At 63.6% G+C, this 108124-nt stretch carries 96 protein-coding genes, 1 tRNA gene and 3 pseudogenes; 58 read left to right on the plus strand and 42 right to left on the minus strand.

Annotation, left to right across the window (positions count from 1 at the left end):
* A partial coding sequence (locus NKG99_RS16060; RefSeq protein ID WP_352869401.1) for a co-chaperone GroES occupies positions 1-281 on the minus strand: 281 nt, incomplete at its 3' end.
* A 165-nt stretch (positions 282-446) separates the two neighbouring features.
* Positions 447-1244 carry a class I SAM-dependent methyltransferase gene (locus NKG99_RS16065; protein ID WP_352869403.1) on the minus strand — a complete coding sequence of 266 codons (798 nt, stop codon included), beginning with the start codon at positions 1242-1244 and terminating at the stop codon, positions 447-449.
* An 84-nt stretch (positions 1245-1328) separates the two neighbouring features.
* On the opposite strand from NKG99_RS16065, the gene NKG99_RS16070 reads away from it, so the two are divergent.
* Positions 1329-2180: an ATP-grasp domain-containing protein gene (locus NKG99_RS16070; protein WP_352869405.1), complete on the plus strand. Its 852-nt coding sequence runs from the start codon at positions 1329-1331 to the stop codon at positions 2178-2180.
* Positions 2181-2196: 16 nt separating this feature from the next.
* On the opposite strand, the gene NKG99_RS16075 is transcribed toward NKG99_RS16070, so the two are convergent.
* Positions 2197-2823 carry a TetR/AcrR family transcriptional regulator gene (locus NKG99_RS16075; protein WP_352869407.1) on the minus strand — a complete coding sequence of 209 codons (627 nt, stop codon included), beginning with the start codon at positions 2821-2823 and terminating at the stop codon, positions 2197-2199.
* 126 nt (positions 2824-2949) lie between these two features.
* Between NKG99_RS16075 and NKG99_RS16080 the strand changes: the two genes are divergently transcribed.
* The 3 genes from NKG99_RS16080 to NKG99_RS16090 are packed head-to-tail and all read left to right on the plus strand — an operon-like array spanning position 2950 to position 6587.
* Positions 2950-4137 carry an MFS transporter gene (locus NKG99_RS16080; RefSeq protein WP_352869409.1) on the plus strand — a complete coding sequence of 396 codons (1188 nt, stop codon included), beginning with the start codon at positions 2950-2952 and terminating at the stop codon, positions 4135-4137.
* 12 nt (positions 4138-4149) lie between these two features.
* A complete protein-coding gene (locus NKG99_RS16085) occupies positions 4150-5451 on the plus strand; it encodes a D-arabinono-1,4-lactone oxidase (protein ID WP_352869411.1) in 1302 nt (433 codons plus the stop codon).
* Complete coding sequence (locus tag NKG99_RS16090) at positions 5448-6587, plus strand: DSD1 family PLP-dependent enzyme (protein WP_352869413.1); 1140 nt, start codon at positions 5448-5450, stop codon at positions 6585-6587. The genes NKG99_RS16085 and NKG99_RS16090 overlap by 4 nt, the downstream gene beginning before the upstream one ends.
* Before the next feature lie 4 nt (positions 6588-6591).
* On the opposite strand, the pseudogene NKG99_RS16095 reads toward NKG99_RS16090, so the two are convergent.
* A pseudogene (locus NKG99_RS16095) lies at positions 6592-6678 on the minus strand (AraC family transcriptional regulator); the annotation flags it as partial.
* Between NKG99_RS16095 and NKG99_RS16100 the strand changes: the two are divergent.
* Positions 6674-6802, plus strand: a pseudogene (locus NKG99_RS16100) (iron ABC transporter permease); the annotation flags it as partial. The pseudogenes NKG99_RS16095 and NKG99_RS16100 sit on opposite strands and share 5 nt — an antisense overlap.
* 21 nt (positions 6803-6823) lie before the next feature.
* Here the strand turns inward: NKG99_RS16100 and NKG99_RS16105 are convergent.
* The 6 genes from NKG99_RS16105 to NKG99_RS16130 are packed head-to-tail and all read right to left on the minus strand — an operon-like array spanning position 6824 to position 12621.
* On the minus strand, positions 6824-7759 hold the full coding sequence (locus NKG99_RS16105) for a phosphatidate cytidylyltransferase (RefSeq protein ID WP_352659454.1): 936 nt from the start codon (positions 7757-7759) through the stop codon (positions 6824-6826).
* Positions 7759-8421 (minus strand): lysophospholipid acyltransferase family protein, encoded by a 663-nt coding sequence (locus NKG99_RS16110; protein WP_352869415.1) that lies wholly within the window; start codon positions 8419-8421, stop codon positions 7759-7761. Before NKG99_RS16110 ends, NKG99_RS16105 begins: the two co-directional genes overlap by 1 nt.
* Positions 8418-8861: a hypothetical protein gene (locus NKG99_RS16115; protein ID WP_352869417.1), complete on the minus strand. Its 444-nt coding sequence runs from the start codon at positions 8859-8861 to the stop codon at positions 8418-8420. The genes NKG99_RS16110 and NKG99_RS16115 overlap by 4 nt, the downstream gene beginning before the upstream one ends.
* On the minus strand, positions 8858-10183 hold the full coding sequence (locus NKG99_RS16120; RefSeq protein WP_352869419.1) for a phosphatase PAP2/dual specificity phosphatase family protein: 1326 nt from the start codon (positions 10181-10183) through the stop codon (positions 8858-8860). Before NKG99_RS16120 ends, NKG99_RS16115 begins: the two co-directional genes overlap by 4 nt.
* A gap of 5 nt (positions 10184-10188) precedes the next feature.
* Positions 10189-11973, minus strand: coding sequence for a bifunctional alpha/beta hydrolase/class I SAM-dependent methyltransferase (locus NKG99_RS16125; protein WP_502910958.1), 1785 nt, complete (start codon positions 11971-11973; stop codon positions 10189-10191).
* A gap of 39 nt (positions 11974-12012) precedes the next feature.
* Complete coding sequence (locus tag NKG99_RS16130; RefSeq protein ID WP_352869423.1) at positions 12013-12621, minus strand: CDP-alcohol phosphatidyltransferase family protein; 609 nt, start codon at positions 12619-12621, stop codon at positions 12013-12015.
* Positions 12622-12835: 214 nt separating this feature from the next.
* Here NKG99_RS16130 and NKG99_RS16135 point away from each other — a divergent pair, with 214 nt between their 5' ends.
* The 4 genes from NKG99_RS16135 to NKG99_RS16150 all read left to right on the plus strand — a co-directional run bounded on the left by NKG99_RS16135 (position 12836) and on the right by NKG99_RS16150 (position 19338).
* The gene (locus NKG99_RS16135) at positions 12836-13312 is read left to right on the plus strand and encodes a MarR family winged helix-turn-helix transcriptional regulator (protein WP_352869425.1); all 477 of its coding nucleotides are present in this window, start codon (positions 12836-12838) and stop codon (positions 13310-13312) included.
* Entirely contained in the window at positions 13309-14490 is a 1182-nt protein-coding gene (locus tag NKG99_RS16140; protein ID WP_352869427.1) for an HlyD family secretion protein, read from the plus strand. The genes NKG99_RS16135 and NKG99_RS16140 overlap by 4 nt, the downstream gene beginning before the upstream one ends.
* A gap of 307 nt (positions 14491-14797) precedes the next feature.
* Positions 14798-16330, plus strand: coding sequence for a DHA2 family efflux MFS transporter permease subunit (locus tag NKG99_RS16145; RefSeq protein WP_352869429.1), 1533 nt, complete (start codon positions 14798-14800; stop codon positions 16328-16330).
* Between the two features lie 326 nt (positions 16331-16656).
* Positions 16657-19338, plus strand: a complete 2682-nt coding sequence (locus NKG99_RS16150; protein ID WP_352869430.1) for an EAL domain-containing protein — start codon at positions 16657-16659, stop codon at positions 19336-19338.
* 68 nt (positions 19339-19406) lie between these two features.
* On the opposite strand, the gene NKG99_RS16155 is transcribed toward NKG99_RS16150, so the two are convergent.
* Both NKG99_RS16155 and NKG99_RS16160 read right to left on the minus strand, forming a co-directional pair.
* A complete protein-coding gene (locus NKG99_RS16155; protein WP_352869431.1) occupies positions 19407-19922 on the minus strand; it encodes a CAP domain-containing protein in 516 nt (171 codons plus the stop codon).
* 72 nt (positions 19923-19994) lie between these two features.
* A pseudogene (locus NKG99_RS16160) lies at positions 19995-20234 on the minus strand (winged helix-turn-helix transcriptional regulator); the annotation flags it as partial.
* Positions 20235-20481: 247 nt separating this feature from the next.
* Here NKG99_RS16160 and NKG99_RS16165 point away from each other — a divergent pair.
* The gene (locus NKG99_RS16165; RefSeq protein WP_352869433.1) at positions 20482-21309 is read left to right on the plus strand and encodes a DUF2189 domain-containing protein; all 828 of its coding nucleotides are present in this window, start codon (positions 20482-20484) and stop codon (positions 21307-21309) included.
* Positions 21310-21319: 10 nt separating this feature from the next.
* Here NKG99_RS16165 and NKG99_RS16170 read toward each other — a convergent pair whose 3' ends face one another.
* Positions 21320-21952, minus strand: coding sequence for a LysE family translocator (locus NKG99_RS16170; protein WP_352869435.1), 633 nt, complete (start codon positions 21950-21952; stop codon positions 21320-21322).
* Between the two features lie 273 nt (positions 21953-22225).
* Complete coding sequence (locus NKG99_RS16175) at positions 22226-23482, minus strand: TadE/TadG family type IV pilus assembly protein (RefSeq protein WP_502910954.1); 1257 nt, start codon at positions 23480-23482, stop codon at positions 22226-22228.
* Positions 23483-23768: 286 nt separating this feature from the next.
* Between NKG99_RS16175 and NKG99_RS16180 the strand changes: the two genes are divergently transcribed.
* Together NKG99_RS16180 and NKG99_RS16185 are read left to right on the plus strand one after the other, a co-directional pair.
* Entirely contained in the window at positions 23769-24629 is an 861-nt protein-coding gene (locus NKG99_RS16180) for a TIGR01459 family HAD-type hydrolase (RefSeq protein ID WP_352869437.1), read from the plus strand.
* Positions 24630-24635: 6 nt separating this feature from the next.
* A complete protein-coding gene (locus NKG99_RS16185; RefSeq protein WP_352869439.1) occupies positions 24636-25616 on the plus strand; it encodes a bifunctional riboflavin kinase/FAD synthetase in 981 nt (326 codons plus the stop codon).
* 17 nt (positions 25617-25633) lie between these two features.
* Here NKG99_RS16185 and NKG99_RS16190 read toward each other — a convergent pair whose 3' ends face one another.
* Positions 25634-26188: an HdeD family acid-resistance protein gene (locus tag NKG99_RS16190; RefSeq protein ID WP_352869440.1), complete on the minus strand. Its 555-nt coding sequence runs from the start codon at positions 26186-26188 to the stop codon at positions 25634-25636.
* Positions 26189-26382: 194 nt separating this feature from the next.
* On the opposite strand from NKG99_RS16190, the gene NKG99_RS16195 reads away from it, so the two are divergent.
* Positions 26383-27189 carry a MipA/OmpV family protein gene (locus tag NKG99_RS16195; protein WP_352869441.1) on the plus strand — a complete coding sequence of 269 codons (807 nt, stop codon included), beginning with the start codon at positions 26383-26385 and terminating at the stop codon, positions 27187-27189.
* On the opposite strand, the gene NKG99_RS16200 is transcribed toward NKG99_RS16195, so the two are convergent.
* On the minus strand, positions 27138-27371 hold the full coding sequence (locus tag NKG99_RS16200) for a hypothetical protein (protein WP_352869443.1): 234 nt from the start codon (positions 27369-27371) through the stop codon (positions 27138-27140). The genes NKG99_RS16195 and NKG99_RS16200 overlap by 52 nt on opposite strands.
* Before the next feature lie 123 nt (positions 27372-27494).
* Between NKG99_RS16200 and ileS the strand changes: the two genes are divergently transcribed.
* On the plus strand, positions 27495-30458 hold the full coding sequence (ileS, locus tag NKG99_RS16205) for an isoleucine--tRNA ligase (RefSeq protein WP_352869445.1): 2964 nt from the start codon (positions 27495-27497) through the stop codon (positions 30456-30458).
* A gap of 211 nt (positions 30459-30669) precedes the next feature.
* Positions 30670-31350, plus strand: a complete 681-nt coding sequence (locus NKG99_RS16210) for a hypothetical protein (protein ID WP_352869447.1) — start codon at positions 30670-30672, stop codon at positions 31348-31350.
* Between the two features lie 51 nt (positions 31351-31401).
* Here NKG99_RS16210 and NKG99_RS16215 read toward each other — a convergent pair whose 3' ends face one another.
* Entirely contained in the window at positions 31402-31851 is a 450-nt protein-coding gene (locus NKG99_RS16215) for a nucleoside deaminase (RefSeq protein WP_352869448.1), read from the minus strand.
* 241 nt (positions 31852-32092) lie between these two features.
* On the opposite strand from NKG99_RS16215, the gene NKG99_RS16220 reads away from it, so the two are divergent.
* From NKG99_RS16220 to NKG99_RS16240, 5 genes are all read left to right on the plus strand, one after another.
* Positions 32093-34264 carry a pseudouridine synthase gene (locus tag NKG99_RS16220; protein WP_352869450.1) on the plus strand — a complete coding sequence of 724 codons (2172 nt, stop codon included), beginning with the start codon at positions 32093-32095 and terminating at the stop codon, positions 34262-34264.
* 13 nt (positions 34265-34277) lie between these two features.
* Positions 34278-34832, plus strand: a complete 555-nt coding sequence (rsmD, locus tag NKG99_RS16225; protein ID WP_352869451.1) for a 16S rRNA (guanine(966)-N(2))-methyltransferase RsmD — start codon at positions 34278-34280, stop codon at positions 34830-34832.
* A gap of 114 nt (positions 34833-34946) precedes the next feature.
* The gene (locus tag NKG99_RS16230; RefSeq protein WP_352869453.1) at positions 34947-36317 is read left to right on the plus strand and encodes a M16 family metallopeptidase; all 1371 of its coding nucleotides are present in this window, start codon (positions 34947-34949) and stop codon (positions 36315-36317) included.
* Positions 36318-36567: 250 nt separating this feature from the next.
* A complete protein-coding gene (locus tag NKG99_RS16235; protein WP_352869454.1) occupies positions 36568-37911 on the plus strand; it encodes a M16 family metallopeptidase in 1344 nt (447 codons plus the stop codon).
* A 225-nt stretch (positions 37912-38136) separates the two neighbouring features.
* Complete coding sequence (locus NKG99_RS16240) at positions 38137-39006, plus strand: patatin-like phospholipase family protein (RefSeq protein WP_352869455.1); 870 nt, start codon at positions 38137-38139, stop codon at positions 39004-39006.
* Between the two features lie 197 nt (positions 39007-39203).
* On the opposite strand, the gene NKG99_RS16245 is transcribed toward NKG99_RS16240, so the two are convergent.
* Positions 39204-39767: a TetR/AcrR family transcriptional regulator gene (locus tag NKG99_RS16245; protein WP_352869456.1), complete on the minus strand. Its 564-nt coding sequence runs from the start codon at positions 39765-39767 to the stop codon at positions 39204-39206.
* A gap of 110 nt (positions 39768-39877) precedes the next feature.
* Between NKG99_RS16245 and NKG99_RS16250 the strand changes: the two genes are divergently transcribed.
* Both NKG99_RS16250 and NKG99_RS16255 read left to right on the plus strand, forming a co-directional pair.
* Positions 39878-40666 carry an SDR family NAD(P)-dependent oxidoreductase gene (locus NKG99_RS16250; protein ID WP_352869457.1) on the plus strand — a complete coding sequence of 263 codons (789 nt, stop codon included), beginning with the start codon at positions 39878-39880 and terminating at the stop codon, positions 40664-40666.
* Between the two features lie 57 nt (positions 40667-40723).
* On the plus strand, positions 40724-41818 hold the full coding sequence (locus NKG99_RS16255; protein WP_352869459.1) for an alkene reductase: 1095 nt from the start codon (positions 40724-40726) through the stop codon (positions 41816-41818).
* A 117-nt stretch (positions 41819-41935) separates the two neighbouring features.
* Here the strand turns inward: NKG99_RS16255 and efp are convergent, their stop codons facing one another.
* On the minus strand, positions 41936-42505 hold the full coding sequence (efp, locus tag NKG99_RS16260) for an elongation factor P (protein WP_352869460.1): 570 nt from the start codon (positions 42503-42505) through the stop codon (positions 41936-41938).
* A gap of 114 nt (positions 42506-42619) precedes the next feature.
* Between efp and epmA the strand changes: the two genes are divergently transcribed.
* Entirely contained in the window at positions 42620-43666 is a 1047-nt protein-coding gene (gene epmA, locus NKG99_RS16265) for an EF-P lysine aminoacylase EpmA (protein ID WP_352869462.1), read from the plus strand.
* Positions 43667-43693: 27 nt separating this feature from the next.
* Here epmA and NKG99_RS16270 read toward each other — a convergent pair whose 3' ends face one another.
* A complete protein-coding gene (locus NKG99_RS16270; protein WP_352869463.1) occupies positions 43694-44110 on the minus strand; it encodes a VOC family protein in 417 nt (138 codons plus the stop codon).
* Positions 44111-44277: 167 nt separating this feature from the next.
* Here NKG99_RS16270 and NKG99_RS16275 point away from each other — a divergent pair, with 167 nt between their 5' ends.
* The 6 genes from NKG99_RS16275 (at position 44278) to lpxK (ending at position 49896) form a co-directional block, all read left to right on the plus strand.
* Complete coding sequence (locus NKG99_RS16275) at positions 44278-45621, plus strand: TldD/PmbA family protein (RefSeq protein ID WP_352869464.1); 1344 nt, start codon at positions 44278-44280, stop codon at positions 45619-45621.
* Positions 45608-46411 carry a 3'(2'),5'-bisphosphate nucleotidase CysQ gene (locus tag NKG99_RS16280; protein WP_352869466.1) on the plus strand — a complete coding sequence of 268 codons (804 nt, stop codon included), beginning with the start codon at positions 45608-45610 and terminating at the stop codon, positions 46409-46411. Before NKG99_RS16275 ends, NKG99_RS16280 begins: the two co-directional genes overlap by 14 nt.
* A gap of 102 nt (positions 46412-46513) precedes the next feature.
* Positions 46514-46759: a DUF4170 domain-containing protein gene (locus NKG99_RS16285; RefSeq protein WP_352869467.1), complete on the plus strand. Its 246-nt coding sequence runs from the start codon at positions 46514-46516 to the stop codon at positions 46757-46759.
* A gap of 5 nt (positions 46760-46764) precedes the next feature.
* Complete coding sequence (locus NKG99_RS16290) at positions 46765-47556, plus strand: lysophospholipid acyltransferase family protein (RefSeq protein WP_352869469.1); 792 nt, start codon at positions 46765-46767, stop codon at positions 47554-47556.
* A complete protein-coding gene (waaA, locus tag NKG99_RS16295; RefSeq protein WP_352869471.1) occupies positions 47553-48869 on the plus strand; it encodes a lipid IV(A) 3-deoxy-D-manno-octulosonic acid transferase in 1317 nt (438 codons plus the stop codon). Before NKG99_RS16290 ends, waaA begins: the two co-directional genes overlap by 4 nt.
* Position 48870: 1 nt before the next feature.
* On the plus strand, positions 48871-49896 hold the full coding sequence (gene lpxK, locus NKG99_RS16300) for a tetraacyldisaccharide 4'-kinase (protein ID WP_352869472.1): 1026 nt from the start codon (positions 48871-48873) through the stop codon (positions 49894-49896).
* On the opposite strand, the gene NKG99_RS16305 is transcribed toward lpxK, so the two are convergent.
* Positions 49893-50129, minus strand: a complete 237-nt coding sequence (locus tag NKG99_RS16305; RefSeq protein WP_352869474.1) for a DUF2093 domain-containing protein — start codon at positions 50127-50129, stop codon at positions 49893-49895. The genes lpxK and NKG99_RS16305 overlap by 4 nt on opposite strands.
* Before the next feature lie 170 nt (positions 50130-50299).
* Between NKG99_RS16305 and NKG99_RS16310 the strand changes: the two genes are divergently transcribed.
* Positions 50300-50851 carry a hypothetical protein gene (locus NKG99_RS16310; RefSeq protein WP_352869476.1) on the plus strand — a complete coding sequence of 184 codons (552 nt, stop codon included), beginning with the start codon at positions 50300-50302 and terminating at the stop codon, positions 50849-50851.
* On the opposite strand, the gene NKG99_RS16315 is transcribed toward NKG99_RS16310, so the two are convergent.
* Positions 50848-51774, minus strand: a complete 927-nt coding sequence (locus tag NKG99_RS16315) for a LysR family transcriptional regulator (protein ID WP_352869477.1) — start codon at positions 51772-51774, stop codon at positions 50848-50850. The genes NKG99_RS16310 and NKG99_RS16315 overlap by 4 nt on opposite strands.
* 91 nt (positions 51775-51865) lie before the next feature.
* Between NKG99_RS16315 and NKG99_RS16320 the strand changes: the two genes are divergently transcribed.
* Positions 51866-52759, plus strand: a complete 894-nt coding sequence (locus NKG99_RS16320; protein WP_352869478.1) for a DMT family transporter — start codon at positions 51866-51868, stop codon at positions 52757-52759.
* Positions 52760-52909: 150 nt separating this feature from the next.
* On the plus strand, positions 52910-53635 hold the full coding sequence (locus NKG99_RS16325; protein WP_352869480.1) for a hypothetical protein: 726 nt from the start codon (positions 52910-52912) through the stop codon (positions 53633-53635).
* Between the two features lie 23 nt (positions 53636-53658).
* Here NKG99_RS16325 and mutL read toward each other — a convergent pair whose 3' ends face one another.
* Together mutL and NKG99_RS16335 are read right to left on the minus strand one after the other, a co-directional pair.
* Complete coding sequence (gene mutL, locus NKG99_RS16330) at positions 53659-55533, minus strand: DNA mismatch repair endonuclease MutL (protein ID WP_352869554.1); 1875 nt, start codon at positions 55531-55533, stop codon at positions 53659-53661.
* Between the two features lie 276 nt (positions 55534-55809).
* Positions 55810-56712 (minus strand): LysR substrate-binding domain-containing protein, encoded by a 903-nt coding sequence (locus NKG99_RS16335; RefSeq protein ID WP_352869481.1) that lies wholly within the window; start codon positions 56710-56712, stop codon positions 55810-55812.
* Positions 56713-56804: 92 nt separating this feature from the next.
* Between NKG99_RS16335 and NKG99_RS16340 the strand changes: the two genes are divergently transcribed.
* From NKG99_RS16340 to NKG99_RS16355, 4 genes are all read left to right on the plus strand, one after another.
* Positions 56805-58355 carry a trimethylamine methyltransferase family protein gene (locus NKG99_RS16340; RefSeq protein WP_352869482.1) on the plus strand — a complete coding sequence of 517 codons (1551 nt, stop codon included), beginning with the start codon at positions 56805-56807 and terminating at the stop codon, positions 58353-58355.
* A 42-nt stretch (positions 58356-58397) separates the two neighbouring features.
* Positions 58398-60047: an ABC transporter substrate-binding protein gene (locus NKG99_RS16345; RefSeq protein ID WP_352869483.1), complete on the plus strand. Its 1650-nt coding sequence runs from the start codon at positions 58398-58400 to the stop codon at positions 60045-60047.
* Positions 60048-60142: 95 nt separating this feature from the next.
* Positions 60143-60622, plus strand: coding sequence for a DUF3828 domain-containing protein (locus NKG99_RS16350; protein WP_352869484.1), 480 nt, complete (start codon positions 60143-60145; stop codon positions 60620-60622).
* 4 nt (positions 60623-60626) lie between these two features.
* Positions 60627-61241 carry a hypothetical protein gene (locus NKG99_RS16355; RefSeq protein WP_352869485.1) on the plus strand — a complete coding sequence of 205 codons (615 nt, stop codon included), beginning with the start codon at positions 60627-60629 and terminating at the stop codon, positions 61239-61241.
* A gap of 8 nt (positions 61242-61249) precedes the next feature.
* Here the strand turns inward: NKG99_RS16355 and queF are convergent, their stop codons facing one another.
* On the minus strand, positions 61250-61711 hold the full coding sequence (gene queF / locus NKG99_RS16360) for a preQ(1) synthase (protein ID WP_352869487.1): 462 nt from the start codon (positions 61709-61711) through the stop codon (positions 61250-61252).
* 100 nt (positions 61712-61811) lie between these two features.
* On the opposite strand from queF, the gene NKG99_RS16365 reads away from it, so the two are divergent.
* Positions 61812-63857 (plus strand): oxidoreductase, encoded by a 2046-nt coding sequence (locus tag NKG99_RS16365; protein ID WP_352869488.1) that lies wholly within the window; start codon positions 61812-61814, stop codon positions 63855-63857.
* Between the two features lie 136 nt (positions 63858-63993).
* Here the strand turns inward: NKG99_RS16365 and NKG99_RS16370 are convergent, their stop codons facing one another.
* Entirely contained in the window at positions 63994-64401 is a 408-nt protein-coding gene (locus tag NKG99_RS16370; protein ID WP_352869490.1) for a hypothetical protein, read from the minus strand.
* A 119-nt stretch (positions 64402-64520) separates the two neighbouring features.
* Between NKG99_RS16370 and NKG99_RS16375 the strand changes: the two genes are divergently transcribed.
* Complete coding sequence (locus NKG99_RS16375) at positions 64521-64949, plus strand: MarR family winged helix-turn-helix transcriptional regulator (RefSeq protein WP_352869492.1); 429 nt, start codon at positions 64521-64523, stop codon at positions 64947-64949.
* A 165-nt stretch (positions 64950-65114) separates the two neighbouring features.
* On the opposite strand, the gene NKG99_RS16380 is transcribed toward NKG99_RS16375, so the two are convergent.
* The gene (locus NKG99_RS16380) at positions 65115-67181 is read right to left on the minus strand and encodes a putative bifunctional diguanylate cyclase/phosphodiesterase (RefSeq protein ID WP_352869494.1); all 2067 of its coding nucleotides are present in this window, start codon (positions 67179-67181) and stop codon (positions 65115-65117) included.
* A 303-nt stretch (positions 67182-67484) separates the two neighbouring features.
* On the opposite strand from NKG99_RS16380, the gene NKG99_RS16385 reads away from it, so the two are divergent.
* Complete coding sequence (locus NKG99_RS16385; RefSeq protein WP_352869496.1) at positions 67485-68672, plus strand: glycine C-acetyltransferase; 1188 nt, start codon at positions 67485-67487, stop codon at positions 68670-68672.
* A gap of 52 nt (positions 68673-68724) precedes the next feature.
* Positions 68725-69759 carry an L-threonine 3-dehydrogenase gene (gene tdh / locus NKG99_RS16390; RefSeq protein ID WP_352869498.1) on the plus strand — a complete coding sequence of 345 codons (1035 nt, stop codon included), beginning with the start codon at positions 68725-68727 and terminating at the stop codon, positions 69757-69759.
* Positions 69760-69828: 69 nt separating this feature from the next.
* On the opposite strand, the gene NKG99_RS16395 is transcribed toward tdh, so the two are convergent.
* Positions 69829-70296 carry a MarR family winged helix-turn-helix transcriptional regulator gene (locus NKG99_RS16395; protein ID WP_352869500.1) on the minus strand — a complete coding sequence of 156 codons (468 nt, stop codon included), beginning with the start codon at positions 70294-70296 and terminating at the stop codon, positions 69829-69831.
* An 87-nt stretch (positions 70297-70383) separates the two neighbouring features.
* Between NKG99_RS16395 and hmgA the strand changes: the two genes are divergently transcribed.
* The 5 genes from hmgA (at position 70384) to NKG99_RS16420 (ending at position 74439) form a co-directional block, all read left to right on the plus strand.
* Entirely contained in the window at positions 70384-71697 is a 1314-nt protein-coding gene (hmgA, locus tag NKG99_RS16400) for a homogentisate 1,2-dioxygenase (RefSeq protein WP_352869502.1), read from the plus strand.
* 11 nt (positions 71698-71708) lie between these two features.
* Positions 71709-72596, plus strand: coding sequence for an MBL fold metallo-hydrolase (locus NKG99_RS16405; protein WP_352869556.1), 888 nt, complete (start codon positions 71709-71711; stop codon positions 72594-72596).
* A complete protein-coding gene (locus tag NKG99_RS16410) occupies positions 72593-73606 on the plus strand; it encodes a fumarylacetoacetate hydrolase family protein (protein ID WP_352869504.1) in 1014 nt (337 codons plus the stop codon). The genes NKG99_RS16405 and NKG99_RS16410 overlap by 4 nt, the downstream gene beginning before the upstream one ends.
* Before the next feature lie 99 nt (positions 73607-73705).
* A complete protein-coding gene (locus NKG99_RS16415; RefSeq protein ID WP_352869506.1) occupies positions 73706-73906 on the plus strand; it encodes a hypothetical protein in 201 nt (66 codons plus the stop codon).
* A complete protein-coding gene (locus tag NKG99_RS16420; protein WP_352869508.1) occupies positions 73903-74439 on the plus strand; it encodes a DinB family protein in 537 nt (178 codons plus the stop codon). The genes NKG99_RS16415 and NKG99_RS16420 overlap by 4 nt, the downstream gene beginning before the upstream one ends.
* 13 nt (positions 74440-74452) lie before the next feature.
* Here NKG99_RS16420 and NKG99_RS16425 read toward each other — a convergent pair whose 3' ends face one another.
* From NKG99_RS16425 to hppD, 3 genes are all read right to left on the minus strand, one after another.
* Positions 74453-74830 (minus strand): type II toxin-antitoxin system VapC family toxin, encoded by a 378-nt coding sequence (locus NKG99_RS16425; RefSeq protein ID WP_352869510.1) that lies wholly within the window; start codon positions 74828-74830, stop codon positions 74453-74455.
* Positions 74827-75051: a type II toxin-antitoxin system Phd/YefM family antitoxin gene (locus NKG99_RS16430; protein WP_023780515.1), complete on the minus strand. Its 225-nt coding sequence runs from the start codon at positions 75049-75051 to the stop codon at positions 74827-74829. Before NKG99_RS16430 ends, NKG99_RS16425 begins: the two co-directional genes overlap by 4 nt.
* Positions 75052-75121: 70 nt before the next feature.
* Entirely contained in the window at positions 75122-76234 is a 1113-nt protein-coding gene (gene hppD, locus NKG99_RS16435) for a 4-hydroxyphenylpyruvate dioxygenase (protein ID WP_352869512.1), read from the minus strand.
* A 137-nt stretch (positions 76235-76371) separates the two neighbouring features.
* On the opposite strand from hppD, the gene NKG99_RS16440 reads away from it, so the two are divergent.
* A complete protein-coding gene (locus NKG99_RS16440; protein WP_023762149.1) occupies positions 76372-76839 on the plus strand; it encodes an Lrp/AsnC family transcriptional regulator in 468 nt (155 codons plus the stop codon).
* A gap of 13 nt (positions 76840-76852) precedes the next feature.
* Here NKG99_RS16440 and NKG99_RS16445 read toward each other — a convergent pair whose 3' ends face one another.
* The 6 genes from NKG99_RS16445 to aztA all read right to left on the minus strand — a co-directional run bounded on the left by NKG99_RS16445 (position 76853) and on the right by aztA (position 80886).
* The gene (locus tag NKG99_RS16445; protein WP_352869514.1) at positions 76853-77191 is read right to left on the minus strand and encodes a protein tyrosine phosphatase family protein; all 339 of its coding nucleotides are present in this window, start codon (positions 77189-77191) and stop codon (positions 76853-76855) included.
* A 68-nt stretch (positions 77192-77259) separates the two neighbouring features.
* Positions 77260-77697: a DUF6691 family protein gene (locus NKG99_RS16450; RefSeq protein ID WP_352869516.1), complete on the minus strand. Its 438-nt coding sequence runs from the start codon at positions 77695-77697 to the stop codon at positions 77260-77262.
* A gap of 4 nt (positions 77698-77701) precedes the next feature.
* A complete protein-coding gene (locus tag NKG99_RS16455; RefSeq protein ID WP_352869518.1) occupies positions 77702-78124 on the minus strand; it encodes a YeeE/YedE family protein in 423 nt (140 codons plus the stop codon).
* 119 nt (positions 78125-78243) lie between these two features.
* Complete coding sequence (aztC, locus tag NKG99_RS16460) at positions 78244-79185, minus strand: zinc ABC transporter substrate-binding protein AztC (protein ID WP_352869520.1); 942 nt, start codon at positions 79183-79185, stop codon at positions 78244-78246.
* Positions 79186-79213: 28 nt separating this feature from the next.
* Positions 79214-80089, minus strand: a complete 876-nt coding sequence (gene aztB, locus NKG99_RS16465; RefSeq protein ID WP_352869522.1) for a zinc ABC transporter permease AztB — start codon at positions 80087-80089, stop codon at positions 79214-79216.
* The gene (gene aztA / locus NKG99_RS16470; protein WP_352869524.1) at positions 80089-80886 is read right to left on the minus strand and encodes a zinc ABC transporter ATP-binding protein AztA; all 798 of its coding nucleotides are present in this window, start codon (positions 80884-80886) and stop codon (positions 80089-80091) included. The genes aztB and aztA overlap by 1 nt, the downstream gene beginning before the upstream one ends.
* 227 nt (positions 80887-81113) lie before the next feature.
* On the opposite strand from aztA, the gene NKG99_RS16475 reads away from it, so the two are divergent.
* Positions 81114-81458 (plus strand): RidA family protein, encoded by a 345-nt coding sequence (locus tag NKG99_RS16475; protein WP_352869526.1) that lies wholly within the window; start codon positions 81114-81116, stop codon positions 81456-81458.
* 47 nt (positions 81459-81505) lie between these two features.
* On the opposite strand, the gene hutC is transcribed toward NKG99_RS16475, so the two are convergent.
* Positions 81506-82246, minus strand: coding sequence for a histidine utilization transcriptional repressor HutC (hutC, locus tag NKG99_RS16480; protein WP_352869528.1), 741 nt, complete (start codon positions 82244-82246; stop codon positions 81506-81508).
* Positions 82243-83595 (minus strand): formimidoylglutamate deiminase, encoded by a 1353-nt coding sequence (locus NKG99_RS16485; RefSeq protein WP_352869530.1) that lies wholly within the window; start codon positions 83593-83595, stop codon positions 82243-82245. Before NKG99_RS16485 ends, hutC begins: the two co-directional genes overlap by 4 nt.
* A gap of 96 nt (positions 83596-83691) precedes the next feature.
* Between NKG99_RS16485 and hutI the strand changes: the two genes are divergently transcribed.
* From hutI to NKG99_RS16525, 8 genes are all read left to right on the plus strand, one after another.
* Entirely contained in the window at positions 83692-84927 is a 1236-nt protein-coding gene (hutI, locus tag NKG99_RS16490) for an imidazolonepropionase (RefSeq protein WP_352869532.1), read from the plus strand.
* Positions 84924-86459, plus strand: a complete 1536-nt coding sequence (hutH, locus tag NKG99_RS16495) for a histidine ammonia-lyase (RefSeq protein WP_352869534.1) — start codon at positions 84924-84926, stop codon at positions 86457-86459. Before hutI ends, hutH begins: the two co-directional genes overlap by 4 nt.
* Before the next feature lie 64 nt (positions 86460-86523).
* A complete protein-coding gene (gene hutG, locus NKG99_RS16500; RefSeq protein ID WP_352869536.1) occupies positions 86524-87342 on the plus strand; it encodes an N-formylglutamate deformylase in 819 nt (272 codons plus the stop codon).
* A gap of 26 nt (positions 87343-87368) precedes the next feature.
* Positions 87369-89039: a urocanate hydratase gene (gene hutU, locus NKG99_RS16505; protein WP_352869538.1), complete on the plus strand. Its 1671-nt coding sequence runs from the start codon at positions 87369-87371 to the stop codon at positions 89037-89039.
* A 12-nt stretch (positions 89040-89051) separates the two neighbouring features.
* A complete protein-coding gene (locus tag NKG99_RS16510; RefSeq protein WP_352869540.1) occupies positions 89052-89639 on the plus strand; it encodes a HutD/Ves family protein in 588 nt (195 codons plus the stop codon).
* A 267-nt stretch (positions 89640-89906) separates the two neighbouring features.
* Entirely contained in the window at positions 89907-98510 is an 8604-nt protein-coding gene (locus tag NKG99_RS16515; protein ID WP_352869542.1) for a glycoside hydrolase family 94 protein, read from the plus strand.
* A gap of 511 nt (positions 98511-99021) precedes the next feature.
* A complete protein-coding gene (locus NKG99_RS16520) occupies positions 99022-100803 on the plus strand; it encodes a glucan ABC transporter ATP-binding protein/ permease (protein WP_352869544.1) in 1782 nt (593 codons plus the stop codon).
* A gap of 186 nt (positions 100804-100989) precedes the next feature.
* A complete protein-coding gene (locus NKG99_RS16525) occupies positions 100990-101784 on the plus strand; it encodes a heme ABC transporter permease (RefSeq protein WP_352869545.1) in 795 nt (264 codons plus the stop codon).
* 115 nt (positions 101785-101899) lie between these two features.
* Here NKG99_RS16525 and NKG99_RS16530 read toward each other — a convergent pair whose 3' ends face one another.
* Positions 101900-102958, minus strand: coding sequence for a D-TA family PLP-dependent enzyme (locus tag NKG99_RS16530; RefSeq protein ID WP_352869558.1), 1059 nt, complete (start codon positions 102956-102958; stop codon positions 101900-101902).
* Positions 102959-103230: 272 nt separating this feature from the next.
* On the opposite strand from NKG99_RS16530, the gene NKG99_RS16535 reads away from it, so the two are divergent.
* Together NKG99_RS16535 and NKG99_RS16540 are read left to right on the plus strand one after the other, a co-directional pair.
* Positions 103231-103917, plus strand: a complete 687-nt coding sequence (locus tag NKG99_RS16535) for a D-lyxose/D-mannose family sugar isomerase (protein WP_352869546.1) — start codon at positions 103231-103233, stop codon at positions 103915-103917.
* A gap of 438 nt (positions 103918-104355) precedes the next feature.
* The gene (locus tag NKG99_RS16540) at positions 104356-104646 is read left to right on the plus strand and encodes a hypothetical protein (RefSeq protein WP_352869548.1); all 291 of its coding nucleotides are present in this window, start codon (positions 104356-104358) and stop codon (positions 104644-104646) included.
* Positions 104647-105059: 413 nt separating this feature from the next.
* Here the strand turns inward: NKG99_RS16540 and NKG99_RS16545 are convergent.
* Both NKG99_RS16545 and NKG99_RS16550 read right to left on the minus strand, forming a co-directional pair.
* Positions 105060-105133, minus strand: a tRNA-Gln gene (locus NKG99_RS16545).
* A gap of 172 nt (positions 105134-105305) precedes the next feature.
* Positions 105306-106238, minus strand: a complete 933-nt coding sequence (locus tag NKG99_RS16550; RefSeq protein WP_352869549.1) for a lysylphosphatidylglycerol synthase domain-containing protein — start codon at positions 106236-106238, stop codon at positions 105306-105308.
* A gap of 301 nt (positions 106239-106539) precedes the next feature.
* On the opposite strand from NKG99_RS16550, the gene NKG99_RS16555 reads away from it, so the two are divergent.
* Positions 106540-107979 (plus strand): Ppx/GppA phosphatase family protein, encoded by a 1440-nt coding sequence (locus tag NKG99_RS16555; protein ID WP_502910956.1) that lies wholly within the window; start codon positions 106540-106542, stop codon positions 107977-107979.
* The last annotated feature ends 145 nt before the right edge of the window (positions 107980-108124 follow it).

Raw genomic sequence — 108124 nt, forward strand, 5'->3', positions numbered from 1 at the left:
ATGATGTCGGATTCCTTCATGATCAGAAGGTCTTCGCCATTGAGCTTGACTTCGGTGCCCGACCACTTGCCGAACAGGATGCGGTCGCCAGTCTTGACGTCCAGCGGGACCAGCTTGCCAGCTTCGTCACGAGCGCCGGAGCCGACAGCGATGATCTCGCCTTCCTGCGGCTTTTCCTTTGCCGTGTCGGGGATGATGATCCCGCCAGCGGTCTTGGATTCGGATTCGACCCGGCGAACGACCACGCGGTCATGAAGCGGGCGGAACTTCGACTTTGCCATTTTTTCTTCCTCGATGAGAACGGTGAGAACAGTTCCTCCGTCCGGCGGCGCCGGACATATGAGTTAGCACTCACCAATGGCGAGTGCTAACGTGGCGCTGAAATAGGCCGCCGCCCTGCCAGAGTCAAGGCGGTCGGAGCGCCTCTTGGCACCTCGATGACGAACTTATCGGGGCTTGGCCGAACCGAACACCAGCAGCGGGCAACGCTCCGCCAGGGGATAGCTGCCGCTCGGCACGACGCGCACGTCGTCGAACCAGTTGCTCGCTTCCTCGATCAGCATTGCCAGCGTCGCGAAGCTGTAGCTTATGTCCGAGCCCGCATAGACGTCTATCGTGTTGATCGACACCATGGTCCAACCCGTCCTCGCGGCAAGAGCTTCGCGGTTGGGGAACAGGCTGTCGAAGGTGTCGCGGATCGTTCGCACCTTGATTGCGAAATCGCGGTCGTCGGTCGTGCACGCCATCGCGATCCGCCATTTGAGCGCGTGGAAATTCTCGACCCCGCCGGCCAGAACCAGAGCTTCGATGCCGCGCGGATCATCCGCCGTTTCCGGCCGAGCAAAAACGCGGATCGCCGCACGCCTGCCAGGCTTCAGCACCCTCGCGATTTCGCCAAACAGCGAACCGCGCGCGGCTTTGGAATCGACCGCCGACAGGCATCCGTCGCCGATGACGGCGTCGAAACTTGCCCGATCCACTGGCAGGTCAAGCCAGTTGCCGGCTATCGCCTTTCGCGATCCGTCGTCGCCGGCCCATACGCCGGAAATCATGGTGGCCGATTGATCGACCGCCAACATCGATCTGCCCAGGATTGCCAGTTCCGGCGTCACTCCAAGGAGCAGGACGTCGGCATTTTTCAGATCGAATTCGCGATCGAATATGCCGATGGTTTCCGCTGTTGGCCGGAGCGGCGCATCCAGAAGTTTCCAATGGCGGTGATAATTGTCCCAGTGATTTGTCATGCAATTTATTGGGCCATGGACGTCTAGATTTAGATACCCATCGGGGCTTAATAGAGGTTGTTGTATAAGCCAAGAGGTCGATGATTGGCGCGTATTCTCGTGGTCACCCATGAGCATGACCGATTCCTGGGCAGGCGCGACATCCTGCTGCGCAGGAGCAGCCCATACATGCTTTTCGACATTCTCGCCGAATTGAAAAGGCGCGGCCATTCGGTTCGGGTTCAGCAAGGTCTGTCGACGCCATTCAGCGCCGATATAGCGGTGTTGCATGTCGACGCCACGGTGACGCCCACGGACTATGTCGACTATGCATCAAGTTTTGCATTCTGCCTCAATATCGGGGCGGTCGACATATCCAAGCGTCGGATCAGCGGTGCATTGGTCGACAGAGCTGACAGCTGGCAAGGTCAGGTGATCGTCAAAAGCAATCTCAACAATCAGGGTATTCCGGAGACGTTCCTCAATCGGCAATCGCAACGCGCGGGCAAGCCTCAGCTATTTCCGGACATGCCTGTTCAGGAACCTTACGCGATCCATGAGTCGATCGGCGATATTCCACAAAGTATCTTTGACCGCGCCGATCTGGTCGTGGAAAAGTTCATTCCGGAAAGAGAGCGCGATGGCTTCGCGGCGCGCTTCTGGGTGTTCTGCGGAGACCGCGAGCGCTGCACGCGTTATGTATCGCCCAAGCCGTTGATCAAGGCATCCGAAACGATCCGACGTGAGCCTGTTCCGGTCCCCGATGAACTGCGTTCGCTGCGGCGCGCGCTCGGCTTCGATTATGGAAAATTCGATTTTGTGGTGCATGACGGCAGGGCGGTGCTGCTGGATGCGAACAAGACCCCCGGCCGTCCCAGCAATTTGAGGAGGATGTTCGCGGCAGGCGCTTCCGATCTGGCCGATGGGTTTGAGAGCCTGATCCGCGGTGTGCGATAGATCAATGATGGGTGTTCTACAAAAACAACCGCAGCTGCGTGTGAATGATCGAACGATAATCTTCGATCGTGCGGCGGCTTTCCGCTTCGCCCTCGGCAAGCGCCAGGCGCACGACACCGCCGGCGAGCTGGAAGATCAGGATGACCATGCGTTCGAACTGCTCGCGCTTCCCGGGCTCGAGCAGGGTGATGACATGGTCGCAGAACATCCTGGCTTGATGTCGGGTTTCGGCGATGTCGAGATTCTTGAGCGCCTTGTCGGCCTGGATGGCGTTCTGCAGATCCTGGATGGCCGGATCGCCGGCGACGCGGCTGAGATAATCGTCAAGCAGCCGGTCGGCGGCCACGATCACGTCCTTCGCCTCGCGGACGTCGGCGATGATCGCCGTCAGCCGGGCACGGCTGACTTCTGAAAACCGCTCGTAGAGCATCGCCAGGATCGCCGATTTGTTGGGAAAGTAATGGTAGACGGTGGCGATCGGCCCGCCCGCCAGCATGCCGACTTCCTTCATGGTGACGGCGTCGATGCCCTTCTCGCCGATCAGCCGCATGGTCGTCGACAGGATCGCGTCGATGCGCTCGCGGCTGCGTTCCTGCTTGGGCCTGCGCCGGGGCTCGGTGGCTGTTCTGTTCACTTCCGTCATGCACCGATCTTTCGCACGGGTTTTTCAAAATCCGGTTGACAAGAAATATGATCAAGTATCAGTTTCTAGAAATGCTGACAGGTTGTCAGTTTTTTTGCCGCGCGGCAAGGACGTTGGGAGGCGCCTTTGGCTTCGACAAATACCGGGCACTCGGGCAATGGCGACTGGCTGGTCGGCAATCCGACCGGCGCACAGCTTGCCTCGGCACTGTGGATCGGTTCGGTCGGCCTGCTCATCCTCGGGCTGCAGCCCGTGTTGCTCGGCGCGCTCTACACCGAGGGCCATGTCAGCGGCGATGAACTGGCGCTGGTCGCGACCGCCGAGATGATCGCCATTGCCATCGGTTCTGCTGTCGTGGCGATGCTGCTTTCGGCCCACAACATGCGCCGGAAAAGTGCCGTCCTTTTGCTGTTGCTGGCGCTGGCCAATGTGTGGACGGCCTATGCCGCAACCGCCAACACGCTGATCGGGGCCCGCGCCCTGGCCGGTCTTGCCGAGGGCGGTCTGGTGGCGGTCGCCACGGAGTTGATCGCCCGTTCGCGGCGCGCCGAGCGCATCGGCGGCTATTTCGTCACCATGCAGACACTGGCGCAATGCGCGCTTGCCCTGTTGCTGGCGCTTTATGTCATCCCGGCAGCCGGATCGGCGGGCGGCTTCCTCGTTCTTGCCGTCGTCTGCATCGCGTCGCTGGCGGTCGCCTTCACCGTCCCCGGGGACTACGCCGATCTGCCCAAGGAAGAGAATCTGGCCAATGTGCTGACGATTCCTTCGCTCACCGCGCTGCTGTCGGTGTTCTGCTACTTCATGTTCTTCGGTGCGGTCTGGGCCTTTCTGGAACCGCTTGGCGCGCAATACGGCATCGATGGCCGCACCGTCGGCCTGATCGTCTCCGCCAGCCTCGCGGCGCAGGTCCTGGGTGCGATGACGGCAACCGTTTTCGAGGCGCGCATCGATTATCGCTTGGCCATCGCCGCGATCGGTGCCATCGCGCTTGTCAGCTCGCTGGTTCTCGCCAGCGGACCTGGCCCCGCCACATTCTGGATCGCCGCCCTGGTCATGGGCTTCATCCTCTTGTTCATCGTGCCCTATCAGATCCGGCTGGCGATCACCGCCGACGAGACGCGCACCGCCGTGCTGCTGGTGCCCGCGGCCCAGCTGTTCGGCCTGGCGATCGGACCGATCGCCGCGTCGCTGCTCATCGACGGCAAGGACTTCCGGCCGGTGCCGGAATTCGCCGCCGCCAGTGCTGTGGCCAGCGTGGTGCTGCTCGGTCTGTTTATCCTCGTGACGCGGCGCCGCCGCGCCGTTGCCTGAGCGGGGAGCGCCATGTCGAACAGATGGAGCAACTGGTCGGGCATTGTCACCGCCGAACCGCGGTTGATCGCCAGTCCCGCCGATGCCGGCGAACTGGGCGATCTGGTGCGCACAGCGCCGGGTCCGATCCGCGTCGTCGGCGCCGGTCATTCCTTCACCCCGCTGGTGAAATCCAAGGGCACCATCCTGTCCTTGGAGAAATTGGAAGGGCTGGTCTCGCACGACGCCGAGAAACATCAGGCGCGGGTGCGGGCAGGGACCCGGCTCGGGCCGCTCATGCACATGCTGCAAGGCATCGGCCAGGGCCTGCCCAATATGGGCGATATCGACCGCCAGGCCATCGGCGGCGCGCTGGGCACGGCCACCCATGGCTCGGGACCGACGCTCGGTGCCTATCACACGCAGCTGGAGACGGTGCGGATTGTCGACGGGTTGGGCAAGCTGCGCGACTTCAAGCGGGCAGGGGACCAGGAGATGATCCATGCCATTGGTGTCGCGCTCGGCGCCTTCGGCGTGATGACCGAAGTAACGTTGAACAACATTGCCACCTACCGGCTGCGCCGCCGCAAATGGGTGCTGCCGATCACTGAGATGCTGCGGGACTTCGAGACGATGATGGCCGCCCATCGCTCGGCCGAATTCTACTACATTCCGTTTTCCGGTTACGCGCAGTTCATCGCCAGCGATCTCAGCGACGCGGCACCGACCCCGCGACCGCCGGAAGCGGATGAGGCCGGGTTGAGGACGCTGCGCCGGCTGCGCACCGCGCTCGCCTGGCTGCCGTCGCTGCGCGGCCGCCTCATCCGCTCGGCGGTCGCCAAATTTCCGGCCGAGGACTACGTGCAGGACTGGCTCAACGTCTATGCCAGCGACCGGCAGACCAAGTTCAACGAGATGGAATACCATTTGCCGTTCGAGGAGGGGCCGAAGGCGCTGGCCGAAATCATCGAGCTGACGGAGAAGCGCTTTCCCGAGGTCTATTTCCCGATGGAGGTGCGCAGCGTTGCGCCCGACGAATTCTGGCTGTCGCCATTCTATAGGAGGCCGACCTGCTCGATCGCCATCCACCATGACGCAGCGAACGATCCGCTGCCGTTCATGCGCGCAGTCGAGCCGATCTTCCGCAGATATGGCGGCAGGCCGCATTGGGGCAAGATGCACAGCCTGACAGCGGCGGAGCTGAAAAAGCTCTACCCGCGCTGGGAAGACGCCATGGCGGTGCGCCGCGACATCGATCCGCAAAACCGCTTCGTCTCGCCCTACATGGCCGGCCTGTTCGGCATCGAGCCCAGTCCTTTTGGCATCGAACGATGAGCGCCTATTTTTCCGCCCTGTCGGACGCACTGAAGACCGCCGGCATCTTCCAGCCCTGCCTGGTGCTGGATATCGGCCGGCTGGACCGCAATATCGCACTGGTGAAAGAGCGGCTTGACCCCGCTCTTGCTGTGCGGCTGGTCGACAAATCGCTCGCCTGCCTGCCGCTGCTTGCTCATATCGGCAAGGCTCTTGGCACCAATCACGTCATGACCTTCCATCCGCCGATCAGCGGGGCGGTGGTGAAGGCGTTTCCGGATGCCGATCTGCTGTATGGCAAACCGATGCCGGTCGATGCGGCAAGGGCTGCGCTTTCGAAAGGCGCGGCTGACTGGTCGCGTGTCTGCTGGTTGATCGATACACAGGAGCGGCTGGCGGAATATGGCGCACTCGCTGACGAACTCGACATCGAGCTGCGCATCGCCTTCGAGATCGATGTCGGGCTGCATCGCGGCGGCTTTGCCAGCCCGGAGGCGTTGTCGTTGGCTTTGAGCGCAATGCCGGCCCGGCTGCGTTGCCAAGGTGTCATGGCCTATGAGGCGCATGCGCCGCACATTCCCGGCCTGTTCGGCGGGCCGGTGAAAGCGTTGGCAAAGGCGTCGGCGCAGGCCACGGCGTTCGTCGCTTGCCTCGGCGCGGACCAGCGCCGCATCTTGAACATCGGCGGCAGCAAGACCGCACTGCTCCACCATGGCGGCGTGGCCAACGAAGTGTCGATGGGCTCGGCCTTCGTGCTGCCCAGCGATTTCGATACGCCCGGCCTCGAAGGCTTCCTGCCGGCGGCCTTTATCGCGACGCCGATGCTGAAAGTGGTCGAGCCGATGCTGCCCGGCCCGCCTGCCGTCACGCGCCTGCTGCAGGCACTCGGCCGGTTTCCGCGCAAGGGGTGCTACCTCTATGGCGGCAAGTGGATGGCCGAGCCCGTGTTCCCCGAAGGCATGAAGACGAACGCCCTGCTCGGCCTGTCCTCCAACCAGCAATTCATGGGCTTGCCGGCCGATGCGACCGCAAGGCCAGGCGACCATGCCTTCCTGCGCCCGACGCAGAGCGAGGCCGTGCTGCAGCAATTCGGATCGATCGCGGTGTTTTCCGGCGGCAGGATCGCCGATCGCTGGCCGGCGCTGCCGATGGGGTGATCGCCTACGCTTTCACCGGGATCCAGATCTCCAAACCGCCATTGCCGCCGCGTGGATCGAATTCGGGGCCGTAGCGTTCGAATTCCGGCGCTGTGCTTTTGATGGCCAGCGATCTTCTGGCACGAACGCTGCTGCCGCCGCGGGAACTGCCGGTCGGCATCAGCTCGGTCGGTGCGTTCTTCGTCGTCGCCATGCTCATCCGCAACCGGCTTTGAGCGCGGTCGGAAACGGCCTGCTCAGACCGTCCAGAAATAGCGCACGATGTGAAAGAACACCGGGGCGGCGAAGACCAGGCTGTCGGTGCGGTCCATCATGCCTCCATGGCCCTCGATCAGATGGCCCCAATCCTTGACGCCCTGGTCGCGCTTGATGGCCGAGGCGACCAGACCACCCAGAAATCCCATCGAGCAGGCGACGAAGGCCACGGCCGCTGCCTGCAACGGCGAAAAGGGCGTCACGAACGACAACAGCGCGCCGAGCAGGCTCGCCGACACCAGTCCGCCGATCAGGCCTTCCCAGGTTTTCGACGGCGAGACGTTCGGCGAAAAACGGTGTTTTCCAAACAGCTTGCCGAAGATGTATTGCAGCACGTCGCTGCCTTGCACGACGATGATCAGGAAGGCGATCAGCAGCAGGGTGCGGCCTTCGAAGCCCGGCACGTCGAGTGTCAGCAGCGCTGGAACATGGCTGACGCAATAGACCGAAATCATCACCGCCCATTGCTGCGCGGCGATCCGCTCGAGGAAGCGTTCGGTGTCGCCATGCAGCGCCGTGATGGCCGGCATCAACAGGAAGCAATAGACCGGAATGAAGATGACGAAGAGCCCGTACCAGGCGGTCCACACCAGCCAGTATTGAAACGGTATGATGATGCCGAACATGCCAAGCAGCACCCAGTGGTCGCTGCGGCGGGTGTGCGTCAGCGTCACGAATTCGCGCAGCGCGGCGAAGGAAATCAGCGCGAACAGGATGGTCATGCCGTAGCGGCCGAAGAAGAAGGCGACCGTCATCATCGCCACCATCACCCACCAGGCGTTGATGCGCTGGGTGAGATTGACCAGGGTCGAGCTTAGCGGCTTCGGCGCCCGCGCCGAAAGTATGGCGGCGACGATGCTGGCGGTGGTCAAAACCGCCAGCAGGCCGATGATCAGGATGGAGATCTCGTGGCGCATCAATCGTCTCGCTCGGGACGCGGGTTGAGCGCCAGAAGCGTGGCGTGGGCACGCTCGAGAAAGGCGCGGCGCTCTTCGCTAGGCGCCACGGCGACCGGTGCGCCGAAGACGACGCGGCACAGCAGCGGCACCGGCAGGAACTGGCCCTTGGGCAGCACGCGTGACATGTTCTCGATCCAGCACGGGATCAGCTCGACCTGTGGCCGCGCCATCGACAGATTGTAGAGCCCGGAGCGGAAGGCCAGCAGCGGCTCCTCGGTCATGTTGCGGGTGCCCTCGGGAAACAGGATCAGCGAGTGGCCCTGGTCGAGAACCGACAGCATGATCTCGATCGGGTTTTCCTCAGGCTTCGTCCATTGCCGGTTGATCAGCACCGACGAAAGCATGTCCTCGGCAATGAAGCGGCGCAGCCGCGACTTTCCCCAATATTCGCCGGCAGCAACCGCATGCGTGATCGCGCGTTCCCTTTCGCTGAGGCACGCCGACAGCAGGATGAAGTCGCCATGGCTGGTGTGATTGGCGAAATAGATGCGCTGCCGGTCGGACGGCAGGCTGCCGCTCCATATCGGACGCACGCCGGTCACCATCCAGGCCAGCGCCGAGAGGCCGACGGAGGTTACCGTCTGCAGCAAGGTGAAGGTTTTCAGCGAAAGCTTGTTCATCGCGGCGCCCAAAACCCCGCCGCCAGAAGTGCTACGGCAAACAGGGCGAGGGCCGCACGCTGCTTGAACAGCAAGCGGCTTGTGCCAGCCATGCGGTCATCGAGCGTGCGTGTCGTGGACGCGGCGGGTTTCAGGCGCATGCGCGCCAGCATGTCATCCACCGCGGCGCCGCCGGAAACCTCGTCGTCGTGGCTCGCCATCAGCCGGAAGAGCAGCGCATCGAACGCCAGCAATGCCGACAGCGTCAGCACGGCGACAGCGCTTGCGGCGGTGATGGACAGGGCGATCGCCGCAGGCAAGGTCTCGAAGGCTCCGCGCGCCGACGCGGCCAGGGGCCCAAGGATATTTGCAGCCACCACGACTGCGGCCGGCCATGCGGCCTGCTGCATCAGCATGCGGGCGAAGCGGTCGGCGCGTTCCTGGTAAGCATTGCCGGTCATGACGCCGCCTGCTCCGTGGTCTCGGCAAGATGAACCGGCCGGCCGGCTGCTATCAGCATCTCGCGGGCAAGCGTCGGCGCCTGGGCTCTGCCGGTCGCAACCAGCCATTCGGCGACGACGCCGGCGCTCCGCTGGAAGCCGAGCGCACAGCACACCAGCACGGTGCCGTCGCGGCGCGCACTTTCCAGCGCACTGGCGGCCTGTTGCTGTATCGCCGTCGGCGGCGGCAACAGGTCGATCATCGGAAAGCTGATCCAGCGGCAATCGGCTCCTGCCGGCTTTTCAAATTCGGCGGCGAGGTCGATGATCGTGCCGAAGCTGTTGGCCTCGCTTGCCGTGGGAAAGCGCCCGAGAAAAACGCCGTCGGCAATCGCCACCTGGGGAGCAAGATTACGCGTCCAGGCCCACATGTTTGCCCTGGCGCCGAGCCGGTAGGGCAAGAGCAGAATACGGCTTGCAAGGGTGATGCTGCCATCGGCGGATTTCTGGAACACCTTCGAGCCGGACCCGGCATAGGCGAAGGCGACGATGGCCAGCGCCAGCGCCGGCCAAAGCAGGAAGAGCGCGACGGCGCAGAAGAAGGTGCCGAGCGCGGCACCGGCCAGGGCGAGGACGGCGCCCAGCGCATAGAACCGCGCCAGCCGCCGCGCCTTCGCATCGCTGGTCAGCCGGATGCCTGAAAACGGCAACGCGCCGCTGCGGGGAAACAGCCACAGCGCGAAAAACCCGAGCAGCGCGCCGGTCGGGATGTCGATGAAATGATGCTGCCAGGTCGTCAGCACCGAAGCACCGATGAGGAAGCACCAGCCATGCCAGACCGGCAGGAGAAAGCCGCCGAGCCGGTTGCGCCAGTGATCCCAGATGATCACCAACAGGGCGATGTGCAGCGAGGGCGCCTGGTTGAACGGCTTGTCGAAACCGCCGAGCACGGCAAACAGGAAGCCCGGCAGTCCGGTCGTTGCCGTCCGCACGAACGTCGCGGTCAGTGGGAACAGGATGAAGCAGGCAACGGCGACGATCTGCGCCGTGAGATAGCGCCCGGCCAGGCGGTCGACCCCTTGCCTGTTGTCGTTGAGCAGCAGCGACAGGCCGTAGAACAGGTTGATCGACCAATAGGGCACGATGGTCCAGGCGAGGAAGGGGATGCTGTGTTCCCAGGCGAATACGATGCTGCCGACGTCATCGCGCCGCGACGCCAGCCAGTTGGCGAAGCCGTAGCTGAGGTAGAAGAACGGCGCCAGGAAGGCCAGCCAAAGGGCTGCCCTGACGACCACCCTGCCATAGGGCTCGGTGCGCGCGGTGGATGCAAGCGATGACACCATCCTGTTCAGCGTCGCCGCGCGACCGAGACGGTGAAGATGCCCCACTGGTCGATGCGCTGGTCGAGCTTGTCGAAACCGGCGGCCTCGACGAGCTGGTCCATCTCGCCTTGCGTGCGCCGGCGCATCACCCAGGCCTCGCCGCCGCGATGCGAGGTCAGGCTGCGGGCGATCATCTCGAGCTGCGGATGCCAGGGCTGGTTGGTGTAGAGCAAAAGACCCCCCGGCTGCATGGCGCTGGCCAACCCACCGAGCGAGCGGGCGATCATCGCATTGTCGGAGAACAGCTCGTAGAGGCCGGAGACGATGGCGAGGCCGGGCGCCGGATCGATCGAGCCGAGCATATCGGCATCGAAGGCGTCCGCACGCTGGAACGAGACATCAGCCGGCAATTGCCGTTCGGCGATCAACTTGCGGCCAAGCTGCACGTTGAGGTCGGAATAATCCTGCAGGCGCACGCTCGCCGGCTGGTCGGGGCTCTTGACGATGGCATCGAGAACATAGCGGCCGTGGCCGGCGGCGATGTCGAGAATGTGCGCCGGGCGGCCTGCGGCCTTGAGCGTCGTCAGGCAAGAGCCGATCAGTTCTTCGAGATGCAGCTTGCGCTGGCGGATGCCGCGCCAGCCTATGGCTTCCAGGAAGATGCGGTCGATGACACGGCCAAGGGGTGTGAGACCCCGCGCGTCGTTCTCATAGACATAGTCCAGCGTCGAGCCGGAATCGAAGCCGGTGGCGATGCCGGTTTTCATGCCCTGCGAGATCCAGGCGCCCATGCGGATGGAGGCACGGCTGAATGCCCAGTAGAGGCCTTTGGGCGACAACGGATCGAGCGGCGAGGCAAGCCTGTCGGCCTCGTCGCGGGTGTAGCCGGCAATATCCGCCTGCTTCAGGTCGACCGGCGCGTCCGGCGTGGCGAACTGCCTGGCCAGGAACGGCCGGATCAGGTCGAGGGCCCGCGCCCGGTCGCGCTCGCCCAGCGTGTCGTGGAAGAAGCCCGGCAACACATGGCGTTCCTTGGCGCGACTGCCGAGATTGACGAAGAACTCATGCTGCGGACCGTGACGCACCACCCAGTCGCTGCCCGAAAGCAGAAGCTGCGTCGGCACGGTGATGGCGCGGGCGTCAGCGACGATCCGCGCGGCATACTGGTACAGTTCGACCAGGATGTTGGAGGCGATCGGCCGCGTGATCAGCGGATCGCTCTCGAAGGAGGCGATGCGCACGAGATCATGGGTCAGGAATTTCGCCTTGACGTAGGAATTGACGAAGAAGCGGCCCTTGATCTTCTGCCACAACGCAATGCCTTCCCTGGCGAAGGGCACGTAGAGTTTCACCGAAAAGGCCGGTGAGGCCAGCACCATGGCGCGCAGCTTCGGCGCATAATCATGCACCCAGGCTGCGGCGAGCACGGCGCCGAAGGATTGCGCGATCAGCGCGATATCCCGCGTGGCGAAGCCATCCCTGGCGGCGATCTCGCGCATGAAGCAGTCGATGTCGCGCACCAGGGCCGAGAAGGACGGGGCATAGCCGCGCTCGCCGGACGAACGACCATTGCCACGGGCATCCCAGGCATAGAAGGCGTGGTCGGGCATCCGCAATTCATCGACGAGGTGGGCCATGCGGCCGCCATGTTCATGGCCGCGATGGAAGAGCACCACCGCGCCCTTGGTATCGGCGGACGCCGCCGGCCAGAACCGGTAGAAGATCTCCGTCCCGTCATGGCTGCGGAAGACCCGCTCCTGCGCTTGCCGCTCAAGGCTTTCCGTGGCCGCGGCGGCGATCGGCTCGTGCATCATGGTCTTTCCCTCTGGCGGCATGGCGAGCCTCGATGCTCAGCTGGCGCTGCCAATAAGGCCGGCGCGTATCCGGTTTATGGCGGTCAGCAGCGAAAGCGTTGCCATGGCCGGAAACACAAACGGCGCGATGGATGCCGGCCAGAGCCCGGCGGCGCACAGCACGGCGACCACGCCGAGCGCCATTGCCCTGTCGCTCTTGCCGAACGGCCCGGCATAGTTGCGTCCGACCTTGGCGGCGATGCCGAGCACGCCGGCGAACTCGGTCAGCACCGCCGATATCGCGAAGGCGATGACGCCCCATGCGCCAAATTCCGGAAAGACGGCAAAAGGGAGAATTAGCGCGAAGTCCGAAACGACGTCGCAAAACTCGTTCAGATACATGCCGAGCGTCGAGGCCTGCCCATGTTCCCGCGCCAGCATGCCATCCACGGCATTCAGCGCCATGCGCACGAACATAACCGCTGGGACAAGCAGCAGCAGCCAGCGCCATTCATGCAGAACCGCGATGGCCGCTCCTGCCGCCATCGACATCAACGCCGCCAGGATGGTTATGCTGTTTGCAGTGACCCCGATTGCCGCCAGCCGATTGACCAGCGGCCGCAGCCTTCCCTGGAAAGCCGGCTTGAGAGCGTAAAGCGTCGGCATTTTCGTGATCCCCCGATCCTGACCAACGGCTGTACATCAATATGTCAGACACGACCAGCATGACGTGGCGGAGCGGCTATGCCGACTGGCATGGAGACCAGGCGCTCACCAATCGCTAACCATGACTGCAGCGCATGGCTGTCATGCGCATTTGCCGGCTTCTTGTGCAACGCGGCATCTTGAATAGTAAGCACGCTTATTATATATCCCGCTCATGGTTTCCGATGGCATCGACAGATTGGGCTTCTTGATCCACGACGTGCAGCGCCTTATGCGCAAGCGCTTCGAGGCGAGGGCCAGTGGCTTGGGGCTTTCTTCGGCGCAATGGCGGCTTCTGGTGCGCGTTGCCAAGGAAGACGGCGTCGCGCAGGCGCGGCTGGCCGAACTTCTCGAAATCGAGCCGATCAGCGTTTCTCGCCTGGTCGATCGCATGGAGGAGGGCGGCTGGATTGAGCGTCGTCCCGACGCCACCGATCGCCGGGTGCGCATGATCTTCCTGACGCCCAAGGCGAGCGAAGCCTACGCCGTGATCAAGAGCATTGCCGGGGAAGTCTACGAGGAATCACTGGTCGGCGTGAAGCCGGAAGCCCGCCGTGTCCTCATTGAGGGGCTTGAAGCGATGGTCCGGAACCTGACCGACGACGAGACGCCGTCCATTGAAAAAGTAAAGACAGAAGGCGCAGCAGCATGAACGCGGTAGCCAAGATAGACGAGAAAGTGACCGAGCTGGAAATGGAAGCGCCGGAGAAGCCGGCCGCCGCCCCGGTGACGGTTGCTCCCCCGGTGCAGCCAGCCCTGACCCCTGTGAAGAAGAAGCGCCGGCTGGGTCGCTTTCTGCTGATGGTCGCACTGCCTGCCGCACTGGCTGCCGGCGGCGGCTATGTCTGGGTCACCGGCGGCCGCTACCAGGAGACGGAGAACGCCAATCTGCAGCAGGCCAAGGTCTCGATCGCTTCCGACACGGCCGGGCGTATCGTTCAGGTCGACATCGCCGACAACCAGCTGGTCAAGCAGGGTGATGTGCTGTTTGCCATCGACCCTGAGCCATACCGGATCGCGCTGGCTCAGGCCGACGCGGCGGTTGCGGGAGCGCGTCTCAATGTCGAGCAGTTGCGCGCGGCTTATGGCCAGTCCATGGCTCAGCAAAAATCCGACACCAGTCAGGTCGCCTTCGCCCAGTCGCAGTTCGACCGCGCCGCCGACCTTGCCCAGAAGGGCATCAACGCCAAGTCGTCACTGGACGAGGCCAAGAACGATCTCGACAAGGCCAAGCAGCAATTGGCCGTTGCCGAGCAAGGCATCATCAGCGCCAAGGCAGCGCTTGGCGGCAATCCCGACATCGAGACCGACAAGCACCCGACCGTGATGGCCGCGCTCGCCGCGCGCGACAAGGCGGCCTACGACCTGGCGCGGACCACGGTCAAGGCGCCGGCCGACGGCGTCGTCAGCCAGGCTTCCTCATTCAAGGTCGGCCAGTATGTCGGTTCCGGCACGCCGCTGTTCTCGCTGGTCGAGACCGGCGACACCTGGATCGCCGCCAATTTCAAGGAAACGCAGCTCACCCACATGAAGCCCGGGCAGAAGGCTGATATCGTGGTCGACACCTATCCGGGGCGCACCTTCGAAGCGACGGTCAAGGCGATCGGCGCCGGCACGGGAGCGGAATTCTCGCTCCTGCCGGCCCAGAATGCCACCGGCAACTGGGTCAAGGTCACGCAGCGCATTCCGGTGCGTCTCGAACTGACCGATGCCGACGCCAAGATGGCGTTGCGCACCGGCATGAGCGCCACCGTTACCGTCGACACCGGCGTGGCGCGTGGCCTGCCGTCGATCTTCGGTCACGCCACGGCTGGCGAGACCGCGCAGTAAAGTCAGCGGAATCCCGCGGGGACCTGCGGGTGGAAGCGAGTAGCAGGATTGGTCTGATGGAGGAGTGGGAAGGATCAGCGTCTGGGCGAAGCCGCCGCGCGGCTTGACCGGAATCTGAAATCTTCGGCACGGACCCGTCGGTCCTCATGTTTCCGGGCGGCAGGCATCCGCTCATCAGAGACTTTCGGTCGATGTAACCCCCACATCGATAATCGCGTCCCACCGCGATGAAGGTCTCTCAACGGAAGGCTTTGCCGCCCGGAAACCCGTTGTACACGTTTTTGTTACCTGCTGGAAGTTTCACGTCATGAGCACGCCCGAACCCTTCAAAGAAGTGCCGCATCGCGGCCTGATCACGGTCGCCCTCATGCTGGCGACGATCATGCAGGCGCTCGACACGACGATCGCCAACGTCGCGCTGCCGACCATGACCGGCGATCTCGGCGCCTCGCCGGACAACATCAACTGGGTGCTGACCTCCTACATCGTCGCCGCCGCCATCATGACGCCGGTGACCGGCTGGCTGGCCGATCGCTTCGGCCGCAAGGAACTGTTCCTGGGGGCGGTTGTCGGCTTCACCGTGTTCTCGATGCTGTGCGGTATTGCCTGGAGCCTGGAGAGCATAGTGTTCTTCCGGCTGATGCAGGGCGTGTTCGGCGCCGCCATCGTGCCACTGTCGCAAACCTTCCTGCTCGACATCAACCCCAGGGAACGCCACGGCCAGGCAATGGCCATCTGGGGCGCCGGCATCATGCTGGGGCCAATCCTGGGCCCGACGCTCGGCGGCTGGCTGACCGAGAATTTCAACTGGCGCTGGGTGTTCTTCATCAATTTGCCGGTCGGCATCATCGCCTTCCTCGGCATGGCCGCCTATCTGCCGGCGGTTGCCCGGCGGGTGCGCGGTTTCGATTTCTTCGGCTTCGCCATGTTATCGCTCGGTGTCGGTGCGCTGCAGCTGCTGCTCGACCGCGGCGGCGAGGTCGACTGGTTTTCCTCGATCGAGATCTGGATCGAGCTTGCTCTTTCCCTCACCGGCTTTTGGGTGTTCATCATCCACACGATGACGGCGGAACACCCCTTCATCGATCCCAAGATCTTCCTCGATCGCAATTTCGTCACTGGGCTGGCGTTCATCTTCGTCATGGGTGTGCTCATCCTGGCCTCGATGTCGCTGCTGCCGCCGATGCTGTCGACCATCTTCGGCTATCCAACCGTCACCATCGGTGTCGTCTTGGGGCCGCGCGGTGTCGGCACGATGATTTCGATGCTTGTCGTCGGGCGGCTCATGAGCAGGATCGACGCCAGGATTCTTGTCGTCATCGGCTTTCTGCTGACAGCGCAGTCGCTCTACACCATGTCCACCTTCACGCCGCAGATGGACAATTGGCTGATCCTCAGCTCCGGCGTCATCCAGGGCCTGGGCATGGGCATGGTGTTCGTGCCGCTGTCGACGGTCGCCTTCGCCACGCTGGATGTGCGCTTCCGCACCGACGCCACGGCTCTGTTCAGCCTGGTGCGTAACCTTGGCTCGTCCATTGGCGTGTCGGTCGTAACCGTTCTGATGGTGCGCAACACGCAGGTCAATCATTCCGAGCTTTCGGCCTTCATCAATCCGTTCAACCCAAATCTGTGGGCGGTCTCCCCAGCGGCCGCAAGCGGCGATCCAATGGCGCTGTCGCAAGTCGACCGCATGGTCAATCTCCAGGCGATGATGATCTCCTACGTCAATGACTTCAAAATACTCATGGTGATGACGCTGCTTGCCATCCCGTTTGTTTTCCTGCTGCGCAAGCCAAAGCAGGCGCCTGCCGCTGGCGGACCAGCCGCGCACATGGACTAGATGCCGTTGCGCTGGAGGTTGTATGTCTCCGTGGCAGCCAGTCTGGAGATCATGATCATACAGCCTGCATTCTCAACTATCCCAGTAGCGGATGGCGCAGTGGCGATCGCCTCGGGCGGTTGTCGGCCGAATCATCCTGATGTCGAAGAATACTGAGTCTGGAAGCTCAAAAGAGGTTCGAGAACAGCCCTTGGCTTCAGGTATCGAGGCTCCGCAGCCTCGATCTCGATCCAGTTCATCTGTCATTAGTATATACGTAACACTATGGGGACTTCCGTCTGCAAGTGAGCGGTATTTTCCCATGCGCCAAATCGGAGGAACTCTGTTTGGTCACGAAATCATCCAGGCTAGCCACCGAGGTGCCCGAGTCGAGCGGCCTGGCCGCACTAGCAAAACTGGCTACGGCTTCCTACGAAACCCTTGAGCACGAGCTTCGAGCTACGATCGTCGGGCTCGAAGGCCAGGCACTCCGTTTCAAGACGGTGATCGACAACATATCGCAAGGCATTTGCTTTTTCGACGCCGATGAACGTCTGATCTTGTCTAACCGTCGCTATGCGGAGATCTACCGCATTGCGGTGGAGCAATTGCAGCCGGGCCTGACACTGGGTGAAATCGTCGAGCGACGCGTCGCTGCCGGAACATCCGCTATGGCTGCCGACGCCTATCTAGCATTGGCCCGGTCGGTCAATTCGAGTGTCACTTCAAGAATCTGGACCGCCAACCTCACCGATGGCCGGACAATCCAGGTCTGCCACCAACCTATGCCCGACGGCGGCTGGGTTTCCACGCATTCGGACGTTACGGAACTCGCGGCCAATCGCCAGATTGTCAATGAACGCATCTCGCTGCAGACGCTGATCGACTGGGTGCCGGGCTATCTATGGGTCAAGGACACCGAAAGCCGCTTCGTGATGGTCAACAGGGCCCTTGCGTCCGACAATGGCCGGGACAAGACAAGCGACATGATCGGCTTGACCGACTTTGATCTCCATGCTCCCGAACTTGCGCAGAAATTTCGCGTGATCGAACAGAACGTCCTCACCGGCGGACAGCCGATGATCGACGAGGAGGAGTTTGTTGTCGATGCGTCCGGCGCCGGCAAGTGGTTCTCGTCGACGAAGGTTCCGCTGCGCAATGTTAAAAATGAGATATTCGGTCTAATTGGCATCGCCCACGACATCACTGCCCGCAAGCAAGCCGACGTCCTCCGTGACGGGCAAGCGCAAATCCTGGAAATGATCGCGATGAGTGCTCCGCTCGAGGACGTGCTCGACCGCCTCATGCGTCTCGTGGAATCCCAGCTGACAGGCATATTCGGTTCCGTCTTGCTCCTCGACAAGGACGGCAGCCATTTGCGGCACGGTGCGGCGCCGAGCCTGGTGAAAGGCTATACGAACGCCATCGATGGCATCGCCATCGGTCCCAAGGTCGGATCGTGCGGGACCGCGGTCTATCGGCGGGAGCCGGTCATTGTCGCCGACGTCATACAAGATCCGCTGTGGGAGGATTACCGCGAACTGGTGGCGGTATACGGTTATCGTTCTTGCTGGTCGACCCCGATCCTGTCGCATCAGGGCGCGGTTTTGGGTGTCTTTGCAATGTATTCGATGACGGTGCGTGAACCGGTCGAGGCCGAGACCCGGCTGATTGATTTCACGACCCGCATCGCCGGTATAGCGATCGAGCGCAAACTGGCTGAAGACCAAATCCACTTCATGGCAAATCATGACGTGCTTACCGGGCTTCCTAATCGCGCCTTGCTGGAGGACCGGCTTTCTCAAGCCATCTTGTACGCGCAGCGATACGATCGCTGGGTGACGCTGGTGTTCATCGATCTGGACAATTTCAAGCTCGTCAACGACACGCTTGGCCACAATGCCGGAGACGAGCTCCTGAAGACCGTCGCCAGCCGTATGGTCGAATGCGTAAGGGCGACCGACACCGTTGTGCGACTTGGCGGCGATGAATTTGTGATCGTCCTGTTCGACCAGCCCACGGATGTCGATCTCATCTCCCAGAGCTTGCAGAAGATCCGGGCCGCGATCGCGGAGCCGGTTCATCTCGGAGAGCATCAGCTACGAACGACCGCCAGCATCGGCATCGCGAACTATCCCAAGGATGGAGCGAGCCCGGAAACACTCCTGGCCAATGCCGATGCAGCCATGTATCGCGCGAAAGAGTTCGGCCGCGACAATTTCCAATTCTACGCTCCCGAATTCAACTCAAGGGCTCATGAAAAATTCGTGCTTCAAGAGGAATTGCGAAACGCCTTGGCCGCCTCGGAATTCGCGCTGGTCTACCAGCCGCAAGTTGATCTTCGCTCGGGGCGTGTCTTTGCGGTGGAAGCGTTGATACGCTGGAACCACCCAACACTGGGCCTGGTAGCGCCGACCAGCTTCATTCCTGCGGCCGAGGAGACCGGTCTGATCGTGCCGATCGGCGATTGGGTCCTGCACGAAGCCTGTCGACAGAACAAGGCCTGGCAGGATGCGGGTCTGCCGCCGATGACGGTTTGCGTGAATGTGTCGGCTCGGCAATTCAGGGAAAGGAACCTGATCGGACGTGTCGTCAATGCACTCCAGGAGAGCGGCCTTGAGGCAAGCTATCTGGAGCTGGAGTTGACCGAAAGCCTCATCATGCAGGACACCGATTTGGCGGTCGCGACGATGAACGAACTGCAACATCTTGGCGTTCAGATATCGATCGACGATTTCGGGACGGGCTATTCCAGCCTCAGCGCACTCAAGACGTTTCCAGTTGCGCGGCTGAAGATCGACAAATCTTTCATCAACGACGTCGCCGATGACGAAAACGATCAGGCTGTTGCGAGCGCCGTAATTTCGTTGGGTCAAAAGCTGAACATGAGAGTTATCGCCGAAGGCGTCGAAACCGACGATCAAATCGCCTTCCTGCGCAAGAACAATTGCGATGAAATGCAGGGATATCACTTCAGCAAACCGGTCTCCGCACGGGACATCGAGACCTTGCTCAACCCCAAGGATTGACGGATCAGCCATTGGTCCGCCGCGCAGCTTGACGAAGAAGCCGGCGGCCGACGGCGATACGCCTGCTGCTATTTCCCGAGCACGAGGCTCCAGTAACGGAGGTTGCTATCGCTGCCATCGCGCACATAGGCAAGGCCGAAGCGGGTGAAGCGCGGATCGAGCATATTGCGGCGATGGCCGGCTGAATGCACCCAGATATCGAACAGCTTCTGTAGGTCGAAACGGCCCTCGGCGATGTTCTCAGCGGCCGCACCCGCAATGCCATTGCCTTTGACGCGCGAGGCAAAATCCTTGCCCCATCCGGTGGTGTGGCTCATGCGACGGCGTTGCGCCATGTAGCCGGCCTGCTGCAGGGCGGCCTGTTCGAGCTGCCGGTCGGGTACCAGCGCCGCGAGCCCGGCCGAAGCGCGGATGCCGGCCAGCGTGCCAGTGGCGGATGAGGAAACCCTGGCGCCTTCGCCGGCCGGCAGCGAAACGGTGCCGCAGGCGGCGAGCCCGGCCAAGGCTGCGAGGCCGACGCCCTTCAGCAGCATGCGCCTGTTCAGATTCGGGATCGGGTGGTTTTCGATTTTCGCAACGGTCATGCCCACCTGAAATAGTGGCGATCATGGCTTTTGCCGGGCAGGGCGGCGAAAAACGGGGTCGAATCGACGATCCTAGGCTGCTGTATCGAGATTTGTGTCCGAGGTTGGATTACCGCCCATCCGATCGTCTTCCGTATGCACCCACCAGGCGCCGAGCGCATCGATCAGCGGCACAAGCCCGCGACCCGGCGCGGTAAGATCGTATTCAACGCGCAACGGATAGCCCGAATACACCGTTCGCCGCACGATACCGGCGTCCTCCAGCTTGCGCAGTTCCAGCGCCAGAATGCGGTGCGAGACCGTTGGGTTGTCGAGGTGATCGATCGGTTCGCCGCCTGACGCGCTTCAGGTATTTTCAACCGCGCGGCGCCGACATGCCTGGCGCCCCGCCACTGCAAACCCGCTTGCTGATCCGAGGAGAGAACCGGAAATCAACTCAACCGATCAATGGACTTGGCGACAAGCGGCCCTAAATCGACTAGAATTGCGCTTGAACGAAAAGTGGCAGCTCCGGGCGGCCATCCTGGCGGTGACCGCCCCGACACACGGGAGGATGGTTATGGCCGGCTTTCATGTCATGGCGGACGCACGTGGGATGCATGTGCAGCCAGCAGTGCGTCGCATTACCACGTCGGACCTTTGGGATGCACTGCGCCTCGGCGCCGAGGATTTCTGGGCAAAGCCATCGCACTACGTGTTCCTGTGCCTGATCTATCCCATCGTCGGCCTGATCCTGACGCGGTGGACGTCGTCTGGCGCCAATGCCATCCAGCTTATCTATCCCTTGATGTCGGGGTTCGCACTTGTCGGCCCGTTCGCCGCGCTCGGTCTGTACGAGATCAGCCGCCGGCGCGAGCTCGGTATGAACACCTCCTGGTGGCATGCCCTTGACGTGCGCCGCTCGCCGGCGATTCCGTCGATCGCGGTGATCGGCATCATGCTGGTCGCGCTGTTCCTGTTGTGGCTGTACACCGCCCAGTCGATCTACACCGGCCTGTTCGGCGACCGGCCTCCGGCATCGATCGGCGGCTTCGTCCGCGAGGTGTTGACGACCGGCAAGGGCTGGACGCTGATCCTTGCCGGCAATGCCGCGGGCTTTGTCTTCGCCGCGGTCGTGCTGGCCACCACCGTGGTTGCCTTCCCGTTGCTGCTCGACCGCGATGTCGGCGCCGTTTCGGCCATCGAAACCTCAGCGCGGGCGGTCATGACCAATCCGCTGCAGATGGCGCTATGGGGGCTGATGGTCGCCGTGCTTCTGGTGATCGGCTCGATCCCGCTGTTTGCCGGGCTCGCGGTGGTCATGCCGGTGCTCGGCCATGCCACCTGGCACCTCTACCGCAAGGTGGTCGAGCCGGAGCGGGAGCAGCAGATAAGGCGACCGATGTAACGAAGCGCTCTCAGCGCTGCGCGTCGGTCGCCATCTTCAGCGCCAATGCCGCCAGCACGGTGCCCATCATCCAGCGCTGGATGACCAGCCACAAGGGCCGTCCGGCGAGGAAAGTTGCGATCGAACCGGCCGTCACCGCGATGATGGCATTGACGGTAAGGCTGATCGTGATCTGCGTGGCGCCCAGCACCAGAAGCTGCGACAGGACATGGCCTTTGCCCAGGCTGATGAACTGCGGCAACAGCGACAGATAGAGCACGGCCACCTTCGGATTGAGCAGATTGGTCATCAGGCCCATCGCGAACAGCTTGCGTGGCCGGTCCCTTGGCAGTTCGCGCACCTGGAATGGCGAACGCCCGCCCGGCTTCACCGCCTGCCAGGCAAGCCACAGGAGATAGAGCACACCGGCAAAGCGCAGCGCGTCATAGGCATAGGGCACGGCGAGCAGCAGCGCGGTGATGCCGAAGGCCGCCGCCAGCACATAGAAGAGAAAGCCGAGCGCCACGCCACCGAGCGAGATCAGCCCGGCCTTCGGTCCTTGCGACAGGGATCGCGAGATCAGGTAGATCATGTTGGGGCCTGGCGTCAGCACCATGCCGAGGCAGACCAGGGCGAAGGCGAGATGATTGGCGGTTTCGGGCATCGGTTCGTTTCCCTAGCGGGCTGCCGTGGGTACGTGATCCCGCGAGCGGTCAACATGTGCCTGTCCCGGCAGGCACGCGCAAGCGCATGACGACGCCAGCCGTTGCGCCAGTTGGTTGCCCGTGCCTCTGGATCAGCCGACGATGCGCAGGTTCGTTGCCGATTTCCTTGCTCGGATCCGTCGGATCCTCGCGGAAGCGTGAAACGGGTGTGCAACCCGCGCCTCACTATCGGCGGCCGCCCTAAATGTGGGCCAAACGTTCGGAGGCGTCTCTCATTTCGCGAGAGTAATGCGGCGGCTGGCATACATCTCGCGATTTCCAAGAGCGGCCGTGCAATCCGTTCTGACGGATGAGTTTCCCGTCATCTGCACGGTCTTGCCAACAAGCCTCAGGCAGTCGCCTTGGCTGCTCATATCTGAGTTGCCGGCGTAGGAAATGGGAGCGTCAGGCGCATAGATGAAACCGCTGATCACGGAATTCGCGCCGCCATTCAGCGTCAAGGCGGACGTGTTCCCGCGATCCTCGAAAATGGTGATGCCGGCATAGGGGCCGCTGGTGGGCGGGGAAAGGTTAACCTGCTCATTGGCATTTATGTAGATCTGTGCGCCTTCCGTGAGGAATATGGTCACGCCCTGGCCGGTCAGGCTACCGTTGCCTCCGGGCTTGATGGCGGTGCCGCGCAGGATGTAGACGCCCGGATCAAGTGTTATGTCTCCCGACAATGTTTTGTCGCAATAAGTGCCAGGTGACAGCGTGTAGGTTTTGCCGTTCGGGACCGGCAGACACAATGTGAAGGCGGGAGGGATGACGTCGGCCAAAGGATCAAACGACGCATATTGATGCTCGATCGGCGTTCCACAGGTGAGATTGGCGCTGGGTGGCGAAAGCCCGGAAGTGCCGCCGACAGTCGAGACGCAGCCCGCTGAAACCAGCGCGGAACCGCCTCTGCTCACGGCATCGGACGCATCGGAGTTTGCCGCGATTACGCAGTTGGCCATCGAGACATTGGTCGAGCCCTGCAGGCTCACGGCGGCCGATGCCTGCGGATCGAGCGCCAGCACGCAGGCTTGCGCGCCGGGCTCCAGTTTGACTGAGGCTGAGCGGTGAGCCTGCCAGGAGGGCGCGCCGCGGATGAAGCTTGCACGGCTGATGCTGGACGAAACCGAGATGTAGTAGGCGCTCGCGTCCCCACTTGCCGCGGCCGAAAAGGTGGAGACGCTGCCCGAATATTCTTGCTGGTCGGCGGCGCTCATGTTGGCCGAGAAAAATGTCAGCCCGAGCGCCCGGACATCACCTGCCGTCATGCCGGGTGAGTACTTCGTGGCGACGGCAAGCCCAGCCGCGTCCAGTGAGTTCTGCAATTGCGCGGCGTCGTCGCTCGTGCCCACCAGATCCATGATGCCGGCCATGCTAACCATTATCGGCAGCATCGCCATGGCGGTCGCCAAAGCAAAGTTGCCGCGCCTGTCGCGCGCGAATCTGAGGATCATCGCCTTCAGCATCCCTGCCCAGAAACCAGTTTTCGGCATGACAATGCTGACAAAATGCTAAATTTCATGTTGCTGGATGCCTCAAAGACCGGCCAGCTCTTTGATGGCTCGTTAACTATGCCGGCTCCGACGGCACAATACGCCGCGTGACAACCCGCTGAAGCTTGGAAGACACTAGCGCCGCGGTCCTTTGCGCGAGGCATCCACTACCGCTCTCACGGCCACGCCGAAAGCTGGTGACAGGCCGGAGCGGTTCGGCTAATCCGAACCGGCCGCGGCGACCGTCGGCCGTGGTGCTCGTATGATCATGACTGAAGGAAATGGCATGGCGGATTCGCCTGAAATCATCGGCTCGCTCGAAGACGTGTCGAAGGCCTATTCGGCAATCCTGTGCGATGTCTGGGGCGTGGTCCACAATGGCGAGAGGCATTTCCCGGTGGCGGCCTCGGCGCTTGCGAGGGTTAGAGAGGCGGAAATCCCCGTCGTCCTGATCACCAATTCGCCGCGCAGAAGTGCTGATGTCGTGGCGCAGATGAACGCGATCGGTGTTCCACCCTCAGCCTACGACAGGGTGGTCACGTCAGGCGACGTGACCCGGGATTTGATCGCCGAGGGCCCGCGCAAGATTTTCCATATCGGCGCCGACCGTGACTTCACCCTCTATGAAGGTCTCGACGTCGAGCTTGTCGAGGAGTTCGAGGCGTCCGGCGTCGTCTGCACCGGTCTGTTCGATGACGAGGTCGAGAAGCCCGAGGATTACACCGAGCTTCTGCGGCGATTGCGCGCCAGGAACCTGCCTTTCATTTGTGCAAATCCCGACATCGTGGTCGAGCGTGGCGAACGCCTCATCTGGTGTGCCGGCGCGCTGGCACGCGATTATGCCCAACTCGGCGGCCGCACATTGATCGCCGGAAAACCCTACGCGCCGATCTACGACGTCGCCATGAAGGAGATTGTGGAGCTACTCGGCCGGCCGGTCGAACGCGGCCAGGTGCTGGCCATCGGCGACGGCATGATGACCGATGTGAAGGGCGCCGCCGACAATGGCTTCGACGTTCTCTATGTCTCCGGCGGTATCCATGCCCGCGACTATGGCGATGCACTGCAACCGGATCCGGCAAGGCTGGCGACCTTCCTGGAAAAGCATGGATATCGTCCGGTGGCCGTCATTCCCAGACTGCGGTAGGTGACGATGGCAGCCTTCCAGCACGTTCTGGCAACAACTCCGCTGCCCGCCGACCTGCGCGGCGGCGTCGTGGCGATCGGCAATTTCGATGGTGTCCATCGTGGCCATCAGGCGGTGCTCGAGCGGGCATTGACCGAGGCCGGGCGGCGTGATGTGCCGGCCCTGGTGCTGACGTTCGAACCGCATCCGCGCAAGATATTCAGGCCTGATATACCCTTGTTCGTGCTGACGCCGCCGCCCATGAAGGCGCGCCTCCTGTCGCTACTGGGTTTTGCCGCGCTCGTCGAACAGCCGTTCACGCGCGACTTCGCCTCGCTGTCGGCGGAAGCGTTCGTGACCGATGTGCTGGAAAAGAACCTTGGCATTACCCACGCCGTGACCGGGTTCGATTTCCATTTCGGCAAGGATCGTCAAGGCGGTCCGGCCTACCTGATGGCGGCCGGTGAGCGTCACGGCTTCGGCGTCACGCTCGTCGACGCCTTCCGTGACGAGGGCGCCGAGGTGGTCTCATCCAGCCGCATCCGCGGGTTGCTGAGCGGGGGCGAGGTGGCCGAGGCCGCTGGACTGCTCGGCTATCGCTTCACCGTCGAAAGCGAGGTGGTCGGCGGACAGCAGCTCGGCCGCACGCTTGGCTTTCCCACCGCGAATATGAGGCTTTCAGCCGAAGCCGCTCTGAAGGAGGGCATCTATGCCGTCCGCTTTCGCCGCGCCGACGGCACACTTCACGACGGTGTCGCCAGCTTCGGCCGTCGCCCGACGGTCGACGACAACGGCGCGCAGCTGCTGGAAACCTTCGTCTTCGATTTCTTCGGCGACCTCTATGGCGAGATCTGCCAGGTCTCCTTCTTCGGTTTCCTGCGCCCGGAGGTGAAGTTCGAAGGGCTCGATGCGCTGGTCGCGCAGATGAAGCGCGATGAAGCCGAGGCACGCGCGCTGCTTGCCGGCGTCAAGCCGCTCTCCGACCTCGACGCGGCCATGGCTTTTTGAGCCAGGCGTGATCCCGGCTACTTCTTCAGTGCCAAACCAACGGCGATGAAGGTCCAGCCCTGGAAGATCAGGTCGATCGCCAGGAACAGCCCGAGCACCCACAGGCTGTTGACCGGCCAGCCCATGGCGATGACCAGGCCGGCAAGCGCGCTGATGACACCGGCCGCGACGACCCAGCCCCAGCCGCGCTGCGGCCGGTGGCTGTAGCCGACCCAAGCCCTGAGCACGCCTGACGCGACCAGCGCGATCGCCAGCAGGAACGTCAGTACCGCCGAGGCAAGCAGCGGGTTGTCGAAAGCGAAGAAGCCGGCGACGGCGTAGAGCAATCCGCTGAGCAGCCAGTAGAAGAAGCGGCCCCAGGTCTTGACGCCGAACGCATGCACGATCTCGATGATGCCCGCCATCAGCATCAGCCATCCCACGACATAGACCGAGGCCACCGTGGCGATGAACAGATTGCCGAAGGCAATTCCGCCGAAGATGAGCAGCAGTACGCCGAGCGCGACAAACCACCCCCATTTTGTCCGTGTCTGTTCGATCGCGATTTTCAAGGCGTCGCCATGCAGGGTCATTGTCGCGGTCTCCACCAAGGGCTGCGGGTACGGGCGGACGTTAGTCCCGGCGCCGGTCAACGTCCAGTCGATGGCCGGCAGTGGGGGATCCCCTGCAAACCACGAGCGGATGTGTCGGATTTTAAATCAAATTTTACCAAATGGCCGTCAAAGCTGGCATCGGTAACCGTGTGTGTTGTGTTAGTGGAGTGGCCATGAGTCCGGTCGGAAAAATCTCTCTGGTGTTGGCCGCTGCGCTGCTGGGTGGCGCGGGCGCTGCCAATGCGGGCGAGGGCAGTTGGCTGTCCGGCGACTGGTATCTGACCGTTGGCGCCACCGGCATGGTGGCGCCGAATTTCGAGGGCGGCAAGAAGTACCTGCTCAGCGCTTCACCGATCATTTCGTTGGGCAAGGCCGGACCGGCGGCACGCTTCTCCTCGCGCAACGACAACATCTCGCTGGCACTGGTCGACGATGACGGTGTCCGCGCCGGCCTGACCGGCAAGTTCCTGTTTTCCCGCGACGACGGCAACGCCGATGAGCTGAAGGGCCTCGATCCGGTGCGCTGGGGCGGCGAAGTCGGCGGCTTCTTCGAATTCTATCCGACGGATTGGCTGCGTGCCCGCGCCGAGCTGCGCCACGGCATCCGTGCCCACAACGGTTTTGTCGCCGACATCGCCGCCGACGCCTTCTACGATGTGACGCCAACCGTGCGGATTTCGGGCGGGCCGCGCGTGTCGTTCGCCTCGGCTGGTTATTTTGACGCCTATTATGGCGTCGACGCGCAGGAAGCCGTGGCCTCGGGCCTGAGCGAATATCACCCCGGTGGCGGCCTGAAATCGACCGGCGTCGGTGGCGCCATAACCTGGAAGGTGACCGAGCCGATGACCGCCAGCCTGTTTGGCGAATATTCCCGCCTGATGGGACCGGCGGCCGATTCCAGCCTGGTCAGGGAACGCGGCGACCGCAATCAGTTCATGATCGGCGTGTCGACCACATATCGCTTCGACTTCACGATGTAAGTGAATCGAACGAGACGCTTTATTCCTGCGCTCATCTCCGCTAAAAGCCGGGGCATGATGAGCTTTTCGCGCCTTTGCAGGCCGACGATACGAATTATGAGCCCGGTGTTCCGGGCGGCCTGAGCGCCGCCGGAGCCGCCGGGAATTTTGGCGTGCGCCATCTCGCGCTTTTTCCAGATCATAAGGCATGTCGCCCAAAAGTGGCCCCGGTTTTGGGAAACCGACATGCGCAAGAAGTAAAGTTCAACGCCCGAGCTCCTTTGCGGCCGGGCAATGCACATGGCAGACCAATGACCGATACCCCAATGACTGACACCAAAGAAACGATCGACTATTCCAAGACGCTTTATCTGCCGCAAACGGATTTTCCGATGCGCGCCGGTTTGCCCGAGAAGGAGCCGCTGCTGGTCAAGCGCTGGCAGGACATGGACCTCTACGCCAAGCTGCGCGAAAGTGCTGCCGGCCGCACGAAATACGTGCTGCATGACGGCCCGCCCTACGCCAACGGCAACATCCATATCGGCCATGCGCTGAACAAGATCCTCAAGGACGTCATCACCCGCTCGTTCCAGATGCGCGGTTATGACTCGAACTATGTGCCGGGCTGGGACTGCCATGGCCTGCCGATCGAATGGAAGATCGAGGAGCAGTACCGCGCCAAGGGCAAGAACAAGGACGAGGTGCCGGTCAACGAATTTCGCAAGGAATGCCGCGAGTTCGCCGCGCACTGGATCACGGTGCAGGGCGGCGAGTTCCAGCGGCTCGGCGTCATCGGCGACTTCAAGAATCCCTATACGACAATGGCTTTCCATGCCGAGGCGCGCATCGCCGGCGAGTTGTTGAAATTCGCCATGTCGGGCCAGCTCTATCGCGGCTCCAAGCCGGTGATGTGGAGCGTCGTCGAGCGCACGGCGCTGGCCGAAGCCGAGGTCGAGTACCAGGATTATGAATCCGACACGATCTGGGTGAAGTTTCCGGTCGCCAGCCTGGTCCGCCCCATCGATGATGGCGGGACCAAACTGACGGAGGGAGCCCTCGATCTGCTGCAGGCCCATGTCGTCATCTGGACGACGACGCCCTGGACGATCCCTGGCAACCGCGCCGTCAACTACTCGCCGCGCATCGCCTATGGCCTCTACGAGGTCACGGCGGCCGAGAACGCGTTCGGCCCGCAGCCGGGCGAAAAGCTGATCTTTGCCGACGCACTGGCCGAAGACTCCTCGGCCAAGGCCAAGGTCATCTTGAATCGTCTCCGCGGCGTTTCGGCGCAAGAGCTTGGAAGCCTTACGCTTTCGCATCCGTTCAAGGGCTTTGGCGGCGGTTACGAATTTGCCGTGCCGATGCTCGCTGGCGACCATGTCACCGACGACGCCGGCACCGGCTTCGTCCACACCGCACCGGGGCACGGCCGCGAGGACTTTGACGCCTGGATGGATGCGGCAACGGATTTGCGCGCACGTGGCATCGACAGCGCCATCCCGTTCACCGTCGACGATGGCGGCTTCTTCACCAAGGACGCGCCGGGTTTCGGCCCGGACCGCGAGGGCGGACCGGCGCGTGTCATCGATGACAACGGCAAGAAGGGCAACGCCAACCAGGCCGTCATCGACGAACTGATCAAGCGCAACGCGCTGTTCGCTCGTGGCCGGCTGAAGCACTCCTATCCGCACTCCTGGCGGTCGAAGAAGCCGATCATCTTCCGCAACACGCCGCAATGGTTCGTCTATATGGACAAGGACCTCGGCGACGGCTCGACGTTGCGCGGCCGTGCGCTGAAGGCAATCGACGACACTCGTTTCGTGCCGGCGGCGGGCCAGAACCGCATCCGCGCCATGATCGAGGAGCGCCCCGACTGGGTGCTGTCGCGTCAGCGCGCCTGGGGCGTGCCGATCGCCGTCTTCGCCGATGCCGACGGCAATGTGCTGAAGGACGAGGCGGTCAACCAGCGCATCATGGATGCCTTCGAGCAGGAGGGCGCCGACGCCTGGTTCGCCTCCGACGCCAAGGAGCGTTTCCTCGGCAATCACGATGCGTCCAAATGGAAGCAGGTGATGGACATCCTCGACGTCTGGTTTGATTCGGGCTCGACGCACGCCTTCACGCTGGAGGATCGTCCGGATCTGAAATGGCCGGCCGACGTCTATCTCGAAGGCTCCGACCAGCATCGCGGCTGGTTCCACTCTTCGCTGCTCGAAAGCTGCGGCACCAGGGGCAGGGCGCCTTATGACACAGTCGTCACCCATGGCTTCACCATGGACGAGGACGGCCGCAAGATGTCGAAGTCGCTTGGCAACACCGTGGTGCCGCAAGACGTCATCAAGCAGTCGGGCGCCGACATACTGCGTCTGTGGGTGGTGACGACCGATTACTGGGAGGATCAGCGCCTCGGCAAGAACGTGCTGCAGACCAACATCGACGCCTACCGCAAGCTGCGCAACACCATCCGCTGGATGCTCGGCACGCTCGCCCATGACGACGGCGAAGAGGTGCCGCTGGAGAAAATGCCGGAGCTGGAGCGGCTGATGCTGCACCGGCTGGCCGAGCTGGATGAGGTCGTGCGCTCGGGCTACGACGCCTTCGAGTTCAAGCGCATCACCCGCATGCTGCTCGATTTCATGGTGGTCGAGCTGTCGGCCTTCTATTTCGACATCCGCAAGGACGCGCTCTATTGCGACGCGCCGTCGAGCGTGCAGCGCAAGGCTTCGGTGCAGGTCGTGCGTCATCTTTTCGACTGCCTGGTGAAATGGCTGGCACCAATGCTGCCTTTCACCATGGAAGAGGCCTGGCTCGACCGTCATCCGGACGCCGTCTCGGTGCATCTCGACCAGTTTCCGCAAATTCCGGCGGACTGGAAGAATGAGGCCCTGGCGGAAAAGTGGCGCAAGGTGCGGCAGGTGCGACGCGTCGTCACCGGCGCGCTGGAGATCGCGCGCGCCCAGAAGGTGATTGGGTCGTCGCTGGAAGCTGTGCCGGTCGTCACCATCAACGATGCGGCACTCGAAGCGGCGATATCGGATGTCGACATGGCCGAGATGGCGATCACCAGCGATCTGGTCATCGCTCATGGGCAAGCGCCCGCGGGTGCCTTCACGCTTGACGACGTCAGGGGTGTCGCCGTGGTGGTCGAAAAGGCCGAGGATCGCGGCCTGGTGAAATGCGCGCGGTCCTGGCGCTACACCGCCGATGTCGGCCAGGATCCGGAATTCCCCGACGTTTCGGCGCGCGATGCCGCGGTGCTGCACGAATTGAAGGCACTTGGCCGGCTTTAACAGGCTGGCCAGCCAGCTGGATCGGTGCACAAATGCCACGCCGGGCGGGCGAAAACCGCCCGCGCGTTGCCCTTAACGAGTGGTTGAGGTAAACACGCGAAACTCCGGAAGACAAATTGTCGCCGGATTTCCGTCGCAAGTGCTTGGACGATGGGGACCGGTCATAAGACCGGTGGCAATCGAGAGGCTGTCTACAGTGGGACTTTTTGGCATGACCGAGAGATATAACGCGCGCCTGGCGCTGCTGGCGCCGCTTGTCGCATCGGGCCTGGCTTTGTCCGGCTGCATGGGCTCTCCGACCTATGGTACCGACAAGACCGCCGGCGAACAGCTGGCCGGTGATATTTCCGGCGCGTTTTCGTTCGCGCCGAAGCGCAAGGAACAGATCGATTACAAGCCGCGTCCGACGCTGGTGAAGCCGGCGCCGGGCCAGAAGGAAGCGCTGCCGGCGCCGCAGGACAGCATCGAGACGGCAAGCGCCGAGTGGCCCGAATCGCCCGAGCAGCGCCGCGCCCGCCTGCGCGCGGACGCCACCGCCCATCAGAACGACCCGGCTTACCAGTCGGAAATCGTCGACGACGTGCAGACCGACCCGGCCTCGGTGAAGAAGGCGATGGCGGAGTCAGGCTCGAGCCATCCGCCGGCGTGGACGCCAGCCGATTCAGACAAGGGTCGCGCCGCCGAGATCCAGCGCCGGCTTGCCGATAGCAAGCAGGGCGACCCGAACACCCGCAAATATCTCAGCGAACCGCCGGTGCAGTATCGTGTCGCTGCCGGCACGGCGCCGCAGAACGAGCTTGGCGAGGACGAGTACAAGAAGGAACGCCGCCTGAAGAAAGAGGCGCAAGGCAAGAAGGGCAGCGGCTGGTTCGACTGGCTGCCGTCGCTCTAAAAACGGACGGTCTGCGTTTCGTTGCTTTGCGTTGACGGGCCTTGCGCCCGGTCAGCCGCGCCGTTCCTGGAAAAATCCTTTGAGCAACAGGACCGCCTCGGTCTCGCCCATGCCCGGATAGATGTCGGGCGTGTGATGGCAGGTTGGCGAGGCGAAGAAGCGCACGCCGTTGACCACCGCGCCGCCTTTGTCGTCGGCGGCGCCGAAATAAAGCCGGCGCAGCCGGGCGAAGGAAATAGCGCCGGCGCACATGACGCAAGGCTCCAGCGTCACATAGAGATCGTGCCCGGTCAGCCGCTCGGCCGACAGTTTGCGGCAGGCTTCGCGGATGACCAGCATCTCGGCATGCGCCGTCGGGTCGGCAAGTTCGCGTGTGCGGTTGCCGGCGCTGGCAACGACCGTGCCGCCGCTGGCGATGACGGCGCCGACCGGCACTTCGCCGCGCAAGGCCGCCGCCTCGGCCTCTTTCAGCGCCATCGCCATGAAATCCGGTCGCTTCACGCGGTTTCCATTCCGATTATCTCCTCGCCACCCCAGGCTTTTGGTTTTCGTTTGTCTTGCCGGAAAAACCGGTCTCCACTTTTCCCTGACAAACTCTGATGATCCTGTTATTGAGCGCATCAACCCGAAAGTCGGACTCGATTTTCGGAAATGATCATGCGCCAAATCAAAGTGCTACAGCGTTCGTTGCGCGCCCGAAAGGATGCGCCACGCTGTAGCAGCGCAAACGGACAAAGGCCACATGGACGACAACGACAAGAAATTCCGACCCAAGAAGGGTCCGGCCAGGAACGGTTCGAAAACGGCGGGACCGCGCAGCCGTGATAGCGCCGCCGGCAAGGGCGGCAAGCCGTCCTTTGGCGCCAAGAAACCTTACGCACCGCGCGGCGATCGCCCGATGGCCGCCGATGGCGAGCGGCCGAAGCGCGACTTCAAGAGCGGCGACAAGCCATTCAGCAAAGGCCCGCGTCCCGAAGGCAAACCTTTTGAGAAGCGTGAGGGGCCACGCAAGCCCTACGCACCGCGCGGCGACCGGCCGATGGCGGCCGAAGGCGAACGCAAGCCCTATGATAAGCGTGAGGGGCCACGCAAGCCCTATGCACCGCGCAGCGACCGTCCGACGACTGAGGGCGAGCGCAAGCCCTATGAAAAGCGCGAGGGGCCGCGCAAACCCTATGCACCGCGCAGCGACCGTCCGACGCCTGAGGGCGAGCGCAAGCCCTATGAAAAGCGCGAAGGCCCACGCAAGCCTTATGCGCCACGTGGCGACCGGCCGATGGCGGCGGAAGGCGAACGCAAGCCCTATGAAAAGCGCGAAGGGCCGCGCAAACCTTATGCACCGCGTGGCGACCGGCCGGCTGCGGCGGCAGAGGGCGGCGAAAAGCGCTTCGACCGTCCCAAGCGCGACTTCGGCGATCGTGCGCCGCGCGACTTCGCTGACCGTCCGAAGCGTGATTTCGCTGATCGTCCCAAGCGCGATTTCGGCGATCGTCCCAAGCGCGACTTCAGCGATCGGCCGCAAGGCGCGTCGGGCGGCAGCTTCAAGCCACGCCCGCGTCCCGCCGACGCTGCCGAAGAGGCAGGCGAACGTATCGCCAAGCGGCTGGCGCGCGCCGGCCTGGCCTCGCGCCGCGATGCCGAGGAGCTGATCGCCGCCGGTCGCGTCAAGGTCAATGGCCGCGCTTTGACCTCGCCGGCCTTCAACGTCATGCCTGATGACGTCATCCATCTCGACGGCATGGAAATCCCGCCGATCGAGCGCACCCGCCTGTTCCTGTTCCACAAGCCGGCAGGCGTGGTCACCACCAACCGCGATCCCGAGGGCCGCAAGACCGTCTTCGACGTGCTGCCGGCCGAGCTGCCGCGGCTGATGACCATCGGCCGGCTCGACATCAACACCGAAGGCCTGCTGCTGCTCACCAATGATGGCGGCCTGTCGCGCGTGCTCGAACTGCCGGCCACCGGCTGGCTGCGCCGCTACCGCGTGCGCGTCCACGGCAAGGTCGAGGAGAGCGCGCTTGCCGGCCTGCGTGAAGGCATTGCCGTCGACGGCGTCTTCTACGGTGCCATCGAAGCGACGCTCGACCGCGAGCAGGGCACCAATGCCTGGCTGACCATCGGCCTGCGCGAGGGCAAGAACCGCGAAGTCAGGAACATCCTGGGTTCACTTGGCCTCGATGTGACGCGGCTGATCCGCATCTCCTACGGGCCGTTCCAGCTCGATGACCTCGCCGAGGGCCATGTGCTGGAGATCAAGGGCCGGGTGTTGCGCGACCAGCTTGGCGAACGCCTGGTCGAGGAATCCGGCGCCAATTTCGACGCCGAGGTCACCAAGCCGTTTTCCAACAAGCCGGTGCGGCGTACTGAAGTTCGCGAGCCGGAGCCCGAACGGCCGAAATTCACCCGTGACGGCGAGCGCCGTCCGATCGGCGAGGGCGGGTTGATCAAGAACCGCAAACGCCGCGAAGGCAGCCGCGACGAGGCGCTGGGCAAACTGTCGACCAGTCCCGACAGAAGCGCAGGGTCCGAGAAGAGCTTTGGCGAGCGCGGTCCGCGGCCCGAACGCAGCTTTGGCGACAAGCCACGCGGCAATTTTGGCGACAAGCCTCGTGGTGCTTTTGGCGGCAAGCCCGGTGGCAAGAAGTCCGAGCGCGAGCAGCGGCCGATCGAGCCGCCCGGCCAGCGCAAGGCCAATGTCTGGATGGCGCCGGGCGCGCGGCCGATCGGCAAGGGCAGGGCTGAGGCCGACGCCGCCAAGGCGGCTGACGCCAAGGCGCGCAAGGCGTCATTCAAGCCGTCTTATGGCAAACCCGCCGGTGCAAAGCCATTCGGCAAGCCGAGAGGCGAGCGTCCGGGCGGTGCCGGTGGTGGCGAGCGGCCGCGCGGTGGTCCCAAAGGTCCCAGAACGAGATGAGGCCCAAAGCGAGATGAGAATCGTCGGCGGTGAGTTTCGCGGGCGTCCCTTGGCGACGCCCCGCTCGAGCGCCATCCGTCCGACGACCGATCGCACCCGCGAGGCCGTCTTCAACGTGCTGGCGCATCGCTTCGCGGAGCAACTGGACGGCGCGCGCGTGCTCGACCTGTTCGCCGGCACCGGCGCTCTCGGGCTCGAAGCGCTGTCGCGCGGTGCGTCCTACGGCGTCTTCATCGAGGAATCGGCCGAAGGCCGTGGCCTGATCCGCGACAATGTCGAAGCCTTCGGCCTGACCGGCCGCACCAAGATATTCCGCCGCGATGCCACAGGCCTTGGCGAAGCCGGCACACTGGCGCCGTTCGGCCTGGTCTTCGCCGACCCGCCCTACGGCAAGGGCCTTGGCGAGCGCGCCCTGCGGTCGGCCAAGGCCGGCGGCTGGCTTCGCCCCGGCGCGCTGTGCGTGGTCGAGGAGGCGGCGGTGGCGCCCTTCGAGCCAGGCCCCGGCTTTTCCGTGCTGGACGAGCGCAGTTACGGCGAGACGGTGATCCGCTTCATCGAAGCGGCCTGATACGTTTTGCTCCCGGCCTCTTTGCCGCCGCCTTTGCCGGCAACATGACCAACAATTCACTTTGCTTGTCGTCCAGACCCTGCCTATCGTCCTGTCGAGAAACCGGAGCCATTGATGACCTCTAAAGCTGAATGGCTGCGCGCAACGCTGATGGCGACGTCGCTGGCTTTCACGATCACCGGCCCGGCGCTCGCGGACAGTGCGCCGGACGCGTTCAAGGTCACGGATTTCCTGCTCGACAACGGTATGGAGGTGGTCGTCATTCCCGACCATCGCGCGCCGATCGTCACCCACATGGTGTGGTACAAGATCGGCAGCGCCGACGAGCCGCCGGGCAAATCCGGCATTGCCCATTTCTTCGAGCATCTGATGTTCAAGGCGACGACCCATCATGCGGCCGGCGAGTTCGATCGCGCCATCTCTGACATCGGCGGCTCCAACAACGCCTTCACCTCTTACGACTACACCGCTTTCCACGAGACGGTGGCGCCGTCGGCGCTCGAACTGATGATGAGCTTCGAGGCCGACCGCATGCGCAACCTCATCCTCACCGACGACGTCATCAAGACCGAGCGCGATGTCATCCTCGAGGAGCGCCGCTCGCGTATCGACAACAATCCGCAAGCCGTGCTGGACGAGGAGGTCGACGCCACGCTGTGGCAGAATCAGCCCTATCGCATTCCCGTCATCGGCTGGATGCAAGAGATGCAGCAGCTGAACCGCACCGACGCCACCGCCTTCTATGACAAATATTACCGGCCCAACAACGCCGTGCTGATCGTCGCCGGCGATGTCGAGCCGGACACGGTGCGGGCGCTGGCCGAGAAGACCTATGGCAAGGTGGCGCGCGGCCCCGATCTGCCGCCGCGCATCCGCCCATTGGAACCGGAGCAGAACACCAGGCGCACGGTGACGCTCGCCGATGCCCGCGTCAGCGTACCGAGTTTTTCGACGCAATGGGTGGTGCCATCCTATCATTCGGGCAAGCCGGGCGAGGCGGAAGCGCTCGACCTGCTGGCGGAAATCCTCGGCGGCGGCAATCGCAGCCGGCTCTACCAGGCGCTCGTCGTCCAGCAAGGCATTGCCTCCAACGCCGGCGCCTATTTCCAGGGCACCATGCTCGACGATACCAATTTCACCGTGTACGGCGCGCCGCGCGGCGATGCCAAGATCGCCGACGTCGAGGCGGCGGTCGATGCCGAGGTCGCGCGCATCGTCCGGGATGGTGTCACGCCATCGGAGCTGGAAAAGGCCAAGGACCGCTATGTCAGGTCGATGATCTTTGCCCGTGACAAGCAGGATTCCATGGCCAACATCTATGGCTCGACACTGGCCACCGGCGGCAATGTGCAGGACGTCCAGCAATGGCCGGACCGCATCCGCAAGGTCACCGCCGAAGAGGTCAAGGGCGTCGCCGCGCGCTATCTGGTGCTCGCCCGGTCGACGACCGGCTATCTCTTGCCGCAGCAACAGGCGGGGAATTGATTTGATGTCGAGATTGAGCGTTGGCGCTGCCCCTCACCTGCCTGCCGGCATCCTCTCCCCGTATAGTGACGGGGAGAAGGGCGCTGTCATCGCCGGTTTCGCCAATCACCAGCGTTGCAAGACGGGCGCCGAGGTTGCGGCCAGCCCCCTTCTCCCCGTCCCTGTACGGGGAGAAGTGCCCGGCAGGGCGATGAGGGGCGGCGCCGACGTCGACGAATGTTCGTCTCGAACACAGATTGAAAGTAATCATTTGTCTGAAGCCCAAAGGCGTGCGGTTGCCCCGCTGATCACCTTGCTCCTCTCCATCCTCTTCCTGATCCTGCCGGCACTCACCGCGCGCGCGATGGACATCCAGTCCGTCACCTCGCCAAAGGGCATCACCGCCTGGCTGGTCGAGGATTATTCTGTGCCGATCGTCGCCATCCGATTCGTCTTCGGCGGCGGCTCGACGCAGGATCCGCCGGGCAAGGAGGGGCTGGCCAACCTGATGACCGGCCTGTTCGACGAAGGCGCCGGGCCGCTGGACTCGGAAGACTTCCAGATCAAGCTCGACGATGCCAGTGCCGAGATGAGTTTCGAAGAGAGCCGCGACGGCATCTATGGCACGATGCGCATGCTGGCCGATCAGCGCGACGAGGCGTTCGACCTGCTGCGGCTGGCGGTCAACGAGCCGCGCTTCGACCAGTTGCCGATCGACCGCATCCGCGCCCAGATCCTGTCCGGCATCATCGCCGGCGAGAACGACCCCGACACGGTCGCGCAGAGCAAATGGGCGCGCGCACTCTACGGCGACCATCCCTATTCCCGCTCCGACCAGGGCACCAAGGAAAGCATCGCCACCATCACGCCGGATGATCTGAAAGCCTTGCACCGCGCGGTGTTCGCGCGCGGCGGGCTGCATGTCGCCGTGGTCGGCGCCATCGACCCCGAGACGCTGAAGAAGAAGCTCGACATGGTGTTCGGTAACCTGCCGCAAGACCAGGCGCTGAGGCCGGTGGCCGATATCGACCCCAAGCTGGCGCAGCATGTCGAGGTCGACTACGACCTGCCGCAGACCTCCCTGCAGCTCGCCTATCCCGGCGTAAAGCGCAGGGCGCCGGATTTCTTTCCGGCCGTGCTGATGAACGAGATCCTCGGCGGCGGCACCTTCACCTCGCGCCTGTTCCAGGAGGTGCGTGAAAAGCGCGGACTGGCTTACAGCGTCAACTCCTCGCTGATCAACCAGGACCACGCCAACGCACTGGTCATCAGCACCGGCACCCGGTCGGACCGCGCGGCCGAGACGCTGGGGATCGTCCGCGACGTCGTCAAGCAGCTGGCCGATGAAGGCCCGACCGAGGCGGAGCTGGCGGCGACCAAGAAATACATGATCGGCGCCTACGCCATCAACAATCTGGACTCGTCGAGCGCCATCGCCTCGACATTGGTCGAACTGCAGCTCGACGATCTCGGCATCGACTACATGCAGCGCCGGGCCGGCTACATCGACGCGGTGACGCTCGACCAGGTCAAGGCGGCGGCGAAGAAGCTGCTGACCACCGAGCCGACCATCATGGTCATCGGGCCGAAACTGGCCGGAGCCGGCAAGGGATGAGAGCCGGCACGCATTTCTCTTTTCCGAGCGCTGGCGCTGCCCCGGCTGGCCGCAACCTCGACGCCTATTCTGCAACGCTGGCGATTGGCGAAATCGGCGATGACAGCGCCCCTCTCCCCGCCACTATACGGGGAGAGGATGCCGGCAGGCAGGTGAGGGGCGGCGCCGACCTTGCCAATTGGCGGTCTCCGACACCAGCCGGAAACGGGACAGGAGTCACGCAAAATGGCGCCTAGCTTCGGCATCGCCTTCGGCGGCGGCGGCGCGCGCGGGCTGGCGCATATCCATGTGATCGAGGCGCTGGACGAACTGGGCATCAAGCCGGTGGCCATTGCCGGCTCGTCGATCGGCGCCATCATGGGTGCCGGCATGGCCGCTGGCATGACCGGCAAGGACATCCACGACTATGCCCGCTCGATCCTCGGCCGTCGCGCCGAAGTGGCGAGCCGCATGTGGCGCGCGCGGCCGGGTACCATCGCCGAAGCTATGCAGAACGGCATCCGCGTCAGCCAGTTCAACGTCGAGCGCATCCTGAAGGCCTTTCTGCCCGAAGCCATCCCGGAAACCTTCGCCGAGCTGAAAATCCCGCTGAAGGTAACCGCGACGGACTATTTCGGCCACAAGCTGGCCGTCTTCGAGGATGGCGACCTGCACTCGGCACTGGCGGCGTCAGCGGCCATACCCGCCGTGTTCCGCCCGGTGATGCGCGACGGCAGGCTGCTGATCGACGGCGGCATCTACAACCCCGTGCCCTTCGACCTGATCGAGAACGACGCCGACATCATCATCGGCGTCGACGTCGTCGGAGCGCCGGAAGAGGCCGACCGCAAGCACCCGACCTCCGTCGACCTGATTTTCGGCGCCACACAGCTGATGATGCAGTCGATCATCGCCAACAAGCTGAAGCAATGCCGCCCCGACATCCTGGTCCGCCCGGCGGTGTCGAAATACCGCGTGCTCGATTTCCTGAAGATCGATGCCCTGATGAACGAGACGGTGGATATCAAGGACGAGTTGAAACGGCAGGTGGAGAAGGTGCTGGAGGCGCGGCTTAGTGCTGCCGTCAACGCGAGGCGGGGAAAGCAGGTCGGGTGAGGATGGTGGCGTGCCGGTAAGACCTGGCGCCCATTCTGCTTGCCGAACCGGCTTAAGCGAACAAAAGGCGACCTATGGGAACGGTCGCGTTTGATGCGGCCATAGGCGAGTTCACGGCCGAATGGCGACTTTGCGCCTAATGTCGGCCGAACGATAGCCGCATTGCTTTCGACAAGAGCACTCCTGCCGCAGACCACCTAGCTGGCAGACACCTGACTGATCCCGGCATCGACCCAGGCACGCGTCTGTTCCAGCACTTCATCCGAAAACGTTGGGTCGTCGATCGCCCGGGCGAGGATCACTGCCCCCACCATCGCCGCAAAGCTTCCGATCGCCACGTGGCGTCTGGCTGCCGCATCCAGCTTCGGGAGCGCCTTGCCGATATGGTCGATCTGCGATCGAAGGCCCTCTGTCATGGCTGAGCGGGCAGCCGGGGTCTGATGGCGGATAGACGCGGCAAGACCCGCCGTCGGACAGCCGCCGGCGGCGTTGTCGCGATGACGGGGCGAAAGATAGGAACCCACATAGGCGCGAAGATCGCCCCCTCCGACTGAGTCCGCGGCAAGGACATGGGCAAGGGTCTGCGCGATCAGGTCGTCCTTCGAACTGAAATGGCCATAAAAGCCGCCATGGGTGAGCCCGGCGGCCTTCATCACTTCCGCCACGCTGACTGCGTCGAAACCCTTGTCGCGAAACAGCCGGCTGGCCGCATCCAGAATCCGGCGACGGTTCTCCGCCATCTGCTCTCGACTCACCTTCATTTCAAAATTCTCCGATAGGCCTGTTGACTTTTACATGATGGCCATCATATTTAGCCGCAATCATGATGATCGTCATGAATGTAGGTTCCATCAGAGAAAAGAGCAATGCCATGACCGTCATTCCGTCAGTCCTCATCACCGGCGCATCCACCGGCATCGGAGCTTCCTATGCCGAGCGCTTCGCGCGGCGCGGGCACGACCTCGTGCTGGTTGCCCGTGACGTGGCACGAATGGAGGCTCTGTCGGCGCGCCTGGTTGAGGAGACCGGCGTGGCGATCGACATCATCCAGGCTGATCTTACCCAACCTGCCGAGCTTGCAGCGGTGGAGACGCGGCTGCGCGACGACGCCCGCATCGGAATCCTCGTCAACAACGCCGGAACGGCCATCGGCGGAAGCTTCGTCGAACAGAGCACCGATGACGTGGCGCGGCTGGTTGCGCTCAACACGACCGCACTGCTGCGGCTGGCCAGCGCCATCGCCCCGCGTCTTGCGAAGGCCGGCGAAGGGGCGATCGTCAACATCGGCTCCGTGGTGGGCCTGGCGCCGGAGTTCGGCATGACGGTCTACGGCGCGACCAAAGCCTTCGTGCTGTTTTTGTCGCAGGGGCTCAGCCTCGAGCTCGGGCCGAAGGGTGTCTACGTCCAGGCCGTGCTTCCCGCCACGACGCGTACGGAGATCTGGGACCACGTCGGCGCCGACATCAACACACTTTCCAACGTCATGGAGGTGGACGATCTGGTCGATGCGGCGCTGGTCGGCTTCGACCGTCGCGAACCGGTGACCATCCCGCCGCTTCCCGATGCCGGGCAGTGGGACGCGCTTCAGGCCGCGCGCCAGGCCATGCTTCCGAACTACCGGAACGAACATCCCGCCGAGCGATACCGCACGGCCGCCTGAGCGCCAAGATCCATTTGAAAACGACCTCGTCGCGACGGGGACAAACAAAGGTGACCTATGACCAACAAAGCACTTTTTGAGCCTTATTCTCTCGGCTCGCTGACCCTCTCCAATCGTATCGTCATGGCGCCCCTGACGCGCAATCGCGCTGGCCCGGGCTTCGTTCCAGGCGATCTCGCCGCGCAGTATTACGGCCAGCGCGCGTCGGCCGGCCTGCTGATTTCCGAGGCGACACAAATCTCGCGGCAGGGACAAGGTTACCAGGACACGCCCGGCATCTACACCCAGGCCCAGATCGACGGCTGGCGCAAGGTCACCGACGCCGTGCACGCCAAGGGCGGGCGAATCTTTCTTCAGCTCTGGCATGTCGGCCGCGTCTCGCACGTCGATCTGCAGGAGAACGGCGCCGCGCCCGTGGCGCCCTCGGCAATCCGGGCCGCGACCAAGACGTTCGTGAACAACGGCTTTGTCGAGGTTTCGGAGCCCCGCGCGCTGGCGCTCGACAAGCTTGCGGGGATCGTCAACGATTTCCGGCAAGCAGCCGCGAACGCCATTGAGGCCGGCTTCGATGGCGTCGAGATTCATGGCGCCAACGGCTATCTGCTCGACCAGTTCGCCAAGGACGGCGCCAATGTCCGCACGGATGCGTATGGCGGATCGGTCGAGAACCGCGCCCGGCTGATGCTGGAGGTTACCGCTGCGGTGGTCGAGGAGATCAGCCCAGAGCGCACCGGCATCCGGATTTCGCCCGTCTCGCCCGCCAACGGCGTCTCGAGCAGCGCCCCCCAGGCGCAGTTCGACTATATCGTCGATCAACTCGACGCTTTGGGTATCGTCTATATCCATGTCGTCGAGGGCGCCACGGGCGGATCGCGCGATGTCACGCCGTTCGACTTCGGATCGCTCCGCCGGCGCTTCAACAATACCTATATCGCCAACAACGGCTATGACCTCGAACTCGCGGCGTCGCGGCTCGCCGAGGGCAAGGCGGACCTGTTCGCCTTCGGGCGCCCGTTCATCGCCAATCCCGACCTTGTGGAACGGCTGAAGACGCGCACGCCGCTGACGGAGTTCAACTCGGCGACGCTCTATGGCGGCGGCTCCGCTGGCTATACCGACTATCCCGCGATCGCCGCCTCAAGCCGCCCATGAGCTATCGGAGGGCGGCGCCTGCGAGGCAGCCATCCAGCGCCTCAGGGCATCTCACTTTTCCCTGAGGGGTCGCTCGCTGAGGAATCACCGCCTTCGCCCTGAAGCTAAACGCCCACCTCAGTCCTTCGCCCGCTCCACATAAGCCCCATCGGCCGTCATCACCACCACGCGGGTGCCCGGCGCGATGTGCGGGGGGACCAGCGTGCGCACGCCGTTGGACAGCAGGGCCGGCTTGTAGGAGGACGAGGCCGTCTGTCCCTTGGTCGTCGGCTCGGTTTCCACCACTTCGAAGGTGGCGCGCTGCGGCAGCACCAGCGAAATGGCAATGCCGTTGAACTGTGACAACTGCACGGCCATGCCTTCCAGCAGGTAAGGCGCCATGTCGCCGACAACGGCTTCCGACACCGCCACCTGGTCGTAGGTTTCCGGGTTCATGAAGTGAAACCCTTCGCCGTCGCGATAGAGGAATGTGTGCTCGCGCTCTTCCACATAGGCGCGCTCCACCTGTTCGGTGGTGCGGTAGCGCTCCGAAACCTTCACCCCGTCGCCGATGCGGCGCATGTCGAGCTGCGTCACCGGCGTGCCCTTGCCTGGGTGGATGTTTTCGGCAAAGAGGATCACATAAAGCTTGCCGTCTTTTTCGACGACATTGCCTTTGCGGAGCGAACTGGCGATGACTTTCACCACGGTTTTAAATCCTGCGATAGTTGATTGGCGTTTGCCGGCCTGTGCGGCACTGGATGGGGGCCTAGCGCATCTTGGCCGCCGCCGCCAGCCCCATTCCATCATGATCTGCGCCTCATGACCGAAGCTTCGCCCTGGTGGACGCCGCATGTCCATGCCGACCGCCGCCCGCGGCTGATGCTGCGCAACGCCATCGCCGCCAGCCTGCGTGACTGGTTCGCCGCCCATGATTTCGTCGAGGTGGAAACGGCGGCCCTGCAGGTCTCGCCCGGCAACGAGGCGCATCTGGCGGCCTTCGCCACGCAAGCGATAGGGCCGGACGGTGCGCGGTCGCCGCTCTATCTCCACACCTCGCCGGAATTCGCCTGCAAGAAGCTGCTCGCCGCCGGTGAGGTCAGGATTTTCAGCTTCGGTCCGGTCTACCGCAACCGCGAGCGCGGGCCCTTGCACCATCCTGAATTCACCATGCTCGAATGGTACCGGGTGGGCGAAGGCTACGAGAGCCTGATGCTGGATTGCGCGGCCTTTCTGGCGCTGGCAGCGACAAGGGCAGGGGCGACGAGCTTTTCCTTCCGCGGCCGCGACTGCGATCCGTTCGCCGAACCGGAGCGGCTGACGGTGGCGGACGCCTTCTCTCGCCATGCCGGCATCGATCTGCTGGCCACGATCGCCGCCGACGGCGCCACCGACCGCGCCGCGCTGTACGCTGCCTTGACCCGGGCCGGCCTGCGCACCGCGCCCGACGATAGCTGGGCCGACCTGTTCAGCCGGGTGATGGTGGAAAAGGTCGAACCGTTCCTCGGGCAGGGGCGCGCGACCATCCTGTGCGAATATCCCGTGGCCGAGGCGGCGCTGGCGCGGCCGAGCCCGATCGCCCCGCGCGTCGCCGAGCGCTTTGAGCTCTATTGCTGCGGCGTCGAACTCGCCAACGGCTTTGGCGAACTGACTGATCCCGAGGAGCAGCGCCGGCGCTTCATCATCGAAATGGACGAGAAACAGCGCATCTATGGCGAGCGCTATCCGCTGGACGAGGATTTCCTCGCCGCCCTTGCCATCATGCCGCCGGCCAGCGGCATCGCGCTCGGTTTCGACCGGCTGGCGATGCTGGCCACCGGCGCGCAGAAGATCGAGGATGTGATCTGGACGCCGGTCGCGGCGCCCTGAATCGCTCTGCAGCCGGTCCTGACCTGCTCAATGCGCGAAAACCTGCTCCAAAGAGCGAAAGCCCTTGAATTCCAAGGCATTGCCGGAGGGGTCGCGGATGAACAATGTCGCCTGTTCGCCGGGCTCGCCCTTGAAGCGGACCATCGGTCGTTCCAGCCAGTCGATGTCGTCGCGTGCCTCCAGTCGCGTTGCCAGTCGTTGCCAGTCGTCCATCAGCAGCACGGCGCCGAAATGGGGGATCGGCACGGTAATGCCGTCGACCTTGCCGTCGCTGGGGGCCTGTGCCGCCCGCGGCCGCAGATGCGCCGACATCTGGTGGCCGAACAGGTCGAAGTCTACCCAGGTCGTCGACGAGCGGCCGATGGCGCAGCCCAGCACCTCGCCATAGAAAACGCGGGTTTCATCGAGATCACGGACCGGGAAGGCGAGATGGAAAGGCGTCATCGAAAATGCTCCGAGCAGGCTGCAGACTGATTATGCGTCGCAGGGTTCGCGGTTTGAACCCTCAACGCTGCATTTTGATTGAAGCCCATGCCATTGCACAAGCCGGACCGGAACAATAGATGGGTGGGCAACGACCGGACGTCGGCCGCACCAGCAGGATTTCAGGCATGACCGATATATCAGACGCAGCAAAATTGACCGACCGCGTCGCGGCTCTGGTCGAGGCTGCCAAGGAGGCTGGTGCCGATGCCGCCGACGCGGTGGCCGTGCGCGGCCGCTCGACCGGCGTGTCGGTGCGTCTCGGCAAGGTCGAGGGCACCGAATCATCCGAGAGCGAGGATGTCGCGCTGCGCGTCTTCGTCGGCGGCCGGGTGGCTAGTGTGTCGGCCACCGCAGCCTCGGATCCGAAGATGCTGGCCGAGCGCGCCGTCGCGATGGCGAAAGTGTCGCCGCGGGATCCCTATCAGGGGCTGGCCGACCCGGCATTGCTCGCCAAACAGACGCGCGATCTCGACCTGTTCGATGCCACCGAAGTGTCGGCCGACCAGTTGAAGGAAGCAGCCCTTGCTGCGGAAGCGGCAGCCCTTGCAGTCAAGGGCGTGACCAATTCGGCCGGCGCCAGCGCCAGTGCGGGCCTGGGCGGGCTGGTTCTTGCCACCTCGCACGGCTTCCTTGGTCACTATGTCGGCTCGCGTTTTTCGCGCTCGGCCAGCGTCATTGCCGGGGAGGGCACCGGCATGGAGCGCGACTACGAATTCTCTTCGCGCCAGCATTTTGCCGATCTGGATGCACCCGAGGATATTGGCCGCAAGGCCGGCGAACGCGCGGTGCGTCGCATCGGCGCGCGCAAGGCGGCGACCGGGCCGGTCGACGTGGTGCTCGACCCGCGCGTCGCGCGCGGCATCGCCGGCCATCTTGCCGGCGCCATCAACGGCGCCTCGGTCGCGCGCAAGACCTCGTTCCTGCGCGACATGATGGGCAAGCAGGTGGCCGCATCCGCCATCACCGTCACCGACGAGCCGCTCAGGCGGCGTGGCCAGGCCTCGCGTCCGTTCGACGGCGAAGGCGTTGAGGGCGAAAAGCTGTTGATGGTCGAAAAGGGCGTGCTCAACCACTGGTTCCTGTCGACATCGGCCGCGCGCGAGCTTGGCCTCGTCACCAACGGGCGCGGCGCGCGCAGCGGCTCTTCCGTCTCGCCATCCTCCACCAATCTCGCCATCGAGCCCGGCGAGCGCGCGCCGGAGGAACTGATCAAATCGCTCAAGACCGGGTTCTACGTCACCGAGGTTTTTGGCCAGGGCGTCGACATGATCACCGGCGAATACAGCCGTGGCGCCTCGGGCTTCTGGATCGAGAATGGTGAACTGGCCTATCCGGTCGCCGAGGTTACCATCGCCTCGAACCTGAAGACCATGTTCCTCAACATGGTGCCGGCTGATGATCTCGACCGCAATTTCGGCACCGCCGCCCCAACGCTCCTGATCGAAGGGATGACCCTTGCCGGAGCATGACCTGACCATTGCCGGCGCCACCGAGGATTTGCTGCTGCTGCGCGATGCCGCCCGCGAGGCTGGTGTCATCGCCATGCGCTATTTCGGTAACAGCCCGCAAGTCTGGATGAAGGGCGGCACATCGCCGGTCAGCGAGGCCGATCACGCCGCCGACGCCTATCTGCGCGAAACGCTGCTGGCGGCGCGGCCGGATTATGGCTGGCTGTCTGAAGAAACAGTCGACGATCCGGTTCGGCTTTCGGCACGCCGCACCTTCGTCGTCGACCCGATCGACGGCACGCGCGGTTTCCTGGAAGGCCAGCGCACCTGGTGCGTCAGCGTTGCCGTCGTCGAGCATGGCCGCACATTGGCCGGCGTGCTGGAATGCCCGGCGATGGAGGAGACCTATTGGGCGCTGCCCGGTCAGGGCGCCTTCCGCAATGGCAAGCGCATCGCGGTGCGCAAACTGGCGGATACGGCCGAGATTTCCGGGCTGAAGCAGTTGACCGACCTGATGCCGGCCAAGTGGCAGGCGCGGCTGAAGCGGGCGCCCTACAGCCCTTCGCTCGCCTATCGGCTGGCCATGATCGCCAATGGCGTGCTGGATGCCACTTTCGTCAAGCCGAACGCGCATGACTGGGATATTGCCGCTGCCGATCTCATCTTGCGCGAGGCCGGCGGCCAGTTGCTCGACCGGCATGGCCGCGCCCCGCTCTATGCCGGCGAGGTGACCCGCCACGGCGCGCTCGCCGCCGGCAGCGGTGAACTGCTGGACGTGCTCGCCGGCGTCATCGCCGGGCTGGATGCGTAAAAGCGCTTTCCTGAACGAGATGAATTCATCTGGGTCTAAGGTTCCAAAGTCGGCGGCTTTGGTCTAGACCTGTCACAAACTCACGATATGTGAAGGACCGACATGGCCGTGGAAGACGGAAAGAAACAGCTTTTGCATCTGGTGTTCGGTGGCGAACTGAAGAAGCTTGGCGGCAGCGAATTCCGCGATCTCGACGGGCTCGACATCGTCGGCATCTATCCGGACTATCAATCCGCGCACACGGCCTGGAAAGCCAAGGCGCAAGCCAGCGTGGACAATGCCCACATGCGTTATTTCGTCGTTCATCTGCACCGGCTGCTGGACCCCGACAACAAGGCTGCCGGTTGACTTCGATGGAGCATGATCTGGCGAAAGGGCCAGCGAGCGAGGCCGCACCCACGGGCAGGGGACGCAGCCGCACGACCAAGGCCTTCTGGCGCAAGATTCGCCAACCGCTGGCGGAGTCGCGCTTCGTCAAGAACGCCATCGCCAGCCTGTTCGCCCAGTTCGTCCGGTTCGTGCACCTCACCAATCGCGTCGTCGCGGGATCGGCGCGGTTTTCGGGCGGTGCCTATACCGAGTTCGAGCCCGTCATCATCGCTCTGTGGCACGGTCAGCATCTGCTGACGCCAGCCTACTACCCCAAGCGCAAGCCCCTGGTCGCCATGGTCTCACGCAGCGCCGATGCCGAGCTCAACGCATTGATGCTGGAGAAATTCGGCATCGAGGCGGTGCGCGGTTCGGGCGGGCGAGAAAATGCCAGGCATCTCGATAAAGGCGGGGCAAAAGCGCTTATCGCCCTGAAAAAGTCGCTCGCGACCGGCAAGAACGTCGCCATGATCGCAGATATTCCGCACGGCAAACCGCGCGACGCAGGGCTTGGCATCGTTCTCCTGGCGCGCCTCTCGGGCCGGCCGCTTGTGCCGGTCGCCATCACCACCAGCCGCCGCAAGGTGCTGGAGAAGAGCTGGGACAGGACCACCATCAACCTGCCGTTCGGCCGCTCGTCGATCGTCATCGGCCCGCCGATCTTCGTGGCGGCTGGTGCCGATGCCGCCGAAATGGAGCGCAAGCGCCAGGAAGTGACAGTCGCGCTCAATGCCGCGACCGCCGAGGCCTACCGTCTCGTGGACGCCACGCGATGAGCGGTCGCTGGGCGAGAGCCATGCTGTCGGCATACCGCTTCGCGGGTGCGGCCGCCTATCCGCTGGTCGGGCCCTACGTCGCCTGGCGCACCTCGCGCGGCAAGGAAGACCGCTACCGCCGCCGCGAGCGCTATGGCGTCGCCGGCCGCCCGCGGCCCGAGGGTCCGGTGATCTGGATCCATGCTGCAAGCGTCGGTGAGACCATAGCCGTCGTGCCGCTGGTCGAAAGCATTCTCGACTACGGCGTTAACATCGTGCTGACGACCGGCACGGTCACTTCGGCGCAGGTCGCCGACGAGCGGCTCGGTGATCGCATCATCCATCAATATGTGCCGCTCGACCTCAAGCCGGCGGTCAGCCGGTTCCTCGACCACTGGCAGCCGGATCTGGCGATCATCGCCGAATCCGAGATCTGGCCAATGACCATCCTCGAGCTTGGCGCGCGCCGCGTGCCGCAGGTGCTGGTCAATGGCAGGCTGTCCGACCGTTCGTTCAGGTCGTGGAAGAAACGGGCCAACATCGCCGAGGCGTTGTTCGAGAACCTGGCTCATGTGGTGGCGCAGTCGGATGTCGATGGCGAGCGCTTCCTCGCGCTCGGCGCCCGGCCGGTCACCGTATCGGGCAACCTCAAGGTCGACACGTCGCCACCGCCTGTCGACGAACGGGTGCTGGCGGCGCTGCGGCGGCAGATCGGCGCGCGCCCGACCTGGGCGGCGATCTCGACCCATGACGGCGAGGAGGTGGTCGCGGCGGAAGTCCACGCGACGCTGCACAAGCGTCACCCTGGTCTTCTGACGATCGTCGTTCCACGTCATCCCGATCGCGCCGAGGCGCTTGCCGCGCAGATTTCCGGCATGGGTCTGAAGGTCGCGCGGCGCAGCAAGGGCGACAGGATCACTGCCGACACCGACATATTGCTTGGCGATACGATCGGCGAGATGGGGCTTTATCTCAGGCTGACGGAAATCGCATTCGTCGGCCGCTCGCTGACCTCGGAGGGTGGCCAGAATCCGCTGGAGCCGGCCATGCTCGACACCGCGGTTCTCGCCGGCCGCAATGTGCAGAATTTTCGCGAGGCCTACCGGCGTCTGCTCGACAGCGGCGGCGCCAAGCTGGTGCGCGATCGCGACATGCTGGCCGGCGCCGTCAATTTCCTCCTGACCAACGAAGTGGCGCGCCACGAGATGATGGCGGCGGGCATTGCGACCGTCGACGAGATGCGAGGTGCGCTGGCCCGTACGCTGAAATCGCTTGAGCCCTACATCCAGCCGCTGGTCGTCAAGTCGCGCCTGAAGGGCGCGAACGGGCGCTAGCGTGACTTCCGAGGCACCACCATTCTGGTGGGAAGAGCCGGACTGGCGGGTCCTGGCACTGTCGCCGCTGTCGGCCATCTATGCGCTCGCCGCCGGCCGGGGCATGCGGCGGGCCAAGCGCGAGAAGATCGAGGCACCGGTTCTGTGCATCGGCAATTTCACCGTTGGAGGTACCGGCAAGACACCGGTGGCCATCGCGCTCGCCGAACAGGCCCAACGCATGCATCTGAAACCCGGCTTCCTGTCGCGCGGCCATGGCGGCTCCTTCGCCGAACCGCATGTCGTCGATATCAATCACGACAGCGCCAAGCATGTCGGCGACGAGCCGCTGCTCTTGGCCGAACACGCGCCGGTGGCGGTGACGCCGAACCGCGCCGCCGGCGCCCGGCTGCTGCTGGAAAAGCATGGCTGCGATTTCCTGATCATGGACGATGGCTTCCAGAGCGCGCGCATCCACATCGACTACGCGCTGGTCGTCGTCGATGCGCGCTACGGGATCGGCAATGGCCGGGTCATTCCGGGCGGCCCGCTCCGGGCCAAGGTCGTCGACCAGTTGGTCTTCACCAGCGGGCTGTTGAAGATGGGCGAGGGCACCGCCGCCGACGCCGTGGTACGCCAGGCGGCGCGCGCCGGACGGCCGATCTTCGAGGCTCGCACCGAGCCAAGCGGCAAGGCGGGGTTTGCCGGCAAGCGGCTGCTGGCCTTCGCCGGCATCGGCCATCCCGAGAAATTCTTCGACACGGTGCGCAAAGCCGGCGGCGAGCTGGTGTCGACGCGGCCGTTTCCGGACCATCATTTCTATGCCGAGGACGAACTTGCCGAACTGGCCGCGACGGCTGGCGCCGAGAGGCTCGGTCTCATCACCACCGCCAAGGACGCCGCCCGGCTGCGGCACGGCGCCTCACGGGACTTTCTCGACCAGCTCGAAGTGCTGGAGATCGACACCGTTTTCGAACTGGATCACGTGCCCGCGCGCATCATCGATGAAACGCTGGATGCCTGGCGCCAGCGTAAAATGAGGGGCTAGCCGCGCTTGCGCAGCTCCGGATGCACCTCGATTTCGCGGCGCAGGGATGCGGTTGCGCTGACATAGGGCTCTTGCCTGGCGACGCTCCAGTATTTCAACTCATCGAGCGGAATGCTTTCGCCGGTCACGGAGCAGCGGACGAATGCGCCAGGGCTGGTAACCTGGAAATCGCCATCGAGATAGCGGATGCGGGCTTCCTTGCTGCCGCCGGGGCCTTCGAAACGGTTCATCATGCAGGGACGCCGAGGTTCATGGGGGTTTCATCGCCATAAATTTCCGGCGAGGTCAAGCATGTGACAAGCCTGAGACAATGCTGAACCCCTAATGTTGGGAAGAAAAACGCTGTTGACGGGGCACTATGGATATTTCCTCTGCTCGTCTTGCCGTCTTGCTTAGGGAAGCGATGACGCCGCGGGCCGTGCCGTCGGCGAAGGCCGATCCGGTAAAAACCGCCCTCGTGAAGGCGCTGGTGGCGCCGCCGGCGCCATCCGGCGCGCCCGTTCGCCCGGCAGCGACACCGACACTGCCTATGCTGTTATCACCGGCAACAACCGTGAGAGCCCAGCAGACAGCATCGGCGGAGATGTTGCAGGCCTATCTGGCGCTCGCGGAACCGGACGGCGCAACAACCGGCGATGCCGCAGCGACTGCGGCGAGGACATCGGCTGACGGCGACACTACGCAACGTGGCCTGGCGCCGCCGCCGACAAGGGTCGATGAGGGAGCCGCGGCAAGGGCCACGGCACTGCCATGGGTTGCGCTTCTTTCACCCGAGGTTCCGGCCCTGCGCCGCTCAGCCGACGCCAATGCGGTTGCGGGACGAGGGCAGGCGGCTTCCCGGTCGAACGTCGTGGCGCAGCCCGAAAGCAGGCAGATGAGCGTGGGCCTAACGTCGTTGGCTGCCGGGCTGTTGGCCGTGGCGATCGTCGGGTTCATTCTTTTGGTGCTGCGCTAACCCTCGGCGTCGATGAAGGCTTCCATCTTTTCCGGCGCCAGCCCTGCCTGCACCGCGATACGGCGCGCCAGTTCCGCCGCAGCGGCCCGTGGCCGTCCCATCGGCCGGTCGAGCCAGTAGGACACCGGATTGAGAGCGGTGCGCTCGTCGACGGGAGCGATGCGGCCCGACTCCAACTGATGCCCGGTCAGCGGCGGACGCGCCAGCGCGATGCCGAGCCCATAGGCGGCGGCGTCGAGCACCAGGTTGTAATCCTCGAAGCGGCGGTCCTGCGGGCGCGGGCGGTAGTCCATGCCTTGCGCGGCAAACCAGGCGCGCCAGGCCGAAGCGTCGGAATCGTTGATCAGCGGAAATTTGAGCAGCCGGGCGGGGTCGCCGCGGCCGATCTCGCGGGCAAGCTCCGGTGAGGCGACGGGGAAGACATGTTCCTCGAAAAGCTGCACCGAGATGCGGCCAGGAATGCCGCCGCGGCCGCAGCGGATCGACAGGTCGATGCCTTCGTCCGCGAGGTCGGCCTGGCGGATGTCGACATCCAGCACGATGCGCAGCTTGGAGGGATTATTCTCCAGTGCCGCCATGCGCGGCATCAGCCACAGCCCGCTGACCGAGGGGATGGAGGTCAGCCGCACCACGGCGGTGCCGCGCGGTTCGACCCAGCGGTCGGAATGGGTCGATATCAGCGCGAAAGCTTCCGTGGTGCGCAGATGCAGCCTGTTGCCTTCGATTGTCAGCGAGACGCCGCGCGCACCGCGATCGAAGACTTTCAATCCCAGCCAGTCTTCGAGCTTGGCGATCTGCCGGCTGACGGCGCCGTGGGTGATGTTGAGCTTTTCGGCCGCCGCCGAAAAGCTGCCTGTTCGCGCCGCCGCGTCGAAGGCGCGCAGCGTTTCGAGCGGCACCATTGTGTCTGAGCTGTGATCCATAGTCACAGGTGATCCTCGATTTGGTCGTTTGTCAATCGGCCCCAAAAGGCGTTTTCTGCCTTTCAGGACCGAAGAACACGAGGACGGTGAGATGGGCGCGATGACGGGCACGTTGAATTTGACACAGCGGATGGATACCGCGGCAGCCATCGCCGTGGCGCTCACGGTGGTCGGCTGGGCATCGGCCTTTCCGGCGATCCGCGCCGGCCTTGCCGCCTTCGGGCCGTTGGAACTGGGCGCGCTGCGCTTTGCCATCGCCGCCGTGCCGGCGGCGATCTTCCTCGCGGTCAAGCGTCCGGCGCTGCCCAGGCTGGACGAAGTGTGGCGCCTCGTCTTCGGCGGCGCCATCTTCGTCGCGCTCTACACCGTAATGCTCAATTTCGGCGAACTGACCGTCTCGGCAGGTGCCGCCGGCTTCATCATCAACGTCAGCCCGATCTTCACCGCCATCATGGCGATGGCGCTGCTTGGCGAGCGCTTCTCTGGCATGGCCTGGATCGGAACGGTGATTTCCTTCGCCGGCATTGGCGTCATCGCCATGGCCGACGGGCAAGGTCTGCATTTCAATACCGGCGCCCTGCTGGTGCTTGGCTCGGCCTTGTGCTCGGCCGTCAACACCATCGTCCAGAAGCCGCTGTTTGCCCGCCATCATCCATTGACCATTTCGGCCTCGAACATGGTGCTCGGCGCACTCTGCCTGTCGCCCTTCCTGCCGTCAGCCTTTTCGCAGGCGGCGGTTGCCGACACCGCAGGCCTTGGCGCCGTCATCTTCCTCGGCATCGTGCCCAGCCTGATCGCCTACGCCGCCTGGGCGACCGCGCTGTCGCGTCTGCCCGCCGCACGTGCCTCGAATTTCCTCTATCTGGTCTCACCCATGTCGGCGTTGATCGGCTTCTTCTGGCTCGGCGAAGTGCCGACGCTGCTCGGCATCCTCGGTGGCGCGCTGGCACTCGGCGGCGTCATTGTCGTGAATTTGAGGCGTTGACACAAAAGGCTGGAGCCATTTCCGGACTCAAATCCCGAGCCGTACCCGCCGTGATGCAGACATGCGCCAGGCGGGCGGCTATGGTGGGCCGCTTTTGTGGAACACGGCGGGGTCGGGATGGGAAGATGGTTCATATCCGTAATTTCTTGTGTGCTGCTGCTGAGCGGGAAGGCCGCCGCGGGTTGGTATCACGTGGAGAATTACGAAGGGTCGATCGGCTCCCAGCCCGTTCATGTCTCGCTTCAGACATATGACGGCTTCGGCAGCGGCATGACCGTCGAGGGAAGCTACTTCTACGACACGAAACAAAGCCCGATAGCGGTGTTCGGCAAGCTCAACGGCAGCAGGCTCGCGCTCTGCGAGATCTCGAACGACAAGGAATTCGACCGGATATTGGTGGTTGGATCAAAGATCCCCGTCGACACCACCGGATGCCCGTTTTCCCTCGACATGGCTGAAAGCGGCGCCACAGGCACCTGGAGCAAGGGGGCAGACACGTATCCCGTCTCGCTCAAGAAAGTCGCGGGCCTGGACGATACTGGCGACCCAAAGCTCGACGGGACCGTCGAGATTCCCTTCTGGGCCGAAACAGCCGCCCACAGGTTTGCCGGTCTTTATACGAACACCGAGTCAGGCACTTGCATGGCGAAAATGCAGGTCATCAAAAAGAGCAGCAGGAAGGTCGTTCAGGAGATCGCCTTCGATGATGATGGCTGCAACGCCGGCATGTTGATGACGTCCATCTATGCGAACGTCCAGAAGTGGGCCGAGCGAGGCAAGGACATCATTTCGGTGAATTTTCGAGGTGGCGGCGCCGGATATGCGATGGACTATGCCTTTGACCGCAAGACCAAAAAGTACCGCCAAAGGAAATGAAGCGGGACGCCGATAGCAAGACCTCAACGCCGCCCGAACAGCCTTTCGATATCCGCCAGCTTGAGCTCGATATAGGTCGGGCGGCCGTGGTTGCAGGTGCCGGAGCCCGGCGTCGCCTCCATCTGCCGCAGCAGCGCGTTCATCTCCTCCGCCTTGAGCAGACGGCCGGAGCGTACCGAGCCGTGGCAGGCCATGGTCGCGGCGATCTTGTCCAGCCGCTCCTTCAGCGTCTCGACCGTGTCGTTGTCGGCGATCTCATCGGCAAGGTCGCGCACCAATTGCTGGACATTGGTTTCACCGAGCATCGACGGCGTCTCCCGCACCGCGACGGCGCCGGGGCCGAAGCGCTCGATACCGAGCCCGAAACGTGCCAGCGTTTCTGAATGGAGCGCAAGCCGCTCGGCATCCTCTTCGGGCAGGTCGATGATTTCAGGCAGAAGCAGCATCTGCGAGGGCACGGGGCGCGAATGCAGCGCATTCTTCAGCGCCTCGTAGACCAGCCGTTCATGTGCTGCATGCTGGTCGACGATGACGAGCGAATCCCTGGTCTGCGCAACGATGTAGTTCTCATGCACCTGGGCGCGCGCCGCTCCCAGCACCGCGCCAAGCAGCGTCTCGGCCGCCTCATCCTGCCCGGCGCGCGCATCGGCGCTGGCAAGCGGACCGGCATCGAACGCCGCCTGCTCGTTTTCGCGCAAACCGCGATGTTCGAAGCGCGCTCCCTCGAAACCCATGTCGAGAGGGCGCTGGGATGAACGGGCAGCATCGAAGCCGGACGAGCCCGACGCGTGATGGGCCGCGTCGTAGCTGCGGTGGCCGTTTGCCGGGCCGCCGTGACCGTAGGATGCGGCGCCGGGCCGGAAAGCCGCCATCATGCCGGCAGCACCCGTGGTGGCCGCGCGGATGCCTGAATCGGCGAGTGCCTGGCGGATGGAACCGACGATCAGCCCGCGCACCAGTCCTGGGTCGCGGAAGCGCACATCGGCCTTGGCCGGGTGGACATTGACGTCGACGATGGCCGGATCGAGCGTCAGGAACAGCACCGTCACCGCATGGCGGTCGCGCGGCAAGACGTCGGCGAAGGCACCGCGAATGGCGCCGGCGATCAGCTTGTCGCGCACCGGGCGGCCGTTGACATAGGCATATTGCTGCAGCGCGTTGGCGCGGGTGAAGGACGGGATCGACACGTACCCGGTCAGGTGCACGCCTTCGCGCATCGCCTCGATGGCAATCGAATTGTCGGGAAAGTCGGCACCCATTACCTGGGCGATGCGACGCAGGCTGCCTTCCTGGCTGCTGTCGGTCGCGGGCAATTCCAGCGTCGAGCGATCGGAGCCGGCCAGGGTGAAGCGCACGGTGGGGAAGGCGATGGCGATGCGCTTGATCACATCGCTGGTCGCCGAACTCTCGGCGCGCTCGCCTTTCATGAATTTCAGCCGGGCGGGCGTTGCGAAGAACAGGTCGCGCACCTCGACCGTGGTGCCGCGATTGGCCGCCGCCGGCCTGACGGGCAGGACGCGGCCACCTTCGATGCCGATCTCGGCGGCACTGTCGCCGGCGGCTGTGCGCGAGCGGATCGACAGCCGCGACACCGAGCCGATCGACGGCAGCGCTTCGCCGCGGAAGCCGAGCGAGCGGATGTCGTTGATATCCTCGGTGAGCTTGGAGGTGCAGTGACGCGCGATCGCCAGCGCCAGCTCCGGTTCGGGAATGCCGGAGCCGTCATCGGTGACGCGGATCAGGTTCAGTCCGCCGCCGGCAGTGACGATCTCCACCTTGCCAGCACCGGCATCGAGCGCATTCTCGACCAGTTCCTTGACCACGCTTGCCGGACGCTCGATGACTTCGCCGGCGGCGATCTGGTTGATCATCGTTTCGGAAAGCTGGCGGATGGGCATGGAGACACTATACGCGGATTCGAAGGCGATGAGGAAGCATTCGATGTCGGCGGAATAGCGGTGATGCTGGCGGGACAGCACCCCCCTCTGGCCTGCCGGCCATCTCCCCCGCAAGGAGGGAGATCGGATGTCGTCACGGCTTTCGCCAATCTGCAGCGCTGAAGGAAGGGCGGGGAGGTTGGAACTGCCAATCTCCCCACTTGCGGGGGAGATGTCCGGCAGGACAGAGGGGGGTGCTGTCCCGCCGACTTCCAAGGAACTGGGAGGCACTGTCCCTCACGCCTGCGCCGCCAGCCAGTCGCGCACCTTGCGGGCGTTGTCGCTGAGCTCGCGGTTCTTTGGCCAGACGACATAGAACGCCTTGCCGGTCCTCAGAACATGATCCGTCACCGTCACCAACAGTCCTGATGCCAGCAGGCGCTCGGCAAGATGCCGCCAGCCGAGAGCGATGCCTTGGCCTTCCATGACGCCCTGGATCACCAGGCCATAGTCGTTGATGCGCAGGCCGCGCGCGGTATCGCTGAGACTGGCGCCGGCCGACAGGAACCATTCGTCCCAGCTTGCCGCCTCGCGATACGGCTCTTCCAGATGGATGAGGCGGTGCGTGGCCAGTTCCGCGACGGATTTGGGCAGGCCGAACTTCGCTGCGTAGCTGGCGCCGGCAACGGGAAATATCTCCTCATCCGCCAGCGGCAGCGAATGATAGTCCGGCCAATCCCGCGGCTCGCCGCCGCGCACGCCGAGCGGGATGCCTTCCGCGATGATGTCGAGGTCGCGATCGGCGGTCTGGATGCGCAGGTCGATGCCCGGCAGCTCGTCGCGGAACTGCTGCAGGCGCGGCATCATCCAGAAGGAACCGAAAGCCGTCGAGGCGGCCAGCGTCACGTGGCCGCCGGTTGCCTGCAGGCGCAGATCCTCCGCCGATTTGCGGATATGCGAGAGGCCGAGCGAGACGTCGGCGTGGAAGCGCTCGCCGGCCTCGGTCAGGATGACCTGACGGTGGCGGCGCTGGAACAGCTTGGCGCCGAGCTGTTCCTCCAGTCCGCGCACCGCGTAGGAGACGGCGGCCTGCGTCATGCCGAGTTCGCGCCCGGCGGCGGTGAAGCTCGACAGACGCCCGGCCGCCTCGAAGACGATCAGGCTGCCGGCGGAAGGCAGGAGGTGGCGCAGGCTTCGCATAAGCTCAGCTTATACAAGAGATCAGGATTTTCCAGCGTCACATCGCCATTTTGTCCCGCTAGGCTGGTGCCAATGAGTGGAATGGAGTTGTCATGAACGCACCGGCCCCTGAAGTGACCGAACACGCCAATCGTCGAAGTGGCGGCCGCCTCGGGCGCAAGGCGCTGCGCGGGGCTCCCGTAACGTCGTTTCCGACCCTGGTTCGCCAGATCCCCGTCTATCAGATGGTTCCGGATGAGGCAGTCGAGCTGATCCACCAAGAGTCACTCTCAATCCTCGAAGAGGTGGGGTGCGAGTTCCGCGACGACGAGGCCATTGCGATCTGGAAGGCCGCCGGGGCAGACGTTTCGGAGACACGTGTGCGCATCGACCGCGCCTTGCTGATGGAGCTGGTCTCGAAGGTCCCGTCGGAGTTCACGCTCAATGCGCGAAATCCGCAGCGTTCGGTGCGCGTGGGCGGCAACAACTCCATCTTCGCGCCGATGTACGGCGCACCCTATGTGCGCGACCTCGACAACAACAGACGCTACGGCACGCTCGCCGACCTGCAGAATTTCCATAAGCTCGCCTACATGGCGCCGGCGCTGCACTCGTCGAGCTCGATCATCTGCGAGCCGATGGAAATCGCGGTGCCGAAGCGTCACCTCCACATCATCCACTCGGCGTTGAAGCACTCCGACAAGCCGTTCATGGGCATCGTCACGTCCAAGGATCGGGCGGAAGACACGATGGCGATGGCGGGCATCGTGTTCGGCGAGGATTATGTCCGCGACAACCCGGTCCTGGTGTCGATCACCAACTGCAATTCGCCGCTTGTGTGGGACGCCACCATGTTGGACGCGATGAAGGTCTATGCGCGGAACAACCAGCCGCTGATCCTCGCGCCCTTCGCGCTGTGCGGCGCCTCGACCTCGGCCTCCGCCGTGGGCGCGGTGGCGCAGGTCAACGCGGAAGCGCTGGCGGGCATCGCGTTCACGCAGCTGCTGCGCCCGGGGTCGCCGCAGATCTATGGACAGTTCATGGTGACGGTGGACATGAAGACCGGCGCCCCGATGGGCGGCACGCCGGAGGCGGCGCAGATGATGTATCTGATGGGAGCCCTGGCGCGGAAGTACCGGCTGCCGTGGCGCACTTCCGGATTCCATGTCGGGTCGAAGCTGAACGACGCCCAGGCGGGCTACGAGGCGAACATGCTGATGCATGCCGCCATCCTTTCTGGCGCCAATTACATCTGGCACTCGGCGGGATGGCTCGAGGCCGGGCTGACCTGCGGCTATTCGAAATTCGCGACCGACTGCGAACAACTGATCGGCTGGTACAAATATGCCGGCGGGCTGCCGTTCGACGATTTCAAGGAAGCGATGGCGGCGATCCGCGAGGTGGGGCCCCAGGGCCATTTCCTCGGCACCCAGCACACGCTCGAACATTTCGAGTCCGCCTTCTTCATGCCCAGCATCATGGACTTCAATTCATTCGAACAGTGGAAGGCCGAAGGGGCGAAGGACCACGACACGCGCGGCCGCGAGAAGGCGCGCAACATGCTGGCGGACTACGAGGAGCCGAAGCTCGACGAAGGCATCGCCGATGGCCTGACAGACTTCATAGCGCGGCGGGAGGAGAAGCTGCCGGACAGCGTCAGTTGAGGTGACCACGAAGATCAGACGGGAACCAGACGGGAGGAAAAAATGACATTCTTCAGAAGCAATGGCGATCGCGTGCCGAGCACTATCGAGGCAATGGCCGCCGAAGCACGCGCGGGTCGTGTCGACCGGCGCGAATTCCTGGCGCTCGCAAGCGCCTTCGGCGCGTCAACGGCGCTTGCCTATGGCATGATCGGCCTTGCCGTGCCCGATCGTGCTTTGGCCGAAGAGCCGAAGAAAGGCGGAACCCTGCGCGTCTCGATGTCGGTGAAGGGGCAGAAGGATCCGCGCACCTACGACTGGGTGGAACTGGCCAACATTTCGCGCTGCTGGCTGGAGCCGCTTGTCCGCTACACCAGGCAATTCACATTCGAGCCTGTTCTGCTGGAAAGCTGGGATATCAACGACGACGCCACCGAATATGTGCTGCATGTGCGCAAGGGCATTACATGGAACAACGGCGATGCTTTCAGCGCCGATGATGTCGTTCAAAATCTGACGCGCTGGTGCGAGAAAAGCGTCGCCGGAAACTCCATGGCCGCACGCGTCGGTGCACTGATCGACGCAAAGACCGGCAAGGCCAGGGATGGCGCGATCACCAAGGTCGATGACAACACGGTCAAGCTGAAACTGAACGAACCCGACATTTCGCTCATCCCGAACTTCACCGACTATCCGGCGCTGGTGGTTCATCGCAACTTCGATGCCGACGGTGCCGATCCGATCAAGAAGCCGATCGGCACCGGGCCGTTCGAACTAGTCTCCTACGATGTCGGCCAGAAGGCGGTCGTCAAGCGCCGTGAGAACGGCAAGTGGTGGGGTGGGGAAGCGCCGCTCGACAGCGTCGAATTCATCGATTACGGCACCGATTTCAATGCTTCGATCAATGCATTCGATTCCGGCGAGATCGACCTCAATTTCGAGACGCCCGCCGACTTCATCGACATCCTCGACAAGATGGGCCTGGTGAAATCGGAGGTTGCGACGGCGACGACGCTCGTTGCCCGCACCAACATCACTCACAAGCCCTATGACGACCAGCGGGTCCGCAACGCCCTGCAAATGGCCGTCGACAACAACGCGGTTCTCGAACTTGGCTATGCCGGGCGAGGCACCCCTGGCGAAAACCACCACGTCGCCCCGATCCATCCGGAATACTATCCGCTGCCCAAGAAGACACGCGACGCCGCCGGCGCCAAGAAGCTGATGGCGGAAGCCGGGCAGGCCGACTTCGAGCATGAACTGATCACCGTCGAGGACGATTGGCAGAAGAACACGGGCGACGCGATCGCCGGCCAGCTGCGCGATGCCGGGATCAAGGTCAAGCGCACGGTGCTGCCGGGTTCGACCTTCTGGAACGACTGGACGAAATATCCCTATTCCATGACGATCTGGTACATGCGCCCGCTCGGCGTTCAGGTGCTGGCGCTCGGCTATCGCACCGGCGAGGCCTGGAATGAAACGGCGTACTCAAATCCCGATTTCGACGCCAAGCTCAAGCAGGCGCTTTCGCTCATCGACGTGGAGAAGCGCAAGGAGGTGATGAAGGATGTCGAGCAGATCCTGCAGGATTCGGGCGTCATCGTTCAGCCGTTCTGGCAGAAGCTCTACAGCCACATGAACAAGAAGGTAAAGAACTACGGTGTCCACCAGACCTTCGAGATGGATCTGCAGAACGTCTGGCTGGATGGTTGAAACAAGCGTTACGGGGCTTCATGAGCCGAAAAAAAGCCGATATGCAGGATGCGTGGTATTGATAGGCTCAAGCCATCAAAAGCCGGAGATTCTGCATGAGACCGACAGTGCTCGTTGCCGCCCTTTCGATAGCCTTGCCGGCGGCCGCCGTCGCCGGACCGGCGTCCAACGCCGTGAAGTTCTTCTATGTTCCCGCAGTCAAGTTCGAGGCCGACGAACAATACCGGGATCGGTTCACCGAGCCGGTGACGAAACTGTTCGACCTGAACGACCAGGCAACGAAAAAGAACCCGGACCAGGTCGCCTGCATCGATTTCGATCCTGGCCTGGACGCCCAGGATTTCGATCAGAAGACCGTCTCGAAAACGCTGAAACTGTCTGAGAAGCTGGATGGCGACAACGCAGAGGTTACAGCGTCCTTCCGCCTTTTCTCCGAGGGCGAGGATTCCAAACGCGAAATGGTCTGGTCGCTCAAGAAGATCGACGGCAAGTGGAAGATATCGGACATCGCCTCGAAGACCAGCGACTGGAAGCTCAGCGCGCTGGAATGCGTGGCCGGCCAGACACCGGAGTGATGCGATGGCCCATCGCCCGATCCTGGCACTGTCGACCATGTGCCTGCTGGCGGTGGGTCTGAGTGGCGCCACCGCGCAAGGCTTGTTGGGTGCGCCGCCGGCAAACGCCCCGGTTGACACCGCGCCGGGCGACAGCGGGCCGCCGCCCGCAAATGCGCCCGGAGCGGCTGTGGAACCAACAACGCCGCCGGTCGGATGGTCGCCAGCCGAGGCAGCGCCGGCAGCACCCGTCCAGCCGGGCTCGCCAACAGCGGTGGTGCGGCCATTTTACGATAAGGTCGGGCTGGAGATCGATCCGGCGCAGCGCAGCCATTTCATCGATCCGGCAAAAACCGTGCTCGACAAGAGCGACGTCTTGCGCAAATCCGGGCAGGGCGAGTGTCTCGACCCCAACATGGCACTGGACAATGCGGACTATGACAAGGCCGAGATCGACAAGAGCCTGAAGACGCTCGAGGCGATCAATGGCGACCAAGCCAAGGTCATCGTCGCCTTCGTCATCGCTGGCAACCCGCACCGGCTGGAGTGGAAGTTCAAGAAGGTCGATGGCGACTGGAAGATCACGGATCTGTTGTCGGTGACCGGTGAATGGGCACTCAGCCAATATCAGTGCGAATGACGAGCGAGCTAGCCGCGCCCGCGATAGGGCGCGACGCCGGTGTCAGGCAGCCAGGCGCCTTCGGGCGGCGCGCCGGTCTGCCAGAACACGTCGATCGGAATGCCGCCGCGCGGATACCAATAGCCGCCTATGCGCAACCACAGCGGCTTGGTTGCCGCCACAATGCGGCGGCCGATCATGACGGTGCAGTCTTCATGGAAGGCGCCATGGTTGCGAAACGAGGTCATGAACAGCTTGAGCGACTTGGATTCCACCAGCAGCGCATCGGGCGCGTAGTCGATGACGATATGGGCGAAATCCGGCTGGCCGGTGACCGGGCACAGCGAGGTGAATTCCGGGCAAGTGAAGCGCACGATCGCCGGCGGCCCGTCGCCGCGCGCAAACGGCACGGTCTCCAGGACCGCTGCTTCTGGGCTCTGTGGCGTCTCGACGTGCGCGCCGAGCTGGGTGAGGGTCTTGGTGTCGATCATAAACGGGTTCCTTATCGCATGTCGCCGGGAAGTGTGGGGACGACATGCTTGAAAACGAATTTTGCCGCTCATTAGCACAATTTAAAACCGCAGGAAGACGATGACCAGCAGCGATCCGCTTCTCCAGCCCTATCAGCTCAAACATCTGACGCTGAAGAACCGGGTCATGTCGACCAGCCACGAGCCGGCCTATTCCGAGGATGGCATGCCGAAAGAGCGCTACCGGCTCTACCATGCCGAAAAGGCCAAGGGCGGCATGGCGCTGACCATGACCGCCGGCTCGGCGATCGTTTCGCGCGACAGTCCGGCGGCCTTCGGCAACCTGCATGTCTATGAGGACAGGATCGTGCCGTGGCTGGCCGAACTCGCCGATGCCTGCCACGAGCACGACTGCAAGGTGATGATCCAGATCACCCATCTCGGCCGCCGCACCGGCTGGAACAAGGCCGACTGGCTGCCGGTGCTCTCGGCTTCGCCCGTGCGCGAACCGGCGCATCGCGCTTTCCCGAAGACCATCGAGGACTGGGACATAGAGCGGATCGTCGCCGATTATGCCTCAGCCGCGCAGCGCTGCCAGGCCGCCGGCCTCGACGGCATCGAGTTCGAAGCCTATGGCCATCTGATCGACGGCTTCTGGTCGCCGGCCACCAACCACCGCGACGACGAGTTCGGCGGTTCGCTCGACAACCGCCTGCGCTTCACCAACAAGGTGCTCGACGCCGTGCGTGCGGCGGTCGGCGACAAATTCGTCGTCGGCATCCGCATGGTCGCCGACGAAGATTTTGAAAAAGGCCTGTCGAAGGCGGAAGGCGTCGAGATTGCAAAGCGGCTGGCCGGCTCCGGCAAGGTCGATTTCCTCAACATCATCCGCGGCTCGATCGAGAGTGACGCGGCACTGACCAAGGTTATCCCGGTGACCGGCATGCGCTCGTCGCCGCATCTCGATTTCGCCGGCGAGGTGAGGGCGGCGACAAAATTCCCGACCTTCCATGCGGCGCGCATTTCCGACGTAGCCACCGCGCGGCACGCCATCGCCACCGGCAAACTCGACATGGTCGGCATGACCCGCGCCCACATCGCCGATCCGCACATCATCAAAAAAGTGATGGAGGGCAGGGAGCACGAGATCCGCCCTTGTGTCGGCGCCACCTATTGTCTGGATCGCATCTACGAAGGCGGTGAAGCGCTGTGCGTCCACAATGCGGCGACCGGCCGCGAGGCCGACATCCCGCACATCATCGTCAAGACCGAAGGGCCGAAGCAGAAAGTCGTCGTCGTCGGCGCCGGCGCCGGCGGGCTGGAGGTGGCGCGGGTCGCGGCCGAGAGAGGCCACAAGGTAACGATCCTGGAAGCGTCGAGCCAGGCCGGCGGCCAGGTTCGGCTGGCGACGCAGAACCCGCGCCGCAAGGAATTGATCGGCATCATCGACTGGCGGCTGGCCGAACTCGACCGGCTCGGTGTCGAGATTCGCTACGACACCTGGGCGGAGAAGGACGACGTTCTGGCCCTGTCGCCCGACGTGGTGGTGGTCGCCACCGGCGGCCTGCCGCAAAACCCGCCACTGACGGCTGGCGACAACCTTGTCACCTCGAGTTGGGACATCATGGCCGGCAGCGCCAAGCCGGCCGAAAATGTGCTGCTCTATGACGACAATGGCGGCCATCAGGGCATGGGCGCGGCCGAACTGATCGCCAATGCCGGCTCAAAACTCGAGCTTGTCTCGCCGGAGCGGTTCTTCGCACCGGAAATGGGAGGCATGAACCACGTGCCCTATATGCGCGCCTTCCAGGAAAAGGGCGTCACCATCACCATCAACACGCGGCTGCGCTCGGTACGGCGCGAGGGCAATCAGTTGGTCGCGGAACTGGCCTCGGACTTTGCCGATGGCTGGCGCGGCGAGCGGCGGGTCGACCAGGTGGTGGTCGAGCACGGCACGCTGCCGCTCGACGATCTCTATCTCTCGCTGAAGCCGCTGTCGAAGAACGGCGGCGCGGTGGATTACGAGCGGCTGGTGAGCGGCGGCGACATTTTTCCGGCGCGCAACCCAGAAGCACGCTTCGTGATGTTCCGGATCGGCGACGCGGTCGCCTCGCGCAACATCCATGCCGCCATTTATGACGGCATCAGGTTCGGCTTGCGGATTTGAAATTCGTTATCGCGAGAATTGGTGGCGCGCGGTCGGACCTGCGTACGAGAGCCCGTGTACTTCGGTCCGACCGCGCGCCCGCACGTCATTGGCTCGTCGCCAGACAACGTACGATTCCGTGAAGTTGTGCCGCGCCTCAAACCATCCGCGCGACGGCCATGCACAGCACGGTGATGACCAGTAGACCGCCGGCGATGCGCTCGCCTCTTGTCATTTTCGCGCGCAACCTGGCTTCCGTCGCCGCGTCGGCGCCGGCAAGCTTCCTGGTGGCGGAACCCACCAGCGCGCCCTGTACGCCGGCGGCAATTAGAGCCGTGGCGATGCCCAGCGCCAGCACCTTCTCCATCGGGCCGAAAAGGCCTTCATGGAAGAAATACCAAAGCAGTATGCCGGTGAGGAAAACGAGACCGGCCGCGCCCATTTGGGGCCGGAAGAACCGTTCCGCCCGGATCTCCGGATCGCGGCCGACCGCGATGGTGGTGCCGGCCCAGAACACGCCCGCCATGACATGAAGACCGAGGACGACGATGTAGACATATTGCATGACCGCATTTCCTCTTTTCTGCCCGCCGTTTGCATATAATTAGATATCAAATGATTAGATGTCAATGTATAACCTGTCACTCTGTTCCCTCTACGGAAAACACCGTCTAGTGTCCGACGATGACGCCCTTTGACCGCCCACCAGTCGGCATGAATCTTGGCCGCACAGCCAAACTTGTCGCCCAAGCCTTCGATGCTGCTCTTGTCGAAGCGGGCGGTACGTTGCCGGTCTGGCTCACTCTGCTGTCTGTCAAGTCGAGCAAGCTTGCCAATCAGCGCGAGCTTGCCGGCATGATCGGCATCCAGGGGGCGACGCTGACCCACCATCTCAACGCGATGGAGGCGCAGGGCCTGCTGGTGCGCCGCCGCGATCCCGTCAACCGCCGGGTCCATCTGGTCGAACTGACCGCAGCGGGAGAAGCGATGTTCGAGACGTTGCGCAAGGCCGCATTGTCCTTTGACAAGCGGCTGCGGGTCGGACTGTCCGACGAGCGGCTGGCGGAGTTCGCGCAGGTGCTGGCGGCATTGCGGGCGAATGTCGAAAGCTAGAGCAGGATAGGGCTCAGTCGTCGTAACCCCGGATTGTCCCAAAGGTGTAATGGCGCAGCTTCAGCGCGGTGATCAAGTTGGTCAGCTTCGTCTTGCCGTCGCACAAACAAAGACGCAAAGCGCGTCGCTCGACTCCGCTCAAGCGCCACGCGCTTTGGGCAATGGCTACGCCAGGCTTCCCTGCAGCACCGTCAGCTTGGCCTTCTTCGGCATGCGGGCGGTCAGCCATTCCAGCGCCTTGTCGTGCGGCATCGGGAAGGCGATGGAGTAGCCCTGCACCTGGTCGCAGCCGATCGCCATCAGCGATTCGAGTTCGGCTTCGGTTTCGGCGCCTTCGGCGACGATGGAGATGCCGAGGCCACGGGCAAGCTCGGTGATGGCGCGCACGATCTTCGAGTTGTCGCCATTCTCATGAATGTTCTGGACGAAGCGGCGATCGATCTTCAGCCGGTCGATCTCGTTCGGATTGACATGGCTTAGCGAGGCATAACCGGTACCGAAATCATCGAGTTCCAGATGGACGCCGGCTGCCCGGATGTGGCGCAGCTTGGCGGCGATACCCGTCTTCTCGTCGTCGAGGATGACGGATTCGACGATTTCCAGCGACAGTTTCTGTGGCGGCAGCCCGGCCTTTTCCAGTGTCTCGAACAGAAACGCATCGAAATCGGGCTCGCGCAATTCGGTGCCGGAAACATTGACCGCAAGGCGGCCGAAGGCAATGCCGGCGCGGTTCCATTCGGCGGCTTCCTTGATCGCCTTGGTGATGACGATGCGGCCGATCTCGGGCATGAAGCCGCATTTTTCGGCGACCGGGATAAATTCGCCCGGTGGGATCATGCCGCGCTCGGCATGGTTCCAGCGCACCAGCGCCTCGATGCCGCTGATCGTGCCGTTGGTCAGCGAAACCTGCGGCTGGAAATAGACCTGGAATGCCCGCTCCGCGATGGCGACCTTGATGTCGTGCTCGAGCTGCTTGCGATAGTCGAGCTCGCGGCGCAATTCTTCGGAGAAGAAGGAGAAGTTGCCGCCGCCCAGCTTCTTGGCGGAATAGAGCGCCAGATCGGCATGAACCAGCAGATCCTGAGCATTGTCGGCGTCGATCGGGTAGACGGCGATACCGGCGCTGGCGCCCGGGAGAATGGTCGTGCCCTGGAAGACGATCGGCTCGTTGATATGCGCCAGGATGCGCCGCGCCAGCATGTTGATGTCTTCGGTGCCGCCGGCGCCACCGAGGATCATGACGAACTCGTCGCCGCCCAGGCGTACGCAGAGATCCGAAGCCCGGCAGGAATCGCGCATGCGCTGTGCCGTGACAACCAGTACATAGTCGCCGGCGGCGTGGCCGAGCGTATCGTTGATCTGCTTGAACCGGTCGAGGTCGAGCTGGACGACGGCAAGTCGCTCGCGACGCCTGTGCGTGCCCTTGATCAGCGTATCGAAATGATCGGTCAGAAACGTGCGGTTGTGCAGGCCGGTGAGGCCGTCATGCACCGCGATGAAGGCCATGGAATTGCGCGCGTCGATCAGCTCATGCGTCTTGCGCAGGATAGCGTTCGACATCGGCCTGAAGATGAAAAGCGCCACCAGTACGATGACGCCCAGGGTGGCGTAGAACAGCGTGCGGTGGAGAGCGAGCAGCTTCTCGGAACGCTCGTCGGCATCGGCGCTGATGCGCTGGCCAAGCGCGGCGTAGCCCGACAAGCTCGCATTGGCGACGGAGGCGTCGAGGTTGACGCGCTCGTCGCCACCCTTGTAGCCACCATTGCCGGTGAACTGGGATTCATAGGCCGAGATCAGGCGGTCGCCATTGGCGATCAGCCCGACCGAGAAATAGTCGAGGTGGAAAGGCTTGGCGAAAAGGACGCTCTCGATCGACTTTGGGTCGAGCTTGGCCTGCGATTGCGGATCGGCTCCCGTCTGCTCGAGCAGCAGATCGTAATTCGTCTCGAACTCCGCCGTCGCCTGCTTGAGCGCGCTGACCAGCGCCGGCTGTTTGTCACGCGAAGCAGCGCCCGTTGCGCCGGCCAGGAAGACGATGCGCTGCGAAAGCGTCTTTTGCGTGCTGACGATGTCGAGCAACGTGTTGTTGTGCTGTTGGGTGGCCATCATCTGCTGCAGCAGGATGAAGGAGGCTATCACCATGGCGGCAATGATCAGGAGGGCCAGCCAGTAGCCAGCTTTGATCAGCAGTATGAGTTTGCCTGAAACGGTTTGCGCCGGCTGCTGCGACATTTTCGGGGGCGGTCCTCTCGCCAACGGATTCCTGCTGCGAAGACCAATGGCCTGCAAACATTAACAGGTCTGGAAATCGACAGCCGTCCGGCAAGGGGGAGACGTGGAAAGATCGCGAAATGGTTATCGGCCCGTTTAGCGCCGTGCCGGCATTTGAGCGATCCGCCAGAACCATTTGTAGTAGCGTTGCTTTTGCGACCATCGAGGCCGCATCGGGCCGCTTGCCACCGATCCGGTCGTTTTTGCGATGGATTTTTACCTCGGACGAGACGACAGTCGGCCCACATCAAACGAGGCCCGACCATGACCGCAGCATTCCTCTCTCACATCGACAGCGAGCTCGCGGGGCTCAAATCGGCCGGCCTCTATAAATCCGAGCGCGTGATCTCCTCGACCCAGTCGGCTGAGATCGAGGTCGGTGGGCAGAAAGTGCTCAACTTCTGCGCCAACAACTATCTCGGCCTCGCCGACAGCGCCGACCTGCGTGCGGCGGCCAGCCAGGCGCTCGACCGCTATGGCTATGGCATGGCATCGGTGCGTTTCATCTGCGGCACGCAGGAGGAGCACAAGCAGCTCGAGGCGACGATTTCATCCTTCCTCGGCCTGGAAGACACCATCCTCTATGGCTCCTGCTTCGATGCCAATGGCGGCCTGTTCGAGACGTTGCTCGGTGAAGAGGACGCGATCATTTCCGATGCGCTGAACCACGCTTCGATCATCGACGGCGTGCGGCTGTCGAAGGCCAAACGCTTCCGCTACGCCAACAACGACATGGCCGATCTCGAGGCGCGCCTGAAGGAAGCCGGGGACTGCCGCTTCCGGCTGATCGCCACCGACGGTGTGTTCTCGATGGATGGCATCATCGCCAATCTCAGGGGTGTCTGCGACCTCGCCGACAAATACGACGCCATGGTGATGGTTGACGACAGCCATGCGGTCGGCTTCGTCGGCCAGAACGGCCGCGGCTCGGCCGAGCATTGTGGCGTCGAGGGCAGGGTCGACATCATCACCGGGACGCTCGGCAAAGCGCTTGGCGGTGCATCCGGCGGCTACACATCGGGCAAGAGGCAGGTGGTCGATTGGCTGCGCCAGCGCTCGCGGCCTTATCTCTTCTCCAACACGCTGATGCCGGCGATCGCCGGCGCTTCGATCAAGGCGTTCGACCTGATCCGCAATGGCGATGGCTTGCGCGAGCACCTCTATGCCAATGCGGCGCGGTTCCGGTCGCGGATGGGCAAGCTCGGTTTCACGCTGGCCGGCGCCGACCATCCGATCATTCCAGTGATGCTGGGCGATGCGACGCTGGCGCAGGAGATGGCGGCGCGCATGCTGAAGCGCGGCATCTATGTCATCGGTTTTTCCTTCCCGGTGGTGCCGAAGGGTCAGGCGCGCATCCGCACGCAGATGTCGGCGGCGCATTCCGCCGCGGACATCGACCGCGCGGTTGAGGCATTCGAAGCGGTCGGCAAGGAATTGGGCGTGATTTCCTGAAAGGCCGCAATCGAAAAGCGATTCCGGATCAAGAGATTCAAGGGACAAAAGCATGTCGAACATGATGAAGGCGCTGGTGAAGGCCAAGGCCGAGCCGGGCATCTGGATGGAAGAGGTGCCGGTGCCGGAGATCGGCCCCAACGACGTGCTGATCAAGATCCGCAAAACGGCGATCTGCGGCACCGACGTCCACATCTACAATTGGGACCAGTGGGCGCAGAAGACGGTGCCGGTGCCGATGGTCACCGGTCATGAATTCGTCGGCACGGTTGCCGATTTCGGCGCTGCGGTCACGGAATACAAGATCGGCCAGCGCGTGTCGGGCGAAGGTCATATCGTCTGCGGCCATTGCCGCAACTGCCGCGCCGGGCGAGGGCATCTCTGCCGCAACACGCTCGGTGTCGGCGTCAACCGTCCCGGCGCCTTCGGCGAGTATCTTGCAATCCCGCAGCACAATGTCGTGCCGATCCCCGACGATGTGCCGGACGAGATCGCGGCGATCTTCGATCCCCTAGGCAATGCCGTCCACACCGCACTGTCCTTCGATCTGGTCGGGGAGGATGTGCTGGTCACCGGCGCCGGGCCGATCGGCATCATGGGCGCGCTCGTCGCGCAATGCGTCGGCGCGCGAAAGGTGGTCATCACCGACATCAACCCGGTGCGGCTGGCGCTGGCCAAAAAGCTCGGCGTCCAGCATGTCGTCGACGCCTCGCAGGAAAAGCTGCGCGACGTCATGCCTGCGCTCGGCATGACCGAGGGTTTTGATGTCGGCCTCGAAATGTCGGGCGCCGCACCCGCCTTCCGCGACATGATCGACACCATGAACAATGGCGGCAAGATCGCCATCCTGGGGATTGCGCCCACCGGTTTCGAAATCGACTGGAACAAGGTCATCTTCAAGATGCTGCATCTGAAAGGCATCTACGGCCGCGAGATGTTCGAGACCTGGTACAAGATGATCGCGCTGGTGCAAGGTCCGCTGGATGTCTCCGGCTTGATCACGCACCGCATCGGCATCGACGATTTTCAGGCCGGCTTCGATGCCATGCGCAGCGGCAGTTCGGGCAAGGTGGTGATGGACTGGTAGGTGATTAGAAACGCCGACGGGACAGCACCCCCCTCTGGCCTGCCGACATATCAACAATTCTTTTGGTACCTAGTCTTTCCCCAATGCCGTTTCTAGCGCTGCCAGTCCTTCTATGATCGCCCCACGCTCTTTGACGCTCAATTTCGACAGCAACTCCCGCTCGAACGCCTTCGCCAGCGGCACCATCTCGCGATAGGCGGCGAGGCCTGCCCTGGTCAGCGTCAGATGTTCGAGGCGGCGGTCTTTCTCATCTGGCGTGCGCGTTAGCCAACGCCGCCGTTCAAGCTCAGCCACCGCGCGCGAAACCTTGGTCTTGTGCATGGCCGACTGCTCACCGAGTGCGGACGCCGTCATTGTGCCGTGCTGCCCAAGCCCGGAAAGGGTGCGCCATTCCGGCCGTGTAAGGCCATGGCTGTCCTTGTATATTCGCGAAAATTCGCGGCTGACGGCGTCGGCAAGCCGGTAGAGCCGGTAGGGCAGGAAATTTTCCAGGTTGAGAATTTCAGGCGCGTCGGGCACTTCGCTCTTGATCGCCATTTTTCAAAGCCGCCATTGATGGTTACATTTTCGATGGTTACAAACGAAACCAGTTTCGTCAATTGAGATCCATTCCGGGAGGAAGCGATGGCCTTTTCCTACATGCCGGGCTTCGGCAACGATTTTGAAACCGAGACGCTGCCCGGTTCGCTGCCGCAAGGACGGAACTCGCCGCAGCGGCCGGCCTACGGGCTCTATGCCGAGCAGCTTTCGGGCTCGCCCTTCACCGCCCCGCGCGGCACCAACGAGCGTTCCTGGCTCTATCGCATTCGGCCGAGCGTCAAGCACACCGGCCGCTTCAAACCGGCGAGCTACCCACTGTGGAAGACCGCGCCCAATGTCGGCGATCACGAACTGGCGCTCGGCCAATATCGTTGGAACCCGGTGCCGATGCCGAAGGAGCCGACCGATTTCATCGCCGGCATGCGCAGTATCACCACTGCCGGCGATGTGCTGGGGCAGACCGGCATGGCAGCGCATGTCTACGTCGCCAACCGCTCGATGGTGGACGATCATTTCTTCAACGCCGACGGCGAGTTGCTGATCGTGCCGCAGGTCGGTGCCTTGCGCTTCGTCACCGAGATGGGCGTGATCGAATTGAGGCCCGGCGAGATCGCCGTGCTGCCACGCGGTCTGGTCTTCAAGGTCGAGCTGGTCGACGCCGAAGTGCGCGGCTATGTCTGCGAGAATTACGGCGCCAAGCTTACGCTGCCTGACCGAGGCCCGATTGGCGCCAATTGCCTGGCCAATCCGCGCGATTTCAAGACGCCTTGCGCCTGGTTCGAGGAGAAGGAAATGCCGTGCCGGCTGGTGGTCAAATGGTGCGGCAATTTCCATGTCACCGAGATCGGGCATTCGCCGCTGGATGTCGTCGCCTGGCACGGCAACTACGCGCCCTACAAATATGATCTGGCAACCTTTTCGCCGGTCGGCGCGCTGCTGTTCGATCATCCCGACCCGTCGATCTTCACCGTGCTGACCGCGCCGAGCGGCGAGGAAGGCACCGCCAACATCGACTTCGTCATCTTCCCGCCGCGCTGGCTGGTTGCCGAAGACACGTTCCGGCCGCCCTGGTATCACCGCAACATCATGAGCGAGTTCATGGGTCTGATCCATGGCCAATACGACGCCAAGGAAGAGGGTTTTGTGCCCGGCGGCATCAGTCTGCACAATCTGATGCTGGCCCATGGGCCGGATGCCCCTGGCTTCGAAAAGGCCTCGCGCGCGAATCTGAAACCGGTCAAGCTCGACAACACCATGGCCTTCATGTTCGAGACGCGATTTCCGCAGATGTTGACCCGCTACGGCGCCGAACTGGAAACCCGGCAGGATAATTACATCGACTGCTGGGCGGACCTGAAGAAGCGTTTCAACGGCACGCCAGAGGGCGACTGGTCTTGAGCACCGAGCCAATGCCGGACCAACTGGTGATTTTGGGCTCGAAGGGTGGCCCGGCGCTGCGGCCGGGTGGTCCATGGCCGAGTTCGTCGCTGCTGCAGATCGGCGGCCGCACGGTCGTTGTAGACTGCGGACTTGGCGTGACGCGCGGCCTGGTCGACGCCGGCATCAGCCTGAAGTCGCTTGACCTGATCTTCATCACGCATCTGCATTCCGACCACGTGCTGGAACTAGGGCCGTTGCTCCACACCGCCTGGACGGCGGGTCTGGCAACGCCCGCCGGCGTGTTCGGCCCGCCCGGCACAGGCCACTACTGGCGGCGCTTTTGTCAGGCGATGGAGTTCGACATCGAGATCCGCATCGTCGACGAGGGCCGGCCGGATATTCGCGATCTGGTTTCGATCGTCGAATTCGGCGAGGGCCACGTGGTCGAGCAAGGCGGCGTCGAGGTTTCGGCGCTGCGCGTCGACCATCCGCCGGTGACCGACTGTTTTGCCCTGCGCTTCGAACACGCTGGGAGAAGCGTGGTCTTTTCCGCCGATACGGCCTTTTATCCGCCGCTCGCCGATTTTGCGAGGGTCGCCGATATTCTGGTTCACGAGGCCATGCTGGAACAAGGCATCGAGCGGCTGGTGGCCAGGACCGGCAATGGCGCGCGGCTGAGAGACCATCTGCTCGCCAGCCACAGCTTTGCCGAAGAGGCCGGGCGCATCGCCAGCGATGCCGGCGTGACGAGGCTGGTGCTCAATCACCTCATTCCAGCCGACGATCCGGGGATCGGCGAAGCCGAATGGATCGCCGCTGTCAGGAAAACATGGGCCGGCGACTTGACGATCGCCCGGGACGGCCTTGTTGTGGAGTTAAGCAGCGCCAAAGCTGCACAAGGAGAGGAAACCGCATGAAGCTTGCCACATTGAAGGACGGAACGCGCGACGGAAAACTCGTCGTCGTCTCGCGCGACCTGACACGCTTCACCGACGCCTCATTCCTGGTGCGCACGCTGCAGGCGGCGCTCGACGACTGGCGGCGCATCGCACCGCACCTCACGACAATAGCGGAATCGCTGGAGAACAACGCGGTGCCGGCGGAGCGCTTCCACGAGCATGACGCCCACTCGCCGCTGCCGCGCGCCTATCAATGGGCCGACGGCTCGGCCTATGTGAACCACGTCGAGCTGGTGCGCAAAGCCCGCGGCGCCGAGATGCCGGCGAGCTTCTGGACCGACCCGCTGATCTACCAGGGCGGCTCGGACTCCTTCACTCCGCCACGCGATCCGATCCGGATAGTCGACGAAGCCTTCGGCATCGACATGGAAGGCGAAGTCGCGATCATCGTCGATGATGTGCCGATTGGTGCAAGCCTCGACGAAGCGCGCGCCGCGATCCGGCTGATCATGCTGGTCAACGACGTCACGCTGCGCGCGCTCACCGGACCGGAGTTGGCAAAGGGTTTCGGCTTCTTCCAATCAAAGCCGTCCTCGGCGTTTTCGCCTGTCGCGGTGACGCCGGACGAACTGGGCGACGCATGGGACGGCGGCAAGGTCAGCCTGCCGCTGCTCGCCGATCTCAATGGCGAGCCGTTCGGCCGGGCCAATGCCGGTATCGACATGACCTTCGACTTTCCGGCGCTGATCGTTCACGCGGCAAAGACCAGACCGCTGGTCGCCGGTACTATCATCGGCTCGGGGACCGTCTCCAACAAACTTGACGGCGGGCCGGGCAAACCTGTCTCGGCCGGTGGCGCCGGCTATTCCTGCATCGCCGAACTGCGCATGATCGAGACCATTGTGTCAGGCGAGCCCAGAACGCCGTTCCTGCGCTTCGGCGACACGGTGCGCATCGAGATGAAGGACAGGACGGGTCATTCGATCTTCGGCGCCATCGAGCAGAAGGTCGAGAAATACGAGAGGTGAGGGAATGACGGGGATGCATTCTATCTGCTGGCGGGCATCTGGGCGCTCGCCATTCTGGCCGTTTTCATCCTCGCCATCCGGCTGAGCTATCGCATCGAGGTGCGTTCGCCCGCTCTCACCAATCTCGGCGGCTTTCCGCGCAAGGCGATGATGTTCCACACCATCACCAACATGAACGTCGCGCGGGACGAGGAAACACAAGCCATGCGGCGACGGATGTACCGGTTGCTGCTGATTGTGCTCGCTGGATTCGCGGTGGGTGGGCTTGTATCTGATCCGTTCCTCAGGGTGAGGGCATGAACCTGCTTGATCATCTGCGCCGCATGGCCGCCAACAATCTTTGGTCGAGCGACCGGCTCTACCGGGCGGTGTTGTCCCTTCAGCCCGGCGAGTTCGGTGCCGTGCGCACCAGCTTCTTTCCGTCGATCGAGGCGACGCTCAACCACATACTGGCGGTCGATCTTCTCTATCTCGATTTTCTCGAAGAGGGCGGTCTCGGCGCGGCCGCCCATGACGATTTCGTGCCTTTCGACGAGCCGCGGGCCCTGTTTGCCGCGCAGACTGTGGCCGATCGGCGACTGATCGCCTTTTGCGACGGGCTGTCGGAGGCTGATCTCGACCGCCGCGTCATCACCGACCGGCGCCAGGACGGCATGATTCCTGAGCGCATCGGCGATATCCTCGCCCATGTCTTCCTGCACGACATCCATCATCGCGGTCAGGTGCATGCAATGCTGTCGGGCACGTCAGTCAAGCCGCCGCAGCTCGACGAGTTCTTGCTCGATTATGATGCGAAGCTCAGGAAAGCGGAAATCGAGCGGCTGCGTTTGTAAGCCAGGTCGCCAATCATGCCAGAGCGACATCGTAACGGGAGAAATGTGGGTCGGCTGTAAGGATGGTCAGGTTCTCAAGTTGCGCTTGAGCAATCAGCAGCCTGTCGAACGGATCACCATGGTGGCGGGGTAGGCCGCCGACGGCGTTCGCATGCTGGAAGGTTACGCCAAGCGGCTGAAATTGCATTCTTGGAAGCAGCGTCGGCAGATCGTCCGGCGCAGCGAGTTTTCCGATCGAACGTTTAATGGCAATTTCCCAAACGCTTGCCGCGCTCGCGAACACCACCGCCTCCGAAGCCAGGATAGCGCGGTGCTGCTCGCTGAGACGCAGATCGTCCGAAATCGACCAAAGGATGATATGGGTGTCGGCGAGAAACGGGCCGACAGTCATTTCACGTACTCGTCCCATTCGGGACCGAGTTCGTCAAAGTCGTCCGCAATCCAGATCTTGCCTTTCAAGGCGCCGATACGCGGCAGGGGTTCGGCTACTGCCGGTGGTACGATACGCGCGGCCACCTTGCCGTGGCGTGTGAGCACGATCTCCTCACCGGCTTCCGCGCGACTGACGAGTTCCGACAATTTGGCCTTGGCCTCCGCGATGGAAACATTCATGGCGTGATCCTTTATGACCATAATTTAGGTCATAATTGGCCGCACCACAAGAGTCTCAGTTCGGGTCGACTCATTCCGCCGCCTGAACCTTGATCACACCGCGCTTGATCTGGTCCTGCTCGATCGATTCGAACAGCGCGCGGAAATTGCCCTCGCCAAAGCCTTCGTCGCCCTTGCGCTGGATGAACTCGAAGAAGATCGGTCCGATCACGGTTTTCGAAAAGATCTGCAGCAGGATCTTGGTCGTGCCGCCGTCCACGACACCTTCGCCGTCGATCAGGATGCCGTGCTTCTTCATCCGCTCGATCGGCTCATCATGGCCGTTCACCCTGGCATAGGACATGTCGTAATAGGTATCCGGCGGGCCGGGCATGAATTTCAGCCCGTTTTCGGCTAGCCTGTCGGTGGCGGCATAAATCTCGTCGGTGCCGACCGCTATGTGCTGGATGCCTTCGCCATTGTACTTCTTCAGGTATTCGGCGATCTGGCTGGTCTCGTCCTTGGACTCGTTCAGCGGAATACGGATCTTGCCGCAGGGCGAGGTGATGGCGCGGCTGACAAGGCCGGTGATCTTGCCGTCGATGTCGAAGAAATGGATCTGCTTGAAGCCGAACAGATTGCGGTAGAAATCCCACCATTTGTCCATCTGGCCGCGATAGACATTGTGGGTCAGGTGATCGAGGTAGTAGAAGCCGACGCCTTCCGGCCGCGGGTCACGCTCGCCCAGCCATTCGAACTCGGCATCATAGGCCGAGCCCTTCTTCCCGTAGGTCTCGATGAAATAGAGCAGCGAGCCGCCGATGCCGACGATTGCCGGCACGTCGAGCGCCTTGTCGGCGCCTTCGTAAGGCGTGGCGCCTTTGGCGACAGCGTGCTCGAAAGCGTGTTTGGCATCGACCACGCGCCAGGCCATCGAGGCGGCGCAGGGGCCGTGCTTGTCGGCGAATTTCATCGCATGGGAGCCGGGCTCGGCATTGACGACATAGTTGATGTCGCCCTGGCGCCAGACTGTGATGTCCTTGGTGCGGTGCTTGGCCACCGCGATATACCCCATCCGGGTGAACAGTTCGGCGAGCTTCCGCGGCTCCGGATGCGCGAATTCGACGAACTCGAACCCATCCGTGCCGGCGGGGTTGTCCTTGCTGATCTTGGCGGGTGGGGCGTCGTGCGGGAAGGGGCCCATGATATTCCTCCGAATCTGGCTTGGCCTGGAAAGGCCATCTGACGCCATCATAACGCGGACGCGGTGCATGGTGCTTGCATTCAAACGCTTGAAATGGTCATCTCATGCGCAAAATATGCATGATGTGGACCAAAGCCATGGATGAGACGCGCATTGACCAGTTCGACCGCAAGATAATGGCGCTGTTGCAGGGCGATGCGCGGCTGACTAACAATGACCTTTCGGAGCGGGTGAACCTGTCGGCGTCGCAATGCTCGCGCCGCCGCCAGCGGCTGGAGGAGGACGGCTTTATCAAGGGGTATCGGGCGGTGCTCGACCGCGACAAGCTCGGTTTTTCCTTGGTCAACGTCATATCGGTGACATTGGCCACTCACAATCGCGACAATGCGCGGCGCTTCGGCGAACTGGTGGCGCGGCTGCCCGAGGTGCAGGAAGCGCACGCGCTGACCGGCGAGATGGACTACATCTTGAAAGTGGTGACGCCCGATTTGAAGTCGCTGTCGGAATTCGTCAACGGCGTGCTCCTGCCGCACGAATCCGTGCAGCATGTGAAGACGGCGATCGTGCTGGAGACACTGAAGGAAACCGGCGCGCTGCCGATTTGACCCTTGAGCCGATCTAACCCTTCGACTGCTGGATCAGCCCGTAGAGATTGGTGCAGCGCGCCCCGGAGCGGCAATAGGCGAAGACCGGGCCGTCGAGCTCATCCAGTGCCTCGGCCTGATCCTCGACATTCTCGGCCGTGATCTGGCCGCTGATGACGGGGATATAGCGGAAGGCGAGACCGGCGGCTTCGACGGCCATCTTGAGCGTGTCGGCCGAAGGCTGGCCGGGCTGCTCGTCGTCGGGTCGGTTGCAGATGACGCTCTTGAAGCCGGCGGCCTTGATGGCGGCGACGTCTTCGGGCTGGATCTGGCCCGAGACCGAATAGTCCTCGCTGATCTCACGATATTCCATGACGATGTCCTCGCAATCTGATTTGACGGGAGTCTTGCCATTCCCTGACGTGGCCGGCAACTCGAATCCTATGCCGCGGCCGGCTGAGCGAGCCTTGCCCTGGCGAAACGCGCCACGACGATACCGGCAATCACTGCCGCGACAAAGATTGGTGTCGCTGAATAGCCAAGACCAAGGGCAGGGATGGCACCGCCGGGACAGAAGCCGGCAATGCCCCAGCCGATACCGAAGATTGCGGCGCCGCCAATCAGCTCCGCGTCGATGGCGCGCTTCGTCGGCAGCGCGAAGGCGATTTCGAACACCGGCGCCTTGCGGCGGCCGAACACCAGCCGGTAACCGGCGAAGGCGACCACCAGACCGCCGCCCATGACGAAGATCAGGCTTGCATCCCATGTACCGGCAATGTCGAAGAAGTTCAGTACCTTTGCTGGATTGATCATTCCGGAAACGGCAATGCCGAGGCCGAAAACCCCGCCGATCAGGAATGCCGAGACGAGCTTGTTCATGGGTTCAGCCTCCGACCACGTGGCGGACGATGAAGACGGTGGCGAAGGCGGTGATCATGAAGGTCGCGACGGCAGCGAACGAGCGTGGCGACAGGCGCGCCATGCCGCAAATGCCGTGACCGCTCGGGCAGCCGGCGCCGAAATGCACGCCGATGCCGACGAGCAAGCCGCCGACGATAAGTGCGAGCGTCGGCACGGGCACGCTGAAGGCGATGTGTCCGCCGACAGCTTGGTAGGCAAGCGGCGCCGCCACGGCGCCGACGAGAAAGGCGGCCCGCCACCGCCATTCGGAGGAAAGTGGCGGGATGATACCGGTGAGGATGCCGGTCATCCCGGCAATCCGGCCATGAAAAGCCATCAGCAGCGCCGCCGACAGGCCGATGAGAGCGCCGCCAAGCAGCGACTGGAACGGGGTGAAGTCTGTCATGGAGCGCCAGCTTTCGAACTGAGGTATATCTGCGTGAGACGATTATAACGCGGATATACATTTCCGGCGGAAAATCCGGCTGGGCTATCTCGTCCGGCCGGATCGAAGGTGTCGATCAATCAGCTGCCGAGGATCGCTCCTTTTATTTGGCGGATGTTGTTGTGCATCATGTCGATATAGGTCGAGGCCGGGCCGTCGGGCTGCGACAGCGCATCCGAATAGAGCGTGCCGCCGACCTTGATGCCGGTCTCGCTGGCGATCTGCTCGATCAGGCGCGGGTTGGTGATGTTCTCGACGAAGATCGCGGCCGCCTTGTCCTGCTTCACCTGGGTGACCAGCTTGGCGACATCGGCGGCGGACGGTTCGGAGTCGGTCGAGATGCCTTGCGGAGCCAGGAAGGTCAGGCCGTATGCGTGTTCGAAATAGCCGAAGGCGTCATGCGAGGTGATGACCACGCGCTTCGCTTCCGGGATCGAAGCGATCGCCGCTTTCACTTCACCTTCGACCGCATCGAGCTTCTTGGTGTAGGCGGCGGCATTGGTCTGGTAGCTGACGCAGCCGTCGGAGTCGGCCGCGCAGAAGGCCTCGGCGATGTTGTTCACATAGATCTTGGCATTGGCGATCGACTGGAAGGCGTGCGGATCGGTGACCGTTTTGCCGCCGCCGGTGCCGGCACCTTCGGCCGCGTCGGCATCGGCGAATTCAGGCTTGAAATCGATCGGCGTCACGCCCTTGGTCAAGGTGATGATCGAGGCCTTGGTGGCGCTGGCATCGACAAGCCGCTGCAAAAAACCTTCGAAATGCAGGCCGTTGACCAGCACGATATCGGCCTTGGCCATGGCCACCGCGTCGGCCGGGCTCGGCTCGTAGACATGGGCGTCGCCATCCGGCCCGACAATGGTGGTAACATCGATGCGGTCGCCGCCGACATTTCTGGCGAAATCGGCAATGACGGTGAAGCTGGCGACCACTTTCAGCGGTGCCGCAAAGGCCGACGATGCGTCAAAGGCGGTTAATGTTATAACGCTCATCGCCAGGGCGGAGCGGATCGATTTCAGCATGGGCGGGTCTCCTTTTAGGGGCGGGGGATCAGGCCGTTCTGTGACGGTGATGGACGATGCGGGCGCGCAGGATGCCGCGCGTGCCAAACAGGATCGAGGCGAAATAAACGACGCCAGCCGACAGGATGATAGCCGGGCCGGACGGCAGCGACGCGTGATAAGACAAAAGCAGCCCGGCGATGCAGGAGACAAAGCCGATCAGCACCGCCAGCACGCACATCGGCTCGACGCGCACCGTCCAGAAGCGGGCGGCGGCGGCCGGCAGCATCATCAGCCCCACCGACAGAAGCGTACCGAGCGCCTGGAAGCCACCGACGAGGTTGAGCACGACGAGCCCAAGGAAGATGAAATGCACCGGACTGCCGAGCCGGCTGACCGAACGCAGGAACAGCGGGTCGAGGCATTCGGCGACCAATGCCCGCCAGAAGATGGCGAGGCTGACCAGTGTCACCGCGACGATGCCGCCGATCAGTGTCAGTGCTTCATCGTTGAGCGCCAGCACAGTGCCGAACAGCACATGCATGAGATCGACGCTGGAGCCGCGGATCGACACCATCAGCACGCCGATGGCGAGCGAAATCAGATAGAACGCCGCCATCGAGGCGTCCTCGCGCTGGATGGTGAAGCGCGATACGGCGCCTGCGCCGAGCGCGACGATGATGCCGGCGATCAGGCCGCCGATGGTCATCGGCAGGATCTCCAGCCCATAGAGCAGGAAGCCGGCGGCAGCACCCGGCAAGATGGCGTGCGCCATGGCGTCGCCCGACAGGCTCATGCGCCGCAGCATCAGGAAGACGCCGACCGGGCAGGCACCGAGCGACAGCATCAGCGAACCGATCAGGGCCCGCTGCATGAAGCCGAAATCGGCGAAGGGCGCGATGAAAAGACCGTAAAGCGTGTCCATCAGGCGGCCCTCGGTCCGATGCCATGGTGATGGTGGTGATCGTGCCCATGGCCGTGATCATGCTCGTCTGGCTCGCACCAGGGCGCATTCTCTTCCCAGGCTTCGTGGAAGCGGCGGGCGCGCAGCAGGTTTTCGGGCTTCAGCGTTTCCCTTGTCTCGCCCCAGGCAATCGGCTGGCGGGCGAGAAGCAGCGTTTCGGGGAAATTCTGCCGCACCAGATCGAGGTCGTGGACGACCACCATGATGGTCCGTTCCTCGCCATGCCAGTGCTTGATCAGGGCAATGAGGTCGCCGACCGTCTTGGCGTCGACGGCGTTGAACGGTTCGTCGAGCAGGATGAGGTCGGCGTCCTGCAGCAGGACACGCGCAAACAGCGTGCGCTGCAGCTGGCCTCCCGAAAGTGTGTCGATCGGACGCTTCTCGAAGCCGCCGAGGCCGACCGCCATCAGCGCCTTGCTGACGTCGTCGCGATCTTGCCTGGTGTAGCGGCCAAGCAGGCCACGCCGTGGCCACAGGCCAAGCGAGACCAGATCCACCACCCGTGCCGGAAAGGAGCGGTCGAGTTCCGATTGCTGCGGCAGGTAGGCGGCGCGAACGCCAGGCGCACGGATGACCTCGCCGGCCATTGGTTTCAGCACGCCGACAATGCCTTTCATCAGCGTCGATTTGCCGGAGCCGTTGGCGCCGACGACAGCCGTCAGCGAGCCCTTGCGGATGGTGCCGTCGAGATGATGGATCGCCGGATGGCTGCCGTAGCCAAGCGTCAGGTCGCGGAATGTCAGGCAGGTGTTTGTCATTCTGCGATCCGTGGGGCGGCGAAATCCGGCTGCTGTTAGCGGCCGATTGGATATGTGATGTTATTACATTAGTCAACAAGCCAATCCGGCGGAATTGCGGCTGCCGGGTCAACTTGCCGTGTAAGGACGTCATGCGCCGTTGGCCCAAGGGGATTTGACCGGGCGACCTTGCCCGAAGTCGGCTGCAACTTTAAAGAGACGCAACCGACACTGGAAGGAACCATCCAATGAGCATTCGTCGCATCGATGTTGGCCCGCGCATGAGCCAGATCGTCATCCACGGCAACACCGTCTATCTGGCCGGTCAGGTCGGTCAGCCGACCGGCAACGTCGCTTCACAGACCAGGGACATCCTGGCGGCCGTCGACGAACTGCTGGCCAAGGCCGGCTCCGACAAGACCAAGATCCTGCAGGCGATCATCTGGCTGGCCGATATGGGCACCTTCGCCGAGATGAACGCGGAGTGGGACAAGTGGGTGCCGCAAGGCAACACGCCGGCCCGCGCCACCGGCGAAGCAAAGCTCGCCGGACCGGAATATCTGGTCGAGATTATTATCACTGCCGCGATCTGAGGCGACGGTGAAGCTGCTGATCTCCCCCACGAGGGGGGAGATCGGCCTCACCCCTGCGACGGCTTGAACCGCGCCACCAGCGTGTGGCTCTCCGCCGCATAGGTGAAGCGCACATGAGTGACCGGATGTTCGGCGCTCCATGTCCGCCGTTCGACCACCAGGCACGGCGCGCCGGCTGCGATATCGAGCGCGGCCGCGATATGCCTGTCGGCGGCGACAGCGCGAATCCGGTGCTCGGCTTCGCTCCACGGCACACGGCCGATCAGCCATGGCCCTGGCGCGATGGCGAGAAATTCCTCGTCGGCTGCTTCAGGCACGGCGGCAAGGTTGATCACCCGCTGTTCATGCGCGAATGGCCGCTCGCCGGCGAAATGCCGACACTCCAGCGCCAGCACCGGCCCGGCCACGCCCAACTCCAGCAGCGCGCGATCCTCGGCGCTGCTGAGCCTCTTGTGTCGCGCCACGCGCTCGTAGCGATAGGCTAGGCCGAGCGCTTCGACCTCGATGCGGATGTCGTGGATTTCCAGCACCGCCGCCTGCGACTGCGGCCGGCGGACGAAACTGCCCGAACGACGCCGGCGCTCGATCAGCCCGGCCTTGGCCAGTTGCGACAACGCCTTGTTCACCGTCATGCGCGAGCAATTGTATTGCGTGCTCAGTTCGTGTTCGAACGGAATGCGGTGACCAGGCGCCCAGGCGCCGGACATGATGCGTTCGCTGATGTCGGACAGGATGCGCTGGTGCAGCGAGCCGCCGCCTTCCGTCCCTATTGTCCCGGTCATGCTCATGCCGAAAGCGCCATCATCACGCTGCGAAACCGCTCAGCGATGGCCTCGCGCTTGACATGCCTGCCGCCGCTGACCTGTTTTTGGCCATGCACCCAAACGCAATCGACCTTGCTGCCGTCGGCAAAGATCCAGGCGTCGAGGATAGCGTCGCCGAATTTGCCGGCCAGCGAAGGACTGCCGGCGTCGAGCGAGACGAGATCGGCGGGTGCGCCGGCGGCGATCGCTGAGGCGCCGGCACCAAGCGCGACGCTGCCGCCGTCAAGCGCGGCGTCGAACAGCGCGCGGCCGGTCGAGCCGCCGGCGACCGCGAGCACGTTGCGGGCGCGGTGGGCGAGGCGCTGCGAATATTCGAGCTGGCGCAATTCGTCGGGCAGCCCGATCAGAACGTTGGAATCGGAGCCGACCCCGAAGCGGCCGCCATGCTCTCTGAACAGCGGCGCGGCAAAAGTGCCGTCGCCGAGATTGGCCTCGGTGATCGGGCAAAGACCGGCAATCGCGCCGCTCTTGGCCATGCCGATCGTTTCCGCATCGGTCATATGCGTGGCGTGGATCAGGCACCAGCGTTGGTCGACCTCGGCATGGCCAAGCAGAAATTCGACCGGCCGCGCGCCCGACCAGGCAAGGCAGTCCTCGACTTCCTTCACCTGCTCGGCGACGTGGATGTGGATCGGCCCGTCCGGCGCAATGGCAGCCACCTCGGCTAATTCCTGTGGTGTCGCCGCACGCAAACTGTGCGGGGCTACCCCGATAACCGCTTGACCCAAAGCGCGAAGGGATTCCCGGCTTTTCTCAACAAGCCGGGAGAACCGATTCACATCGTTGACGAATCGCCGCTGGCCTTCGTTCGGAGCGGCGCCGCCGAAAGACGAGTGCGCATAAAACACGGGCAGCAGTGTCAGGCCGATACCCGTTTCGCCGGCCGCCGCCGCAATGCGTTCGGCCATCTCGGCGAGGTTGGAATAGGGTTTTCCGTCGCTGTCGTGATGCAGATAGTGAAATTCGCCGACGCGCGAAAAACCGGCCTCCAACATCTCGACATAGAGTTGCGCCGCAACCGCCTCGACCTGATCGGGCGTCATCGACAGGGCGAAGCGGTACATCACCTCGCGCCAGCTCCAGAAACTGTCGGCGGAGGGGCCGCGAAGCTCGGCAAGGCCCGCCATGCCGCGTTGGAAGGCGTGGCTGTGCAGGTTGGGCATGCCGGGCAGCAGGATCGCGTGACGTTCGTCGCCGGCCAGCGCTGTGGCTCCAGGTTCGACGGCCGTGATGCGTCCATTGGCGCAGGTGAGCCGCACATTGTCGTGCCAGCCATTGGGAAGGAGTGCCTGTTCCGCGAAGATATCAGTCACTTTTCTCTCCGGTTCTCTGTCTCTCGTGCGATGATGGCTTGCAGTGCGTTTCAATATGTATATACATAATCGCCATCGATTGAAACGGAAAAGACGATGGTTGCAGAGAGCAAAAGCCGGGCGGGGGCGATTCGCATCTGGCGCGACGCACGCTTGGCGACGTTGGCCGAAAACGCGGCCGGACTAGGCATCGTCGAACATGGCGCGATCGCCGCACGTGACGGCCGCATAGTCTATGCCGGTCCCGAATCGGAGATCCCCGCGGCATTTGCCAAGGGTGCCGAGACGATCGATTGCGAGGGCCGCTGGATCACGCCAGGCCTGATCGATTGCCACACCCATCTGGTCCATGCCGGCAACCGCGCCAACGAATTCGAGATGCGGCTGGCCGGCGCCACCTATGAAGAGGTCGCCAGGGCCGGCGGCGGCATTGTCTCCTCGGTCAAATCCTTGCGGGCCGCCAGCGAGAGCGACCTGGTCGCGCAATCGCTGCCGCGCCTCGATGCGCTGATCGCCGAGGGTGTGACCACCGTTGAGATCAAGTCGGGCTATGGGCTTGATCTGGAAAATGAGAAAAAATCGCTGCGTGCCGCACGCCGGCTGGGCGGTGAGCGGCCGGTGACGATCCGCACAACCTTCCTCGGCGCCCATGCCCTGCCGCCGGAAGCCAAGGGCGACAAGGACGCCTTCATCGATCTAGTCGCCAAAGAAATTCTCCCGGCGGTTGCCGCCGAGGGGCTGGCCGATGCGGTCGACGGCTTTTGCGAGGGCATCGCCTTTTCGCCGGACCAGATGGCGCGCGTCTTCGATGCCGCCAAGGCGGCCGGCCTGCCGGTCAAGCTTCATGCCGACCAACTGTCCAACCTGCATGGCGCCGAACTCGCCGCCCGCTATGGCGCGCTGTCGGCCGATCATCTCGAATACACCGATGAAGCGGGTGCGGCGGCGATGGCCAGGGCGGGAACCGTGGCGACGATCCTGCCCGGCGCTTACTATTTCATTCGCGAAACAAAGAAGCCGCCGATCGGCCTGTTCCGCCGGAACGGCGTCAAGATGGCTGTCGCCACCGACAACAATCCCGGCACCTCGCCGCTGACCTCGCTGCTTCTGACCATGAATATGGCGGCGACCTTGTTCGGCCTGACAGTCGACGAATGCCTTGCCGGCGTCACCCGCGAGGCCGCCCGCGCGCTTGGTTTGCTGGGTGAAACCGCCACGCTGGAGGTCGGTAAATCCGCCGACCTGGCGATCTGGAACATCGAGCGCCCCGCTGAACTCGTCTATCGCATGGGCTTCAACCCGCTGCATGCCCGCATCTGGAGAGGACAATGACCGAACTGACCCTGAAGCCCGGCAATGCGACGCTGGCCGACTGGCGCGCGATCTATCGCGGCGCCGTGCCCAAGCTTGACAATGCCTGCCGGCCGAAAATCAAGGCGAGCGCCGAGGCCGTCGCCAGGATCGTTGCCAAGGGCGAGCCGGTCTACGGCATCAACACCGGCTTCGGCAAACTGGCCAGCGTTCGTATCCCCGCCGAAGACCTTGAGACCTTGCAGCGCAACATCGTGCTGTCGCACGCCGCCGGCGTCGGCGAGCCGATGCCATCATCCGTTTGCCGGCTGATGATGGCGCTGAAGCTGGCCAGCCTGGCGCAGGGCGCCTCCGGCGTGCGCCCGCAGACCATCGAGTTGCTGGAAGCGATGCTGGCCAACGACGTCATCCCGGTGGTGCCGGCGCAAGGCTCGGTCGGCGCCTCCGGCGACCTTGCCCCGCTGTCGCACATGACGGCGGTGATGATCGGCGTTGGCGAATGCTTCACCCCGCATGGCCGTTTTCCGGCCAAGGTCGCCTTTGTCTCGCACGGGCTGGAGCCGGTGACATTGGGCGCCAAGGAAGGTCTGGCGCTGCTCAACGGCACGCAATTCTCGACGGCCTATGCGCTCGCCGCTCTGTTCGAGGCCGAAGTGCTCTACCAGTCGGCGCTGGTCGCTGGCGCACTGTCGACCGATGCCGCGAAAGGCTCGGACGCCCCCTTCGACCCGCGCATCCATGCGCTGAGACAGCATCGCGGCCAGATCGAGACGGCGGACGCCCTGCGCAATCTGATGGCCGGCAGCGCCATCCGTGAATCGCACCGGGTTGGCGACGAGCGCGTGCAGGATCCGTATTGCCTGCGCTGCCAGCCGCAGGTCATGGGCGCGGCGCTCACCGTCCTGCGCCAGGCCGCCGACACGCTAGGCACCGAGGCCAATGGCGTCACCGACAATCCGCTGATCTTCGCCGAGGATGACACGGCCCTTTCGGGCGGCAATTTCCACGCCGAGCCGGTGGCCTTCGCCGCCGACATGATCGCGCTCGCGGTCTGCGAGATCGGTTCATTGTCGGAACGCCGCATCGCCATGCTGGTCGACCCGGCATTGTCGGGCATGCCGGCCTTCCTGACGCCGAAGCCCGGCCTGAACTCCGGCTTCATGATCCCGCAGGTGACGGCGGCGGCTCTCGTTTCCGAAAACAAGCAGAAAGCCTATCCGGCCAGCGTCGATTCGATACCCACTTCGGCCAACCAGGAGGACCACGTTTCGATGGCCGCGCATGGCGCGCGCCGGCTGATCGGCATGGTCGAGAACGCCACCGCGGTCATCGGCATCGAATTGCTGGCCGCGGCACAAGGCTGCGACTTCCATGCCCCGCTGGCATCGAGCGCGCCACTTGAAGCCGTGCGCAAGCTGGTCCGGGCCGAGGTGCCGCATCTCGACAATGACCGGCATTTCCACCCAGATATGGAAAAGGCGATCGCCATGGTGCGCAGCGGCGCGACTATTAAGGCAGCCGGCGCGATAGCGCTGCCGGGGATTGCGTCATGAGAATGCTCGCCATCATAGGCTGCGTTCCTTCGCGCAGTAGGGCTCCAACGCAGGGGGATCTCTCATGACGTCACCCTCCTGGCTCACGGTCACGCGCGGTACTGCCCCGTTGCTGGTGTCGATCCCGCACACCGGCATCGATCTCGCCGGTCTCGAGAACCGGCTGGTGTCGCCCTGGCTCGGCCGCCGCGATTGCGACTGGTGGATCGACAAACTTTACGATTTCGCCACCGACCTTGGGGCGACTGTCGTGCATACGGCGATCTCGCGCACGGTCATCGACGTCAACCGTGATCCGTCCGGCGCGTCGCTCTATCCCGGTCAGGCGACGACTGGCCTGTGTCCGACCGAGACTTTCGATGGCGATCCGCTGTATCGGGAGGGCGAAGAACCGGGGCCATCGGAGATCGACGAGCGCCGTGAAAAATTCTTCGCACCCTATCATGCCGCTCTGCAGGCCGAGATCGACCGGCTGCGAGGCCTGCACGGAAAGATCGTCGTCTATGACTGCCACTCGATCCGCTCGGTGCTGCCGCGCCTGTTCGACGGCATGCTGCCGGTGTTCAATCTAGGCACCAATGACGGCAAGAGCGCCGATCCGGCCCTGCAGGCGATGATCGGTCAGATCATGGCCGAAACCGGCGAATCCGCTGTCGTAAACGGCCGCTTCAAGGGCGGCTGGATCACACGCCATTTCGGCCAGCCACAACAGGGCGTGCATGCGCTGCAGATGGAGCTCTCCAACCGCGGCTACATGCGCGAGCCCGACGGCAAGGGTATGCCGGACAATTGGCCGGTGCCTTACGATGCCGAGTTCGCAGCACCGATCCGCGCGACGCTGCGGAAAATCCTTGAGGCCGCGACATCCTGGGCGCGCGTCTGACATCAGGTCCTTTTTGGAGTGACGCCATGAACAATCCTCGCCACAACATCCGTGAAGTCCGCAGCCCGCGTGGCAGCGAAATCAGCGCGCGCTCCTGGTTGACGGAAGCGCCGCTGCGCATGCTGATGAACAATCTCGACCCGGACGTCGCCGAAAATCCCAACGAGCTCGTTGTCTATGGCGGCATCGGCCGGGCGGCACGCACCTGGAACGATTTCGACCGTATCGTCGCCTCCTTGAGGACGCTGGCCGATGACGAGACTTTGCTGGTCCAGTCGGGCAAGCCGGTCGGCGTCTTCCGCACCCATCCCGACGCGCCACGCGTGCTGATCGCCAACTCCAACCTCGTGCCGCATTGGGCGACCTGGGAGAAATTCAACGAGCTCGATAGGAAGGGCCTGATGATGTACGGCCAGATGACGGCCGGCTCGTGGATCTACATCGGCACGCAAGGCATCGTCCAGGGCACCTACGAGACCTTCGTCGAGGCCGGCCGCCAGCATTATGGCGGCAATTTGAAGGGAAAATGGATACTGACCGGTGGACTTGGCGGCATGGGCGGCGCCCAGCCGCTCGCCGCCGTCATGGCTGGTGCCTGCTGCCTGGCGATCGAATGCAATCCCGACTCGATCGATTTCCGCCTGCGCACACGCTATGTCGACGAGAAGGCCGAGACACTCGATGAAGCGATGGAGATGATCGAGCGCTGGACCAAGGCCGGCGAGGCGAAGTCGGTAGGCCTGCTTGGCAATGCCGCTGAGATCGTCCCCGAAATATTCAGGCGCGGTATCCGCCCGAATATGGTCACCGACCAGACTTCGGCTCATGATCCCATCAATGGCTATCTGCCGAAGGGCTGGAGTATGGCCGAATGGCGCGAGAAGCGCGTCAGCGACCCCAAGGCGGTCGAGAAGGCCGCCCGCGCGTCGATGCGCGAACATGTCGAGGCGATGGTGGCATTCTGGAACGCGGGTGTGCCGACGCTCGACTATGGCAACAACATCCGCCAAGTGGCCAAGGAAGAGGGGTTCGAGAACGCTTTCGCCTTCCCCGGTTTCGTGCCGGCCTATATCCGTCCGCTGTTTTGCCGCGGCATTGGCCCGTTCCGCTGGGTGGCCCTGTCGGGCGATCCGGAGGATATCTACAAGACCGACGCCAAGGTGCGCGAACTGACGCCCGGCAACACCCACCTCCACAACTGGCTCGACATGGCGCGTGAGCGCATCGCCTTTCAAGGCCTGCCGGCGCGTATCTGCTGGGTTGGGCTCGGCGACCGGCATCGGCTCGGCCTCGCCTTCAATGAGATGGTGGCCAAGGGTGAGTTGAAGGCGCCCGTCGTCATCGGTCGCGATCACCTCGATTCCGGCTCGGTCGCCTCGCCGAACCGTGAGACGGAATCCATGAAGGACGGCTCGGACGCTGTGTCCGACTGGCCGCTGCTCAACGCACTGCTCAACACGGCATCGGGCGCCACCTGGGTGTCGCTGCACCATGGCGGTGGCGTCGGCATGGGCTTTTCCCAGCACGCAGGCATGGTCATCGTTGCCGACGGCACGCGCGAAGCGGCCAAACGCCTGGAACGGGTGTTGTGGAATGACCCGGCGACCGGTGTGATGCGCCACGCCGATGCCGGTTACGAAATCGCCATCGAATGCGCCAAGGAGCACCAGCTCAACCTGCCCGGCATTCTCGGCTGATTGCCTGAACCGATGCGCATCCTGCGTGCAGCCGAATACCGGTCGATGCCGTGGAAGAACGGCGGCGGCGTGACGACCGAGATCGCCGTTTCGCCGACTGGCGCCGGGCTCGACGACTTCGACTGGCGCGTCTCGATGGCGCGCGTCGAATCGAGCGGCCCGTTCTCGCAGTTTGCCGGTATCGATCGCACCCTTGCCGTGCTCGAAGGCGAGGGCATCGTCCTCGAGATTGCCGGTTATCCGCCGACATCCATAAACAGGGCGACCGCCCTGTTTTCCTTCCCGGCCGACGTGCAGACCTCGGCCACGCTGATCGGCGGGCCGATCACCGATCTCAATGTCATGACCCGCAGAAGCCGGATGACGCATTCGGTCGAACGCCTGGTCGTTTCGGCTCCCGTGGAAATCAGGACCGAGGCGAGGACGACCCTGATCCTATGCCTGGACGGGGACATCACCGTGGGCGACATCGGATCGGTTCTCCTCGGAGCTTTGGACACGCTGGTAACGGACCCGAGCACCGCTGGCGTGCTTGTCCAGCCTGCCCACGCCACGACACTGTTCGTGATCCGGATCGGCGGCATTTCCGACAACGGTTAACGCCTGTTTCCAAACATGATCGCGATGCCGACGAATTATAGCGTAAGCTGACGGCGGGCATCACGAAAAAGCCCGAATCCTTTCCGTCGATCGATCCCGACGGGAAGAGGGGCGCTCGTCGTTGTTTTTCGCTGAGATGACGCCCTGTCGTGGTGCGGAAACAAACTTTCGGCAAATGGGGTTTATGCAACCAATTGCATTTGAATCGGTTTTAGGGCCATTGCCGTGGCGGTGACGCCGCTGACTGCCCCGCTTACGGAATTTTCAATGAATATTCAGACGACCCCTGCCCAAATAGAGAAGACAAGCGCGAGCTTCCCGGCCATCACCGAAGAGCCGATCCGCTCCAATTACCTGCCTGAAGAGCGCCTTCGGCTGCTCGGTGAAAGGCTGGCAAAAGGCGACCTCACGGATTTGTTCGGCCTGACGCCTTTCGATTTTCAAGCCCGTGTCCGTGACAGTGCCAAGAAGATTTTGGAAGTCTACCGGTCGACGAATGCGGCGCAGGCGAGGGGCGAGACGATCACGCCGTCGGCTCAGTGGCTGCTCGACAACAATTATCTGGTCGAAGAGACTATTTTCCAGGTCAAGCGCGATCTGCCGCGCCGCTTCTATCGCCAGCTGCCGACCCTGAAACTGCCGGATAACGGTAGCGTTCCGCGCGCGCTGGCGCTGGCCTGGACCTATGTGGCGCATTCGGACAGTTCCGTCTCGGCGACGATGTTCAAGGCAATCGTCCAGGGTTTTCAATCGGTCGAGCCGCTGAAGATCGGCGAACTCTGGGCGCTGCCTTCCCTGTTGCGCTTCGTCCTGATTGAAAATCTCCGCCGGCTGGCGGTCAGGGTCAACCGCACCCGTCAGATGCGCCAGATCGCCAATGATGTGGCGGACAAGGTTCTGGCCACCGACGACAGTGCCGACCGGCAAGCGATCCTGTCCAACTTCAGCGCCCATGCGCAGGACACCACCTTCGCCACCCAGCTGCTCTACCGTCTGCGCGATGGATCGCAGAATGCGGGCAAGGCCCTGGAATGGCTGGAAAGCGAACTCGAAAAGGCCGGCTCCGACGCCGAGGAAATCATCATTTCCGAACATCACACGCTGTCCAGCGGCAATGTGACGACGGGCAACATCATCCGCGGTCTGCGCCTCATCAACGACATCGACTGGACCGTGTGGTTCGAAGGCGTCAGCCGCATCGACACCGTGCTGCGCGAGCGCACCGATTTCTCCGCGCTCGACTTCTTCTCGCGTGATCAATACCGGACCGCGATCGAGGAACTGGCGCGCCGTTCGGGCCTTTCGGAATATCGCGTCGCCGAAAAGGCCATCGAGCTGGCCGGCCACGCCGCCGGCGAGACCATGTCGGGCGATGATATAGCCAATGCCGTCCCTGCCGCATCCGCCCATACCGATGTCGGGTTCTTTCTCGTCGGACCGCGCCGGCTGGAGCTGGAGAAGGCGATCGGCTATCGGCCGACCATCAGCCAGACGGTCAAACGCAGCTTCCGCAAGACCGGGTGGCTTGGCATCGTCGTACCGGTGTTTGCGCTGACGGCCCTGCTTCTCGTCCTCTCCGGCAACGCACTCACCAATCTTGGTCTGTCGGTGCCGTCGATCGTCCTGATGCTGGCGCTGTTTGCCGTGCCGGCCAGCGAGGGCGCGCTCGCCTTCTTCAATACTGTCGTATCGCTGTTCCTCAAACCGACGCGCCTCGTCGGCTACGATTACAGGCACGGCGTACCGCCCGAGGCGCGCACGCTGGTGGTGGTGCCGTCGCTGATCGGCTCGCGCGACGATGTCGAGGAGAACATTCGCAATATCGAGGTGCATCATCTCGCCAACACGGCCGATGAAATCCATTTCGCGCTGCTGTCTGACTGGCCCGACAGCAAGACCGAGGTCGATGCGGCGGATACTGAAATCCTCGAATTCGCCCGCGCCGAGATCGCCCGTCTCAACGACCGCTATCCCTCCGAAGGCGCGCCGCGTTTCTACATCCTGCACCGGCGCCGGCTGTTCAATGCGGCTCAAGGGTTCTGGATGGGCTGGGAGCGCAAGCGCGGCAAGCTGCACGAGCTCGACCTTCTGCTGCGCGGCGACAGCGACACCACGTTCTTGCCGCTCGACGTGCCGCTGCCGGAGAGCGTCGTCCATGTGATGACGCTCGATGCCGACACGCGCACCACCCGCGACGCGGTCGCGACCTTGGTCGGCAAGCTTTGCCACCCGCTCAATCGCCCGCATTTCGATGCCAGCAAGCGCCTCGTCACCGCCGGCTACGCGATCCTGCAGCCGCGCATCACCGCGTCGCTGACCAGCGGCGACGACGCGTCGTTTTTCCAGCGGGTCTTCTCGGCCAATCGCGGCCTCGACCCCTATGTCTTTGCCGTGTCCGATCTCTATCAGGACGTCTTCGGCGACGGTTCCTTCACCGGCAAGGGCCTCTACCATGTCGATGCCTTCGAGGCGGCGTTGCAGGGCCGCATCGATGAAAATACCATCCTCAGCCACGATCTGCTGGAAGGCGCGCTGGCGCGCGCGGCGCTGGTCACCGACGTCGAACTGGTCGAAGACTATCCGACGCGCTACTCGGTCGATGCCTCGCGCCACCATCGCTGGGCACGCGGCGACTGGCAGCTCCTCGGCTTCATGCTCGATCCGCGCTCCGGCGTGCCGGCTCTGTCGCGCTGGAAGATGATCGACAATCTGCGCCGCTCGCTGACGCCGATCTTCTGGGTGATGGCGGCGATCGCCGGCTGGACGCTGCTGCCCTTCACGCAGGCCGCGCAATGGCAGGCCCTGCTGATCCTCAGCCTGTTCATGGCGCCGACATTCGACATCGTCAACGCCATTCTGCCCAAGAGTGGCGACCAGACGCCGCGCGGCCATTTCTCGGCCCTGGCACGCGACGTGGCCTTCGGCACCGCCATGGTGGCGCTGAAGATCGTGCTGATGGCGCACAACGCCTGGATGATGGGCGACGCCATTGTCCGCACGCTCTACCGGCTGTTCGTCAGCCGCCAGAACCTTTTGGAATGGCGCACCGCCTCGCAGGCGCACAAGGCGGGCGACAATGATGTCGGATCGTATTACGGCATGATGTATGGCGCCGTGATCATCGGCTTCGTCGGCCTTGCCATTCCGGTGCTGGCCGATTCGACCGGCGCCTTCGTTGCCTTCTTCTTCGCCCTGTTCTGGATTGGCTCGCCCGCCATCGCCAGCTGGATCAGCCGTTCGGCTGAAACCGAGGATCGTCTGCGCATATCGCAGGCCGACATCCATACGTTGCGCACGGTGGCGCGGCGCACATGGCACTATTTCGAAAGCTTCGTGACATCGGAGCATCACCATCTGCCGCCGGACAATTTCCAGGAAAGCCCGGCGCCGGTGGTGGCGCCGCGCACCTCGCCGACCAATATCGGCGTCTACCTGCTGTCCGTCGTCTCCGCTCGCGATTTCGGCTGGATCAGCCTGTCCGACGCCATCACCCGCATCGACGCCACCATGTCGACGATCGAGGGCATGCCGCGCGACCGCGGCCACCTCTTCAACTGGTATGACACGACGACGCTGAAGCCGCTCTACCCGCTCTACATCTCGGCTGTCGACAGCGGCAATCTTGCCGGCCATCTGGTGGCGGTGGCGGCAGCCTGCGCCGAATGGGCGGAAGCGCCCTCCGTCCATCTTCAGGGCGATTTCGAAGGCATTCTCGACACCGTCACCATCCTCGGCGAAAGCCTCGATGAGCTGCCCGACGACCGTCGTCAGCTGCGCCCCCTGCGCCAGCGCCTCGCCGACCGTCTCGACGGCATGCGGCGCGCGGTCGACACCATCAAGGCGCAGCCGGAAATGGCGTCGATCCGCACCATCAACCTCGCTGTCCTGGCCGGCGAGATCCGCAAGCTTGCCACCGCCATCCACACCGAGGCGGCATCGCCCCAGAGCGACGTCATCGTCGACTGGGCGGCAAGGCTGGAAGCCACCTGCGAAGCCCACGTCCTTGACGCGCACAGCGACGACAACGCCGTCGAGGCGCTGCGTGCCAAGCTGCTCACCTTGCGCGAGCGCACGCGCCGCTTCGCCTTCGAGATGGATTTCTCATTCCTGATGCGGCCGGAACGCAAGCTGCTGTCGATCGGCTACCGGGTCGAGGAACACCAGCTCGATGAAAGCTGCTACGACCTTCTGGCTTCCGAGGCGCGGCTGACCAGCCTGTTCGCCATCGCCAAGGGTGACCTGCCGACCGAGCACTGGTTCCGGCTCGGCCGGCCGATCGTCGAGATCGGTTTCCAGGGCGCGCTGATGTCCTGGTCCGGCTCGATGTTCGAATATTTGATGCCGCCGCTGGTGATGAAGGAGCCGCAAGGCAGCATTCTCAACCAAACCAGCAAGCTGATCATCAAGCGCCAGATCCAGTATGGCCGCCAGAAGAACGTGCCGTGGGGCATTTCGGAAGCGGCCTACAATGCCCGCGACCGGGAACTGACCTACCAGTACACCAATTTCGGCGTGCCTGGGCTCGGGCTGAAGCGCGGCCTTGGCCAGAACACGGTGATCGCGCCTTACGCCACGATACTCGCGGCACAGTTCAACCCGCGCGAAGCCGTGCAGAATCTCGCCCGCCTCAGGGAAGTCGGCGCACTAGGCCGCCACGGTTACTACGACGCCGTCGACTTCACGCCGCAGCGCGTGCCGGAAGGCACCGACCATGTCGTCGTGCAGAACTACATGGCGCACCATTCGGGCATGTCGATCGTGGCGGTCGCCGACGCCATTTTCGAAGGTCGCATGCGCGACCGCTTCCACAGCGATCCGGTCATCGAATCGGCCGAATTGCTGCTGCAGGAGCGAGCGCCACGCGACATTCCGACCGCGACCGTCAGGACCGAGGCCGACGAACGCTCCAAGGACGAGACCGAGATCGAGAGCCCCGACACCCGCATCGTGCTCAACCCGCTGCAATCGCTGCGCTCGACCAACGTCATGTCGAACGGCCGTTATTCGGTGATGGTCACGGCGACCGGCTCGGGCTACAGCCGCTGGGGCGATCTCGCCGTCACCCGCTGGCAGCCGGACCCGACCGAGGACCGGCTTGGCTCCTACATCTTCCTGCGAGACGCCGATACCGGCGACTGGTGGTCGGCGACATCGGAGCCGAAGCGCGCGGCCGAGGAAACGGCGCAGACCTTGTTCTCCGACGACAAGGCGAGCTTCGTCAAATCGGTGGGCACGTTGCGCTCCGAGGTCGAATGTATCGTCATTTCGGAAGGCAATGGCGAGGGTCGTCGGGTCACGCTCTACAATGACGGCCCATCCGACCGTCGCATTGAAGTAACCTCCTTTGCCGAACTGGTGCTCGGCCTGGAAGCATCTGATTACGCGCATCCGGCGTTCTCGAAGATGTTCGTGGAAACCGAAATCTCTACGAATAACGCGGCGATCTTCGCCACACGGCGCAAGCGCGAGACCAGCGAGCCGGATATCGCCATGGTGCATTTCGTCACCGATCCGTCCGGATCGGCGCGCGACGCCGAGGCCGAGACCGACAGGCGCGCCTTCATCGGCCGAGGCCGTACCATCGTCGACGCAGCCGCGTTCGATCCGGGCGCCAGGCTCGGCGGCCATTCAGGCTTCACGCTCGATCCCGTCGCCTCGCTGCGCCGGCAAGTGCGCGTGCCGGCCAACAAGAAGATATCGTTGACCTTCTGGACCGTGGTCGGCGCCGGGCGTGCCGAACTGGACGAGGCTATCGCCCGGCTCGATCATCCCGAAAGTTTTGCCCGCCAGGCCATGCTCGCCTGGACGCGCAGCCAGGTCCAGACGCGTCATATGGGCCTCAGCCTGACCGATGCCGCCAATGTGCAGAAGCTGGCGCGCTATCTGATCTATCCGGATCCGTTCCTGCGTCTTCCGGCCGAATCCATCACCACGGGGCTGGGCAAGCAGTCGAGCCTGTGGCCGACCAGCATTTCCGGAGATTTCCCGATCTTCCTGGTCAGAATCGGCGATGTCGCCGATCTCGAAATCGTTGCCCAGGCGCTGCGTTTCCAGGAATACATGCGCACCCGCGGCATGATGATCGATTTCGTCGTCGTCAACGAGCAGGCGTCCTCCTATGTCCAGGACCTGCAGCGAGCGGTCGAGACGCTGTGCGAAAACAGCCGCTTGCGCGGCAAGGAGCTCGGACCTCGCCAGCACATTTTCGCGGTGCGCCGCGACCTCATGGACGAGACGACCTACAAGACGCTACTCGCTGTCGCCCGCGTCGTCCTGCACACGCGCAACGGCACCATCTTCGACCAGATCGAGCGGGCCGAGGCGGCGGCCCTGCAGGCCCGCGACGCCCTGCTGCCGGCGGCATTGCCGGTTCCGCGTGAACTGCCGTCCCTGGCGCCCACGATGCAAGCATTTACCTCGCAGGCGATCGCTAATGTCAGCGCCGATGGAAGCGGGCTCCGCCAGTGGAATGGATTTGGCGGTTTCGACGGCGACGGGCGGCACTATGTCGTGCGCCTGGCTGGCCGGCGCACCACACCGCAGCCATGGATCAACGTCGTCTCCAACGCCTCGTTCGGCTTCCATACCTCCGCCGAGGGGGCTGCCTTCACCTGGAGCCGCAACAGCCGCGACTACCAGTTGACGCCATGGTCGAATGATCCGGTCTCGAACCGGCCGGGCGAGGGCCTCTATATTTACGATCAGGCCAGCGGCAAGGCGTTCTCGCCTCTCGCCGCCATGGTGCGCGATCCCTCGATGACCTACGAGGCCTGGCATGGCCAGGGTTTCTCGACCTTCCGCGCGAAGCGCGGGCCGCTGTCGATGGATCTCACCCATGTCGTCGATCCGGTAGACCCGGTGAAGATTTCGCGGCTGCGTATTCAGAATTCCGGCTCGGTGCCGGCGCGCCTGCGTGTCTATGCCTATGCCGAATGGGTGCTCGGCGGGCATCGATCGCGCACGGCGGCAACCATCGTTCCATCTCGGGACGCTGCCAGCGGCGCGTTGCTGGCGCAAAACCCCTACGGCCTCGATTTCAGCGAGCGGGTGGCCTTCCTTGCCACCGATGGCGGCGTGCACTCGGTGACATCAGATCGCTCGGAGTTCCTGGGCCGGCACGGCTCCAGCGAGCTTCCGCAGGCGGTGCTGAGCGGTGCCGCACTATCGGACCGTGTCGAGGCCGGCGATGATCCGTGCGCGGCGATCGCCCGCGACATCGAGATCCCGGCCGGCGGCGACGTGACGCTGCTTTGGCTGCTCGGTGACGCCGAGTCCGCCGAGGAGGCGAGCACCTTGGTGCGGGAGCACCGGGTCAAGGATTTCGACCAGCGTCTGGCCGACAATGAGCGCGAGTGGCGCGGCTTCCTCGACACCATCCAGGTCGAGACGCCGGACAAGTCGCTCGACGCCATGGTCAATCATTGGCTGCCCTATCAGAGCCTGGCCTGTCGCATCCGCGCCCGCTCCGCCTTCTATCAGGCCAGCGGTGCCTTCGGCTTCCGCGACCAGCTGCAGGATACGCTGGCGTTGCTGGCGCATGACCCGCAGCTGGCGCGTGACCAGATACTCAACGCGGCGCGGCGGCAGTTCCCCGAAGGCGACGTGCAGCACTGGTGGCTGCCGCGCACCGGCGCCGGCGTGCGCACGCTGATCTCCGACGACGTGGTCTGGCTGGCCCACGCCACGGCTCGCTATCTGCTGGTCACCGGCGATGCCACCATCCTGAAGGAGCAACCGCCCTTCATCGACGGACAGGCGTTGGGCGAGGGCGAGCACGATGCCTTCTTCACTCCCGAGGTTTCGAAGAAGACGGCGTCGCTCTACGACCATTGCGCGCGGGCGCTCGACCTCGCCATCAAGCGCAGCAGTCCCGCGGGCCTGCCGCTGATCCTTGGCGGCGACTGGAACGACGGCATGAACCGCGTCGGCGGGCAGGGCAAGGGCGAGAGCGTCTGGCTCGGCTGGTTCCTGTTGAAGACTCTGGGTGACTTCGCCCCCGTTGCCAAGTCCGAGGGCGATGCCAAGCGTGCGCAGGCCTGGGCGAAACATGCCGATGTGCTGAAGCGGGCGCTTGAAAGCACGGCATGGGACGGCGAATGGTATCGGCGCGGCAGCTTCGACGACGGCAGCCCGCTGGGGTCGCGGACCTCGCGGGAGTGCAAGATCGACTCGATCGCCCAGTCCTGGAGCGTGCTTTCGGGAGAGGGCGATCCGGCACGGTCGACGACGGCGATGGAGCAGGCGACGAAGCTGCTCGTCGACGACAAGCTCAAGATCGTCAAGCTGTTCACGCCGCCCTTCTCGAAGACGGATAAGGACCCAGGCTACATCAAGAGCTATCCGCCCGGCGTGCGCGAGAATGGCGGCCAGTACACCCACGCCGCCACATGGTTCGTCATCGCGCTCGCCGAGATGGGGCGCACCGACGAGGCCTATCGCTGTTTCTCGATGCTGAACCCGGTCAATCATGCGACCGACGAGGCCTCGGCCGAGCACTATCGCGTCGAGCCCTATGTCGTGGCGGCCGATATCTATGCCGGGGACGACAATGCCGGCAACAGCAAGGGCGGCCGTGGCGGCTGGACCTGGTACACGGGCTCCGCCGGCTGGCTCTACAGGGCGGCGGTCGAAGGCATTTTGGGCATCGAGCGGCGCGGCAAGCGCGTCCAGTTCAAGCCGAAACTGCCCAGTCACTGGGACGGCTATTCGGCGACCCTCAAGATGCTGGGGGCGGAACTCAAGGTTCGTGTCATCCGCGACAATAAGGCCAAGGCCGTGTCGCTGGAGGTGAATGGGGCAAAGACCAAGGCTTCGGCGCTCGAACTGAAGGATGGCGAAGTTACCGACGTCGTCGTCAGGATCCCGGCCTGATGCATGTTGCCTAAAAAGCGCGCTCTCAGGCCCGGGCCCGGGAGCGCGGTTTTTGGACGATGACAGGATTAGAGGCGCCATGCCGCCCGGCGTTGCCATCGGCCCGACTGAAGGGCATGCCCCAGAGAAGCGCATGAAATCAAAGGCTTGAGGGCGCCATAGGAGTCGCGTCGAGCTGCGAGACGTGGGCTCCTGTCGCCTGGAGGGGCGCGCGGCCGCTTAGTTTTGTCCTATACTGTGCAGAAGGCGATTTCGGCCCCAGTCATCCGCCCGACATTGTTGCTGATTAAAATTATGGCAGCACCCGCCAGCTGCCATGATTTCGCCGCATGCCTGACATTTTACCTGTCTTCTCAAACCGTTAGGTGATCACGGCAGATTTCGGAACGTCGCCATCTTTTGTTCGCTCCGAGGGAACTGAAGAGGTACACGGCCATTGTTTTGCGACGTATCAACCGGTACGAGTCAAAATGATGCAGTGCACAATAAACAGCATGGCGGAGTAACTGGGGTGACCCTTCTGCAAATCTACTGGCGAGCGCTCGGATATCTCGCCGCGGACAGGAAACGCGTCGCGTTGATCTGTTCGGCCAACGTGGCTCTCGCCATCATCGCCATTCTCGAGCCGATTATGTTCGGACGGGTGATCGACGCGATTTCAGAACGCGGCTCGGTGTTTATGACACTTGCCCTATGGGCTGGCCTGGGCGCCTTCAACATCGTGGCATTCGTCCTGGTGGCGCGTGGCGCGGACCGCTTTGCCCACAGGCGCCGTAGCGAGGTGCTTTGCGACTCGTTCGAGCGCGTGATCACCATGCCGCTTGCCTGGCACCACCAGCGCGGCACCTCCAACGCCCTGCACACCCTGCTTCGCGCGGTCGAGACGCTGTTCAGCCTGTGGCTCGAATTCATGCGTCAGCACCTGTCGACGGTGGTTGCGCTGTTCCTGCTGATCCCGACCGCGGTCAGCATGGATCTGCGCATGTCGCTGGTGCTTCTGGCGCTCGGCGCGCTCTATGTCGGCATCGGCCGGCTGGTGATGAAGCGCACCAAGGCGGGTCAGGCCGCCGTCGAGCGCCACTACCACAAGGTGTTCGCGCACGTGACCGACTCAGTCAGCAACGTTGCCGTGCTGCAGAGCTACAATCGTCTCGGCCACGAGGCCGATACGCTGCGCCGCTATGTCAAGAACCTGCTCGACGCCCAGAACCCGGTGCTCGACTGGTGGGCGATGGCCAATGCGCTGCACCGCCTGTCGTCGACGATCTCGATGATGGTCGTACTGTTGATCGGCGCCTATCTGGTCACCCACGGTCAGCTGCGCATCGGCGACGTCATCGCCTTCACCGGCTTTGCCACGCTGCTGATCGCCAGGCTCGACCAGATGTCGGCGTTCGCCAACCAGATTTCGGAGGCCCGTGCCAAGCTCGAGGACTTCTACCACCTTGAGGATTCCGCGGCCGACGCCGCCGAGCCGGACGGCTTGCGTGATCTCGCCAATGTCACCGGTCATGTCCGCTTCGAGAATGTCGGCTTCGAATTCGCCAATTCGGGCCATGGCATCGACGACGTCTCCTTCGAGGTCCAGGCCGGCCAGACCGTCGCCATCGTCGGCCCGACAGGCGCCGGCAAGACGACGCTCATCAACCTGCTGCAGCGTGTCTTCTCGCCGTCGCATGGCCGCATCCTGATCGACGGCATCGACACCCGCACCGTGACCCGCAAGTCGCTGCGTCATTCGATCGCCACCGTGTTCCAGGATGCGGGCCTGCTCAATCGCTCGATCGAGGACAACATCCGCGTTGGCCGCGCCGATGCGAGCAACGACGAGATCCATGCCGCCGCCAACGCGGCTGCCGCGCAGGACTTCATCCTGTCCAAGAGCAATGGCTACGACACGCTTGTCGGCGAACGTGGCGGCCAGCTGTCGGGCGGCGAGCGTCAGCGCATCGCCATTGCCCGCGCCGTGCTCAAGGACGCGCCGATCCTGGTGCTCGACGAGGCGACCAGCGCGCTCGACGTCGAGACAGAGGACCGCGTCAAGGAAGCGATCGACGAGTTGCGGCGCGACCGCACCACCTTCATCATCGCCCACCGCCTGACCACCGTCCGCGACGCCGATCTGGTCGTATTCATGGACAAGGGCAGGGTGGTCGAGATGGGTGGCTTCACCGAGCTGTCGCTGCGCAATGGCCGCTTTGCCAGCCTGCTGCGCGCCGGTGGCCTGCTCAACGACGAGGAGGTTCGCCGCCTCAGCCGCACCGTGCTGCAACAGCAGGAAGCAGCGGCCTGATCTTCTTTCTTCTACCTCCCCCTTGTGGGGAGGTCGGACCGTAGGTCCGGGTGGGGGTACAGGCGCCACCGCCGCTCCCCCACCCCGCTGCTTCGCAGCGACCCTCCCCACAAGGGGGAGGGTAAGAAGACCTGCGACACCACCGCTCGATTGCCCCGAACGCGCCGGCGGTCTATGTAGAGCCGCATGATCGATACGACTTCACGCCTGACCGGCTGGATGGATCTTGCCAACCCGACGCGCTTCGTCGGGCTGGCCGACAGGATCGTGCCGTGGCTGGCGTCCATCGCCGCACTCATCCTCGCCGTCGGGCTCTATATGAGCTTCGCCGCGCCCGAGGATTTCCAGCAGGGCATCACCGTTCGCATCATGTACATCCACGTGCCTTTCGCCTGGCTCGCCATGATGTGCTACACGCTGATGGCGATCTCGGCGCTCGGCACGCTCGTCTGGCGGCATCCGCTGGCCGATGTCGCGCTGAAATCGGCCGCACCCATCGGCGCTGTCTTCACCGCGCTGGCGCTGATCACCGGTTCGATCTGGGGCAAGCCGATGTGGGGCACCTGGTGGGTCTGGGACGCGCGGTTGACCTCGGTCTTCGTGCTGTTCCTGATGTATCTCGGCATCATCGCGCTGACCCGCGCGCTCGATGACGCGAGCCGCGCCGCCTGGGCCGCCGCCATCATCACGCTGGTCGGCTTCATCAACATTCCGATCATCAAATTCTCGGTCGACTGGTGGAACACGCTGCACCAACCGGCTTCGGTTTTCCGCATGGGCGGCTCGACCATCGATCCCAGCCTGCTATGGCCGTTGCTGGTGATGGCGCTCGGCTTCACCGTGCTGTTCTTTGCGCTGCACCTGATGGCGATGCGCACCGAAATCCACCGCCGCCGGGTCATCGCCATGCGCCGTGTCGCGGCACGGCAGGCTGAGCGGTCTCCCCTTGTGGGAGAAGGTGTCGCCGAAGGCGACGGATGAGGGGTGTTCCAGGGAACGCCAACGTCTCACTCCGCTGGAACACCCGTCATCCGTCTCGGCGCCGCGCGCCGATCCACCTTCTCCCACAAGGGGAGAAGGGAAGGCGATTCCTAGTTCACCCCATCCTTCCGCGCGCCGCCACCGGCAGCGTTTCCAGCACCTTGTCGCCGTCGATCAGATTGACCTCGTTGAACAAATTGGTGACGACGCAGCAATGGTCTGGCACGACGCGCACCCGTTCGCCGATGCGCAGCCTGCCGTCGCCCGAAAGCGTGACGGTGCCATGCTCCTCGCTCAAGCCCGTCACCCGCGCTCCGGAAATGCCCAGCAGTTCGCCGAAATCGACGAGCCCCAGCGTATCGCTGGACAGCGCCTTGCTGCCGGCATCGAGGATGGCGCGCGTTGCCGTGGGATGGCTGACCACCGTCGACAGCACCGTCAGCGCGCAATCGTCGAGGCTGCCGACGCCTTTGGCGACCTGGTAGCGGTCGAGATAGATGTAGGTGCCGGGGCGATACTCCGTGACGACCGATGCGTCGCTGGAGCGCCAGATGTCCGGCGTGCCGCCGCTGGAGATGCGTTCGCAGGCCAGACCCGACGCGGCAAGCGTCTGCTTGGCGTCGGCAAGCCAGGCTTCGGCCTCCGCGGCGCGGCCGGCGGCGGGGTAGGTCATCAGCCCACCGAAGGCGAGGCCGCCGGCTCTGTCGATCCGTCTTGCCAGCGCAACCGCTTCATCCGCCGTTTGCACGCCGCAGCGGCCCATGCCGGTGTCGCATTCGACCAGCACCTGCAAACGATGACCGGCATCGGTGAAGGTCGCCGCCAGCCCTTCCAGCGTCTCCATACTGTCCGCTGTCACCGACAGGGTGACGCGGCCATGCAGCGCCTTCAGCCGCTCCAACTTGGCGCGCCCGAGAATGTTGTAAGGGAGAAAAATATCGGTCAGCCCGGCATCGGCCATTACCTCGGCTTCGCCGATCTTCTGGCAGGTGATGCCGACGGCGCCGGCCGCGACCTGCTTCTTCGCCCAGTAGGGCAATTTGTGCGTTTTGATATGCGGCCTGAGCTTCAGCCTGTTCTTGTCGGCATGGGCCTGCGCGCGGGCAATATTGGCTTCGGCGCGCGCGGCGTCGATCAGGATCGATGGCGTGTCGAGATCATGGATGGTCGGCATCATCTGTCATCCTGTGAAAATCCGCAGGGTTATGGCCTCGAACGAGCGTGATGTCACGCGGCCAGCGGAACCGATCTGTGGTCCATGTGCTCGAGTCGGAAGGTCTGGCAGGATCGACACCGCATCGGGGTTCGGCTATGCGATTTGCCAATGCATGTCGCCCAAAAGTGTGCAGCGGTTTTGGGATCACGACATGCGCGCTAACAACCCTAAAGCGCGTCGCGTACCAGACGCGACACGCTTTGACCAAATCGACACGAAGGACCATGATCATGAAACGCTCCGCCATCAACGATATCATCCGCGAAGCCGACGCTTTCATCCGCTCGTTCGGCTACATCATGCCGCCCTTCGCCTATTGGTCGCCCGAGGAGGCGAAGGCGCGGCAGGTCGACTCGTCGGCCGTGTTTACCTCGCGGCTCGGCTGGGACATCACCGACTACGGCCAGGAAAAGTTCAAGGAGCTCGGCCTGTTCCTGTTCACCGTTCGCAACGGTCGCTACGAGGACATGAAGAAGGGCATGGGCATGCTCTATGCCGAGAAGATCATGATCTCGCGCAAGGACCAGCTGTCGCCGATGCACCGCCACAACATCAAGGCCGAGGACATCATCAACCGTGGTGGCGGCAAGCTGGTGCTGGAACTGTTCATGCACGATCGCGACGGCGGTATCGATCCCAAGGCCGAGGTCTCGGTGCCTGTCGACGGAACCATCCATAGGCTCCCGGCGGGCGGGCTCCTGAAGCTCGACCCGGGCCAGAGCGTCACGCTTTTGCCCGGCGTCTGGCATGCCTTCTGGGCCGAGGGCAAGGATGTGCTGATCGGCGAGGTGTCGACCGTCAATGACGATCTCACCGACAACGTCTTTCGCGAGCCGATCGGCCGCTTTTCCAATATCGAGGAGGATGTCGCCCCCGTGCATCTGCTGGTGTCCGACTATGAGAAGTGGCTGGGCTGAGAGGCAAAGCGGGCGCCGCCCGGCGCCTCAATGACAGCAGCTTGCGCTCGTCCCGCGCAGGCAGGATGAACTGATCGGCACGTCCGCCCTGGTCAGCGCCATGGCAAGGCTCGCCTGCAGCCCTTCACTCTCGCCGCGTCGTTTCAGGAATTCCACCAGCCGTGCAGCGCCCGGACATTGCTCGGATGCTGGTCAGCGCCGCACCTTAGGGGACAACATCATATCGCTCGCGCTCGCGCGCTCATCCTGGCCAGCGGCTTAAGAGCGGCGGCCCGGCGTCGAGGGGTGTCTTGAGGACTGGCGCCGAGCCTGACCGGCTTACGGGGGACAGTGCCGGCTGTCCGAATGATAAGCTATTTTATGCATTCCTGCTAATTTAATATAAAATCATGTTCCGTTCCCTACGCTAGGCCGACCGAGCCAAGAAGCGAAACCCGCGTGAAGCATTCCGCTGCGTTCGGCGTCAATTATCGGGCGACCGAAATGTCTGGTGACAGCCGCTACGGATTTCCGAATCTGTTCAAAAGAATCCTGATCAGTGTCGACAGCCTTGGTGTCTTCAACCGCATAGCGACCGATGCCGAGACGCAGGCGAGATCAACGGTGGAAGAGGTCGAAGTGCTGGCTCGCATCATCATGGAGAAAATGCAGAGCCTTCACGGTGACAGCTATCGGATCGACGTCAACCAGCGCTGCGGTTACGTCCTCGTAACGAAGCACAACCGCTGACATACGCGACCATCCCATTTGGTCCGCTGCCGTTGGTGGCGGGGCTTTCTTTATCTTGTGGCAGAAAAGTCACGCAGCTTGAATATGCAGAGATGCAACCGGCGCGAGCTTATTATCCAGCTAAGCGAGGCGTACCGTCGTCAAGGGGCAAAGGGGACGCCCCTTGACCGCGACGCGGTTTCATTTCCTCCCGAACTAGCGCCCGCTGCCTCACGGCGGCGGGCTTTTTAGCGTGAACATGGCAGGAACAAATCAGCGATTCCGTGTTACAGTCATGTTGCACCGACAACAAGGTACAGGACGGGACATGCCCGGAATACAAGGGTTTGCGCGTGACACAACGGGAAAACCCTTGCAACACGGTTGTGCCGGGACCGATCTTCCTAAGCTCTTGATATCATTAGAAGAACGGTTGGCTGGGGAACCTGGATTCGAACCAGGACTAACGGAGTCAGAGTCCGTGGGTCTACCGTTAACCTATTCCCCAGCAGGCGCGGTCATGAACCGTGCGGGCCGAGCGGCTGAGCCGCTTGAGCGCTGCCTTGTAGCCGCCAGCGGAAAATAGTCAAGCCTGCTGAGTGCTTCAAACGGCAGGTTTCGTCAGCCAGTTCAGATGCCGCGTTTCGAACGTCGCGTCGGCTCCGAGTTCAATCTCGTGCTCAGCTTTCTGTCCGGCTGAACTGCGAGCGCTCGAAGAACAGCACGATGCCCAGGCCGAGGAACAACGGAATGATCAGGTAGAACAGCCGGAACACCAGCAGCGCCGCCAGCACGCCGACGGGTTCCATATCGGAGAGGCCGGCGAGGAAGACGACTTCGAACACGCCGAGGCCGCCCGGCGCGTGCGAGATCTGCGCGATCGAGAAGGATACGAGGAAGACGCCCAGCACGACGAAATAGCCGGGATTGTGGGCTTCGGGCAGGGCAAAGAAGATGATGGCGGCGGCCGCCAGCAGTTCGATCGGGCCAATCAGCAGCTGTCGCGCGACGATCGGCAGCGCCGGATAGTGCAACTGGAAGCTGGCGATCTTCAGCGGGCGCAGGTGCAGCCAACTGCCGAAAATGTAGGCGGCCACCAGCAGCAGCATCGCGACCCCCGCCGCCTCCGACAGGCCGTGATGGGCAATGCCGGAAAACCGGTCGAGTATCTCGGGCTCGAAGACCAATACGAGGCCGGAGGCGAGAATCGTCGACAGCACGAAGGTGATCCAGCAGACCGCCACCAGCACGCCGACATCCTGCCCGGTCAGGCCCCTGGTGCCGTAGGCGCGGTAGCGGATGACGGCGCCGGAGAACACCGATCCGCCAATGTTGTGCGACAGCGCATAGGTGGTGAAGGAGCAGAGCGTGACGAACAGCCATGACACGCGCTTGCCGATATGCAGGAGCGCGATGTGGTCGTAGCCGGCGAGCGAGGCATAGGCGATGACCGAACACAGTGCGGCGAGTATCCAGCCGCGGGCCGGAATGGCTGATATGCCGTCCCAGACATCGTCGAGCGAAATGCCACGCAGTTCGTGCCAGAGCAGCGCCAGCGAGAAGATCACCGCCGCGATGCCGATGACCGGCCAGAAATAGCGTCTCCAGTTCATTGCCTGCTTGCCATGCGTTGCGGATCCGCTTCCTCTTCTGCTGGTGATAGGGGGAGGCCGGCTGCGCCGGATTCTTCCGCCCATTTCAGAAATGCCTCATTGAAGCCGGCTATTCAACCGCGAACGTTTTTCGCGGCGACAAACGGCCAGCTTTGTTCGTGCAAGCGGCTGAACGAGACGCCAGCGGTGTTGCACCTGCCAATCCGGGCTTGCGGATACATTACGCGACAGGGCCGGAACGGCGGTTTGCGGACCCAGCCGGCAAAATTCGGCACGCGGCTCTTGGTGATCGGGCGCGGCACTGTTAGTCTGGCGGCAACTTAAAACACTGAAGCGCCTGCTGCGTCCGTCATCGGTTCGCGCGGCGCCGGAAGGAACGACAGTGGAAGACCACGACACCGGCGCCGGCGCGCCGGAGGTGGGCGTGTCCAGCACTTCCCTGGGGTCACCTGGCCCGAGGACCGCCAGCTGGCAGCAACGCCGCCCGACGGAGTCCCGCTCCGCCGACGGGCAGGCGGGCGACGCGCTCCAGAAAGGCAAGCCCAAGAAGCGGCGCAAGCGAAGGCGCGGGCGCAAGGTTTTTGCGCGCGACGAAGCGCGTCCCACGGAAAATCGATCGCCGGCGCCAGTCAAAACCAGTGCCCCGGCGGCGGAGGCGCACAGACCCGTGGAATCAGTGGCCCCGCCCGCGGCTGCGCCGGCGCGCTTCGAACAGGGCACCCGCCGGGCGCCAATGCACGAACTTCCCGTCTTTGCGGCCCTCGACCTCGGCACCAACAATTGCCGGCTGCTGGTTGCCGTGCCGACGCGGCATGGCCAGTTCCGCGTCATCGACGCCTTTTCGCGCATCGTCCGGCTGGGCGAGGGGCTCACCGCCAATGGCAGGCTCGGCCAGCCGGCGATGGACCGCGCGGTCGAGGCGCTGAAGATCTGCGGCGACAAATTGCGCAACCGCAAGATCCGAAAGGCCCGGCTGATCGCCACCGAAGCTTGCCGCACGGCCGACAATGGCGTCGAGTTCCTCGACCGCGTCGAACGCGAAGCCGGCTTGAAGCTCGAGATCATCGATCGCCAGACCGAAGCGCGGCTGGCGGTGTCCGGCTGCGGCTCGCTGGTCGAGCGCGATACGCAAGGCGTCGTGCTGTTCGATATTGGCGGCGGCTCCTCCGAAATCGCGCTGATCGATCTCGCCGGCCGCCGCTCGCCGAGGCTCGCCAACCATATCGTGTCGTGGACGTCGCTGCCGGTCGGCGTCGTCTCGCTGGCCGAGCGTTTCGGTGGCCGCACGGTGACGCGCGAGATTTTTGCCGCCATGGTCGACGACGTCGCCGGCCGGCTGGCCAGCTTCGACGGCCGCGACCGGCTTAGCCATCTCAAGGCCAGCCCGAATTTCCATCTGCTCGGCACTTCCGGAACGGTGACGACGCTGGCCGGCGTTCACCTTGACCTCGAACGCTACGATCGCCGCCGTGTCGACGGGCTGTGGATGGACCGCGACAGCGTCGACCGCATGGTCGAACGACTGGTCGGCTGGGATTTCCAGCAGCGCTGCGCCAGCCCTTGTATCGGCGCCGATCGTGCCGATCTAGTGCTGGCCGGCTGTGCTATCCTCGAAGCGATCCGCGCGGTGTGGCCGTCGGAGCGGCTGCGCGTCGCCGACCGGGGCCTGCGCGAGGGCATATTGAGCGAGCTGATGGCCGATGACGGTGTCTGGCGCAACGATGGGCGCGGCAGAGCATGATCCCGGAAGCGTTGCTTTGGTGAACAGTCGACCCCCACTCCGTCGCGCGAAGCGAGACCCCGAAGCCCTGGGCAGCACCGGCGGCGAGGGGGGAAGCCGTCAACGAAACCCTTACCCGCGCAAAAAGGGCCACCCACCGCCCGGG

The sequence above is a fragment of the Mesorhizobium sp. M1409 genome (genome assembly GCF_040317535.1).
Classification (GTDB): Bacteria; Pseudomonadota; Alphaproteobacteria; order Rhizobiales; family Rhizobiaceae; genus Mesorhizobium.

Coding starts and splice junctions, on each gene's coding strand:
- aztB (WP_352869522.1), bottom strand. CDS start 80,089: ATGGACACGCTTTACGGTCTTTTCATCGCGCCCTTCGCCGATTTCGGC.
- NKG99_RS16125 (WP_502910958.1), bottom strand. CDS start 11,973: ATGCACGAGCCGATCGCCGCCGCGGCCACGGAAAGCCTTGAGCGGCAA.
- NKG99_RS16185 (WP_352869439.1), top strand. CDS start 24,636: ATGGCAGCCTTCCAGCACGTTCTGGCAACAACTCCGCTGCCCGCCGAC.
- NKG99_RS16175 (WP_502910954.1), bottom strand. CDS start 23,482: ATGCCGAAAACTGGTTTCTGGGCAGGGATGCTGAAGGCGATGATCCTC.
- NKG99_RS16535 (WP_352869546.1), top strand. CDS start 103,231: ATGAAACGCTCCGCCATCAACGATATCATCCGCGAAGCCGACGCTTTC.
- NKG99_RS16335 (WP_352869481.1), bottom strand. CDS start 56,712: ATGCGAAGCCTGCGCCACCTCCTGCCTTCCGCCGGCAGCCTGATCGTC.
- NKG99_RS16385 (WP_352869496.1), top strand. CDS start 67,485: ATGACCGCAGCATTCCTCTCTCACATCGACAGCGAGCTCGCGGGGCTC.
- NKG99_RS16075 (WP_352869407.1), bottom strand. CDS start 2,823: ATGACGGAAGTGAACAGAACAGCCACCGAGCCCCGGCGCAGGCCCAAG.
- aztA (WP_352869524.1), bottom strand. CDS start 80,886: ATGACAAACACCTGCCTGACATTCCGCGACCTGACGCTTGGCTACGGC.
- NKG99_RS16430 (WP_023780515.1), bottom strand. CDS start 75,051: ATGAATGTTTCCATCGCGGAGGCCAAGGCCAAATTGTCGGAACTCGTC.
- NKG99_RS16065 (WP_352869403.1), bottom strand. CDS start 1,244: ATGACAAATCACTGGGACAATTATCACCGCCATTGGAAACTTCTGGAT.
- NKG99_RS16140 (WP_352869427.1), top strand. CDS start 13,309: ATGAACGCGGTAGCCAAGATAGACGAGAAAGTGACCGAGCTGGAAATG.
- epmA (WP_352869462.1), top strand. CDS start 42,620: ATGACCGAAGCTTCGCCCTGGTGGACGCCGCATGTCCATGCCGACCGC.
- NKG99_RS16550 (WP_352869549.1), bottom strand. CDS start 106,238: ATGAACTGGAGACGCTATTTCTGGCCGGTCATCGGCATCGCGGCGGTG.
- NKG99_RS16380 (WP_352869494.1), bottom strand. CDS start 67,181: ATGTCGCAGCAGCCGGCGCAAACCGTTTCAGGCAAACTCATACTGCTG.
- rsmD (WP_352869451.1), top strand. CDS start 34,278: ATGAGAATCGTCGGCGGTGAGTTTCGCGGGCGTCCCTTGGCGACGCCC.
- NKG99_RS16110 (WP_352869415.1), bottom strand. CDS start 8,421: ATGAACAAGCTTTCGCTGAAAACCTTCACCTTGCTGCAGACGGTAACC.
- NKG99_RS16365 (WP_352869488.1), top strand. CDS start 61,812: ATGACCAGCAGCGATCCGCTTCTCCAGCCCTATCAGCTCAAACATCTG.
- hutU (WP_352869538.1), top strand. CDS start 87,369: ATGAACAATCCTCGCCACAACATCCGTGAAGTCCGCAGCCCGCGTGGC.
- NKG99_RS16355 (WP_352869485.1), top strand. CDS start 60,627: ATGGCCCATCGCCCGATCCTGGCACTGTCGACCATGTGCCTGCTGGCG.
- NKG99_RS16410 (WP_352869504.1), top strand. CDS start 72,593: ATGAAGCTTGCCACATTGAAGGACGGAACGCGCGACGGAAAACTCGTC.
- NKG99_RS16165 (WP_352869433.1), top strand. CDS start 20,482: ATGGCCGGCTTTCATGTCATGGCGGACGCACGTGGGATGCATGTGCAG.
- NKG99_RS16190 (WP_352869440.1), bottom strand. CDS start 26,188: ATGACCCTGCATGGCGACGCCTTGAAAATCGCGATCGAACAGACACGG.
- NKG99_RS16210 (WP_352869447.1), top strand. CDS start 30,670: ATGACCGAGAGATATAACGCGCGCCTGGCGCTGCTGGCGCCGCTTGTC.
- NKG99_RS16195 (WP_352869441.1), top strand. CDS start 26,383: ATGAGTCCGGTCGGAAAAATCTCTCTGGTGTTGGCCGCTGCGCTGCTG.
- NKG99_RS16345 (WP_352869483.1), top strand. CDS start 58,398: ATGACATTCTTCAGAAGCAATGGCGATCGCGTGCCGAGCACTATCGAG.
- NKG99_RS16340 (WP_352869482.1), top strand. CDS start 56,805: ATGAACGCACCGGCCCCTGAAGTGACCGAACACGCCAATCGTCGAAGT.
- NKG99_RS16290 (WP_352869469.1), top strand. CDS start 46,765: ATGGAGCATGATCTGGCGAAAGGGCCAGCGAGCGAGGCCGCACCCACG.
- NKG99_RS16455 (WP_352869518.1), bottom strand. CDS start 78,124: ATGACAGACTTCACCCCGTTCCAGTCGCTGCTTGGCGGCGCTCTCATC.
- NKG99_RS16285 (WP_352869467.1), top strand. CDS start 46,514: ATGGCCGTGGAAGACGGAAAGAAACAGCTTTTGCATCTGGTGTTCGGT.
- NKG99_RS16240 (WP_352869455.1), top strand. CDS start 38,137: ATGGCGCCTAGCTTCGGCATCGCCTTCGGCGGCGGCGGCGCGCGCGGG.
- NKG99_RS16155 (WP_352869431.1), bottom strand. CDS start 19,922: ATGACCGTTGCGAAAATCGAAAACCACCCGATCCCGAATCTGAACAGG.
- NKG99_RS16395 (WP_352869500.1), bottom strand. CDS start 70,296: ATGGCGATCAAGAGCGAAGTGCCCGACGCGCCTGAAATTCTCAACCTG.
- tdh (WP_352869498.1), top strand. CDS start 68,725: ATGTCGAACATGATGAAGGCGCTGGTGAAGGCCAAGGCCGAGCCGGGC.
- NKG99_RS16310 (WP_352869476.1), top strand. CDS start 50,300: ATGACGCCGCGGGCCGTGCCGTCGGCGAAGGCCGATCCGGTAAAAACC.
- NKG99_RS16510 (WP_352869540.1), top strand. CDS start 89,052: ATGCGCATCCTGCGTGCAGCCGAATACCGGTCGATGCCGTGGAAGAAC.
- ileS (WP_352869445.1), top strand. CDS start 27,495: ATGACTGACACCAAAGAAACGATCGACTATTCCAAGACGCTTTATCTG.
- NKG99_RS16270 (WP_352869463.1), bottom strand. CDS start 44,110: ATGACGCCTTTCCATCTCGCCTTCCCGGTCCGTGATCTCGATGAAACC.
- NKG99_RS16440 (WP_023762149.1), top strand. CDS start 76,372: ATGGATGAGACGCGCATTGACCAGTTCGACCGCAAGATAATGGCGCTG.
- NKG99_RS16405 (WP_352869556.1), top strand. CDS start 71,709: ATGCCGGACCAACTGGTGATTTTGGGCTCGAAGGGTGGCCCGGCGCTG.
- NKG99_RS16230 (WP_352869453.1), top strand. CDS start 34,947: ATGACCTCTAAAGCTGAATGGCTGCGCGCAACGCTGATGGCGACGTCG.
- NKG99_RS16115 (WP_352869417.1), bottom strand. CDS start 8,861: ATGACCGGCAATGCTTACCAGGAACGCGCCGACCGCTTCGCCCGCATG.
- mutL (WP_352869554.1), bottom strand. CDS start 55,533: ATGCCCATCCGCCAGCTTTCCGAAACGATGATCAACCAGATCGCCGCC.
- waaA (WP_352869471.1), top strand. CDS start 47,553: ATGAGCGGTCGCTGGGCGAGAGCCATGCTGTCGGCATACCGCTTCGCG.
- NKG99_RS16450 (WP_352869516.1), bottom strand. CDS start 77,697: ATGAACAAGCTCGTCTCGGCATTCCTGATCGGCGGGGTTTTCGGCCTC.
- NKG99_RS16525 (WP_352869545.1), top strand. CDS start 100,990: ATGATCGATACGACTTCACGCCTGACCGGCTGGATGGATCTTGCCAAC.
- hmgA (WP_352869502.1), top strand. CDS start 70,384: ATGGCCTTTTCCTACATGCCGGGCTTCGGCAACGATTTTGAAACCGAG.
- NKG99_RS16120 (WP_352869419.1), bottom strand. CDS start 10,183: ATGGTGTCATCGCTTGCATCCACCGCGCGCACCGAGCCCTATGGCAGG.
- NKG99_RS16420 (WP_352869508.1), top strand. CDS start 73,903: ATGAACCTGCTTGATCATCTGCGCCGCATGGCCGCCAACAATCTTTGG.
- NKG99_RS16180 (WP_352869437.1), top strand. CDS start 23,769: ATGGCGGATTCGCCTGAAATCATCGGCTCGCTCGAAGACGTGTCGAAG.
- NKG99_RS16255 (WP_352869459.1), top strand. CDS start 40,724: ATGACCAACAAAGCACTTTTTGAGCCTTATTCTCTCGGCTCGCTGACC.
- hutC (WP_352869528.1), bottom strand. CDS start 82,246: ATGAGCATGACCGGGACAATAGGGACGGAAGGCGGCGGCTCGCTGCAC.
- NKG99_RS16515 (WP_352869542.1), top strand. CDS start 89,907: ATGAATATTCAGACGACCCCTGCCCAAATAGAGAAGACAAGCGCGAGC.
- NKG99_RS16145 (WP_352869429.1), top strand. CDS start 14,798: ATGAGCACGCCCGAACCCTTCAAAGAAGTGCCGCATCGCGGCCTGATC.
- NKG99_RS16130 (WP_352869423.1), bottom strand. CDS start 12,621: ATGCCGACGCTTTACGCTCTCAAGCCGGCTTTCCAGGGAAGGCTGCGG.
- NKG99_RS16090 (WP_352869413.1), top strand. CDS start 5,448: ATGAGCGCCTATTTTTCCGCCCTGTCGGACGCACTGAAGACCGCCGGC.
- NKG99_RS16220 (WP_352869450.1), top strand. CDS start 32,093: ATGGACGACAACGACAAGAAATTCCGACCCAAGAAGGGTCCGGCCAGG.
- NKG99_RS16530 (WP_352869558.1), bottom strand. CDS start 102,958: ATGCCGACCATCCATGATCTCGACACGCCATCGATCCTGATCGACGCC.
- NKG99_RS16245 (WP_352869456.1), bottom strand. CDS start 39,767: ATGAAGGTGAGTCGAGAGCAGATGGCGGAGAACCGTCGCCGGATTCTG.
- NKG99_RS16475 (WP_352869526.1), top strand. CDS start 81,114: ATGAGCATTCGTCGCATCGATGTTGGCCCGCGCATGAGCCAGATCGTC.
- hutH (WP_352869534.1), top strand. CDS start 84,924: ATGACCGAACTGACCCTGAAGCCCGGCAATGCGACGCTGGCCGACTGG.
- NKG99_RS16275 (WP_352869464.1), top strand. CDS start 44,278: ATGACCGATATATCAGACGCAGCAAAATTGACCGACCGCGTCGCGGCT.
- NKG99_RS16170 (WP_352869435.1), bottom strand. CDS start 21,952: ATGCCCGAAACCGCCAATCATCTCGCCTTCGCCCTGGTCTGCCTCGGC.
- NKG99_RS16085 (WP_352869411.1), top strand. CDS start 4,150: ATGTCGAACAGATGGAGCAACTGGTCGGGCATTGTCACCGCCGAACCG.
- queF (WP_352869487.1), bottom strand. CDS start 61,711: ATGATCGACACCAAGACCCTCACCCAGCTCGGCGCGCACGTCGAGACG.
- NKG99_RS16135 (WP_352869425.1), top strand. CDS start 12,836: ATGGTTTCCGATGGCATCGACAGATTGGGCTTCTTGATCCACGACGTG.
- hppD (WP_352869512.1), bottom strand. CDS start 76,234: ATGGGCCCCTTCCCGCACGACGCCCCACCCGCCAAGATCAGCAAGGAC.
- NKG99_RS16375 (WP_352869492.1), top strand. CDS start 64,521: ATGACGCCCTTTGACCGCCCACCAGTCGGCATGAATCTTGGCCGCACA.
- aztC (WP_352869520.1), bottom strand. CDS start 79,185: ATGCTGAAATCGATCCGCTCCGCCCTGGCGATGAGCGTTATAACATTA.
- NKG99_RS16370 (WP_352869490.1), bottom strand. CDS start 64,401: ATGCAATATGTCTACATCGTCGTCCTCGGTCTTCATGTCATGGCGGGC.
- NKG99_RS16445 (WP_352869514.1), bottom strand. CDS start 77,191: ATGGAATATCGTGAGATCAGCGAGGACTATTCGGTCTCGGGCCAGATC.
- NKG99_RS16350 (WP_352869484.1), top strand. CDS start 60,143: ATGAGACCGACAGTGCTCGTTGCCGCCCTTTCGATAGCCTTGCCGGCG.
- NKG99_RS16315 (WP_352869477.1), bottom strand. CDS start 51,774: ATGGATCACAGCTCAGACACAATGGTGCCGCTCGAAACGCTGCGCGCC.
- NKG99_RS16425 (WP_352869510.1), bottom strand. CDS start 74,830: ATGACTGTCGGCCCGTTTCTCGCCGACACCCATATCATCCTTTGGTCG.
- hutG (WP_352869536.1), top strand. CDS start 86,524: ATGACGTCACCCTCCTGGCTCACGGTCACGCGCGGTACTGCCCCGTTG.
- NKG99_RS16105 (WP_352659454.1), bottom strand. CDS start 7,759: ATGCGCCACGAGATCTCCATCCTGATCATCGGCCTGCTGGCGGTTTTG.
- NKG99_RS16320 (WP_352869478.1), top strand. CDS start 51,866: ATGGGCGCGATGACGGGCACGTTGAATTTGACACAGCGGATGGATACC.
- NKG99_RS16305 (WP_352869474.1), bottom strand. CDS start 50,129: ATGATGAACCGTTTCGAAGGCCCCGGCGGCAGCAAGGAAGCCCGCATC.
- NKG99_RS16200 (WP_352869443.1), bottom strand. CDS start 27,371: ATGATCTGGAAAAAGCGCGAGATGGCGCACGCCAAAATTCCCGGCGGC.
- hutI (WP_352869532.1), top strand. CDS start 83,692: ATGGTTGCAGAGAGCAAAAGCCGGGCGGGGGCGATTCGCATCTGGCGC.
- NKG99_RS16250 (WP_352869457.1), top strand. CDS start 39,878: ATGACCGTCATTCCGTCAGTCCTCATCACCGGCGCATCCACCGGCATC.